The sequence below is a fragment of the Providencia sp. Marseille-Q8014 genome, assembly GCF_965112055.1.
In genome coordinates this window covers 3690972-3806314 of the sequence record NZ_CBCOPT010000001.1, presented here as the reverse complement: position 1 = coordinate 3806314, position 115343 = coordinate 3690972, and the positions used below count along the sequence as shown (strand labels likewise).

The 115343-nt window shown below is 41.8% G+C and carries 101 protein-coding genes, 3 tRNA genes and 3 pseudogenes (2 of these 107 cut by a window edge); 58 read left to right on the top strand and 49 right to left on the bottom strand.

The genetic code is table 11. From position 1 onward, the window contains the following. Both tamB and ACWPW6_RS16950 read left to right on the top strand, forming a co-directional pair. Nucleotides 1-1512, top strand: the final stretch of a protein-coding gene (gene tamB, locus ACWPW6_RS16955; protein WP_249999447.1) for an autotransporter assembly complex protein TamB. It extends 2259 nt beyond the left edge of the window; 1512 of the gene's 3771 nt are visible here — the last part of the coding sequence; its start codon lies off the left edge, out of view; it ends in the stop codon at nt 1510-1512. A 3-nt stretch (nt 1513-1515) separates the two neighbouring features. Next, on the top strand, nt 1516-1866 hold the full coding sequence (locus ACWPW6_RS16950; RefSeq protein ID WP_154624531.1) for a gamma-glutamylcyclotransferase family protein: 351 nt from the start codon (nt 1516-1518) through the stop codon (nt 1864-1866). A 106-nt stretch (nt 1867-1972) separates the two neighbouring features. On the opposite strand, the gene ppa is transcribed toward ACWPW6_RS16950, so the two are convergent. Next, nucleotides 1973-2503, bottom strand: a complete 531-nt coding sequence (gene ppa, locus ACWPW6_RS16945; protein WP_154624532.1) for an inorganic diphosphatase — start codon at nt 2501-2503, stop codon at nt 1973-1975. A gap of 211 nt (nt 2504-2714) precedes the next feature. Beyond that, nucleotides 2715-3722, bottom strand: a complete 1008-nt coding sequence (gene fbp, locus ACWPW6_RS16940; protein ID WP_154624533.1) for a class 1 fructose-bisphosphatase — start codon at nt 3720-3722, stop codon at nt 2715-2717. Nucleotides 3723-4023: 301 nt separating this feature from the next. On the opposite strand from fbp, the gene mpl reads away from it, so the two are divergent. Further along, nucleotides 4024-5403 carry a UDP-N-acetylmuramate:L-alanyl-gamma-D-glutamyl-meso-diaminopimelate ligase gene (gene mpl, locus ACWPW6_RS16935; RefSeq protein ID WP_249999446.1) on the top strand — a complete coding sequence of 460 codons (1380 nt, stop codon included), beginning with the start codon at nt 4024-4026 and terminating at the stop codon, nt 5401-5403. 184 nt (nt 5404-5587) lie between these two features. On the opposite strand, the gene argR is transcribed toward mpl, so the two are convergent. After that, a complete protein-coding gene (argR, locus tag ACWPW6_RS16930; RefSeq protein WP_154624535.1) occupies nt 5588-6058 on the bottom strand; it encodes a transcriptional regulator ArgR in 471 nt (156 codons plus the stop codon). A 439-nt stretch (nt 6059-6497) separates the two neighbouring features. Here argR and mdh point away from each other — a divergent pair, with 439 nt between their 5' ends. Next, nucleotides 6498-7436: a malate dehydrogenase gene (gene mdh / locus ACWPW6_RS16925; protein WP_154624536.1), complete on the top strand. Its 939-nt coding sequence runs from the start codon at nt 6498-6500 to the stop codon at nt 7434-7436. Between the two features lie 79 nt (nt 7437-7515). Here the strand turns inward: mdh and ACWPW6_RS16920 are convergent, their stop codons facing one another. Next, nucleotides 7516-7788: a helix-turn-helix domain-containing protein gene (locus ACWPW6_RS16920; protein ID WP_154624537.1), complete on the bottom strand. Its 273-nt coding sequence runs from the start codon at nt 7786-7788 to the stop codon at nt 7516-7518. A gap of 517 nt (nt 7789-8305) precedes the next feature. Here ACWPW6_RS16920 and ACWPW6_RS16915 point away from each other — a divergent pair. Then, nucleotides 8306-8653: a DNA-binding protein gene (locus ACWPW6_RS16915; protein WP_154622861.1), complete on the top strand. Its 348-nt coding sequence runs from the start codon at nt 8306-8308 to the stop codon at nt 8651-8653. Nucleotides 8654-8799: 146 nt separating this feature from the next. After that, entirely contained in the window at nt 8800-9162 is a 363-nt protein-coding gene (locus tag ACWPW6_RS16910; RefSeq protein ID WP_154622860.1) for a DNA-binding protein, read from the top strand. A gap of 25 nt (nt 9163-9187) precedes the next feature. Here ACWPW6_RS16910 and ispB read toward each other — a convergent pair whose 3' ends face one another. Then, nucleotides 9188-10159 carry an octaprenyl diphosphate synthase gene (ispB, locus tag ACWPW6_RS16905; RefSeq protein ID WP_154622859.1) on the bottom strand — a complete coding sequence of 324 codons (972 nt, stop codon included), beginning with the start codon at nt 10157-10159 and terminating at the stop codon, nt 9188-9190. Nucleotides 10160-10495: 336 nt separating this feature from the next. On the opposite strand from ispB, the gene rplU reads away from it, so the two are divergent. From rplU to cgtA, 3 genes are all read left to right on the top strand, one after another. Continuing rightward, nucleotides 10496-10804, top strand: a complete 309-nt coding sequence (gene rplU, locus ACWPW6_RS16900; protein WP_004915752.1) for a 50S ribosomal protein L21 — start codon at nt 10496-10498, stop codon at nt 10802-10804. A 19-nt stretch (nt 10805-10823) separates the two neighbouring features. After that, nucleotides 10824-11081 carry a 50S ribosomal protein L27 gene (gene rpmA / locus ACWPW6_RS16895; RefSeq protein WP_004915755.1) on the top strand — a complete coding sequence of 86 codons (258 nt, stop codon included), beginning with the start codon at nt 10824-10826 and terminating at the stop codon, nt 11079-11081. 130 nt (nt 11082-11211) lie between these two features. Continuing rightward, the gene (gene cgtA, locus ACWPW6_RS16890) at nt 11212-12384 is read left to right on the top strand and encodes an Obg family GTPase CgtA (protein ID WP_154622858.1); all 1173 of its coding nucleotides are present in this window, start codon (nt 11212-11214) and stop codon (nt 12382-12384) included. 75 nt (nt 12385-12459) lie between these two features. On the opposite strand, the gene dacB is transcribed toward cgtA, so the two are convergent. Continuing rightward, the gene (dacB, locus tag ACWPW6_RS16885) at nt 12460-13908 is read right to left on the bottom strand and encodes a serine-type D-Ala-D-Ala carboxypeptidase (RefSeq protein WP_154622857.1); all 1449 of its coding nucleotides are present in this window, start codon (nt 13906-13908) and stop codon (nt 12460-12462) included. 260 nt (nt 13909-14168) lie between these two features. On the opposite strand from dacB, the gene greA reads away from it, so the two are divergent. Beyond that, complete coding sequence (greA, locus tag ACWPW6_RS16880; RefSeq protein ID WP_154622856.1) at nt 14169-14645, top strand: transcription elongation factor GreA; 477 nt, start codon at nt 14169-14171, stop codon at nt 14643-14645. 118 nt (nt 14646-14763) lie between these two features. On the opposite strand, the gene yhbY is transcribed toward greA, so the two are convergent. After that, nucleotides 14764-15057 (bottom strand): ribosome assembly RNA-binding protein YhbY, encoded by a 294-nt coding sequence (gene yhbY / locus ACWPW6_RS16875; protein ID WP_154622855.1) that lies wholly within the window; start codon nt 15055-15057, stop codon nt 14764-14766. A gap of 207 nt (nt 15058-15264) precedes the next feature. Between yhbY and rlmE the strand changes: the two genes are divergently transcribed. From rlmE to ACWPW6_RS16795, 16 genes are all read left to right on the top strand, one after another. Then, a complete protein-coding gene (rlmE, locus tag ACWPW6_RS16870; RefSeq protein WP_154622854.1) occupies nt 15265-15894 on the top strand; it encodes a 23S rRNA (uridine(2552)-2'-O)-methyltransferase RlmE in 630 nt (209 codons plus the stop codon). 57 nt (nt 15895-15951) lie between these two features. Then, nucleotides 15952-17928 carry an ATP-dependent zinc metalloprotease FtsH gene (gene ftsH, locus ACWPW6_RS16865; protein WP_154622853.1) on the top strand — a complete coding sequence of 659 codons (1977 nt, stop codon included), beginning with the start codon at nt 15952-15954 and terminating at the stop codon, nt 17926-17928. 68 nt (nt 17929-17996) lie between these two features. Then, nucleotides 17997-18845: a dihydropteroate synthase gene (folP, locus tag ACWPW6_RS16860; protein ID WP_154622852.1), complete on the top strand. Its 849-nt coding sequence runs from the start codon at nt 17997-17999 to the stop codon at nt 18843-18845. Beyond that, nucleotides 18838-20175 (top strand): phosphoglucosamine mutase, encoded by a 1338-nt coding sequence (gene glmM, locus ACWPW6_RS16855; protein ID WP_154622851.1) that lies wholly within the window; start codon nt 18838-18840, stop codon nt 20173-20175. The genes folP and glmM overlap by 8 nt, the downstream gene beginning before the upstream one ends. Nucleotides 20176-20436: 261 nt before the next feature. Continuing rightward, nucleotides 20437-20775, top strand: coding sequence for a preprotein translocase subunit SecG (gene secG / locus ACWPW6_RS16850; protein ID WP_154622850.1), 339 nt, complete (start codon nt 20437-20439; stop codon nt 20773-20775). Nucleotides 20776-20868: 93 nt separating this feature from the next. Further along, a tRNA-Leu gene (locus tag ACWPW6_RS16845) sits at nt 20869-20958 on the top strand. Nucleotides 20959-21016: 58 nt separating this feature from the next. Next, a tRNA-Met gene (locus tag ACWPW6_RS16840) sits at nt 21017-21093 on the top strand. A 207-nt stretch (nt 21094-21300) separates the two neighbouring features. After that, entirely contained in the window at nt 21301-21753 is a 453-nt protein-coding gene (gene rimP / locus ACWPW6_RS16835) for a ribosome maturation factor RimP (protein ID WP_014657325.1), read from the top strand. A 23-nt stretch (nt 21754-21776) separates the two neighbouring features. After that, nucleotides 21777-23285 carry a transcription termination factor NusA gene (gene nusA, locus ACWPW6_RS16830; protein ID WP_154622849.1) on the top strand — a complete coding sequence of 503 codons (1509 nt, stop codon included), beginning with the start codon at nt 21777-21779 and terminating at the stop codon, nt 23283-23285. Between the two features lie 23 nt (nt 23286-23308). Next, the gene (gene infB / locus ACWPW6_RS16825; RefSeq protein WP_154622848.1) at nt 23309-26041 is read left to right on the top strand and encodes a translation initiation factor IF-2; all 2733 of its coding nucleotides are present in this window, start codon (nt 23309-23311) and stop codon (nt 26039-26041) included. 202 nt (nt 26042-26243) lie between these two features. Then, nucleotides 26244-26654: a 30S ribosome-binding factor RbfA gene (gene rbfA, locus ACWPW6_RS16820; RefSeq protein ID WP_154622847.1), complete on the top strand. Its 411-nt coding sequence runs from the start codon at nt 26244-26246 to the stop codon at nt 26652-26654. Further along, nucleotides 26654-27598 (top strand): tRNA pseudouridine(55) synthase TruB, encoded by a 945-nt coding sequence (gene truB, locus ACWPW6_RS16815; protein ID WP_154622846.1) that lies wholly within the window; start codon nt 26654-26656, stop codon nt 27596-27598. Before rbfA ends, truB begins: the two co-directional genes overlap by 1 nt. A 122-nt stretch (nt 27599-27720) precedes the next feature. After that, nucleotides 27721-27990, top strand: coding sequence for a 30S ribosomal protein S15 (gene rpsO, locus ACWPW6_RS16810; protein WP_154622845.1), 270 nt, complete (start codon nt 27721-27723; stop codon nt 27988-27990). Between the two features lie 401 nt (nt 27991-28391). After that, the gene (pnp, locus tag ACWPW6_RS16805) at nt 28392-30515 is read left to right on the top strand and encodes a polyribonucleotide nucleotidyltransferase (RefSeq protein ID WP_154622844.1); all 2124 of its coding nucleotides are present in this window, start codon (nt 28392-28394) and stop codon (nt 30513-30515) included. Between the two features lie 78 nt (nt 30516-30593). Beyond that, complete coding sequence (gene nlpI / locus ACWPW6_RS16800) at nt 30594-31511, top strand: lipoprotein NlpI (RefSeq protein WP_154622843.1); 918 nt, start codon at nt 30594-30596, stop codon at nt 31509-31511. A gap of 169 nt (nt 31512-31680) precedes the next feature. Further along, entirely contained in the window at nt 31681-33612 is a 1932-nt protein-coding gene (locus ACWPW6_RS16795) for a DEAD/DEAH family ATP-dependent RNA helicase (RefSeq protein WP_454210026.1), read from the top strand. A gap of 230 nt (nt 33613-33842) precedes the next feature. Here ACWPW6_RS16795 and ACWPW6_RS16790 read toward each other — a convergent pair whose 3' ends face one another. From ACWPW6_RS16790 to ACWPW6_RS16780, 3 genes are all read right to left on the bottom strand, one after another. After that, the gene (locus ACWPW6_RS16790; RefSeq protein ID WP_154622841.1) at nt 33843-34217 is read right to left on the bottom strand and encodes a YjaA family stress response protein; all 375 of its coding nucleotides are present in this window, start codon (nt 34215-34217) and stop codon (nt 33843-33845) included. Between the two features lie 102 nt (nt 34218-34319). Next, nucleotides 34320-35036, bottom strand: coding sequence for a two-component system response regulator BtsR (btsR, locus tag ACWPW6_RS16785; protein WP_154622840.1), 717 nt, complete (start codon nt 35034-35036; stop codon nt 34320-34322). 15 nt (nt 35037-35051) lie between these two features. Beyond that, on the bottom strand, nt 35052-36737 hold the full coding sequence (locus ACWPW6_RS16780) for a sensor histidine kinase (RefSeq protein WP_154622839.1): 1686 nt from the start codon (nt 36735-36737) through the stop codon (nt 35052-35054). Nucleotides 36738-36977: 240 nt separating this feature from the next. On the opposite strand from ACWPW6_RS16780, the gene ACWPW6_RS16775 reads away from it, so the two are divergent. The 7 genes and pseudogenes from ACWPW6_RS16775 to ACWPW6_RS16745 all read left to right on the top strand — a co-directional run. After that, the gene (locus tag ACWPW6_RS16775) at nt 36978-37949 is read left to right on the top strand and encodes an HlyD family secretion protein (protein ID WP_154622838.1); all 972 of its coding nucleotides are present in this window, start codon (nt 36978-36980) and stop codon (nt 37947-37949) included. Between the two features lie 11 nt (nt 37950-37960). Beyond that, nucleotides 37961-39106, top strand: a complete 1146-nt coding sequence (locus ACWPW6_RS16770; RefSeq protein WP_154622837.1) for an ABC transporter permease — start codon at nt 37961-37963, stop codon at nt 39104-39106. Next, nucleotides 39106-40266: an ABC transporter permease gene (locus ACWPW6_RS16765; protein ID WP_154622836.1), complete on the top strand. Its 1161-nt coding sequence runs from the start codon at nt 39106-39108 to the stop codon at nt 40264-40266. Before ACWPW6_RS16770 ends, ACWPW6_RS16765 begins: the two co-directional genes overlap by 1 nt. Before the next feature lie 267 nt (nt 40267-40533). After that, complete coding sequence (locus ACWPW6_RS16760; protein WP_163863192.1) at nt 40534-40941, top strand: DUF350 domain-containing protein; 408 nt, start codon at nt 40534-40536, stop codon at nt 40939-40941. A gap of 16 nt (nt 40942-40957) precedes the next feature. After that, nucleotides 40958-41674 (top strand): DUF1190 domain-containing protein, encoded by a 717-nt coding sequence (locus ACWPW6_RS16755; RefSeq protein ID WP_249999445.1) that lies wholly within the window; start codon nt 40958-40960, stop codon nt 41672-41674. A 2-nt stretch (nt 41675-41676) separates the two neighbouring features. Next, nucleotides 41677-42870, top strand: a complete 1194-nt coding sequence (locus ACWPW6_RS16750) for a glutathionylspermidine synthase family protein (RefSeq protein WP_154622833.1) — start codon at nt 41677-41679, stop codon at nt 42868-42870. A gap of 158 nt (nt 42871-43028) precedes the next feature. Then, nucleotides 43029-43196 (top strand): annotated as a pseudogene (locus ACWPW6_RS16745) (PAAR domain-containing protein); the annotation flags it as partial. 256 nt (nt 43197-43452) lie between these two features. On the opposite strand, the gene ACWPW6_RS16740 reads toward ACWPW6_RS16745, so the two are convergent. Together ACWPW6_RS16740 and ubiU are read right to left on the bottom strand one after the other, a co-directional pair. Further along, nucleotides 43453-44328: a U32 family peptidase gene (locus ACWPW6_RS16740; RefSeq protein ID WP_154622831.1), complete on the bottom strand. Its 876-nt coding sequence runs from the start codon at nt 44326-44328 to the stop codon at nt 43453-43455. Between the two features lie 13 nt (nt 44329-44341). Next, nucleotides 44342-45337 carry a ubiquinone anaerobic biosynthesis protein UbiU gene (ubiU, locus tag ACWPW6_RS16735; RefSeq protein WP_154622830.1) on the bottom strand — a complete coding sequence of 332 codons (996 nt, stop codon included), beginning with the start codon at nt 45335-45337 and terminating at the stop codon, nt 44342-44344. A gap of 419 nt (nt 45338-45756) precedes the next feature. On the opposite strand from ubiU, the gene ubiT reads away from it, so the two are divergent. Next, nucleotides 45757-46281: a ubiquinone anaerobic biosynthesis accessory factor UbiT gene (ubiT, locus tag ACWPW6_RS16730; RefSeq protein WP_163863186.1), complete on the top strand. Its 525-nt coding sequence runs from the start codon at nt 45757-45759 to the stop codon at nt 46279-46281. Continuing rightward, entirely contained in the window at nt 46275-46778 is a 504-nt protein-coding gene (locus tag ACWPW6_RS16725) for a GNAT family N-acetyltransferase (RefSeq protein ID WP_154622829.1), read from the top strand. The genes ubiT and ACWPW6_RS16725 overlap by 7 nt, the downstream gene beginning before the upstream one ends. On the opposite strand, the gene ACWPW6_RS16720 is transcribed toward ACWPW6_RS16725, so the two are convergent. Further along, complete coding sequence (locus ACWPW6_RS16720) at nt 46760-47062, bottom strand: GIY-YIG nuclease family protein (protein WP_154622828.1); 303 nt, start codon at nt 47060-47062, stop codon at nt 46760-46762. The genes ACWPW6_RS16725 and ACWPW6_RS16720 overlap by 19 nt on opposite strands. A 297-nt stretch (nt 47063-47359) precedes the next feature. On the opposite strand from ACWPW6_RS16720, the gene ACWPW6_RS16715 reads away from it, so the two are divergent. Both ACWPW6_RS16715 and ACWPW6_RS16710 read left to right on the top strand, forming a co-directional pair. Further along, nucleotides 47360-47611 (top strand): YdgH/BhsA/McbA family protein, encoded by a 252-nt coding sequence (locus tag ACWPW6_RS16715; protein ID WP_154624840.1) that lies wholly within the window; start codon nt 47360-47362, stop codon nt 47609-47611. A gap of 114 nt (nt 47612-47725) precedes the next feature. Next, the gene (locus ACWPW6_RS16710; protein WP_196713706.1) at nt 47726-48163 is read left to right on the top strand and encodes a YhbP family protein; all 438 of its coding nucleotides are present in this window, start codon (nt 47726-47728) and stop codon (nt 48161-48163) included. On the opposite strand, the gene nrdG is transcribed toward ACWPW6_RS16710, so the two are convergent. The 11 genes from nrdG to phnR all read right to left on the bottom strand — a co-directional run bounded on the left by nrdG (nt 48160) and on the right by phnR (nt 59040). Then, the gene (gene nrdG / locus ACWPW6_RS16705) at nt 48160-48624 is read right to left on the bottom strand and encodes an anaerobic ribonucleoside-triphosphate reductase-activating protein (RefSeq protein WP_163863182.1); all 465 of its coding nucleotides are present in this window, start codon (nt 48622-48624) and stop codon (nt 48160-48162) included. The genes ACWPW6_RS16710 and nrdG overlap by 4 nt on opposite strands. A 4-nt stretch (nt 48625-48628) precedes the next feature. Next, nucleotides 48629-50767 (bottom strand): anaerobic ribonucleoside-triphosphate reductase, encoded by a 2139-nt coding sequence (gene nrdD, locus ACWPW6_RS16700; RefSeq protein WP_163863180.1) that lies wholly within the window; start codon nt 50765-50767, stop codon nt 48629-48631. A 655-nt stretch (nt 50768-51422) separates the two neighbouring features. Next, nucleotides 51423-51869, bottom strand: a complete 447-nt coding sequence (locus tag ACWPW6_RS16695) for a GNAT family N-acetyltransferase (protein ID WP_154624843.1) — start codon at nt 51867-51869, stop codon at nt 51423-51425. 336 nt (nt 51870-52205) lie between these two features. After that, on the bottom strand, nt 52206-52592 hold the full coding sequence (gene ridA, locus ACWPW6_RS16690) for a 2-iminobutanoate/2-iminopropanoate deaminase (protein WP_004915899.1): 387 nt from the start codon (nt 52590-52592) through the stop codon (nt 52206-52208). Nucleotides 52593-52690: 98 nt separating this feature from the next. Further along, the gene (pyrI, locus tag ACWPW6_RS16685) at nt 52691-53155 is read right to left on the bottom strand and encodes an aspartate carbamoyltransferase regulatory subunit (protein WP_154624844.1); all 465 of its coding nucleotides are present in this window, start codon (nt 53153-53155) and stop codon (nt 52691-52693) included. Between the two features lie 13 nt (nt 53156-53168). Next, entirely contained in the window at nt 53169-54104 is a 936-nt protein-coding gene (gene pyrB, locus ACWPW6_RS16680) for an aspartate carbamoyltransferase (protein ID WP_154624845.1), read from the bottom strand. 313 nt (nt 54105-54417) lie between these two features. Beyond that, nucleotides 54418-55212: a 2-aminoethylphosphonate ABC transport system, membrane component PhnV gene (phnV, locus tag ACWPW6_RS16675; RefSeq protein ID WP_249999443.1), complete on the bottom strand. Its 795-nt coding sequence runs from the start codon at nt 55210-55212 to the stop codon at nt 54418-54420. Continuing rightward, a complete protein-coding gene (phnU, locus tag ACWPW6_RS16670) occupies nt 55206-56075 on the bottom strand; it encodes a 2-aminoethylphosphonate ABC transporter permease subunit (protein WP_249999441.1) in 870 nt (289 codons plus the stop codon). The genes phnV and phnU overlap by 7 nt, the downstream gene beginning before the upstream one ends. A 1-nt stretch (nt 56076) precedes the next feature. Beyond that, nucleotides 56077-57186, bottom strand: coding sequence for a 2-aminoethylphosphonate ABC transport system ATP-binding subunit PhnT (gene phnT / locus ACWPW6_RS16665; RefSeq protein WP_249999439.1), 1110 nt, complete (start codon nt 57184-57186; stop codon nt 56077-56079). 7 nt (nt 57187-57193) lie between these two features. Then, nucleotides 57194-58207 (bottom strand): 2-aminoethylphosphonate ABC transporter substrate-binding protein, encoded by a 1014-nt coding sequence (gene phnS, locus ACWPW6_RS16660; protein ID WP_249999437.1) that lies wholly within the window; start codon nt 58205-58207, stop codon nt 57194-57196. Between the two features lie 113 nt (nt 58208-58320). Continuing rightward, entirely contained in the window at nt 58321-59040 is a 720-nt protein-coding gene (gene phnR / locus ACWPW6_RS16655) for a phosphonate utilization transcriptional regulator PhnR (protein ID WP_249999435.1), read from the bottom strand. A 140-nt stretch (nt 59041-59180) separates the two neighbouring features. On the opposite strand from phnR, the gene phnW reads away from it, so the two are divergent. Both phnW and phnX read left to right on the top strand, forming a co-directional pair. Next, nucleotides 59181-60296: a 2-aminoethylphosphonate--pyruvate transaminase gene (phnW, locus tag ACWPW6_RS16650; RefSeq protein ID WP_249999433.1), complete on the top strand. Its 1116-nt coding sequence runs from the start codon at nt 59181-59183 to the stop codon at nt 60294-60296. Continuing rightward, the gene (gene phnX / locus ACWPW6_RS16645) at nt 60293-61102 is read left to right on the top strand and encodes a phosphonoacetaldehyde hydrolase (RefSeq protein ID WP_249999431.1); all 810 of its coding nucleotides are present in this window, start codon (nt 60293-60295) and stop codon (nt 61100-61102) included. The genes phnW and phnX overlap by 4 nt, the downstream gene beginning before the upstream one ends. A 140-nt stretch (nt 61103-61242) precedes the next feature. Here the strand turns inward: phnX and argF are convergent, their stop codons facing one another. Next, a complete protein-coding gene (gene argF / locus ACWPW6_RS16640) occupies nt 61243-62268 on the bottom strand; it encodes an ornithine carbamoyltransferase (RefSeq protein ID WP_154624846.1) in 1026 nt (341 codons plus the stop codon). 163 nt (nt 62269-62431) lie between these two features. On the opposite strand from argF, the gene rraB reads away from it, so the two are divergent. Then, nucleotides 62432-62842 carry a ribonuclease E inhibitor RraB gene (rraB, locus tag ACWPW6_RS16635; protein ID WP_195848196.1) on the top strand — a complete coding sequence of 137 codons (411 nt, stop codon included), beginning with the start codon at nt 62432-62434 and terminating at the stop codon, nt 62840-62842. Nucleotides 62843-63034: 192 nt separating this feature from the next. Here the strand turns inward: rraB and ACWPW6_RS16630 are convergent, their stop codons facing one another. From ACWPW6_RS16630 to ACWPW6_RS16605, 6 genes are all read right to left on the bottom strand, one after another. Then, nucleotides 63035-63232, bottom strand: coding sequence for a heavy-metal-associated domain-containing protein (locus ACWPW6_RS16630; RefSeq protein ID WP_249999429.1), 198 nt, complete (start codon nt 63230-63232; stop codon nt 63035-63037). 58 nt (nt 63233-63290) lie between these two features. Further along, nucleotides 63291-63755, bottom strand: coding sequence for a Cu(I)-responsive transcriptional regulator (gene cueR, locus ACWPW6_RS16625; RefSeq protein ID WP_196713705.1), 465 nt, complete (start codon nt 63753-63755; stop codon nt 63291-63293). 44 nt (nt 63756-63799) lie between these two features. Continuing rightward, on the bottom strand, nt 63800-64069 hold the full coding sequence (locus tag ACWPW6_RS16620; RefSeq protein ID WP_154624850.1) for a glutaredoxin family protein: 270 nt from the start codon (nt 64067-64069) through the stop codon (nt 63800-63802). 58 nt (nt 64070-64127) lie between these two features. Then, nucleotides 64128-66626, bottom strand: a complete 2499-nt coding sequence (locus ACWPW6_RS16615; RefSeq protein ID WP_249999427.1) for a heavy metal translocating P-type ATPase — start codon at nt 66624-66626, stop codon at nt 64128-64130. A gap of 201 nt (nt 66627-66827) precedes the next feature. After that, nucleotides 66828-69968, bottom strand: coding sequence for an efflux RND transporter permease subunit (locus ACWPW6_RS16610; protein WP_249999426.1), 3141 nt, complete (start codon nt 69966-69968; stop codon nt 66828-66830). Continuing rightward, nucleotides 69968-71197: an efflux RND transporter periplasmic adaptor subunit gene (locus ACWPW6_RS16605; protein WP_244316450.1), complete on the bottom strand. Its 1230-nt coding sequence runs from the start codon at nt 71195-71197 to the stop codon at nt 69968-69970. Before ACWPW6_RS16605 ends, ACWPW6_RS16610 begins: the two co-directional genes overlap by 1 nt. A gap of 286 nt (nt 71198-71483) precedes the next feature. Here ACWPW6_RS16605 and ACWPW6_RS16600 point away from each other — a divergent pair, with 286 nt between their 5' ends. The 3 genes from ACWPW6_RS16600 (at nt 71484) to ACWPW6_RS16590 (ending at nt 72763) form a co-directional block, all read left to right on the top strand. Then, nucleotides 71484-71774 (top strand): YdgH/BhsA/McbA family protein, encoded by a 291-nt coding sequence (locus ACWPW6_RS16600; RefSeq protein WP_244316449.1) that lies wholly within the window; start codon nt 71484-71486, stop codon nt 71772-71774. Nucleotides 71775-71803: 29 nt separating this feature from the next. Then, the gene (locus ACWPW6_RS16595; protein WP_154624855.1) at nt 71804-72163 is read left to right on the top strand and encodes a helix-turn-helix domain-containing protein; all 360 of its coding nucleotides are present in this window, start codon (nt 71804-71806) and stop codon (nt 72161-72163) included. A gap of 201 nt (nt 72164-72364) precedes the next feature. Continuing rightward, on the top strand, nt 72365-72763 hold the full coding sequence (locus ACWPW6_RS16590; RefSeq protein WP_154624856.1) for a MerR family transcriptional regulator: 399 nt from the start codon (nt 72365-72367) through the stop codon (nt 72761-72763). Nucleotides 72764-72815: 52 nt separating this feature from the next. On the opposite strand, the gene ACWPW6_RS16585 is transcribed toward ACWPW6_RS16590, so the two are convergent. The 4 genes from ACWPW6_RS16585 to pepA form a co-directional block, all read right to left on the bottom strand. Next, the gene (locus ACWPW6_RS16585) at nt 72816-73316 is read right to left on the bottom strand and encodes a GNAT family N-acetyltransferase (RefSeq protein WP_004915956.1); all 501 of its coding nucleotides are present in this window, start codon (nt 73314-73316) and stop codon (nt 72816-72818) included. A gap of 304 nt (nt 73317-73620) precedes the next feature. After that, complete coding sequence (locus ACWPW6_RS16580; RefSeq protein WP_196713702.1) at nt 73621-76515, bottom strand: valine--tRNA ligase; 2895 nt, start codon at nt 76513-76515, stop codon at nt 73621-73623. Nucleotides 76516-76528: 13 nt separating this feature from the next. Continuing rightward, complete coding sequence (locus tag ACWPW6_RS16575; RefSeq protein ID WP_154624858.1) at nt 76529-76978, bottom strand: DNA polymerase III subunit chi; 450 nt, start codon at nt 76976-76978, stop codon at nt 76529-76531. A gap of 243 nt (nt 76979-77221) precedes the next feature. Continuing rightward, nucleotides 77222-78733 (bottom strand): leucyl aminopeptidase, encoded by a 1512-nt coding sequence (gene pepA, locus ACWPW6_RS16570; RefSeq protein WP_154624859.1) that lies wholly within the window; start codon nt 78731-78733, stop codon nt 77222-77224. Nucleotides 78734-79011: 278 nt separating this feature from the next. On the opposite strand from pepA, the gene lptF reads away from it, so the two are divergent. Continuing rightward, nucleotides 79012-80109 carry an LPS export ABC transporter permease LptF gene (lptF, locus tag ACWPW6_RS16565; protein WP_163863162.1) on the top strand — a complete coding sequence of 366 codons (1098 nt, stop codon included), beginning with the start codon at nt 79012-79014 and terminating at the stop codon, nt 80107-80109. Beyond that, nucleotides 80109-81185 carry an LPS export ABC transporter permease LptG gene (lptG, locus tag ACWPW6_RS16560; RefSeq protein ID WP_154624860.1) on the top strand — a complete coding sequence of 359 codons (1077 nt, stop codon included), beginning with the start codon at nt 80109-80111 and terminating at the stop codon, nt 81183-81185. Before lptF ends, lptG begins: the two co-directional genes overlap by 1 nt. A gap of 1134 nt (nt 81186-82319) precedes the next feature. Here the strand turns inward: lptG and ampH are convergent. Next, nucleotides 82320-83546 carry a D-alanyl-D-alanine-carboxypeptidase/endopeptidase AmpH gene (gene ampH, locus ACWPW6_RS16555; RefSeq protein WP_249999424.1) on the bottom strand — a complete coding sequence of 409 codons (1227 nt, stop codon included), beginning with the start codon at nt 83544-83546 and terminating at the stop codon, nt 82320-82322. 464 nt (nt 83547-84010) lie between these two features. On the opposite strand from ampH, the gene ACWPW6_RS16550 reads away from it, so the two are divergent. The 3 genes and pseudogenes from ACWPW6_RS16550 (at nt 84011) to ACWPW6_RS16540 (ending at nt 85913) form a co-directional block, all read left to right on the top strand. Next, nucleotides 84011-84095 (top strand) — tRNA-Leu (locus tag ACWPW6_RS16550). Nucleotides 84096-84416: 321 nt separating this feature from the next. Beyond that, nucleotides 84417-85632 (top strand): annotated as a pseudogene (locus tag ACWPW6_RS16545) (tyrosine-type recombinase/integrase). An 83-nt stretch (nt 85633-85715) separates the two neighbouring features. Then, complete coding sequence (locus tag ACWPW6_RS16540) at nt 85716-85913, top strand: hypothetical protein (RefSeq protein ID WP_257759868.1); 198 nt, start codon at nt 85716-85718, stop codon at nt 85911-85913. 265 nt (nt 85914-86178) lie between these two features. Here the strand turns inward: ACWPW6_RS16540 and ACWPW6_RS16535 are convergent, their stop codons facing one another. The 4 genes from ACWPW6_RS16535 to ACWPW6_RS16520 form a co-directional block, all read right to left on the bottom strand. After that, nucleotides 86179-88752 (bottom strand): DEAD/DEAH box helicase, encoded by a 2574-nt coding sequence (locus ACWPW6_RS16535; protein ID WP_249999422.1) that lies wholly within the window; start codon nt 88750-88752, stop codon nt 86179-86181. Continuing rightward, on the bottom strand, nt 88749-90878 hold the full coding sequence (locus ACWPW6_RS16530) for a site-specific DNA-methyltransferase (RefSeq protein ID WP_272683008.1): 2130 nt from the start codon (nt 90876-90878) through the stop codon (nt 88749-88751). Before ACWPW6_RS16530 ends, ACWPW6_RS16535 begins: the two co-directional genes overlap by 4 nt. 509 nt (nt 90879-91387) lie before the next feature. Further along, complete coding sequence (locus ACWPW6_RS16525) at nt 91388-91597, bottom strand: helix-turn-helix transcriptional regulator (protein ID WP_249999418.1); 210 nt, start codon at nt 91595-91597, stop codon at nt 91388-91390. Nucleotides 91598-91702: 105 nt separating this feature from the next. After that, complete coding sequence (locus tag ACWPW6_RS16520; RefSeq protein ID WP_249999417.1) at nt 91703-92290, bottom strand: inovirus Gp2 family protein; 588 nt, start codon at nt 92288-92290, stop codon at nt 91703-91705. A 116-nt stretch (nt 92291-92406) separates the two neighbouring features. On the opposite strand from ACWPW6_RS16520, the gene ACWPW6_RS16515 reads away from it, so the two are divergent. Then, a complete protein-coding gene (locus ACWPW6_RS16515; RefSeq protein WP_249999415.1) occupies nt 92407-92859 on the top strand; it encodes an IrmA family protein in 453 nt (150 codons plus the stop codon). A 61-nt stretch (nt 92860-92920) separates the two neighbouring features. Here the strand turns inward: ACWPW6_RS16515 and ACWPW6_RS16510 are convergent, their stop codons facing one another. From ACWPW6_RS16510 to ACWPW6_RS16490, 5 genes are all read right to left on the bottom strand, one after another. Then, complete coding sequence (locus ACWPW6_RS16510) at nt 92921-93277, bottom strand: cell envelope integrity TolA C-terminal domain-containing protein (RefSeq protein WP_249999413.1); 357 nt, start codon at nt 93275-93277, stop codon at nt 92921-92923. A gap of 453 nt (nt 93278-93730) precedes the next feature. After that, a complete protein-coding gene (locus ACWPW6_RS16505) occupies nt 93731-94642 on the bottom strand; it encodes a PAAR domain-containing protein (RefSeq protein ID WP_163863143.1) in 912 nt (303 codons plus the stop codon). 755 nt (nt 94643-95397) lie between these two features. Further along, nucleotides 95398-96129: a class I SAM-dependent methyltransferase gene (locus ACWPW6_RS16500; RefSeq protein WP_163863140.1), complete on the bottom strand. Its 732-nt coding sequence runs from the start codon at nt 96127-96129 to the stop codon at nt 95398-95400. Nucleotides 96130-96682: 553 nt separating this feature from the next. Continuing rightward, nucleotides 96683-97975, bottom strand: coding sequence for an McrC family protein (locus tag ACWPW6_RS16495; protein WP_249999411.1), 1293 nt, complete (start codon nt 97973-97975; stop codon nt 96683-96685). A gap of 29 nt (nt 97976-98004) precedes the next feature. Then, nucleotides 98005-100044: an McrB family protein gene (locus ACWPW6_RS16490; protein WP_196713676.1), complete on the bottom strand. Its 2040-nt coding sequence runs from the start codon at nt 100042-100044 to the stop codon at nt 98005-98007. Nucleotides 100045-100491: 447 nt separating this feature from the next. Between ACWPW6_RS16490 and ACWPW6_RS16485 the strand changes: the two genes are divergently transcribed. The 3 genes and pseudogenes from ACWPW6_RS16485 (at nt 100492) to tnpA (ending at nt 103910) form a co-directional block, all read left to right on the top strand. Continuing rightward, on the top strand, nt 100492-101082 hold the full coding sequence (locus ACWPW6_RS16485) for a HutD/Ves family protein (RefSeq protein WP_249999409.1): 591 nt from the start codon (nt 100492-100494) through the stop codon (nt 101080-101082). A gap of 414 nt (nt 101083-101496) precedes the next feature. Next, nucleotides 101497-103200, top strand: a complete 1704-nt coding sequence (locus tag ACWPW6_RS16480) for a lysophospholipid acyltransferase family protein (protein WP_154622004.1) — start codon at nt 101497-101499, stop codon at nt 103198-103200. Nucleotides 103201-103546: 346 nt separating this feature from the next. Beyond that, nucleotides 103547-103910: pseudogene (gene tnpA, locus ACWPW6_RS16475) on the top strand (IS200/IS605 family transposase). Nucleotides 103911-104155: 245 nt separating this feature from the next. Here tnpA and yegD read toward each other — a convergent pair. Beyond that, nucleotides 104156-105508 carry a molecular chaperone gene (gene yegD / locus ACWPW6_RS16470; protein WP_196713673.1) on the bottom strand — a complete coding sequence of 451 codons (1353 nt, stop codon included), beginning with the start codon at nt 105506-105508 and terminating at the stop codon, nt 104156-104158. 74 nt (nt 105509-105582) lie between these two features. Next, on the bottom strand, nt 105583-106236 hold the full coding sequence (locus tag ACWPW6_RS16465; RefSeq protein ID WP_154622006.1) for a CPBP family intramembrane glutamic endopeptidase: 654 nt from the start codon (nt 106234-106236) through the stop codon (nt 105583-105585). A gap of 281 nt (nt 106237-106517) precedes the next feature. Between ACWPW6_RS16465 and ACWPW6_RS16460 the strand changes: the two genes are divergently transcribed. Together ACWPW6_RS16460 and ACWPW6_RS16455 are read left to right on the top strand one after the other, a co-directional pair. Beyond that, nucleotides 106518-107717: a nicotinamide mononucleotide deamidase-related protein YfaY gene (locus ACWPW6_RS16460; RefSeq protein WP_154622007.1), complete on the top strand. Its 1200-nt coding sequence runs from the start codon at nt 106518-106520 to the stop codon at nt 107715-107717. A 1130-nt stretch (nt 107718-108847) separates the two neighbouring features. Continuing rightward, nucleotides 108848-110275 (top strand): SPOR domain-containing protein, encoded by a 1428-nt coding sequence (locus ACWPW6_RS16455; RefSeq protein ID WP_196713672.1) that lies wholly within the window; start codon nt 108848-108850, stop codon nt 110273-110275. A gap of 1 nt (nt 110276) precedes the next feature. On the opposite strand, the gene ACWPW6_RS16450 is transcribed toward ACWPW6_RS16455, so the two are convergent. Both ACWPW6_RS16450 and ACWPW6_RS16445 read right to left on the bottom strand, forming a co-directional pair. Next, nucleotides 110277-110621, bottom strand: a complete 345-nt coding sequence (locus ACWPW6_RS16450) for a thioredoxin family protein (protein ID WP_247047704.1) — start codon at nt 110619-110621, stop codon at nt 110277-110279. Between the two features lie 23 nt (nt 110622-110644). After that, nucleotides 110645-111103 (bottom strand): hypothetical protein, encoded by a 459-nt coding sequence (locus ACWPW6_RS16445; RefSeq protein ID WP_196713671.1) that lies wholly within the window; start codon nt 111101-111103, stop codon nt 110645-110647. Nucleotides 111104-111931: 828 nt separating this feature from the next. Here ACWPW6_RS16445 and ACWPW6_RS16440 point away from each other — a divergent pair. The 4 genes in view from ACWPW6_RS16440 to ACWPW6_RS16425 are tightly spaced (at most 3 nt apart) and all read left to right on the top strand, a layout consistent with a single transcriptional unit that may run on beyond the window. Further along, nucleotides 111932-112900 carry a siderophore ABC transporter substrate-binding protein gene (locus ACWPW6_RS16440; RefSeq protein ID WP_154621990.1) on the top strand — a complete coding sequence of 323 codons (969 nt, stop codon included), beginning with the start codon at nt 111932-111934 and terminating at the stop codon, nt 112898-112900. 3 nt (nt 112901-112903) lie between these two features. Then, on the top strand, nt 112904-113866 hold the full coding sequence (locus ACWPW6_RS16435) for an ABC transporter permease (protein WP_154621989.1): 963 nt from the start codon (nt 112904-112906) through the stop codon (nt 113864-113866). Beyond that, nucleotides 113853-114836: an iron chelate uptake ABC transporter family permease subunit gene (locus ACWPW6_RS16430; protein WP_154621988.1), complete on the top strand. Its 984-nt coding sequence runs from the start codon at nt 113853-113855 to the stop codon at nt 114834-114836. The genes ACWPW6_RS16435 and ACWPW6_RS16430 overlap by 14 nt, the downstream gene beginning before the upstream one ends. Before the next feature lies 1 nt (nt 114837). Then, nucleotides 114838-115343: the 5' portion of an iron ABC transporter ATP-binding protein gene (locus ACWPW6_RS16425; RefSeq protein WP_154621987.1), read on the top strand. It continues 250 nt past the right edge of the window; the window shows 506 of its 756 coding nt (coding positions 1-506); its start codon is at nt 114838-114840; its stop codon lies beyond the right edge, outside the window.

The window sequence follows — 115343 nt, the reverse complement described above, 5'->3', positions numbered from 1 at the left end:
AAGGCGAATGTTATTTGGAAAGATGATGGTAGCTTGCCACAAGCGAAAGTGGATCTCAAAGGCGATGGTGTTAAAGCCGTTCAGTTAGTTGATGGTACTTGGATACCGCTAGAGTTTGATACCTTGACGTTAAGTGCGGCGTTGAAAAATGGTAAAGCCAATTTGGATTGGTTATTCAAAATCGCCAATAATGGTCAATTGAAAGGCAGTGTACAAATTGCGGATCTAGAAAAGAGACGTCAGCTTTCAGGTAATGTTGAGATCAATCGCATTACATTAGCGCTGATTAAGCCATTATTAGGTGAAAAAGAAGTCGCAAATGGGGATTTAAATGCCAACTTACGCCTTGGGGGAACGGCAAATAATCCATTGCTCAACGGTAACTTGGCGCTTTCCGGTTTGGAAATCAAATCATCATTGATTCCGTTTGATATTAAAAGCGGTAACTTAGGGATTGCCTTTAATGGCACGAGTTCCGTAATGACAGGGCAAATCAATACGCCAGAAGGTTATCTCAATATCAGCGGTGATGCAGATTGGCGTAAAGTTGATGCATGGCGAGCGAAAGTGATGGCAGTCGGTAATAACTTACGTGTTTCCATGCCTCCAATGGTTAAAGTTGATGTACAGCCTGATATTGTGTTTGAAGCGTCACCGACGTTACTGACATTAAATGGTAGCGTGACAATTCCATGGGCGAGGATTACGGTACAAGAGCTACCAGAATCTGCCGTTGGTGCATCTTCAGATGTGGTCATGTTAGATAGCGACTTGAAACCTATCGATAAAACCAGCACGCCAATTCCAATTCAAACTAACTTGGATATTAAGATTGGTAATGATGTTCAGTTGGATGCTTTTGGCCTGAAAGCCCGTTTGACGGGGATGTTAAAGGTATTACAAAACAAACAAGGTCTGAGCCTTAATGGACAGATCGATATTCCATCGGGGCGTTTCCGCGCTTATGGGCAGGATCTGATCGTACGTAAAGGTCAGATACAGTTCTCGGGACCTGCGGATCAACCATTCTTGAACTTAGAAGCAATTCGTAATCCAGATAACACTGCCGATAATGTTATTGCAGGTGTTAAGGTCACAGGACTTGCAGACAAGCCAAAAGTCGAGATATTCTCTGAGCCAGCCAAAACACAGCAAGAAGCTTTATCCTATCTGCTACGCGGGGAAGGATTAGAAAGCGGAGATGCTAATGGTTCACAAATGACATCGATGCTAATTGGACTCGGCGTTGCGCAAAGTGGCCAACTTGTCGGTAAAATTGGCGAAACATTTGGAGTCTCTGATTTGGCACTCGATACGCAAGGGGTTGGTGATAAATCTCAAGTCGTGGTGAGTGGAAAAATTACTAACGACCTACAAATTAAGTATGGTGTTGGTATATTTGATTCATTGGCAACGTTAACGTTACGTTATCGATTAATGCCGAAGTTATATTTGGAAGCAGTGTCTGGTGTCAATCAGGCCTTGGATCTTCTTTATCAATTTGAGTTTTAAAATATGCGTGTAATTGTTTATGGCAGTTTAAGGCGCAAGCAAGGGAATCATCACTGGATGACTTATGCTCAGTTGCTAGGAGAGCATAGCTTAGAAGGCTATGAGCTTTATGACCTTGGCTATTATCCAGCGGTTATTAAAGGTGAAGGTGTGATTGAATGCGAAGTTTATCGCATCAATCCGTCTATTCTGACTGAATTAGACGAATTAAAGAAAAATTCGCAAGACTATGTCCGTGAGTTAATCCCTACGCCATATGGTAATGCTTGGATTTACCTGTATCGGCATTCTGTTGAAGGCTTACGCAAAATTAAGTCTGGTGATTGGCTCAAGCGCCACGAAGAAGAAGAGTAGTTAAATGCCGGTATACGTCATCGTTGCCGGCATTTTTGTTTGTTCATATCCACAAAAAAGGTGCTCACGTTACCGTTAGCACCTTTCATTTCCCCAGAAAAGGGAATTATTTTTTAGCTGCGCGTTCGAAAGAAGAGATAATTTCAGCTTTAGCCGCTTCAGCATTATCCCAACCATCAACTTTAACCCATTTGCCTTTTTCGAGATCTTTGTAGTGTTCAAAGAAATGGGTGATCTGTGCACGTAGCAATTCAGGCAGGTCGTTTACGTCTTTAATGTGATCGTATTCTTTGCTTAGTTTAGTGTGCGGTACTGCCACTAATTTAGCATCTTCACCAGACTCATCTGTCATTTTCAGCACACCAACTGGACGGCAGCGAATAACGGAACCTGGTTGTAATGGATAAGGTGTTGGTACCAACACATCAACAGGATCACCATCTAAAGACAGCGTGTGATTGATGTAACCATAGTTACATGGATAGAACATCGCTGTAGACATAAAACGATCTACAAACAGAGCGCCAGAGTCTTTATCAACTTCATATTTGATAGGATCTGCATTAGCAGGGATTTCGATGATAACGTAGATATCTTCTGGCAGATCTTTACCTGCCGGTACATTGTTCAGGCCCATGAAAAAGTATCCTTTATGTTAAAAACTAATATGTCCATCAATATATTAGATCATATCTAAACAATCTAACCTATTTTGGTCCATAGCGTGGGGGGTATTATAGCCGTAAAGAGGGACAAAACTCACTAGTTGGTAAGCTATTCATAAAAAAAAGCTGAATAAAGAGAACAAAAAAGGCGGGATAACCCCCGCCTTAGCGTAAGAAATCAAGTTATTCAGCGTCAGGGAACTCACGCATGAATGATTCTGCTTTTTCCACCATCGATGCGGTACCGACAAAAAAGGGTACGCGTTGGTGAAGCTCACTTGGTTCGATATCTAAAATACGGTCACGACCATTGCTAGCCTTACCACCTGCTTGTTCAGCAAGGAAGGCAATTGGGTTGCATTCGTATAGTAAACGCAATTTACCATTTGGGTGGCTCGCTGTGCTTGGGTAGATATAAATACCTCCCTTGAGCAAGTTACGGTGGAAGTCCGCAACGAGTGAACCAATATAGCGCGTCGTGTATGGACGACCTGTTGCTTCGTCTTGTTCTTGGCAGTACTTAATGTATTTCTTAACCCCCATAGGGAACTTAATGTAGTTACCCTCGTTGATTGAATACATTTTGCCTTCCGCTGGATACATCACTTTTTCGTGAGACAGGCAGAATACGCCAAGTGATGGATCATAGGTAAAGGCATGAACACCACAACCAGTTGTATAAACCAACATAGTGGATGAGCCATAAACGACGTAGCCAGCAGCCACTTGGCGATGGCCTGGTTGCAAGAAGTCGGCTTCAGTCACAGGCTGACCAATTGGGGTAATACGATGGTAAATAGAGAAGATTGTTCCGACGGAAACGTTTACATCGATATTAGAAGAACCATCTAATGGATCCATTAATACGACATATTTCGCGTTTTCTGCACGATCACCTTCGAAAATGACGATTTCATCTTCTTCTTCAGAGGCAATACCGGCAACTTCCCCGCGAGCTTTCAAAGCTGCTTTTAATTTTTCATTTGCATACAGGTCAAGCTTCATCTGGACTTCACCTTGTACATTCGAAACACCACTTGTGCCTAGAATGTCGACCAGTCCAGCTTTGTTAATATCACGATGGATAATTTTAGCGCCCAGTTTAATTGCTGACAGTAGTGCGGTCAGCTCTCCTGTTGCATGAGGAAAATCTTGTTGCTTATCGACGATGAATTCGCCTAATGTTTTCATGACGAAGGTCCTGAATATAATTGACAGAGGTTTGCAGGGGGGAATTGTACCCTTGCGCGGGGAGTTTATCTATACCCTTCATACTTGCTATCGCAGCGTTATGGGCTGAGTTTTGTTACCTGAGTCACATACTTGCGTATGCCCCCTTAAAATTGTTGTTGCTTGCCGCGTGTTGTCGCTTGAATGATTTTGGGAATACTCTGCATTTTTTGTTGTGGTAAGAATTCGAATTTTTGGTCTATATAAACCTAACATTGATGGGTAGAATAATGATAAACCTCATGCTATTGGATGGAAAATAATGCACATACATATTCTGGGTATCTGCGGTACGTTTATGGGTAGTTTGGCAATACTGGCTCGTTCGCTCGGGCATAAAGTGACAGGCTCCGATGCAAACGTGTACCCTCCGATGAGTACATTGCTAGAAAAACAAGGCATTGAACTCATTCAGGGCTATGACCCTAGCCAGCTTGAACCTGCACCGGATATGGTTGTTATCGGTAATGCGATGACACGCGGTAACCCTTGTGTAGAAGCGGTATTAGAAAAAGGCCTAACTTACACATCGGGCCCTCAGTGGTTACATGACCATGTTTTACCCGAGCGCTGGGTGCTTGCCGTAGCAGGAACACACGGTAAAACAACCACAGCGGGCATGTTAACATGGATATTAGAAGATTGTGGTTATAAGCCCGGCTTTCTGATCGGCGGTGTACCTGGAAACTTTGAGGCCTCTGCTCAAATTGGAGAAAGTCCTTTCTTTGTGATTGAAGCGGATGAATACGATTGTGCATTTTTTGATAAACGCTCGAAATTCGTTCATTACAGCCCAAAAACCTTAGTGTTGAATAATCTCGAATTTGATCACGCTGATATTTTCGACAACCTTGAAGCTATCCAAAAGCAATTCCACCATCTCGTCCGCATTGTGCCGAGTAACGGCAAAATTTTTATGCCCGATAATGACTCAAATCTGAAACAGGTTATTGGAATGGGGTGCTGGAGTGAACAAGAATTTATTGGTGAACATGGAGAGTGGCAAGCTAATAAATTAAACCATGATGGAAGCCATTTTGAAGTTTTCTACCAACAAGAAAAAGTGGGCGACGTTATTTGGTCACAAGTCGGCAACCATAACATCCATAATGCGTTAATGGCGATTGCAGCCGCACATCATGTTGGTGTTCCCGCAGCAGAAGCGTGTCGAGCATTACATAAGTTTATTAACGCGCGTCGTCGTTTAGAGTTACGGGGTGTTGAATATGGCGTGAGTGTTTACGATGATTTTGCTCATCACCCAACGGCAATCTTAGCGACCTTAGAAGCGTTACGCAGTAAAGTTGGCGGTACTTCACGGATTATTGCGGTACTTGAGCCTCGCTCAAATACCATGAAGATGGGGATCAGTAAAAACGATATTGCACCATCATTAGGCCGTGCTGATGAAGTGTTTCTCTTCCAACCTGCGAATATTCCTTGGATGGTGACTGAAATCGCTGAAAATTGTGTGCAACCTGCACGTTGGAGTTCTGATATTGAAGCGTTAGCGAACATGGTGATTGAGACCGCACAGCCAGGTGATCATATTTTGGTCATGAGTAATGGTGGTTTTGGTGATATCCACGGTAAATTGCTTGCGGGACTTAAAAAGAAATCCGAAGCCGAAGGCGAAAATTAAAATAAGCCTTAATAAAAAAGGCAGCTTAACGAAAGTGTTTCATTGGTTGAGTCACTTCTGAAGCTGCTTTTTTATTGCAGATGATCATCGGGCGGTCATGAGATAAGGTCAGAATTGACGACTACAGTGACCGCATCGATGTGAAAGAAGGGGCGAGAGGCTTCCCGCCTGAGTGACAACAGTCTTAGAGTTCTTGATCAAAAAGCGCAAGGATCGCTTCATAAAGCTCTTTAGTGGTGAAATTATTCGCTGGCGTAGAAAAAATAGTATCGTCACCCGCAATGCTACCTAAAATACCCTCCGCTTTCCCCAAAGAATCCAGTAAACGTGCGATCAGCTGCGCTGCACCTGGGCTGGTTCTAATCACAACAACAGAGTGATTGTAATCAATATCAAGTACAAGGTTTTTTAGTGGGCTGGTGGCAGTAGGAACACCGGGTTCAGTAGGTAAACAGTAAACCATTTCCATTTTAGCGTTACGAGTACGAACGGCACCGAACTTAGTTAACATTCTGGAAATTTTTGATTGGTTGATATTTTCAAAGCCTTGCTCTTGCAGTGCGATCACAATTTCAGCCTGAGAGCTAAATTTTTCTTCTTTAAGTAGAGCTTTAAAAGCTTTAACCAAGTCTTCTTGTTTAGACGGTGTACGCATAATTAACCCATCCTATGACAATAAATTAAGTTGTATTATCCGTAAATGTGAATTTTTATGCAACAAAATTGCGTTATGATGGTTTCGTGTACAGGAACGATCTGCCTTTATGAATCGAGCACTCAATGCGGAGATGGTTTTAGCGTGAAACACTCAATTCGCACAGAAAAAAATGCGCTAATGTATTATTTGTAACAAATCCGTAAAAACTATTTATTATGTAAAGGTCAATAGTGATAAAAACTATTTGTTAAAAAAGTGCCCCTTATCTCATTAACAGATAAGGATTTTGTTTAGAATAGATAAAATGAGTACGTAAGCGTATTAACTTTAATATGCTTCAACATCTGTTAATGAATTGTTTTTTATCAGTAATGTGTTTAATGCATAACAAGATGAATCCATATACTTTTTAAAGTACAAATAAAGGAGTTTCAGAATGAAAGTTGCAGTTCTAGGCGCAGCAGGTGGTATTGGTCAAGCTCTGGCCCTTCTTCTTAAAAACCAGCTTCCAGCAGGTTCAGAACTCTCTCTATACGATATCGCACCAGTAACTCCGGGTGTTGCTGCAGACCTTAGCCATATCCCAACTGATGTGAAAGTGGTTGGTTTTTCAGGTGAAGATGCGACCCCTGCACTGAAAGGTGCCGATGTTGTACTGATCTCAGCTGGTGTTGCTCGTAAACCAGGTATGGATCGTTCAGACCTGTTTAATGTTAACGCTGGTATTATTCGTAATTTGACTCAACAAATTGCGACAACCTGTCCAAAAGCCTTGATCGGTATCATTACTAACCCTGTTAACACGACAGTGGCTATTGCTGCTGAAGTACTGAAAAAAGCAGGTGTGTATGATAAAAACCGTCTGTTTGGTGTGACAACGCTGGATATTATCCGTTCGAATACTTTCGTTGCAGAACTGAAAGGTAAGAAACCTCATGAAATCGAAGTGCCTGTCATTGGTGGTCACTCAGGCGTCACGATCCTACCTTTATTATCTCAAGTTCCAGGTGTTGAGTTCACCGAAGAGGAAATTGCTGCACTGACTAAGCGTATTCAAAACGCAGGTACTGAAGTTGTTGAAGCAAAAGCAGGTGGTGGATCTGCAACCCTGTCTATGGGTCAAGCAGCTGCACGTCTCGGCCTCTCTCTGATCCGCGGTCTGCAAGGTGAACCTAATGTGATCGAGTGTGTTTATACTGAAGGCGAAGGTGAACATGCCCGTTTCTTTGCTCAACCCGTTCGTTTAGGCAAAAACGGGATTGAAGAGCACATCTCTTACGGTAAATTAAGTGATTTTGAACAAAAAGCACTGAAAGATATGCTAGATGTACTGAAAAAAGATATCGAACTAGGCGAAAAATTCATTAACGGCTAATTGTCGCTCAGTTTTTTACTGAATTTTAAGAAAACCGCTGCTCCTAACGAATTGGGTCAGCGGTTTTTTTTATTGGTTTTTAGCGTGATGTTGATACTTTTTCTCTTATCTTTCTTTCTAATAATTCACCTGTAATGGGATTAAAATAGCGGCTTGGCCATATTTCTGATGGGTGGATTTCAAGAAAATTTGCAATAATCCATTCTCCTTTTGGCCAAGGGCGAGATAAAGCGTTCGCCAGTGTGGAAGAGCTTAAACCCGCATGTCGAGATATTGCTGCTAGAGTTGTTCCGCGTTTACGTAATGCGGCAATTATATCTGCTGGATGCCAATCCGATTTCCGTAAGATCATTTTTTAGTCCTTTTTTTACTCAGAATCATGTAGAGTTAGTAGTACATCTAACAGGACTTTGTGATACATTCACTGCAATCGTCCTGTTATTGGAAATAAAATAACAGAAATTTCCCAAAAATATTTCTAATTTTTTCTAAAAATTCAGTTTTATGAAAGGGATTCTATTTTTGTGAAATATTAGAAAGCGTTAGCAAATATATTTGTGGGTACATCTAACATATTGAAAATAAAAACTAACTACTTATAGTTATCTGAGGGAAATGGCATATTAATGATTATAGTTATAACTACTAATAATATATAAATATTATTCAGCAAAAAAAGAGAATTGTATGCTGATTTCAACTCAATTTGTTGTTATTAAAAGAAATTAAAATACACTTTACATGTATAACTCATATATTAATTAATAATAAGTTTTAATAAAAACAAATGAGAATAAGGTTATTGAGAAAATAAGCACATTTTTCAGCAATTATTATTGAATTGTAAATAATGACCAGGAGGGTCAAGTATGCAAAAAGAGTGGTTAACAGCGAAAGAGTTAGTTGGTTTAAAGGGACTGCCAATGACAACTCAGGGGATAAATGCGATGGCTCGTCGGGAAAACTGGCTATGCCGCAAACGGCGAGGTATTCAAGGAAAGGCGTTGGAATATCATATTCATAGTTTACCTGAAGGTTTATTTGATTCCTTTTCTGTTTATGAGACGCCTGCATTATATCAAGTAAAACATAATGATAATGCATTTATTTGGCAGGAAATATATTACCAGCTTTCACCGGAAGAGCGCAGCGCCATTTTGGCATTTATTATGCGCGAAGGGGTAATAGCATTAGTGGATTTAATAAATAAAAAATGACCTACCTTAAAAAGAGGTCTGATGTAATTAATTAATGAAGAATACTTATATTTAAGCTCAATTAATTCTTTGTTAACAAGGTAGAGATATAGTTCTAGATATAGCCTCAACGGCAGATTTCATCATATAAATTCGAAAGAGATAATATGAAAAAAATGTGGTTCACTGCGAAAGAATTAGCAGGTTTAGAAGGCTTACCAACTTCCCCCCAAGGCGTTAATTTAATGGCGAGAAGGGAAGGATGGAAAAATCGTCGTAAGCGTGGTGTTCAAGGTAAAGCTGTAGAATATCATTTAGATAGCTTGCCTGGAGAAATACAGGGTCAACTGAGTCTTGCGGAACCTTCTGTGGGGTATCAAAGCCAAAGGATGGATGCTTTACAAATATGGACGGGCGCGTATTACCAACTGACAGAGGCTGAGCGCAATAAAATCGTTAAATATATTTTGCGCTATGGTTTATCATCATTGCTCGCTCGAATAGAACAAGAAGAAAAAGGGGAAGAATAATTTCATCCCCTAATGGCATAGAGAACTATGAATGACGTGAAATCGCGACGTTAGCAAGACCAATAAGCGCTTCTTTGTATATTGAATCATCGAGAACACTTAAGGCATCAATGGCTTTTTGCGACTCTTCCTGTGCGCGGGTATAAGTATACTCGAGCGAGCCACAACGTTTCATGGTAGCGAGTACTGTCTCTAGCAGATGACGACCATTACCTTGCTCGATCGCTTGGCGGATCAATTTAGCTTCTTCTTCAGTGCCATGATTCATTGCATGCAGAAGAGGAAGCGTTGGTTTCCCTTCATCAAGATCATCACCCGTATTTTTACCGAGTTGCGTATTATCGGCATCATAATCTAACAGATCATCAATCAATTGAAAGGCTGTACCTAAATAACGGCCATAGTCCTGTAAGGCTTTCTCTTGCTCGGGAGTTGCAGAGGCTAAAATCGCCGAAGCATGTGCAGCAGCTTCAAATAAGCGGGCTGTTTTACTGTAGATCACTTGCATATAGTTTTCTTCAGTAATGTTCGGATCGTTACAGTTCATTAGCTGTAAAACTTCACCTTCTGCGATGACGTTTGTGGCTTCTGACATCAACTTCAATACGCGCATAGAGTCAAGATCCGTCATCATCTGGAAGGATCGAGTATAAATAAAGTCTCCTACCAGTACGCTTGCCGCATTGCCGAAAACAGCATTGGCAGTTTGTTTGCCACGGCGCATATCCGATTCGTCGACCACATCATCATGTAATAAAGTGGCTGTATGGATAAACTCGATCAGGGCAGCAACTTGAATATGTTTATGCCCGGAATAGCCAAGAGATCGTCCTGCCAGCACTGCGATCATTGGACGGATCCTTTTCCCACCACCGCTAACAATGTAATAACCAAGCTGGTTAATGAGCGCAACGTCTGAATTCAATTGACTGAGGATTGCCTCGTTAACCGCTGACATATCCTCTGTAGTTAGTTCAACAATAGATTCTAAATTCATCGTAATTTATTCATATTATAAGATTTTAGCCGTCACCTGTTGCTAAAAAAAGGTGCCGCCAATAAAACAGTTATCCTGTAAGCATAACATTAATATTTCTAAGATAATTAGTTGTAATGCAAAAAATGTTTAAATAAGTAACAATTCGAGTTATTCATCATAATTTAGCGGCTAACCTGTGCATGGAATAAATAAAGTCGGTTTTTTTGTGATCTAACTGCATTATTGGCTTGTGTTCTGACGCTTTTTTGCGTAGAATTCGCGCCCTATTGTGAATATTTTATAGCGTACTCTGGAATTAAATTATTTAGCGAGTACGCGGAAAGCGGAGTTAATATGTACGCGGTTTTCCAAAGTGGTGGTAAACAACACCGAGTTAGCGAAGGTCAAACTGTCCGCCTAGAAAAGCTGGACATCGCAACAGGTGAAACTGTTGAATTTGATCACGTTCTGATGGTTGCTAATGGCGACGATATCAAAATTGGCGCTCCTGTCGTTGAAGGCGTAAAAGTGAAAGCGGAAGTGGTTGCACACGGTCGTGGCGATAAAGTTAAGATCGTCAAATTCCGTCGTCGTAAACACAGCCGTAAACAACAGGGTCACCGTCAGTGGTTCACTGATGTTAAGATCACTGGCATCGCTTAAGATTTAGGAGAGCAGATTAATGGCACACAAAAAGGCTGGCGGCTCGACTCGTAACGGTCGCGATTCAGAAGCAAAACGTCTGGGTGTAAAACGTTTCGGTGGCGAAGCTGTATTAGCAGGTAGCATCATCGTTCGTCAACGTGGTACTAAGTTCCACGCAGGTAACAACGTAGGTTGTGGCCGTGACCACACTCTGTACGCTTTAGCGGACGGAAAAGTTAAATTTGAAGTTAAAGGTCCTCAAAATCGTAAATTTATCAGCATCGAAGCTGAATAAGTTTTCTGACTTTTAATTCGAATTAAAGCCCTGCAAAAACTTTTTGCGGGGCTTTTTATATTCAAAATACGCCATCTCTGGGTAACGCGGCCATCCAGCACTATAATGGCTATCATACGGAGAAAGAATTATGAAATTTGTAGATGAAGCCAAGATTTTGGTTGTGGCGGGAGATGGCGGCAATGGTTGTGTCAGCTTCCGTCGTGAAAAATATATTCCAAAAGGTGGACCTGACGGCGGTGACGGCGGTGACGGCGGTGACGTTTACCTGCAAGCAGATGAGAACCTCAATACACTCATCGATTATCGCTTTGAAAAATCTTTCCGCGCTGAGCGTGGGCAAAATGGACAAAGCCGTGACTGTACCGGTAAGCGTGGTCAAGATATCACGATTAAAGTCCCTGTAGGAACGCGTATACGCGATCTTGGTACCGGTGAGGTACTGGGTGATATGACGCGCCATGAACAGCGTCAAATGGTTGCTAAGGGCGGTTTTCATGGCCTAGGTAACACCCGTTTTAAATCTTCAGTTAACCGTGCACCACGTCAACGCACGATGGGTACTCCAGGTGAAACGCGTGAACTGATGTTAGAATTAATGCTCTTGGCAGATGTCGGTATGTTAGGGATGCCGAATGCAGGTAAGTCTACCTTTATTCGCTCTGTATCAGCTGCAAAGCCAAAAGTTGCAGATTATCCATTCACCACCTTAGTGCCAAGTCTCGGTGTCGTACGGATGGATAACGAAAAAAGCTTTGTGGTTGCAGATATTCCTGGATTGATCGAGGGGGCAGCTGAAGGCGCAGGTCTAGGGATCCGTTTCCTTAAGCACCTAGAGCGTTGTCGTGTTTTATTGCATTTAATCGACATTTGCCCAATTGATGAATCTGATCCAGTAGAAAATGCGAAGATCATTATTAGCGAACTCGAAAAATACAGTGAAAAACTCGCTGAAAAACCACGCTGGTTGGTCTTTAACAAAGTCGACATTCTTGGCCCTGAAGAGTCTGCTAAGCGTGCGGCTGAAATTGCCAAAGCCATGGGCTGGGAAGACAAATACTACATGATCTCTGCGGTGAATCATGAAGGCGTAAAAGCCCTGTGCTGGGATATCATGGAGTTTATGGAAACTCAACCACGTGATATGGCCGTCACTGAAGATGAAAAACAACCTGAAAAAGTTGAATTTATGTGGGATGACTACCACAAAGAGCAACTAGAGGGTGCCGAAGATCTGGATGATTGGGATGACGATTGGGATGAAGATGATGACGAAGGTGTCGAAATCATCTATCAAAAATAAGTCAATCGACTGATATGAAAAAGGCGCGGATGCTTATTACCGCGCCTTTTTATTTGTCTTGATCATGTTAGGTGATCAATTTTTTTGGAAAAGATCTTTATAGAGTCTGCTTTCAAAACGCACCAAAGGAACACGTCGACTACGTTGTTGATTCTGTGGTACTGCATAGGCAGAAATAAATTGTACAAAGGCGACTCGTTGACCACTGGCAGTAGTTATAAAGCCAGCAAGGTTATAGACTCCTTGTAACGCACCTGTTTTTGCTGAAACTTTGCCATTGACGCCCGCTTCATCTAACCCACCACGATAGCGTAACGTGCCATCGTGTCCTGCAAGAGGCAGCATCGAAATAAAATCAAGTTGCTGATCATTTTTGGCAATAAACTGTAAAATTTCCATCATAGTTGCAGGCGTAATTAGGTTATGGCGTGATAAGCCTGAGCCATCGACCATCACGGTGTTTCCTAAATCAATGCCTGCCTTCTGCTTTAAAATCTGTCTAACCGCATCGGAGCCGGAGCGCCATGTTCCGGGGACACCATAATAGTCACGCCCGATAGTACGAAATACGGTATCAGCAATCATGTTGTCAGATTTTTTCAGCATGACTTTGAGCAGATCATGCAGTGGCTGTGATTCCGTTTTGACTAAAACCTGTGATGGCGCTGTTGGTAGCGTACGTTTTTTCACATGACCGGTTAATTCAATGTCTGCATTTTGTAGTTCATTTTTAACAATAGCGCCAGAATAGCTAGCCCCATTTTGTACAGCAAACGCGAGTGGTAGAGGTTCACTGCGTTGAGCTAGGCACCCTGTTAAGGTATAACGATTTAACTCGCCCGGCACGACGTCAAGTTCACAATAGCGACCTTCAGGAGCGCCTGGGGCTAATGTTTTGACTTCACTAAACATATTAACGGGGTAGAAACTCGCAGCCTTGATATAGGCCATATCACCCGCTTTCTGGGCGGGGTAAAGTGAGACCGAAAAACAGTTTCTATCGATAATAGCCGCAGCAGGGGGCGCACTGAAGCATTGTGTCATATCGTTCCACACCCAGCCTGGCGCTTTATCATGGCTGGTAAATGCCGAAATATCGACAATGAGATCCCCCTCTATTTTGTGGATCCCCAACTGCCTTAATGCATTCACCATATTGCGAATCTGCTGGCGAGTGAGCGTTGGATCGCCACTAAAGCGGATAACAAGATCGCCCGTTAATGTATTACCACTTAATTTGGCGTCCGTTTCAAAGTTGGTCACAAAACGGTAATCAGGGCCAAGCTGTAAAAGTGCAGCGAGTGCAGTAACGACTTTTTGAGTACTAGCAGGCAGTGCCATTTGCTGTGCGTTGTAATCAATAATAGGCGTATCGCTACCGACTTTTTGCGCAACCAGAGCGAGGTTAGTACCATCGGGTAAATATTGTTTATAATCATCAATCGGAATAGCAACTGCTTGTCCTGTCGCCAAAACAAGTCCTAAAGTGATGATCCATTTTCTGGTGAGTGTTAATAACGGCATAAATTTCACGCATTAGGGTAGACATACTGTACATACTAAAGTGTAATGCCTGAAAAAGTAAACGATGACCCGCTATTAACTCTACGTTAGAATGGCAAGCATTGTGATAAGATAAGTGTGTGAATGGTTACTAAAGAGTCATTCACGGCCTGTGTATTGTTCGAACGCCCCCTTTTTTCTTACGGGGGGTAGTGTGCTGTTGTTACAAAAATCAGGAAGATACTTATTTTTAGATAGGATTGAAACAGAGGTATTTATCAATGAAACAGATTCCAATGACGGTATTGGGTGCAGATAAATTACGAGAAGAGCTCGATCATCTTAAATCTGTCCGCCGCCCGGAAATTATTGCAGCAATTGCCGAAGCTCGTGAACACGGTGACTTGAAAGAAAACGCAGAATATCATGCTGCGCGCGAACAACAGGGTTTCTGTGAAGGTCGAATTCAAGAAATCGAATCAAAGCTTTCCCATGCTCAGGTGATTGATGTCACTAAAATGGCAAATAATGGTCGTGTGATCTTTGGTGCAACAGTAACTGTTCTGAATGTTGATACAGATGAAGAACTGACTTACCGTATTGTGGGTGATGATGAAGCAGATATTAAAATTAATCTAATCTCTGTCAATTCACCGATTGCACGCGGGTTGATAGGTAAAGAACTCGATGATGTGGTTGTGATTAAAACCCCAGGCGGTGATGTTGAGTTCGAAATTCTTAAAGTTGAGTATATCTGATTCCTATTTCACTGAATTGGTTATATTATTTTACTGTATTAGCGAAAAAGGCCGCTAGCGGCCTTTTTCTTCATATAAAAGCTGCCTTCAATGGCATTTTTATATAAATTAAGGGTGATTATTTAGGTAAAATAATTTTGCGCTCAGCCGATGGACGGTAGAGAACAAGTATCTTGCCTATAATTTGTACATTAGCAGCACCCGTTTCGCGAACGATTGCCGCCGCGATCAAATTTTTAGTTTCGCGATCTTCGCCTGCGATTTTGACTTTGATAAGCTCATGATGAGCTAATGAAAGTTCAATCTCTGCTAATACGCCTTCAGTTAATCCATTGTTGCCAATCATAACAACTGGGTTTAAGTGATGAGCAAGGCTTTTCAGGTGCTGGATTTGTTTTTTGTTAAGATTCATCGATTTTTTACTTCGTTAGTATTGAAAATGGCTTATTCTACCGCCATCTGATATCTATCACCATCAATTAATCTCTGTCGGATGGTAAAGAAGTAACAATGAATACCCAAAATAATTCGTGTTACATGTCTGTGAAGTGATGAATAGTCATGTAGTTTGAAAAATAGTGGGGATAGATGTGTTCTATTAGTATAGTTGGAAAATGCAATGGCCAATAAAAAACGTTCGGCAAGCTCAAGTCGCTGGTTGCAAGAACATTTTAGTGATAAATATGTTCAGCAAGCACAAAAGAAAGGGCTTCGCTCACGTGCATGGTTTAAACTGGATGAAATCCAGCAAGGTGATAAAATTTTTAAACCAGGCATGACCGTTGTTGATTTGGGGGCAGCACCCGGAGGTTGGTCACAGTATGTTGTCAGCCAAATAGGCAATAATGGCCGGGTGATTGCTTGTGATATTTTACCTATGGACCCGATTGTCGGCGTTGATTTCCTTCAAGGGGATTTTCGTGAAGAAGCAGTGTTGGCAGCATTGTTAGAGCGGGTTGGTGATAAAAAAGTCCAGGTAGTCATGTCTGACATGGCTCCCAATATGAGTGGGACTCCCGCGGTCGATATACCTCGATCGATGTATCTGGTTGAGTTAGCATTGGATATGTGCCGTGCTGTGCTGGCACCTGGGGGAAGTTTTATTGTTAAAGTGTTTCAGGGAGAAGGCTTTGACGAGTACCTCAGGGATATCCGCTCCCTATTTACGAAGGTAAAAGTTCGTAAACCCGAATCTTCGCGGGCACGATCGCGTGAAGTATACATTGTAGCGACAGGGCTAAAACTGTAGTACCCTGAACGTTATTTGTTAACACAGTTGTAATATGAGGTTAATCCCTTGAGTGACATGGCGAAAAACCTGATTCTCTGGTTAGTCATCGCAGTTGTTCTGATGTCCTTGTTCCAGAGTTTTGGCCCAAGCGATTCGAATAATCGCAGAGTTGATTATTCTACGTTTATCAATGAGTTAGCCCAGGATCAGGTACGTGAAGTTCGTATCACAGGTCGTGAATTAAACGTCAGAAAAGCTGATAATAGCCGCTATACAACTTATCTTCCTATGCAGGACGAGAAGCTGTTAGACACGCTACTAAATAAGCACGTAACTGTCGTTGGTGAGCCACCAGAAGAACCTAGCTTTCTGCAAACTATCTTTATTTCCTGGTTCCCAATGCTTCTGCTAATCGGTGTCTGGATCTTCTTTATGCGCCAAATGCAAGGTGGTGGCGGTAAGGGAGCGATGTCATTCGGTAAAAGCAAAGCTAGAATGCTGACGGAAGATCAAATCAAAACAACTTTTGCGGATGTTGCAGGTTGTGATGAAGCAAAAGAAGAAGTCGGTGAAATCGTTGATTTCCTCCGTGAACCTGCTCGTTTCCAAAAGCTGGGTGGTAAAATTCCTAAAGGCGTTTTGATGGTAGGCCCTCCAGGTACGGGTAAGACGTTGCTTGCTAAAGCCATTGCTGGTGAAGCAAAAGTCCCCTTCTTTACCATCTCAGGCTCTGATTTCGTTGAAATGTTTGTGGGTGTTGGTGCATCTCGTGTTCGTGATATGTTTGAACAAGCGAAAAAAGCCGCGCCTTGTATTATTTTCATCGATGAAATCGATGCTGTAGGTCGTCAACGTGGTGCCGGTTTAGGTGGTGGTCACGATGAGCGTGAACAGACATTGAACCAAATGTTGGTTGAAATGGATGGTTTCGAAGGCAATGAAGGGATTATCGTTATTGCTGCGACCAACCGTGCTGATGTTCTTGACCCTGCATTATTGCGTCCAGGCCGTTTCGACCGTCAGGTTGTTGTTGGACTACCGGATGTTCGTGGTCGTGAACAAATTTTAAAAGTTCATATTCGTCGTGTTCCTATCGACCCAAGTGTTGATACCTTTATCTTAGCTCGTGCGACACCGGGTTTCTCGGGTGCTGAGTTAGCAAACTTAGTTAACGAAGCCGCTTTATTCGCCGCTCGTGCAAATAAACGTGTTGTTTCGATGGTTGAGTTTGAAAAAGCGCGTGACAAAATTTGGATGGGTGCTGAGCGTCGTTCTCTGATGATGACGGAAGAACAAAAAGAATCAACCGCCTATCATGAAGGTGGGCATATGATTGTTGGTCACTTAATGCCTGAACATGACCCTGTTCATAAGGTGACTATTGTTCCTCGTGGACAAGCGCTCGGTGTGGCCTTCTTCTTACCTGAAGGGGATGAAGTCAGCCGTAGCCGCCTAAAACTGGAAGGGATGATTGCAACGGCATATGCGGGTCGTATCGCAGAAGAGTTGATTTATGGTCGTGAAAAAGTCACAACCGGTGCGTCATCTGATATTCAGTTTGCGACAAACTTAGCACGTAACATGGTCACACAATGGGGCTTCTCAGATCGTTTAGGTCCAATGCAGTATTCTAAAGAGGAAGGTCCAGCGTTCTTAGGTCGTTCTTCTGGTAATGGTTCTGGCATTTCTGATGAAACCGCTCGCATTGTCGATGAAGAAATTAAAATTATCTTAGACCACTGTTATCAGTTGGCTTATAAAACGTTAACAGACAATATTGATATTTTGCATGCAACTAAAGATGCATTGTTGAAATATGAAACTATCGATATGCCTCAGATTGATGATCTGATGAATCGACGTCCAGTGCGTGAGCCAGCAGGTTGGGATGAAGATAAAAAGGTAAGTAACGTAACGGGTTCCTTTGGTACTGGTGCAAGCGCATCAAAGCCTGAAATCAATACGGAAAAACCTCAACAATCTGAAGAACCAAAAGACAGTGAAGGTGGATCGCATTCACCAGATAATACAAACGATAACAAACCTCAGTAAGCTATCGTGAAGTCTATATAGAAAAACCCCAGGTCTCTGGGGTTTTTTACGTTAAGGTGAGATAACGAATGAAAATCAGAGCGAAAGGTTGTGAACTTGATTTGTCGGCTCCCAAGGTGATGGGGATTTTGAATGTTACTCCTGACTCATTTTCAGACGGTGGCACTCATAATCGTTATCATGATGCACTCGAGCATGCCGCTAAAATGGTTAATGAAGGAGCATCGATTATCGATATCGGCGGTGAATCGACCCGTCCCGGTGCTGCCGATGTTTCGATTAACGAAGAACTCGATAGAGTCATTCCTATTGTTGAAGCAATCGCAAAACGATTTGATGTCTGGATTTCTGTTGATACCTCAAAAGCAGAAGTCATGTCAGAGGCGGCAAAAGCAGGCATGCACTTAATCAATGATATCCGCTCATTACATGAAGAGGGTAGCCTCGAAGTTGCGGCTCAAAGTGGTTTACCTGTGTGTATTATGCATATGCAAGGTCAACCACGAACCATGCAGGACGCGCCTAATTATGAAAATGTGGTAAGAGAAGTTAAAGAATATTTTAATACTGAAATTGAGCGCTGTGTCGCGGCAGGAATTGATAGGCAACAGATAATACTCGATCCAGGTTTTGGTTTTGGCAAAAATTTGCAGCATAATTACCAGCTATTGGCAAATTTGGATCAGTTTCATGATTTCGGACTACCGCTATTGGCAGGCATGTCTCGTAAATCTATGATTGGAAACTTATTGAATGTTCCACCACAAGAACGGCTTGTGGGAAGTGTTGCTTGCGCGACAATTGCCGCAATGAAAGGTGCACAAATTATTCGTGTGCATGATGTCAAAGAAACCGTTCAAGCAATGCAGATCGTTCAGATGACTCTGTCAGAAAAGGAAAAGTTAGCGTATGAGTAACCGTAAATTTTTTGGTACCGATGGTATTCGTGGCAAAGTGGGTGATAGCCCAATCACGCCTGATTTTGTCTTAAAATTAGGTTGGGCAGCAGGAAAAGTCCTTGCGCGCCATGGTTCACGGAAAATTATTATTGGTAAAGATACGCGTATCTCTGGTTATATGTTGGAGTCATCTTTAGAGGCTGGCTTGGCGGCGGCAGGATTATCTGCTTCATTCACAGGTCCAATGCCAACCCCTGCCGTTGCTTACCTTACTCGAACTTTCCGTGCTGAAGCAGGTATCGTTATCTCCGCTTCTCATAACCCATATGATGACAATGGTATTAAATTCTTCTCTATTGATGGTACAAAATTACCTGATGAAGTCGAAGAAGCGATAGAAGCAGAAATGGAAAAGCCGATCACTTGTGTCGAGTCAGCTGAATTAGGTCGTGCAAATCGTATCGTTGATGCGGCAGGGCGTTACATTGAATTTTGTAAGGGCACCTTCCCAAGTGAGCAAAGTCTATCTAGCTTAAAAGTGGTTATTGATTGCGCGAATGGTGCCACTTATCACATTGCACCGAATGTTTTTCGTGAATTAGGCGCGGAAGTGATCGCAATTGGCTGCGAGCCTAATGGCATTAACATTAATGAAAAATGCGGTGCTACCGACGTACGCATGCTGCAAGAGCGTGTTTTAGCAGAAAAAGCGGATGTTGGCTTGGCGTTTGATGGTGATGGTGACCGTTTAATTATGGTTGACCATGAAGGTAACAAAGTCGATGGTGACCAAATCCTGTATATCATCGCACGTGAAGCCTTACGTCAAGGTCAGCTAAAAGGTGGCGTTGTTGGCACACTAATGAGTAATATGGGGTTAGAGATTGCGCTGAAACAGCTCGGTATTCCGTTTGAACGTGCAAAAGTAGGTGACCGTTATGTCCTTGAGAAGCTTCAAGAAAAAGGCTGGCGTATGGGAGCTGAAAACTCAGGTCATATTATCTTATTAGATAAGACGACAACAGGAGATGGTATTGTTGCTGGTTTGCAAGTATTGAGTGCGATGGTACGTAACCAAATGAGCCTGCATGATCTCTGTAGTGGAATGAAATTACTTCCTCAAGTCTTGGTCAACGTGCGTTTTTCTGGTTCCCATGATCCACTGCAAAGTGAAGCGGTATTGGCGGCGAATGAGCAAGTGGAGAAGGAATTGGCAGGTAAAGGCCGTGTGTTACTGAGAAAATCAGGAACTGAACCACTGATTCGTGTTATGGTGGAAGGCGAAAATGAAGCTGAAGTTTTAGCCATGGCAAATCGTATTGCTGACGCTGTCAAAGCTGAAGGTTAATCACATTCAGCATATATGCTGTTTAAAAATAAGGGACTCGCTGAAAGCATGACAAAGTGGCAAGCCGTTTGACTTATTTGCTGTTTTTTTCCGCAAATAAACCGCAGAAATAAAATTTGGCTTGCTTGTCTGCTCAGCTTTGGTTAGTATTCGCACCTGCTCAATCCTGTAAAGGTCTTCCTGAAAGGTAAAATGAGTAGGTGTGCAGTACTTTAGGTCATAGTGGTAACACTATGTGCCGCAACTGAATAGGTAACTCGAATGTACATAGCTCTTTTAATTGTTTTCTTGTTGGTAGCTATCGGCCTTATTGGTCTGATCATGTTGCAACAAGGTAAAGGTGCTGACATGGGTGCGTCATTCGGTGCGGGTGCATCTGCAACACTGTTTGGTTCATCGGGTTCTGGTAACTTCATGACTCGTATGACTGGAATCTTGGCTGCTGCGTTTTTCATTATCAGTTTGATTCTTGGCAACATGACTGCCAACAAATATGGAACTGGTAGTAAGTGGGAAAACATCAGTGAACCGGCAAAAGTCGAGCAACCAACAGACGTTCCGGCAGCACCAGCTACACCAACGAGTGATATTCCTCGTTAAGTGTTAAAGATTCCGGATGAAGGCCTTTAGCCATCATCAAAATAAAGAATTTGAGGTTATTGTTTATTAATAAATGAATAACCTCGCCTCAGTGCCGAGGTGGTGAAATTGGTATACACGCTACCTTGAGGTGGTAGTGCCTACAAAACGGGCGTACGGGTTCAAGTCCCGTCCTCGGCACCATTATTTAGATAACTTGTGCTATACGAGTTATTTGTGTAGAATATGTCACGTTTTCGAACGCGGGATGGAGCAGCTTGGTAGCTCGTCGGGCTCATAACCCGAAGGTCGTCGGTTCAAATCCGGCTCCCGCAACCAATTCTTAGTCAGCATATCTTGTCAGATGTATTTATCGGAATTTCTCATCGATTTATCTAGATTTTAAAGATATACTAAGAACATGGTAGAACCCGTTGGCACTACAGGGTCCAGTTTCATAAAGCCCCGAAATTTCGGGGTTTTTTGTTATTTGACAATCGAATTAACTGGGCTTTTATAGCCCTTTTTTTATGTCTGGGGGTGGGCTTGTCCACATTAGAACAAAAATTGACAGAGATGATTTCAGCACCGGTGGAAGCACTTGGCTTTGAATTTGTAGGCTTAGAGTTTGTCCGTGCGCGTACATCGACATTGCGTGTTTTCATCGATAGTGAAGAAGGCATCACTGTTGATGATTGTGCTGATGTCAGCCATCAGGTGAGTGCAGTGTTGGATGTCGAAGATCCAATCTCTGTGGTCTATAACCTAGAAATATCGTCACCAGGGCTAGAGCGCCCGCTATTCACTGTCGCCCATTATGAGCGTTTTGTCGGTGAAGAGGTGGCACTGACTTTACGCATAGCGATGCAGAACCGCCGTAGATGGCAAGGCATTATTAAAGCCGTCGAAGGTGAAATGATAACGGTTACTGTGGATGGTAAGGATGAAGTGTTCGCCCTTGGCAACATCCAGAAAGCTAACTTGGTACCCCACTTTTAATTAAGTTCAATGAGGCAACTAGGATGAACAAAGAAATTCTGGCTGTTGTAGAAGCGGTTTCTAACGAAAAATCCCTCCCTCGTGAAAAAATATTCGAGGCTCTGGAAACAGCACTAGCGACAGCAACCAAAAAGAAATATGAACAAGAAATCGACGTTCGTGTAGCGATTGATCGTAAATCTGGTGATTTTGACACTTTTCGTCGTTGGTTAATTGTTGAAGATGTTACTATGCCAACGCGTGAAATTACGCTGGAAGCTGCACAATTTGAAAACCCAGAATTTCAACTGGGCGAATACGTTGAAGATCAGATTGAATCTGTTGCGTTTGACCGTATTACAACACAAACAGCAAAACAAGTTATCGTTCAGAAAGTTCGTGAAGCTGAACGTGCAATGGTCGTTGACCAGTTCCGTGAGCAGCAAGGCGAAATCATCACTGCTCAAGTTAAAAAAGTTAATCGTGAAAATATTACGTTAGATCTTGGCAATAATGCTGAAGCCGTTATCTTACGTGAAGATATGTTACCGCGTGAAAATTTCCGTCCAGGTGACCGAATTCGTGGTGTGCTGTATGATGTCCGTCCTGAAGCACGCGGTGCGCAACTTTTTGTGACCCGTTCTCGCCCTGAAATGCTGATTGAACTATTCCGCATTGAAGTGCCAGAAATCGGTGAAGAAATTATTGAAATCAAAGCTGCTGCTCGTGATCCCGGTTCTCGTGCCAAGATTGCAGTAAAAACTAACGATAAGCGTATTGATCCAGTCGGTGCTTGTGTTGGTATGCGTGGTGCGCGAGTTCAAGCGGTTTCTAGTGAGTTAGGCGGCGAGCGAATTGATATTGTGTTATGGGATGATAACCCAGCTCAATTCGTGATTAATGCAATGGCTCCGGCTGATGTGGCATCTATTGTGGTCGATGAAGACAAATGTACAATGGATGTTGCCGTAGAAAGCAGTAATTTAGCTCAAGCGATCGGCCGTAATGGTCAAAACGTTCGTTTGGCGGCACAATTACTGAAAAAACACCGTGGTGATGACAAATGGGAACTGAATGTCATGACCGCAGAAGAGCTGAATGCAAAACATCAGGCAGAAGCACATGCTTCTATTGACACATTCACCAAGCATCTTGATATTGATGAAGAGTTCGCCACTGCACTTGTTGAAGAAGGCTTCTCGACGTTAGAAGAACTGGCCTACGTGCCTATCAAAGAGCTTCTGGAAATTGACGGTTTAGATGAAGAAACTGTTGAAGTTCTACGTGAAAGAGCGAAAGCGGCCCTTACCACAATTGAATTGGCTCAAAAAGAGAGCCTAGGTGATAATCAGCCAGCAGAAGATTTATTAAATCTGGAAGGTATGGATAATACTTTGGCCTATAATTTGGCTACTCGCGGTATCTGTACACTGGAAGATCTTGCTGAGCAGGGCATCGACGACCTTATTGATATTGAAGGTCTGGATGGTGAGAAAGCAGGTGCACTCATCATGGCCGCACGTAATATTTGCTGGTTCGGTAACGATGCGTAAACACTGTAGCAGGAAGGAACGGCATGACAGAAACTGTAAAATCATTGGCAGCAGAAATTCAAACCACAGTTGAACGCCTGATACAGCAATTTGCTGAAGCAGGGATCAAAAAAGGTGAGAATGACTCTGTTAGTCAGTCAGAAAAAGAGACATTGCTGGGCCATTTGAATCGTGAACAAGGCGGTTCTGCGGGTCAGCCAAGTAAGTTAACACTACAACGTAAAACGCGTAGTACGTTGAGTGTTCCAGTCACCGGTGGTAAGAGCAAATCGGTAAATGTAGAAGTCCGCAAAAAACGCACTTATGTGAACCGCGACGCTGAGCAAGCGCAAGCGGAAGAGCAGGCGAAGCGTGAAGCGGAAGAGCAAGCACGGCGCGAAGCTGAAGAACTGGCCAAACGCGAAGCAGAAGCAAAACGTATTGCAGAAGAAAATGCGAAACGTGAAGCAGAAGCAAAGCGCGAGGCCGAAGAGAAAGCAAAACGTGAAGCAGCTGAAAAAGCTACGCGCGAAGTAGCGGAAAGAGAAAAAGTGAAACCAAGCGAAAATCATCAAAAAGCTGGCAAAGCCGGTGAAAACAACTCTGAAAAACAGCGCCGTGAAGCTGAAGCTGCGGCTCTGAAACGTAAAGTTGAAGAAGAAACCCAGCGTAAAGTTGAAGCTGAAGCGAGACGTGTAGCTGAAGAAGCCCGCAAAATGGCAGAAGAAAATAACGATAAGTGGAATAATGATTCCAAAGTCGACGATGATAGTGATTATCACACGACAACTTCTCGTCATGCTCGTGCCGCGGAAGATGAAAACGACGAGAAAGAAGAAGGCCGTCGTTCTCGTAACCGTAGCGCTAAAGCGCCTCGCCAGAAGAAAGGGAATAAACTTTCTGAGAAGGCTGATCGCGAAGAAGAACGCGCTGTGGGTCGCTCTAATCGTGTCAAAGGTAAACAACGTAAAGGTAGCTCACTGCAACAAAGCTTTAATAAGCCAGCCGCAGCAGTTAACCGTGATGTTGTTATCGGCGAAACGATCACTGTCGGTGAACTGGCGAATAAAATGGCCGTTAAAGGCTCACAAGTGATTAAAACAATGATGAAGATGGGCGCGATGGCGACTATCAACCAAGTCATTGACCAAGAAACTGCACAACTGGTTGCAGAAGAAATGGGGCACAAAGTTATCCTTCGCCGTGAAAACGAGCTAGAAGAAGCGGTAATGAACGATCGTGATACAGGTTCAGCGGGTGAAGAACCTCGTGCACCTGTCGTCACTATCATGGGTCACGTTGACCATGGTAAAACGTCGCTACTTGACTATATTCGTTCGACCAAAGTTGCTTCTGGTGAAGCGGGTGGTATCACCCAGCACATTGGTGCTTACCATGTGCAGACAGACAAAGGTATGATTACCTTCTTAGACACCCCAGGTCACGCCGCGTTTACGTCAATGCGTGCTCGTGGTGCACAGGCAACGGATATCGTTGTTCTGGTTGTTGCAGCAGATGATGGCGTGATGCCACAAACGATTGAAGCCATCCAACACGCGAAAGCGGCGGGTGTGCCAATTGTTGTTGCTGTGAACAAAATTGATAAACCAGAAGCTGACCCAGATCGCGTTAGAAATGAGCTGTCACAATACGGCGTTATTTCTGAAGATTGGGGTGGTGATACACAATTTATCAGTGTATCAGCGAAAAAAGGAACGGGTATTGATGACCTGCTCGATGCTATCTTGCTGCAAGCTGAAGTATTAGAACTGAAAGCGGTTTATGCAGGTATGGCAAGCGGTGTGGTTGTTGAGTCTTATCTTGATAAAGGACGTGGTCCAGTTGCGACTATCCTTGTTCAAGAAGGGACGCTTAACAAAGGCGATATCGTTCTGTGTGGCTTTGAATACGGCCGTATTCGTGCAATGCGTAACGAATTAGGTAAAGAGGTGCAATCTGCGGGTCCATCCATGCCTGTTGAAATCCTCGGCCTATCAAATGTACCGTCAGCCGGTGATGAAGCAACGGTTGTTCGTGACGAGAAAAAAGCACGTGAAGTTGCATTGTATCGCCAAGGTAAATTCCGTGATGTGAAACTGGCTCGCCAGCAGAAATCTAAACTGGAAAACATGTTTGCTAACATGGAAGACGGTAAAGTGTCTGAATTGAACATTGTTCTGAAAACCGATGTTCAAGGTACTTGTGAAGCCATTACTGACTCACTGATGAAACTGTCTACTGATGAAGTGAAAATTAAAATCATCGGTTCTGGCGTGGGTGGTATCACAGAAACTGACGCGACATTGGCAGCTGCGTCAAATGCGATTATTCTTGGCTTTAACGTTCGTGCGGATGCATCTGCTCGTCGTGTTATCGAGAGTGAAAGTGTTGACTTACGTTACTATTCCGTCATCTATAGCTTGATTGATGAGATCAAACAAGCGATGAGCGGTATGCTGGCGCCTGAATACAAACAGCAAATCATGGGGCTTGCCGAAGTCCGTGATGTATTTAAGTCACCAAAATTTGGTGCAATCGCAGGTTGTATGGTGACAGAAGGTACTATCAAGCGTAATAACCCAATCCGCGTCCTACGTGATAACGTTGTTATTTACGAAGGTGAGCTGGAGTCATTACGTCGCTTTAAAGATGACGTCAACGAAGTACGTAACGGTATGGAATGTGGTATCGGTGTTAAGAACTACAATGACGTCCGTGTTGGCGATATGATTGAAGTCTTTGAAGTGATTGAAGTTAAGCGTTCTATTGACGGTTAATTTCTTTGATATACTGTAATTACAGATTAATATTTATTCTAAATCATTTAGGATGCCGTTAGGCGACAAGTGAATGAGTGCTTAAGAAGATACATCGGTATGTGATTAGGACGAATCAGCGTAGTCAACAACACGGCATCTTAAAAGTAGGATGAGTATATTTGGGGGGCTTATGCCCCCCTTAATGTCAGGAGATATAACGATGGCAAGAGAATTTAGTCGTTCTCAGCGCGTAGCACAAGAAATGCAAAAAGAAATTGCGATTATCTTGCAGCGTGAAGTTAAAGATCCCCGCATTGGAATGGCAACGGTTTCAGGTGTTGAGCTTTCAAGAGATTTAGCGTATGGCAAGGTGTTTGTTACCTTCCTTAATATCTCTCATGAAGAGCATGAATCTCAAATGGTGCAAGATGGCATTAAAGCTCTGAATGAAGCCTCAGGTTTTATTCGTTCTTTGCTAGGTAAAGCGATGCGCTTACGTGTTATTCCTGAGTTAACGTTTTCTTACGATAGCTCACTGGTTGATGGTATGCGTATGTCTAACTTAGTTTCGAATGTGATTCGCAATGATGAAATGCGTCGTGCGGATGCGGATAGTAAAGAGGAAAAATAATGGGGCGTCGTCGTAGCGGCCGTGATATACATGGCGTTTTGCTGCTGGATAAACCCACGGATATTTCTTCAAATGATGCGCTGCAAAAAGTGCGGCGCTTCTTCAATGCAAATAAAGCGGGTCACACGGGTGCGTTAGATCCACTTGCAACAGGGATGCTCCCTGTTTGTCTCGGTGAAGCAACCAAATTTTCTCAATTTTTACTCGATTCAGATAAGCGCTATCGTGTGATTGCACGGTTGGGTCAACGTACGGATACGTCTGATTCTCATGGTGAAATTATTAGTGAGCGCGATGTTGAGTTTACACAGGCTCAGCTGGACGCTGCATTAGCGCATTTTCGTGGTGATACCTTACAAGTGCCCTCTATGTACTCGGCATTGAAACATCAGGGGCGTCCATTGTATGAATATGCACGAAAAGGGATCACTGTTGAACGAGAAGCCCGTCCGATAACGGTTTATGAGTTGCAATTTCTTCGTTTAGAAAATAATGAACTTGAGCTGGAAATTCACTGCTCTAAAGGCACCTATATTCGGACAATTATAGATGATTTAGGTGAAATGTTAGGCTGTGGTGCTCATGTGATTTATTTGCGTCGAGTTCAAGTCGCCAATTATCCATACGAACGTATGGTTACATTGGAGCAACTCGCCGAACTAAGAGCGAAGGTTGATGAGGGTGAAGGCACTTTCGAGTCGTTACTTGATCCTTTATTGCTACCAATGGATACCGCGGTTATTCATTTTCCAGTCATTAATTTGACCGACGAAACGGCTGCTTATTTCAAGCAAGGCCAGCCGGTCAGGGCGGATATCGGTCAACTTGCCGAAGGTACAATGGTACGTATTACTTGTGGTGCAGCGCAGCGTTTTATTGGTATCGCATTAATCAGTGAAGACCTACGAATTGCCCCACGGCGTTTAGTTGTCGAAAATGAATAATCTGCATAGCGGCGCTTATTGCTTTGCTGCTACAAGCAGCGTAGAATAGCGGCGCTTAATCTGTGAGATACTAAATTAGAGATTGGGTCTCATTACATACATTTATACATTTGGAGTTTATTATGTCTCTAAGTACTGAAGCGAAAGCAAAAATCGTTGCTGAATTCGGCCGCGATGCTAACGACACTGGTTCAAGTGAAGTGCAAATCGCACTGTTAACTGCGCAAATCAACCACCTGCAAAGCCACTTTTCAGAGCACAAAAAAGATCACCACAGCCGTCGTGGTCTGCTGCGTATGGTTGCTCAGCGTCGTAGATTGCAAGCTTACCTGAAAGGTAAAGATATCGCACGTTACACAGCTCTGATCGAGCGTCTGGGTCTGCGTCGCTAATCTATACTCTAAATAATTCTAGGTGCAGCTAGTCAATAAGTGAATTGAAAGGCTAGGCGCAGAGTTATGTGGCTAGCTTAAATTAGCCTAGTTAACATCGCTGCAACTCGAAATATGACGACTATAGTCAGTTTCAGTGGAAAGGGGCCAAATGGCCCCTTTTCTTCTAAAAGTTATACATAAAGTTGAAGTAGTACTCGAATTATACTTAACTTAAATGCTAAGCTATAGTTCCTAATTAATTGTTTTATTAACGCCTCTTCAGCTACACCGATTCGCGCGGCTAATGAGAACATTGATTATATGAACATCAGTGTTCTCATTAGTCGCGAGGCTGTAGTAGGAAGAGAAAGCCAATGCCACTAGAGAAGCTCAGGTGGCCTAAAATAAAGGGTGATATTTTGTTAAATCCTATTGTTCGTAAATTTCAATACGGTCAGCATACTGTATCCATCGAAACTGGCATGATCGCGCGTCAAGCGACGGCGGCTGTGATGGTAAATATGGATGATACAGCAGTATTTGTTACTGCGGTTGCTCAGAAAAAAGTTAAAGAAGGTCAGGATTTCTTCCCTCTGACGGTTAACTATCAAGAGCGCTCTTATGCGGCAGGTCGTATCCCAGGTAGCTTTTTCCGTCGTGAAGGTCGCCCAGGCGAAGGCGAAACACTGATCGCTCGTTTGATTGACCGTCCTCTACGTCCTCTGTTCCCAGAAGGTTTCCTCAACGAAATCCAAATCATTGCAACGGTTGTTTCAGTTAACCCTCAAGTTAACCCTGATATCGTCGCTATGATTGGTGCTTCAGCTGCACTGGCCTTGTCCGGCGTTCCTTTCAATGGTCCAATTGGTGCGGCACGTGTTGGTTTCATTAATGATCAATATGTTCTGAACCCAACAGCAGATGAGCTGAAATCAAGCCGTCTCGACTTAGTTGTTGCGGGCACTGAAGGTGCTGTTCTGATGGTTGAATCAGAAGCAGAGCTGTTAAGCGAAGAGCAAATGCTAGGTGCTGTTGTTTTTGGTCATGACCAACAACAAGTTGTCATTAAAGAGATTAACGAATTAGTTAAAGAAGCAGGCAAAGAAAAATGGGATTGGCAACCAGAGCCAGTTAACCAAGCTCTGCGTGATAAAGTGGCTGCACTGGCTGAAAGCCGTATGGGCGACGCATACCGCATTACTGAAAAACAAGAGCGTTATGCGCAAGTTGACTTGATTAAAGAAGAAGTGACCGCTGCTATCGTTGCTGAAGACGAAAACGTTGATGTCGCTGAAGTTGCTGAAATTTTGGCTAACTTAGAAAAACAAGTTGTTCGTAGCCGTGTTATTCGTGGTGAGCCACGTATCGATGGTCGTGAGAAAGACATGGTGCGTGCTCTCGACGTGCGTACGGGTGTTCTACCTCGTACCCATGGTTCCGCCCTGTTTACACGTGGTGAAACTCAGGCTCTGGTTACCGCAACATTGGGTACTGAGCGTGATGCCCAGGTTATTGACCAGTTAATGGGCGAATATACTGATCGTTTCTTGTTCCATTATAATTTCCCTCCATATTCTGTCGGTGAAACGGGCATGGTAGGTTCACCTAAGCGCCGTGAAATTGGTCATGGTCGTTTAGCAAAACGTGGTGTATTGGCTGTTATGCCTGACCATGCTGACTTCCCATATACTGTTCGTGTGGTATCAGAAATCACTGAATCAAATGGTTCATCATCAATGGCGTCAGTTTGTGGTGCTTCGTTGGCTCTGATGGATGCTGGTGTACCAATTAAAGCGGCTGTTGCTGGTATTGCAATGGGTCTCGTGAAAGAAGGTGATGATTTTGTTGTTCTGTCCGATATCCTAGGTGATGAAGACCACTTGGGTGATATGGACTTTAAAGTGGCGGGTAGCCGTGATGGTATCAGCGCACTGCAAATGGACATCAAAATTGAAGGTATCACTCGCGAAATCATGCAAGTGGCATTGAACCAAGCAAAAGGTGCTCGTCTGCATATTTTAGGGACAATGGAACAAGCGATTAACAGTCCTCGCGAAGAGATCTCTGAATTTGCTCCGCGTATTTATACTATTCGTATTAATCCGGACAAGATTAAAGATGTTATCGGTAAAGGTGGTTCTGTGATCCGTGCACTGACAGAAGAAACGGGGACAACCATCGAAATCGAAGATGACGGTACAGTGAAGATCGCCGCGACCGACGGTCTAAAAGCGAAAGAAGCTATTCGTCGTATTGAAGAAATTACCGCTGAAGTTGAAGTGGGTCGTATTTACCAAGGTAAAGTGACTCGTATTGTTGATTTCGGAGCATTTGTTGCTATCGGTGGCGGTAAAGAAGGTTTGGTTCACATTTCTCAAATCGCGGACAAGCGTGTTGAGAAAGTGACTGACTATCTGCAAATGGGTCAAGAAGTTCCTGTTAAGGTATTGGAAATCGACCGTCAAGGCCGTATCCGCCTGAGCATGAAAGAAGCTGTCGCGACTGAAGAAACTCCAGCACAGCAGCAGGACTCAGCAGAATAGGCTGAATCTGAACAGCGCCCTATGTTTTAGGGCGCATAGCCATAATTTGCTGACACAGTGGTAATGTAAGGACGGAGTATGCTGAACAGTATCTGTCTTCGGTTTAGGGGCTTAAACGCGTTAACTCGCGGTGTCTCTGCGCTTATCTTTTTTGTGCTCCTTGGATGCAGTAACAAAGATTGGCGTAAAAACGAGGTATTTGCTGTTCCTCTGCAACCTTCACTACAACAAGAAGTAATATTGGCTCGTATGGAACAAATCCTTGCGAGCCGATCTTTGACCGATGATGAATACGCCCAGCTTTTATATGAGCGCGGAGTGTTGTATGATAGTCTCGGTTTGAGGGCGTTAGCGCGCAATGATTTTTCAACAGCGTTAGCTATTCGTCCCGATATTCCTGAAATCTTTAACTTTTTAGGAATATATTTTACGCAGGCTGGCAACTATGATGCCGCCTATGAAGCGTTTGATTCTGTATTAGAGCTTGATCCAACTTACAATTTCGCGCGTATGAATCGTGGCATCGCATTATATTACGGTGGCCGATACAAATTAGCGCAGGATGATCTGCTGGCGTATTATCAGATAGATCCAAATGATCCTTTTCGTACACTATGGCTTTATCTAGTAGAGAAAGACATAGACCCGCGTGTAGCACAGGATAACCTGGCTGCTCGTTATAACAGCGCGGAGAAAGGGCTATGGGGCTGGAATATCGTAGAGTTTTATCTAGGCAATATCAGTGAGAACACATTGATGGCGCGTTTGAAAGAAACTTCTGCGGATAACACTTCGCTCGCTGAGCATCTCAGTGAAACTAACTTCTATTTAGGTAAGCATTACCTAAGTCTGGGGGATAAGGATAGCGCAACTGCGTTATTCAAACTGACGGTGGCTAACAACGCCCACAGCTTTGTTGAACACCGCTATGCATTGTTGGAATTGGCGCTGTTAGGCCAAGAACAAGACGACCTTTTAGAATCGGGCCAGCAATAGCTGACGAACATTTCATGATTATTTTTTGAGTCATCATCCTTCGGGGTGACGGCCTATTTGTTCGTTTAATAACACAATTTGAGCCAGTTCACATTTTAAATGAAAATGACCGAAATGAATTTCGCACGGTTATGTAAACTGGCCGCCATTAAGTATGAGGCACCTTTACATGACCACCGAGACTGATATCTCTTTCGCTGATTTAGGTTTATCAGCGTCTATTTTGACTGCACTAAACGACCTGGGATATGAAAAACCTTCGCCAATCCAAAAACAATGTATCCCATTGTTGATGGATGGTAATGATGTGCTGGGTATGGCTCAGACGGGTAGTGGTAAAACCGCTGCATTCAGTCTGCCACTGCTCCATAACATCGACCCTGATTTAAAAGCTCCGCAAATTTTAGTCCTAGCACCAACGCGTGAGTTGGCGGTGCAGGTTGCTGAAGCGATGAGCGATTTTTCTAAACACATGAGCCGCGTTAACGTTGTTGCCCTGTATGGCGGTCAACGTTATGACGTTCAGTTGCGTGCTCTACGCCAAGGACCACAAGTGGTTGTTGGTACACCAGGTCGTCTACTTGACCACCTGAAGCGTGGTACTTTAGACCTGTCTAAACTGAAAGGTTTAGTATTGGATGAAGCTGATGAAATGCTGCGTATGGGCTTTATTGAAGATGTAGAAAACATCATGAGCCAAATCCCAGCAGAACATCAAACAGCACTGTTCTCTGCAACGATGCCAGAACCGATTCGTCGTATTACACGTCGTTTCATGAAAGAGCCTAAAGAAATTCGCATTCAGGCTAGTATTACAACACGTCCAGATATTGCTCAAAGCTATTGGACTGTTTACGGTATGCGTAAAAATGAAGCGTTGGTTCGTTTCTTGGAAGCAGAAGACTTTGATGCGGCAATCATCTTTGTTCGTACTAAGAACGCAACGCTAGAAGTGGCTGAAGCCCTTGAGCTTAATGGCTATAACAGTGCGGCACTGAATGGTGATATGAACCAAGCACTGCGTGAGCAAACTCTGGAACGTTTAAAAGACGGCCGTTTAGATATTCTGATCGCAACAGATGTTGCGGCGCGTGGCCTTGACGTTGATCGTATTAGTTTAGTTGTTAACTACGACATCCCTATGGATGCAGAATCTTATGTTCACCGTATCGGTCGTACAGGTCGTGCAGGCCGTGCTGGTCGCGCATTACTGTTCGTTGAGAACCGTGAACGCCGCTTGCTGCGTAACGTTGAACGTACGATGAAACTGACGATCCCAGAAGTTGAGCTGCCAGATTCTCAATTGCTGAGTGAACGTCGTCAGGCGAAATTTGCTGAGAAAATTCAACAGCAATTTGAAAGCAGCGACTTAGATCAATACCGTGCACTGCTGAAAAAACTGTCACCGTCAGAAGATGTTGATATGGAAACATTAGCAGCAGCACTGCTGAAAATGGCACAAGGTGAGCGTGCGCTGATCCTGCCACCTGATGCACCACGTCGTCCACGTCGTGAATTCAATGACCGTGATGACCGTCGTCGTGACCGTAATGGTAATGGTTTCGAGCGTGCAGAACGTGGTGATCGCGGCGGTCGTCGTGAACGCCGTGATGTTGGTGATATGGAAATGTATCGTATCGAAGTGGGTCGCGATGATGGTGTGGAAGTTCGTCACATCGTTGGTGCGATTGCTAACGAAGCTGATATCAGCAGCCGTTATATCGGTAATATCAAGTTGTACGGGACTCACTCGACGATTGAATTACCAAAAGGCATGCCGACTGACGTATTAACGCATTTAAGCCGTGCGCGCATTCTGAATAAACCAACACAAATGCAATTGATTGGTGATGCACAACCATTTGAGCGCCGTGAGCGTCGTGGTGGTCCACGTCGTGATGGTGGCAATGAAGGTGGTTTCGGTGCGGGTCGTCGTCACGATCGTGATGGTGGAAACCGCCGTGGTGGTGATCGTGATAATGCGGGGGGTAACCGCCGTGGTGGTAACCGTGATCGCGGTAATAGCAACGGTCCACGTGGTCGCAATGAAGACCACAATACCGCCGCACCGCGTCGTCGTAGCGCTAGCCATAATGCGTAATTAGTCACGCATTTACCGAGTTCTTAGTGTAAAACGTTATCGGTAAGATCTAAAAACCCGCTTTCCATTGGATTGCGGGTTTTTTTATTATTTCAATCTATCGTCGCAACAATCGCTTTCTATATTGTGTTGCGGATTAAGACACAGCCAAGCGGTCACTCTTCCTTGTGGATGGCTACTTTGGTGCTTATCGGATATACGCAGTAAGTGGATAACAATAGGTTTTACTACTAGTTGTTTTCTAATAACTCTTCCGCTTGCCTTTGTGGCATGGGTAACTCGTCATGGCTGACAATCACTTTTTTGAGTTTATGATTAAACGCTGCAACCGTAATTTCTTCTAATAGCCTGACTTCAACGGGACTGAGTCCACCTTCATTTTTTTCTAAGGCCTGTATCACAATACGGTGATGAGTCGTTAAAGGAAGCCGAACATTGAGTTTCATGGCATCAATAAGTTGTACTAGAAGGCTTTGTGCAACGTAGAAATCCCCAATAATTAACCGAGACGATGAGAATTCCCCTTCAGCGGTGTATTCCTCATGAGTCTCTAAGTTTTTTAAGGTCATTGAGTTGGTTCGAAGCTGTAAGTAGAAGTCAGCCATGTGTGATCTCCCTATATATTCGTCATATTTCAGGTTACAGCGTTAATGGCTAGGCTTACTCGCATTAATCAGCCTAGCTGCAATTGGTATCATTTAAAGTCATTAAATTAATCCAAGTGCTTCTTTTAACGGCTTTAAATAGCGGCGGCTTACAGGAATGTGCTCCCCTGAGCTTAAGACTAGCTCTGCTTGACCATTATCACCAAACAAAATTTCACTTAACTGCGTCATGTTGACTAAATATTGACGATGACAACGAACTAATGGTGTGCGTAATTCTAAGGTTCTTAAGGTGAGTTCAGTAAAGCCTTCTTGTCCTTGGGTGCTCATCACATAAACGCCACTCATGCGTGAAGTGACATATTGAACTTCATCTAATTTCATCAGCCAAATACGGCTATGTCCTGTACATGGAATAAACTTTAGAGGTTCATGATCGCTAAGAACGTCAAGGTCTTGCTTCTGCTTACCTTGACGTAGTCGATTCAGGGTTTTATTCAGCCTTTCGCTTTCTAATGGCTTTAATAAATAATCAAAGGCATGTTCTTCAAAAGCTTGTATAGCAAACTGATTAAAGGCCGTTAAAAAGACGATATACGGCCTATCCTCAGGGTCAAGCATGCGAACCATCTCAAGGCCTGTGATACGAGGCATTTGGATATCAAGAAAGACGACATCGGGCTTCTTTTTATGAATAACACTTATCGCTTCAATAGCGTTAGCACACTCATCCATGATCTCAATATCATCATGCTCTTCTAATAAACAACGTAAGTTTTCCCGTGCAAGTGGTTCATCATCAACAATCAATACATTCATATAAATTTAATCATTTTATTGCTTTAACATGTAGGGAAGCCGTAATTGCACTCGCGTAAATTGTTCTGGTTCATACTCCACGCTAACGCCATATTGCTCGCCATATTTTAGACGTAGGCGTTTATCAACTAAACTCATTCCTAGGCCATCGTTTTGTGCTGTGGGCTGATAGAGGCCTGCATTATCTTCTATTTCAATATAAACCTGTTCACAGCGTATATAGCTTCTTATTGTAATATATCCAGTATCTAATAACTGTGAGGTGCCATGTTTAATTGCATTTTCAACGATAGGTTGCAGCGAGAATGCTGGTAATTGCACCTGTTTTAATGTGTCTGGAATATCGAGCGCTATTTGTAAGTTTTCACAGAAGCGGGCTTTTTCTATTTGTAAGTAAGCATTCACATGCTCTAATTCTTCACCGAGTGTCGCATTTTGTTCAGGGCGTTTGAGGTTATTGCGAAAGAATGTTGAGAGGTATTGGACTAATTGTCCAGCTTGCCGACTGTCTCGGCGTATAACAGCTTGTAGTGTATTAAGTACGTTAAATAAAAAGTGAGGATTCACTTGCGCGTGAAGTAGCTTTACTTCCGACTGTAACAGTGATTGTTTATTACGTTCATATTGTCCAGCGAGAATCTGTGCTGAAAATAAGCTCGCGATGCCTTCACCGAGAGTGCGGTTAATTGAGCTGAATAAACGATTTTTAGCTTCATAGAGTTTAATCGTGCCGATAACTCGCTCATTCTCCCCACGAAGGGGGATAACCAACGCGGAGCCGAGTTTACAAGTTGGGCTTAAAGAGCATTTATATGGGGTTTCATTACCATCAGCATAGACGACTTCATTATTATCGATCGCTCGCCGCGATTGCTCGGAAGCTATCGGTGTGCCTGGGCAGTGGTGATCGGCTCCGATACCAATAAAGGCTAAAATCTTTTCTCTATCCGTGATGGCGACGGCACCAATCTCTAATTCTTGATAGATGATCTTGGCTACTTTCATACTGTTATCAGTATTGAACCCTTTGCGTAAAATACCATCTGTACATAATGCGATTTTCAAGGCTTGAGCCGAAAAGGCCGTCGTGTATTTTTCAACAATCGCTCGGCGATCGAGCAAAATACGAATAAACATAGCGGCACCAATCGTGTTGGCAATCACCATGGGCGCTGCAATATTTTTCACCAGTTCTAATGCTTCATCGAAAGGACGTGCCAGTAATAGAATAATGAGCATTTGGATAATTTCAGCGACAAAGGTGACACAACTGGCGGTAATTGGGTTAAAAATTTTATCGATTTGGCCTCGTTTCATGTAATAACGATGCACTAAACCGCCAATCAATCCTTCGGCGATAGTGGAAACCATACAACTAAATGCGGTCATACCGCCGAGTGAATAACGGTGTAATCCCCCAGTGAATCCCACTGCAAAGCCAACCGCTGGCCCACCCAGTAGCCCTCCAAGCACGGAACCAATCGCACGTGTATTGGCGATAGAGTCATTGATATGTAAGCCAAAATAAGTTCCCATCACACAAAAAACAGAGAAAATAAGGTAGCACATGACCTTATGCGGCAGGCGGATAGTGACTTTTAATAGAGGGATAACAAGAGGCGTTTTACTCAATGCCCATGCAATGACTAAATAAACGCACATCTGTTGTAATAGCAGCAAAATGAGATCAAATTCGTACATAAAGGGTTCCAATTTTGGCATTTTAGCCGCGCAATTTTAGAGTAAGCCGCTGATTTAATAATAGCGATTTAGTCAAAGTTAGCTATCTTTATTTGACATAAGGGGAAAGTCGCTTCAATATTATATCTCCCCCCTCTTGTTTGTGACCTTGCGCACAAATTTATTAACGCTGTATCGGCAATTATTGCGATAATTTGATGATTATAGTTTCCTCCGTGATTATTTAGGGTTTTACTAATAATGAAAAAAAGAACAATAGCACTGATTTTGTTGATGCTGATTTTGATAGCGGCGGCGGCACTTTTCCATTCCCACAATCAATTCTTATTATTGCAAGGTGAAGTCGATGCGCCAGAGGTTATGGTGACCTCTAAGGCGAAAGGTCGTGTTATTGAACGCCATGTGGAACGCGGGGATGACGTTCAAAAAGGGCAATTGTTATTAACATTAGAGAGCCCTGAACTAACGGCACAATACGCAGCTTTAAAAGCCGCGAGAGACCAAGCGAAAGCGCAATTAGCTCAATCAATTAATGGAACACGTGAAGAAACAATTCGTAATTTACAAGCGTCATTGGCACAAGCTAACTCACAGTATCAAAATGCGACACGTGAATATACTCGCTTAAATAACTTGTCTGCTAAAGGCTACGTTTCTGCTAATGAGTTAGATAATGCACGTAAAGCAAAAGAGGTGGCTTTCCAGCAAGTACAAGGCGCAAAGGCGCAGCTTGAAGAAGCCAAAAATGGTGACCGTATTGAATTACGTCAAAAATATGCGGCACAACTGAGTGAAGCTGAACAGAAACTGGCTGAGCTGCAAGTGCAGTTAGATGACTTACAAGTGAAAGCTCCCGTTGATGGCGAAATAGGGCCTATACCCGCGGAAATTGGTGAAATTTTCAATGCAGGTAGCCCATTAATGACCATGGTCCGCATCCCACAGGCTTATTTCATTTATAACCTGCGTGAAGATATCCTTGTTGATATTAAAAAAGGTGACAAGATTCAACTTGATGTTCCCGCTTTAGGCGATAAAAAAATTGAAGCAGAGGTTCGTTATATCGCACCAAAAGGGGATTACGCAACAAAAAGGGCAACACGTGCGACAGGGGATTTCGATTTGAAAACCTTTGAAGTTCGTTTGTATCCATTAGAACCGGTTGATGGCTTAAGACCGGGTATGAGCGTGTTATGGCGCTGGGATAAATAAAAGGCGCTGTTATGAGATTAAAATTCGCTTGGCATGGTTTTGAACATGCATTCAGTCGAGAAACACAAGCCGCTATCCGCAGCCCTGTTTTTCACTGGTTAAGTTGGCTGTTTCCGTTAATGTTATTTACGTTAATAAGCGCTAACTTCTCAGAAGGAACACTGATGGATCTGCCGGTATCCGTCGTTGATAATGATCGAAGCCCAGCGTCTAGGCAGATTATTCGGGATCTGAATGCAGGCCCCCATGCAGATGTAAAAGCGATTGATAACAACCTTAACAGCTCGATAAAACGCTTAGCTAGTGCGCAAGATTATGCGCTTTTATATATTCCTACCAATTTTGAAGCGGATGTATTACGGGGGCGCCAACCTGAAATACGCATGTACTACAATGCGTTGTTTTATGCGTCGGGAAGTTATGCGATCCAAGATTTCAGTGGTCTGGTGGCTGAGCTGAATGCCAAGTACCGTACTCAACTGGCGAGTTCAATGGGAAAAGCCTTACCCCCATTAGCACAAGTGACTCTTTCTTACGACAGTTTATTTAACCCCAGCGGCAGCTATATCTATTACCAGCAATTCGCAGCAACTATTCATATGCTGCAATTGTTCGTGGTGACGTGTACGATTTATACTTTATCGCGTAGCTCAATATTACAGAGTGTGAAGCCATTTGGTATGGCCGTGCTCGGAAAAATGGCCCCTTATACATTATTTTTTACCACATTATTAGTGGTTGAACTTGCGGCATTGGTGAGTATCTTTGACGCTAAGGTGGTGGGAAATCCCCTCTATATGATAATGGTTGGCTTCTTCTATGTGATAGCGGCACAAAGTATTGGGCTATTGCTATTTAGTTTCACGTCTAGTGCAATTATGGCTTATAGCCTTATTGGGATGCTAGTGAGTATTGCATTAGCCTTCTCGGGAATGGCAGTACCTGAATTATCCATGATTTTGCCCGCACAAATTATTTCGAATATTGAGCCATTAACCCACACACTCAACGCGATGTTTGATATTTTCTTACGTGAAATTTCATTTAAACGTATTGTCGAAGTCTGTTTGTTCTTACTGATTTATCCCATCGTAACGGCATTTTTGATCCGTAAACGCTTGCCGAAAAGAATTGCGGCACAAGGAGGGGAGCTCTAATGCAGATGTATTTTGCAACCTTCCGTAAAGTACTGATTGGCATGTTAGATAAGCCAATGTGGTTATTATTGATCGTCTCGTTGTGTGTGATGAGTTTAGTTTATGCGAAGCCGGTGTTATGGGATTTACCTGTTGCAGTGATCGACCAAGATCATAGTGTGGCAAGTCGAGCACTTATCCGTGACTTAGATGCTGCTCCGAAAGTGAAACTGCACAGTTATGATAGTTTAGATCAAGCTCGCAAGGATATGATCGGTCGGCAATTGTTCGCTATCATTATCATTCCAACCGATTTTGAAAAGTTTTTATTGAATGGTAAAACTATTACGATCCCTGTTTATGGTGACGCGACCAACCGTTTGGCGAGCGGCCAGATCCAACAAGAATTAGTCAGTGCTTATCAAACATTATTAAATAGCTATAACACACAATTATTAATTAATTCTGGTTATAGCAAAGAGCAAGCTAAAGTCATTATTACTCCAATCCGTAGCTTAACGGAGCCTTTGTATAATCCAGGTGTCAGCTTTGCCGCCATTGTGTTTCCCGGTTTGCTCGTCATGTTGTTACAGCATTCACTGCTTATTGCCTGTGTTCGCGTGAGTATTGCTATTCGTGGCACGCCAAAAGGTAAACCGCCATTAGCAGTATATTTAGGGGCATTATCTGCATTGATCCCAATTTGGTTATTTTTATCCACCGTCTTTTTTGCTTTGTGGCCATGGATCCTAGGTTATCGCCAAGAAGCACCACTGTATCAATTATGGATGCTGACTTTTCCTTTCTTATTGGCAGTAATTGGGTTAGGTAAGTTAGTGACTGAATGTTTACGTAGTGTTGAGATGATTTATTTAACCTTAGCGTTTATTACCACACCGGTTTTCTATATGTCAGGAACGATATGGCCATTGCAAGCAATGCCTGAGTGGGTACGCATGATCGCGTCAGCATTACCATCAACATGGGCAACCAGTGCCATGGCGGGGATTAACCAAATGGGTCTACCGTTTAGTGGCGTATTGATGGATATTGTGATGATGCTGGTTCTTGGGGTCATTTATACTGTGATTGGTGTGTTTATTGGTATGCTACGTGACGGTGAATTACGTCATATTTCCCATATTATGCATCGTTGGCGGAAGCAGCGTCATGATTCATAATGTTGTTTAAGATATCTCATGAATAGAAGGCCTGATAAAGATTGAAAGTCATTGCGATGTTGATATAAATAACCGGCCTTCATTCTAATATGACGGTGAGTTTTTAAGTCATTATTAGATAATCCCAATTATGAATAAATAGTTTTACGCATTATAAGATATTAATAGCCTGAACTTTAAAATTAAGTTAATTTAATTCTTTATAAATGCTTTATTTTAAAAAAAGCTTAAGTTACATTTATTCCTTTTTTAAAGGAATAAATCTCTATGGACTTTTCGACTATCCTTTCTGCGTTACTTTCGTTTATGAGTTATTTTGCGATAGGTACTGTCATGGTGCTTGTGTTTCTTTTTATTTATACACGGATATCGCGTCATAATGAGTGGGCATTAATCAAACAGAATAATACCGCTGCTGGGCTTGCATTTATTGGTGCTATGCTAGGTTATATCACTCCACTATCGAGTGCTATCTCTCACTCTATTAGTCTTCTAGACTGTATTATTTGGGGCGTTATTGCATTATTTGTCCAATTACTTGTTCTCGGCGCAACCAAAATATATATGCCAAAGATCAGCGAGAAAATAGAACAGAATAATATTTCTGCTGGGCTATTTTTAGGAGGTACATCACTTGGGTTTGGTATTTTGAATGCCGTTAGTATGAGTTATTAACAAATAAAGATGTTCTATGAGTAAGAAAAAGAAAATAAAGAAACATAAAAGTCATCAGCCCCATGCTAACGCTCAATTAAAACGAATTGGTACTGTAAAAAAAGAAGTACGTAAAGGCCCTAGCATACTGACGTTAGCCATTATGGGAGGGGCTGTTATTTTTGGTATACGTAGTTGTAGCAAAGAATCTCCAACCTCTACGGTGACGATCTTTAAAAATAGCGATGACTGTGTATTAGCGGGGTATAGCCGATCTTTTTGTACGCAAAAACAAGAAGAAGCTCAGCAACAATTAATTCAGCACATGGCTTACTATAATCAACTAAATAGCTGTGAATCTATTTATGGGCAAGGCAATTGCACATTAATAAATCGCAAATTGACTCTGTATGAAAATTTGGAGTGCTTATCCCAAAACCATGACAATGAGTATTGTGATGCCCAAGAGCGCGAGGCTTATGCGCCTACACTAGCAGGCTTTTCGGTTGATAATTATCCCAGTGAAGTGAGTCGTTCTTCAACGTCTGCGCATTCAGGATTGCATTATTACTCAAGGGCTAGACCATTTTATCGTTCTAAAAGTGAACCGAATGTTTATTATGAACCTGGTTCATCGGATAAATGGGTTTCCGATGGTTCAAATAAGTTGAAACCCGCTAAATACAGTAATAACTCGACTAAAACGACTTCACGAGGCGGCTTCGGACATAAATCCAGTCGTAAAGGTGGCTGAGTATGTTGCGAATACCATTAAAGCCGCGTGAGAATTTAGATAAAATAGCTCAAGATTATGGTTTTGATTTTCATATTATTGATGATGAAATTTATTGGGATGAATCACATGCCTATTGTTTTACCTTAGAGCAAATTGAAAATGGTATTGAAGATCCCACCGAAGAATTACACCAGATGTGTTTAGAGGTTGTTGATCTTGCTATTAACGATGAGGCTATCTTAGAAGAACTTGCAATCCCTGAATTATATTGGGATGCGATTGCAAATAGTTGGCGAAAGAATAAAGCGTCATTATATGGAAGAATGGATTTCTCATGGAATGGATATCAGCCAGCAAAATTACTTGAATATAATGCAGATACTCCGACATCACTCTACGAATCCGCATTCTTTCAATGGCAGTGGCTGTCTGATATGACAGCAAGAGGTTTAATTCCAGCTAATGCCGACCAGTTTAATTCGATTCAGGAAAAACTGATTCAGCGTTTTTTATTATGGCGTAACGAGCACCCTTTTTATTTTTGCTGTTGCGAAGACTCGATAGAAGATCGCGGAACTGTTTTATATTTGGAAGACTGTGCTCGCCAAGCGGGATTACAAACGCAATTTATTTACATGGAAGATATCGGGTTAGGCCTCGGTGGGGTTTTTACGGATTTACAAGATCAGATTATTCATCAAGGTTTTAAATTATACCCCTATGAGTGGATGTTCCAAGATGATTATGGCCCGATATTGCGTAGCCAACGGACCGAATGGTTGGAACCGTTATGGAAATCAATTTTAAGTAATAAAGGGCTATTACCTTTGTTATGGCGTTATTTCCCTAACCATCCTAATTTGTTACCTGCTTATTTTGCCGATGAGCAAATTAATATTGTTGGAAAACTTAAACAGGATATGGGGAGTCATTGGCAAGGTTTTACAACCAAACCGTTATTCTCACGCGAAGGTGCGAATGTTTCATTATTCATGAATAGCGAACAAGAAATTATTACAGAAGAATTTGGTGAATATGCTCATGAACCCCGTATTTATCAGGCCAGTGCATTACTGCCTAAATTTGGTTCCGATTATACCTTAATAGGAAGCTGGGTGATTGGTGATGAACCTGCTGGCATTGCTATCCGAGAAGATGGTTCGTTAATAACCAAAGACACATCTCGATTTATTCCTCATTATATTATGAATTAATGCAGCTTATTTGTGAAAGGGACCTATGAACTGGGAATTGATCTCATTTCTCGCATGGTGATAGTGATCAAGCGCGAACTCTATCTCCCCATAAAAGAGTCATACTCAATCATTTCATCGTTCATGAATTTCTATGAAATACATCAATTCAAACTTAAGGAGTCGCCCATACAGGCGACTTGGTTGATGGCCCATCGGGTAAAAAAATAGGCACTATTGCCGAGGGCGACAGTTTAATGAAAATCAACGGGATCGCCGTAACACTGGAAGGCCACAAAGTGGCTTGTGGTGGCTTCAATGGTCGTGTACATGTCACGTTGGGATAAGTGATGACTTGCTGATATCACCGCATATCACTGAAACTACTACCCCGTCATACTGCAAATCGCAGCAGTATTGGCGATGCACATTTGCGTTAGCCATATCGTTTTCTATCACTCCAAGTGATTCGTTGACTTGCCGCCGAGATACGCTGCGAATTATTTGGGAGACTATCTGTACGAGTACGAATAAAGGCAGCCGATATCCCATCGACATAAAAAAGCAATCAGAGTGTTTCGCTCATGGATGTATGGCTAACCTCTAATCAACCATCTCTAAACCTGCAACTTGTCGCCAATAGCCATTACAACTCCTGTCTGTAATCGTTAGTGGTGCTAGGCCTGTTTGGTTGGCTTTAAATTGTGACAGTATTTTTAGAGAATCATGACTTTCAGGAGAAATACGTACAATATCCACTAAATCCATCATAGATAGCTGTTCATTGCCTAAGTTGTAGCAATAGCCACTTTGTGTCTGCAATCCATTGAGCGTGAAAACCTGTTGCTGTTCTTGAGAAAAAACTTTTCGGCCTTGTGGATAGTTGATACAGCAAGTTTCACACTCATCTTTTGCACGATTTTCTGAGCGCGCGGTAAAGCAGCGGGCCGAATAGGCGAGAGGTAGGTGTCCATAACTCATCACTTCAACTTCGAATTTGTCACGTATTCCTAGCTCGTCACATTGATTGAGTAAATTGACTAGCCAATCACGAGACAATTCGACAGGCATACACCAGCGTTGCATACCTTGTCGGAGTAGGATATTAAGCGTTTGAGCGTTATAACAATTCAAACCATGACCGGCGACAAAAGGCAGGTTGCGCTCAATTAACATATTAATCACCCCAAAGTCGTGTGCTTCCACGAGGAATTCACCATTATCGACTAATTTACTGATCTCTTTAAGTTCAGAAGGGGCTTGTAATAGTGCGAGGGTACTTAAAATAATCTGTTTTCCGCTAGCAGACAGTGCCTTAGCCAAATCAATCCAGTCAGCTGGTTTCATTTCACGACGCTTACTACAGACGGTCTCACCGAGATAAATAATATCAGCTTCACTTTGCATAGCCTGCTGATAAAACGCTTCAAGTTGCTGTTTTGGCCAGTAATAAAGAACTGATCCTAATGCATATTTCATGACGTATTCCTTATTATTGCCATTTACGATGGTAAGCGCCAAGGGTTGTTTGGCTACCCTCAGACAGTTCTCCCAAAACTTTCAACCATTGTGGGTCCGCAATAAATTGTTTTGGATTTGCATTGTATTTGTCGATGGCTTTGCGCCAGATACGAGTGACGTCGGTCACATAGGCTGGGCTGCGTTGGCGACCTTCAATTTTGACCGATGCAATATTTGCGGCCATCAAATCTGGCAGTAGTTCTATGGTGTTAAGGCTGGTAGGCTCCTCCAGTACATGGTATTGATGGTCATCAACCAAATAGCGTCCTTTGCATAGTGTCGGATAACCAGCATTTTCATTGCCTTGATAGCGGTCGATCAGGACTTCATTTAAACGTGATTCCATGCCTTGTGGCGTTTGCTGCCAACGAACAAATCGTGCAGGCGAGCAAGCACCAACCGTATTGGGGGATTCGCCGGTGAGATAAGATGAGAGATAACAGCGTCCTTCTGCCATGATGCATAGGCTACCAAAAGCAAAGACTTCTAAGGGAACAGGGCTAGTTTTGGCGAGTTGCTTGACTTGATGGATAGAGAGTACGCGCGGCAATACGATACGATGAACATCAAAATTACGTGCATAAAAGCGAATCGCTTCGGTATTTGTCGCTGAAGCTTGCACAGACACATGTCGCTCAATATGTGGATACTTATTCGCGGCATATTCAAGCATGGCTAAATCAGCAAGAATTAATGCATCTGCGCCCAAAGATGCAGCAAGGTCGACAGAGTCTCTCCAGCGTTGAAAACCATCGGGATGAGCAAAGGTATTAATTGCAATATGCAGTTTGCGCTTGTGATTATGTATATAGCGTTCTGCTTCACGTAATTTTTTTTCAGTAAAATTCAGGCCTGCAAAATGGCGTGCGTTGGTATCATTTTTCAAGCCGATATAAACCGCATCGGCACCATTATCGACAGCCGCTTTGAGAGCTGGTAGGTTGCCCGCAGGGCAGAGTAATTCCATGGTGTCTATTCCAGTGTAAAATTTCGACAACTTAGCATTCTAGTCAACTCGGTAGAGACAGATTTTGATTTAAGGCAGTGAATTGGTTGTTTACCTGTTGAATTTGCATCGTTATTTTGATGTTAACACTCCAATATAAAAAAACTGATGCGTTTTAGTTAGGTGGATTTACTGGCAAATAGGCGAGTAGACAGAGTATTCATGATATTTCTGGCAGAATAAAAAATAAATACTGGCGAGAAGAGCAAACCTTGATATAGGATCAAATGAGTGCTTATTTTCTTTGGCATTATATGAATATTCTATTATTGAGTATGTCGATATATATGTCTGTTATCACACTGATTTGCTAGCCATAAGCCATAGCGGGTGCTGTGTTGTATTTAATAGGCAGTCAATTGATATAGGGAGTCAGAGCTGTGTTAGGAAAAATTCGTTCTCAACTTATCTTAAAAGGGCCTTCACTACTGAAGTTTCCTTTAAAAGTGACCCCATTTGCTGTGCAGCGTCAGGTGCTTGAGCAGCTACTTAGCTGGCAATTCCGTGAATCGGTCAAAGAAGGTGAGCTGGATTTCCTTGAGGGTAAATGGCTAAGAGTTGAAGTCAGTGACCTTAACTTAGTCTGGTTTATTAGCTTACAAAATGGTGTGTTAGTCGCGAGTGCTCAGGAACAAGCCGATGTTAGCGTAAGTGGTAAAGCGAATGACCTGATCCTTATCGCGGCTCGTAAAGAGGATCCCGATACGTTGTTTTTCCAACGCCGCTTAGTGATTGAAGGCGATACAGAATTAGGCTTGTACGTGAAAAACCTGATGGATGCTTTTGAATTAGAGAATATGCCAACACCATTGCGTTTTACATTGTTACAGCTGGCGGATTTTATCAAAACCGCTCAACAAGACGAGGACACTGAGCATAAAAACTCGGTGGCATCCCCATGTTAATTCGAGTTGAAATACCGGTTGATGCAATAGGCATCGATAAATTATTGCGTGAGACATTCCCCACGCAAGCTGAAGCAGAATTAGTGCATAAACTACGTGAAGACGGTTTATTAACATTAGGTGTTGTTGCAACCAATGATGACGGCGAAGTGATTGGTTATGTAGGTTTTACGCCTGTAGATGTCAATAATGAAGATGTGCAATGGGTTGGCCTTGCGCCTATTGCTGTCAGTCAACAATATCAAAACCAAGGTATTGGTAGCCAATTGATTTACGAAGGTCTCGATAGCTTAAATGAGTTTGGTTACGGTGCTGTGGTGGTGGTAGGGGATAGCAACTATTATCGTCGTTTTGGTTTTGAACCCGCATCACAGCACAATATTGTAAGCCAATGGCCTGAGTTACAAGACCATTTTATGATCTGTGGATTAGAAAATGGCACCTTAAGTGATCATACAGGGCGCGTGACTTATTCTGCTCATTTTGATGCACTGTGATTCACTAAGTAATTTATAATATTGTCTGGCTGATCAAGGATCAGCCTTTCTTTTGCCTTTTTACTGAGTTTTTTGACCTGAAATTCCAATTTTGATGCTGCTGAGCGATCCCCCACTAAACAATGAAAAACAAGAGTCAGTGGCATTTTTCCTTTCAATGCTTTTGCACCTTTTCCTTCTTGATGCTGAGTAAAACGGCGTTGAATGTCTGTTGTAATCCCACAATACAATCTGTTATTTTTCTCTCTTATTAGGTAAATATACCAATTTTTCTGTGTGGTCATTAGATCCTAGCGCCTTATTTTTGCCTTTCTGTGCTGAAATTTAAGGGGAAATAATTTGGGTATAAACTAAAAATCTCGCTGATCAGTGGAAATATAACTTATTAAATTATATATAAAAAATGACACATTAAAGTCATAAATTTGTAACCTAAAGATTGGTTTTGATTCAAATTTTTTGAATAATAACAGCAAAATTAGCTAATTTTCATTACGATTTAAAGTGCATAATATGATCCATATCACAGGGGGACGATAAAACTTCCTGATAATAATTGAATATACAATGAGGAACACATTATGAAAAAATCAACACTAGTCGCTGCAACTTTGGCTTTAAGTGCTATTTCATTTGGCTCAATGGCTGCTGAAGAAGTTCAACACTCTAGTCAACCCGCTGCTGGTTATGTTTCTGTAACAGGTGCTGTTAGCGTTAATGACCTAACTGAAAAGTTAGCCAAAAAAGCTGAAGAAGCTGGTGCAAGTTCATTCCGTGTTATTTCCGCAGGCGGTGAAAACTCAATGAATGGTGTTGCTGCAATCTATAAATAATTTATAGTACCTAGCAAATACAATACCAAACGTTCAGAACAGCTTAAGCACGCTCAGCGATAGACAAACGATATTCAAAGAGCGTGTTCTGAACGGACAATGTGAGTTTTTGCGATGAATGACCAACAGGCATTACAACATATCCAACGTTATCTTTCCCGCCAGCACGTTTTTTCTCTCTTTACGTATCACGAGCATGATATCTGGCCAGCCACTTGTTACTATGCATTTGATGCTAACCAAATGAGTTTATTTTTTATGACCGATCCCGATTCGCGTCATGGTCAACTTATGCGAGCCAATCCTCGCATTGCAGGCACAGTTTCCGCACAAACAAAAGTTGTCAGCCAAATCCAAGGGATCCAATTTATTGGCGATGTGATAGCCTTGGATGAAACGTTATTACCGCAAGCTCGCCAATTTTACTGTCGCCGCTTCCCTGTGGCGTTGACCGCAAAACTCCCTGTATGGCGCTTAGATTTACAGGAAGTCAAAATGGTCAATAATAAGTTAGGTTTTGGTCGCAAACTGCATTGGTCACGAGAGCGTTAACGTAAAGTGTGAATAACTTGATTACTGCTTCCTCGCCAAAGTAGAGCGGGATCATACAACTCTTGAACAAATTTCCCATCGACCAGTACGTTAATCAGACTAACCACTTTCTGTTGCTCTGGTGTCAATTCTGCAAGCTGATAACCTGTCCATAGCCAAATATCTTTATCAGGGCAAACTGTTTTGACACGATGAACTAATTGAAAAATAGCCGCGAGGTTAGCAGGGTGCAAGGGATCTCCGCCGGAGAGAGACAACCCCTGCCGACGGATTCGTGTATCCTGTAAATCCTGTATGATCCGATCTTCCATTGCTTGGGTAAACGGGATGCCAGAGTCGAGACGCCATGTACTTTGGTTGTAGCATCCACGACATTGATGCACACAGCCTGAGACAAACAGTGTACATCGGGTTCCAGGGCCATTGACGACATCAACAGGGTAATATTGATGATAATGCATAGTCTTAACCTAGCTGCCCATTGCCTAAATGTTTGATGCGTCGTTTGACTTCTTCTTGTTTACCCGCGTTAAATGGGCGAGCATCAGGGCTTCCTAGGTAACCACAGACACGGCGGATGACTGAAACGCGGTTGGTGTCGTGATTACCACAACGTGGGCAAACAAAACCCTTGCTAGTGCAGCTAAATTCACCCGTAAAGCCACACTCATAACATTCATCAATTGGTGTGTTTGTTCCATAATAAGGAACATGTTCATAGCTATAATCCCAAACGTCTTCAAGGGCTTTCAGGTTGTGTTGTAAGTTAGGATATTCTCCATAACAGATGAAACCACCATTGGCGAGTGAAGGGTAAGGTTGTTCAAAGTCGATTTTGTCGTAAGGGTTAACACGTTTTTCAACATCAAGATGAAAACTATTAGTGTAGTAACCTTTGTCTGTCACATGGGGAATCACACCAAATTCAGCGGTATCAAGGCGGCAAAAACGGTCACACAGGTTTTCACTTGGTGTGCTATACAAGCTAAAGCCATAACCAGTCTCCGTCTTCCATTCGTCTGTTGCTTGGCGTAATCGGCTAACAATAGCGATTGCCTTTTCTCTTAATTGGGCATTGTCATAAACATGTTCTTGAGCGCCGAAGAGCGCATTGATGGTTTCATGCAGTCCAATATAACCTAATGAAATGGAGGCTCGGCCATTTTTAAATATCTCGGCAACACTATCATCGGCTTTGAGTCTCACACCACACGCGCCTTCCATATACAGGATCGGTGCAACACGTGCTTTCACATTTTCTAGGCGCGCAATACGTGTCATGAGTGCTTTTTTGGCGATGAACAAACGCTCTTCTAGTAATTGCCAGAAGGCATCTTCATTACCTTGAGCTTCAATCGCAATGCGCGGTAAGTTAAGGCTGATCACACCTAAATTATTGCGACCATCATGAATTTGTTGCCCATTTTCTTCATAAACGCCTAAGAAGCTACGGCAGCCCATTGGGGTTTTAAAGGAACCAGTGACATTAACGACTTGGTCATAGTTCAGAATGTCTGGATACATACGTTTACTGGCGCATTCCAAAGCTAACTGTTTGATATCATAGTTAGGATCCCCAAATTGGTGGTTCAATCCTTTTTTAATCGCAAACACCAGTTTAGGGAACACCGCGGTTTTACGGTTTTTACCTAAGCCAGCAATACGGTTTTTTAAAATAGATTGCTGGATCAAACGTGCTTCTGTTGAGGTGCCAAGGCCAAAGCCAAAGGTGACGAAAGGCGTTTGTCCATTTGCGGTATGTAATGTATTAACCTCATATTCAAGGGATTGGAATGCGTCATAGCATTCTTTTTCTGTTTGGCATTCAGCATAGCGCTGAGCATCACTGATCCCCCAAGCTTCCGCTGTTTTAAGGTGTTTTTCATAGCTGATATGTACATAGGGTGCCAGTATTTCGTCAATACGATTGATAGTCGTACCGCCATAAATGTGGCTAGCTACTTGAGCAATAATTTGTGCAGTCACGGCAGTTGCTGTTGAAATAGACTTTGGTGGCTCAATTTCTGCATTGCCCATTTTAAACCCATTGGTTAGCATGCCTTCAAGGTCGATAAGCATACAGTTAAACATAGGGAAAAAGGGCGCGTAATCCAGATCATGATAGTGGATTTCGCCTCGTTCATGAGCAATGACAACATCTCGAGGCAAAATATACTGTTTAGCATAGTGTTTTGCCACAATACCAGCGAGTAAATCACGTTGAGTAGGGATCACTTTGCTGTCTTTGTTGGCATTTTCGTTTAACAGTGAAACATTGCTTTGCTCAATAAGGCCTCGGATATCATGGGTGAGCTGGCTACGTTTTTCACGTGCACTATCTCTATCATGACGATATTCAATGTAAGCGCGCGCTAGGTTTTTATAAGGGCCGGACATGAGCTGATTCTCTACGGCATCTTGGATCTCGCGAATGTCTACTTTTTCACGATGGCCGAGTTGCTCTGTGACAGCAGTTGCAACGTGAAGACAGTAGTCATTATCTTGAATATTCACAGCCGTAGATGCACGCTTTATGGCCTCTTGAATTCTTTGGGCGTCAAAATTGACTTGGCAACCGTCTCGTTTAATCACAACCGTTTTCACTGAAATGCTCCTTATTGAGTTATCCACAATATCAAACCGTCAGATAATGCCGCAGTAGCAGGAGTGGCTGTCTTGTGGATAAAACTGTGAATAAATACTATATGTAGTATGTGTTGATGCAATTAAAGCACAATATATAGGTTATTGCTCTTTTTTAGCTACACTAAACTTGATCCACAACAAGGAAAAAAATAAATTGTATGAATATCAAAAGCCGAGATAACAAAAATAAAAACCTATTATGAAATTGATCGTGGCAGCAAACGATGGCCTGTGTGAGCGCCGGTAAAATACGAAACAGTCAAATCACATCATAGCGATCTGTCAGTGCATAAATCATATGAGAAATCCAAAATAGCAACTTGATTGCTAATAAAATGGTTTTCCGATTAAAACCGCCTAGTAATAAGGTAATAAAAGGGCCGGAAATCGCGATAACCACGACATAAATACTGACAAAAAAACCAACTTGCGGGGCAGTTATATGACGTTGAGTGGATTAATTGAGGTAATAAACCGAACACGCCACTTCAGTCGTCATAGCACCAAATACGGGCAAAGAAAGGATATTAAGAGTAGAGAAAAAGTTGATCATGGTGGATTTATCTAACAAAAAAAGGCCACTTATGTGGCCTTTATATTGAGTTATAGCGAATTAGTTAAGCAAATCAAATTTTGCTAAGTATTCACCCCAGTCTGCAACACCTTGAAATTCAAAGCCGACACTTTGGTAAAAATGATGCGCACCAAGGTTATCAATATGATAGCCAATCATAATGGCTGGAATTTTCTCTTGATTTGATGACTTTATTTCATCAATCAATACCTGCATCGCTTGCCGACCATAGCCGAGACGTTGGTGCTTCTCGTCTATCATAAAGCGATAAATCCAATAATTGCCATCATCGGGGTCAATACCATACATGACTAACCCCACTAATGTATCTTGATGCTGAATACCTTTAACGATAAACCGAGGTAAAAATTGAACTTCCGCAATTGAATATAAGTTGGAAGCAATAAATTGTGCTTGTTCTTCTGAAACTTGTAAATCAGCACAATCTTCCCAGTTATCTTGATTCAACCCAACGAGTGTTACCATTAACTTCTCCTGTTTAGAGAAGCAAACCTTCTCTAAATTATGAATGAATAGAATATGTTTTGAATGTATTTAGATTATTTTTACGCATGGTAACCCCCTTAGTTCGGATGAGTGATAGGGCCTAATTGGCGACTAAAAATGCGGCTCAAATATGCCGGAATGGCAATAAAATAACAAGATGTTTTGAAAAATATATTGTTGGCAGGAAAGTGAATAAAAAAATAGTCCGTATAGCGAGTTAGCGCATGATTATTTGGATAAGTTCGGGAAAGTGAAAGGTGATAACACAAAGCAGAAAAAACGCCATTTTTCCCGCTTTGTGTTATCTGTTATTAATTACTTACGCACAGCGATCGCTTCGATCTCGATTTTTACATCTTTCGGTAAACGGGCAACTTCAACACAAGAGCGCGCAGGGAAAGGGGCATTATGTTGTTTGAAGAACTCTTCGTAAGTTGCATTCACGGTTGCGAAATCGTTTAAATCTTTCACAAAGACCGTGGTTTTCACGATATTGGCAGCGCTAAGACCCGCTTTTTCTAAGATAGCAGCAACATTCGCCAGTGATTGGCGAGTTTGTGCAGCGATATCTTCAGGAACTTCCCCCGTTTTTGGATCAACAGGGATCTGACCTGAAGTGATAACCATACTGCCTAGGTCAACACCTTGTACATAAGGGCCGATTGCTGCTGGTGCATTTTCTGTACTGATTTCGTATGACATAATGACTCCATTTAAGCAGATAAAATTAGCGTGATAGATGAAACATAGTATAAAGCTTTGCTATTCACATACAAAGTCGCAGTCTACGTTTATCTTGTTTACTGATTATTGATCACGGCGTCTCTATCGAACTCTTTTTCACAGAATTTACAGGTTAATGCAACTTCTTTGCCGACTTTTTTCACTCTAAAGCTGCTGGAGACTGGCTCATTATGGCTAATGCAGTTACTGTTTGGACAAATCAGCACATTGTCGATATGTTCCGGTAATCTTAGCTCCAGCTTTTCTACGACTTGGTAGTCCTCAATACGATTGACGGTTGCTTCTGGCGCATACATCGCTAATTGGTTGGCTTGTTCTGGCGTTAAAAAAGTATTTTCAATTTTGATTAAATCTTTTTTACCTAAATTATTCGAAGGCAAATTTAAACCGATAGTAATTCGTTCATCAGTTAATGTCAGTTTAAACAGGCTCAGCAATTTGAAACCAATTTGAGCAGGAATGTGGTCGATGACAGTGCCGCAGCTTATCGCTTCAACTTGTAATTTATGGTCGTGTGTCATGATGGGTTTCTCCTCAGATGGCCAATTCTTTATTTAAAACCAGTGACAGTAAGGCTTGTCTTGCATATATGCCATTGCCTGCTTGTTGGAAGTAGTAAGCATAAGGTGTTTTATCAACATCGACACTGATTTCATCAATGCGCGGTAATGGATGTAATACTTTCAAGTTAGGTTTTGCAACATGCAGATCTGCTGCTCGCAGTACAAATTGTGCTTTGACATTGGCATATTCTGAAGGGTCTAAACGCTCTTTTTGTACTCGAGTCATGTAGAGAATATCGAGTTCAGGCAAGACTTCATCAATATTGTTATGCAGGCTGTATGTAGAACCTTTTTCTTCAAGTAGGTGAAGAATATGCACAGGCATCGATAGGGCTTCCGGAGCGATGAAGTAAAAATGATTGCCCTCGAACTTAGACAGCGCTTGCGTGAGAGAATGCACGGTTCTGCCATATTTTAAGTCACCGACCATGGCCACTTGCAAGTTTTCAAGGCGGCCTTGTGTTTCTTGAATAGTAAATAAATCCAATAGCGTTTGTGTTGGATGCTGATTTGAACCATCACCCGCATTGATAACGGGAATATTGCCTGAAAATTGGCTAGCTAAACGTGCGGCACCTTCTTGTGGATGGCGCATCACAATGGCATCCACATATTGGCTAATGACCGAAATAGTATCGGCGAGCGTTTCACCTTTTTTACCTAACGAAGTGTTCGAACTGTCAGAAAATCCGACAACAGATGCCCCTAAGCGATGAATGGCTGTTTCAAAGGATAAACGCGTACGGGTCGATGCCTCGAAGAAACAACTGGCGATAACTTTATGTTTTAGAAATTCAGGTTGTGGTTGTTGTTTTAAAGAAGCGGCAACCTTGAGCACGAGCTCAAGATCGGCGCGATCTAAATCATTAATTGAAATTATATCGCGATGGTATAAAGGGTTCGGCATCGTTGTTCTCCTGTGTCAGCAAGACGTGTTAGGTGATAGGCCAAAAAAAAGCCCCTCAATGAGGGGCTTTTCTTGAAATACGGAGGGGAAAAACAGGCTGTCCAGACCGCCAGAAGGCAGTGCAATGGAGGTGTTCTTTGAAACAAATAGAGCAACAGCGTTCATGGTTTCTCCCGGCAAATTGTGGCGCATTATACGCGTGTCTCCTCTCGACGCAAGCGTTTGCATACAGAAAAATAAATTTTTTTACTGGTATGCTGATATTCCTTTTTTGTTATTTTGTATAAAAATAATAAAATCAGAGAGCTATTCATTATTGGCTAAGTCGCTTAGCGATCCTCTCTAATTTGACCATTAACAAAAGCGTCACGCTGACTAACACAATGGTGAGTGCGGCACCATCGGCAATATTTCCTCTATCCGTTAAACTGAAAATTGACACAGGCAGTGTTGCCCAACCAGGGGGATACAGCATCATGGTTGCACCTAGCTCCCCTAAAGATAATGATAAGCTCAGGGCTAATGCGGATATCATCCATGGCATCAATAATGGCAATGTAATGCGGTATAAGCGATACCAAGGCGTAGCCCCTAAGCTGAAGGCTACATTTTCAATATCAGGTGAAATACGGGCCAATCCCGTTGAAATATTACTAAACGTGAAGGCGCTGATTAGGACAAAGTGGGCGGAAAAGACAATCCAGAAGGTGCCATTCATTTGTAAATAGCCTTGGCTGAATGCCACTAAGATTCCCAATCCAATAGACACTGACGGAATTGCGCTAGGTAAATAAAAGACAATCCCAAGATACTTTTGAAATTTGGAGGAATATTGACGTAAGGCTAAAGCCGCCCATAAGCCACAAAATAAAGCAAATAAACTGGCACTAAAACCAATAGTGAGACTGGATAAAATCGCATCCCATGCAGGACCCTGAAACGCATTCACAAAGTGGATGAATGTAAAACCAGAGGGTAATAAGCCATTCCACTGTTGGCTAAAACTCGACATTAAAATAATCACTAATGGCAGTAAGAAGAGAATGGCAAATAGGGTGATAGCTATTATTGCGGCAATTATACGTCCTTTTTTAGACCAAATTAGCATGATGATCTCCTCATATTAATGCGACCGGCAGCCATTCGATAGAGTGAAAATAAGCCAAGTGACAGCAAGATATTAATTAAAGCGATCATACAGGCAACACTGTAATTCGATTCAAGAATAGCCTTGCTGTACACCATCATAGGCAAGGTGTTTACCCCTTTCGCGCCAATAAATAAGACGATGCCAAACTCATTGGTCGTTAGCAGTAAACAAAGGCTTCCTCCTGCCAGAAGGGCGGGAAGTGCAGCAGGAAAAATCACTTGGCAGATGACTCTAGCCGGATGTGCACCTAGGATACTGGCCGCTTCTAATTGGCTTTTATCTATTTGACGTAGAGCCGCCATTAAGGGGCGCATTATTAAAGGGGTAAAGACGGTAATTTCAGCCAAAATGACGCCATTTACCGAGTATAAAAAGTCGACGGGCGGTAATTCGACATCAAAGAGTGCCATTAAGGTTCCATTGAGTAAGCCTGCGGAGCCATAAATGAAGGTAAAAGCGAGTGTAATTAAAAAAGTTGGCAGTGCGATAAAAGTATCAATAACTTGTGTGATAAACCGACTGCCTGTAAAAGGTATAAAAACCAATATGAGAGAGAGAATACTACCAATCATTAAGCAGCCTAATGTGGCAAAAACAGCAATGTAGAGGGTATTAATTAAGCCATTGATAAAACGGCGTGATTCAATAACTTCCCAAAAAGTCTCTAATCCCCATTGCCCTTGCTCAGTGTGCAATGCCTGCTCTGTAATCAACAATAATGGATAAAAAAATAGAGTGGCTAATACTAACAGAGGTAATAATATCCAAAAATAGGGTTTAATATTGTTGGATGACTGATGGGTCTCGATAGCTTGTGACATGTCACGCCTCAATTAAAATCGTATTGGCGGGTGAAAACCATAAAGTAAGCTGATCACCAATGCGGGGGCTAGGATGTAAGTGAGTGATCGCAACACTGATTGTTTCATTCGCAACTTGGCAAATTAAATGCGTCAAATCTCCCTTCCAACTGATTGAACGTAGGGTGGCATTCAGTTGATTAGTGGTATCAGAGCGAGACGATAAACTAATGTGCTGTGGGCGAATACAGACCAGTTTATGCGTTCCCGTGCGCAAATCAGCGCCTTGCGCTTCAATTAATGTTCCTAAGCAGCTCACGCTAATTTGGCCTACCTTGGCAGAGGCGCCAAGAACAGTGGCAGGTAAAATATTCGCTTGACCTAAAAACTCAGCAGCGAAGCGGTTTGGTGGCTGATGGTAAAGGGCATTTTTTTCACCATGAGCCACCATATAACCGTCTTTCATAATGCCAATTTTATCACCTAAAGCGAGTGCTTCAGTTTGGTCATGTGTGACATAAAGAATCGTTAAATCAGGAAGTTCATGATGTAAGCGGGCGATTTCTTCTACCATATTATGGCGGATTTGTGCGTCTAAAGCCGAAAGCGGTTCATCGAGTAGCAACACTCGTGGACGAACCGCAATCGCGCGTGCGATGGCAACTCGCTGCTGCTGCCCACCTGAAAGTTGGTGAGGATAGCGTGTTGCATAATCGGTCATGCCGACAATTTTTAGTGCTTCAGTAACACGCTCATTAATTAATGCCTTAGGTTGTTTTTGTGCGCGTAGGCCAAAAGCAACATTCTCTTCCACCTTCATATGTGGGAAGAGTGCATAATTTTGTACTACCATGCCTAGCCCCCGTTGATAGGGAGGAAGGTGGGTAATATCCGTATCACCAATTAAAATACGCCCGCTGTCCGGTTGAGCAAAACCTGCAATAGCACGTAAAACAGTTGTTTTTCCTGACCCTGAAGGGCCGATAAGGACCAATATCTCACCTGATTCTATGGTGAGAGATAACGGCTTGAGTACGACATTATCATGATAAGAGACTCTCAATGATTCGAGAGTAATACCTGAATGCTCAGTCGTTTGCGTAGAGGAACTTGTTTTTCTTTTCATCAACATACGTATATCACTCGCTTTCAGTCACTTGTTGCCAACGTGAAATATCATCTGAAAGTGAAATGGCCACCTCATTCCAATCTGGTTGCCAACTTTTTACACCATCGATGGTTTTCATTACTGTTCGGTACTGTTCATCGGTTGGTGTGATATCGGTTCGGACAGGGATCCCCCATGAAAGCTCACTCACTCGATTTTGTGATTGTTTATCTAATAAAAAGTTAATCAGCTTTTTGCCATTTTCGGTTTCTGGGCCATTTTGGACTAGGCCTATGACATAAGGCAGAACAAGTGTGCTGCGTTCACCTTGCTTATCTTCCGGCCAAAATATTTTCACATTAGGGTTACGCGCCATTTGTGATAAGTTCATTTGTAAATCGCCATTTGCTACGTATAACTCACCTTTATTGACTAAAGCGGTAAGTTTGCCGGTTGATGCAGAAGGGCCCACATTGTTAGCTTGTAGCTTCCCTAAGTAGTCAAAACCAGCCTCTTTGCTCCCAAAGCTATGGAATACTTGCAGCATAACAGCGGTACCATCACCTGCTTGTCCTGGGGTGGAATATTGCAGCTTGTTTTTAAATCGATTATCTAACAGCGCATTCCAATTTTTTGGCGGTGTTTTTAACAGCTTTTCGTTATAAATGAACGTCAGGTAATTATTGACGATAGGGCTGTAATAAGGGGTTGAGTTAGGGATATGTGGAGCAGCATCTGGGGTAAATTTAGCTAATAAATTGCTGGTGGCGGCACGTTGAATAAAAGGCGGAACGGTGACTAATACATCGGCTTGGGGGTTAGTTCGCTCTTTCGCAAGGCGCTCGACAATGGCACCAGAACCACTCTCCACATATTGTACTTTAATGCCCGTCTGCTTCGTAAACGCATTAAACTGGTTTTGATACCAGCTATTGTTGCCATCATGCAGGCCGTCTGCTGAATAAACGGTAACCACAGAATCGGCCCAAGAGGGGGCTGAACATAGCGCAGCCATCAACAAACAAGAAAGGCGAGAAAACGTCATGATGATCTCCTATTAACGAAAATGAAGTCTGGTATATACCAGTTTCTTTTACGCTAACCAGAGATTGTGACAAAAAGATGAAATAATCCAATTTTTATAAAAAATGATATCGACTACAGGGTTTCCACCTCAATACGTAAACTATCATGACGCCAGTATTCCACATCATAATCAAGGATCCGCCCATACTGATCATAGTTCAAACGTTGTAATAGCAAGGCAGGCCGGCCAGCTGTCACCCCAAGTGCATGAGCAGCTTGTAGGGGCATGGCAGTTGGATAAAACGAAAGATGCATACTGGTATAAATCAAATTGTAATGGGTTTCATATATTTCAGTGAGACTGCCATTTAGGTCATGCCTTAACAATTCTGGCACTCGGGCAGGTAAGCAGTGATTTTCACAATAACAAACTGCACGCTCATCCGCGAAACGTAAACGTGTGAGTAAATAAATGGGTTCAAAAGGCTCCAATGCTAATGGTTTTGCAATTTCACTTGGCACTGTGACGACACGCCCATCCAAAAGTAGGGTTTTAGGCTGGCGTCTTTGTTCAAGACACAATTTGTGAAAATTGGTGTTTTGAGTAGGGTTAAGCCACAGTCTCTCCGGCGTGACAAACCAGCCCCGACGCTCAGAACGATAGATCACACCACTGGCTTCTAGCTGTGCCAAACTTTCACGAATCGTTACCCTTGTTGTGTTATATATCGCACATAATTCGCGTTCTGATGGCAATTTATCACCACTTTTCAGTGCACCATTTTGAATCTTTGCCTGTAATTGCGCGGTGATTAGGCGATATTGTGGTTGCTCTTCTATGGTTGGTTTCATGTGTTTTCACCAAGTTGAAATTCATTTGTATTATACAGAGTTATATGAATTTTTTGTTGCAATGTCATTTTTCCTTTGACCTTTAGTGATAAGTATACGCATTATATTCGCCATCTGGTATAGACCAATAGGTGAGTTGAATGTCTGCAAATCATTATTTGTTATTAACCCCAGGCCCGCTGACCACATCAAAAACCGTCAAAGAGGCGATGTTATTCGATAGTTGTACATGGGATGATGATTATAATCTTGGCGTTGTGCAATCGATTCGTCAGCAGCTGACATCGCTAGCAACAACAACGTCTGGATATACAACCGTTTTATTACAAGGTAGTGGTAGTTTTGCTGTAGAAGCGGTATTGGGAAGCACAATGGGTCAGCATGATAAAGTGCTGATTATCAGTAACGGCGCTTATGGTGCACGTATGGCTGAAATGGCACAGCGTATGGATATTGCTCATCATGTGTATGATTGTGGGGAAACCTCGTTACCGGATGCTGCGGTAATTGAGCAGTTATTGCAGGACGATGAACAAATCACACACATTGCGATGGTGCATTGTGAGACAACAACAGGAATATTAAACCCAGTTGAAGCGGTCGGTAGGCTAGCTAAACAATATCGTAAACGTTATATCCTTGATGCCATGAGTAGTTTTGGAGGCATTCCCATGGATATTGCGGAGCTTAACGTTGATTTTATGATCAGCTCAGCCAACAAATGTATTCAAGGGGTACCTGGTTTTGCTTTTGTGATTGCTCGTGTTGACCAGTTACTTGTCTGTAAAAAGTATTCACGTTCATTATCGTTAGATCTCTATGAGCAGTGGGAGTGCATGGAAAAATACCATGGTAAATGGCGTTTTACATCTCCAACTCATACGGTGCTGGCTTTTGCACAAGCCTTAAAAGAGCTAGAACAAGAAGGGGGAATTACTGCTCGTTACCAACGTTATTCACAAAACCAACGTCAATTAGTCACGGGGATGCGTCAATTAGGCTTTGAAACCTTACTTAAGGATGATTGGCAATCTCCTATCATCACGGCTTTTTATTCACCTAAAGTTGCTGATTATCATTTCAAGCAATTTTATGAACGATTGAAAGCTCAAGGCTTCGTTATTTACCCCGGTAAAGTTTCGCAAAGTGATTGTTTTCGTATTGGGAACATTGGTGAAGTGTATCAACAAGATATTGCCGCATTACTCGTTGCAATCAAGCAGGCTATTTACTGGGAAAATAAGGAGTCAGTATGAAGCGTATTAATGCAGTCGTTTTAGATTGGGCAGGGACTACCGTTGATTTTGGTTCTTTTGCGCCAACCCAAATTTTTATTGAGGCATTTCATGGCGTGTTTGATATCGATATTACGCTTGCAGAGGCTCGTATACCTATGGGGCTAGGCAAATGGCAACATATTGAAGCGTTAGGAAAACTACCAACAATTGATGCACGTTGGCAGCACAGGTTTGGTCGTTCAATGACGACCGATGATATTAATGCCATTTATGAGGCATTTATGCCGTTGCAAATTGCTAAAGTCGTCGATTTTGCTGCTCCAATTGAAGGGGTTGTCGATACAGTTAGTATATTGCGTGCATCTGGGATCAAAATCGGTTCTTGTTCTGGCTATCCGCGAGCCGTGATGGAAAAATTGGTTCCAGCAGCAGAAAAATTAGGCTATAGACCGGACTATTGGATTGCGAGTGATGACTTAGTGGCTGGTGGTCGCCCAGGTCCATGGATGGCACTACAAAATATTATTGAGTTAGGTATCGACTCGGTTGCTCATTGTATTAAGGTTGATGATGCCGCACCTGGTATTGAAGAAGGGCGTAATGCAGGGATGTGGAGTGTTGGCCTCGCTTTATCAGGGAATGAGTTTGGTAAAACATGGGATGAATATCAACGCATGTCAGCCGATGACGTTGCGCATTTGCGTCAGCAAGCCGCCAATAAGTTATTTGCCGCAGGTGCGCACTATGTTATTGATACATTAGCTAATCTACCTGACCTCATAGAGAAGATAAATGTGCGACTGGCTAATGGCGAAAGACCCTAAGTGGCCGTATCGCTTATAGGTTGAGTTCGAATCTGTACAATATTGTGGCGCCTATTATCTCGATGCCTATTAGTAGGCACCACAGCTTCAAATACAGATTCGAATACAGCTTCAAATAAGTGCCGACCTAATCTATACAATTAAATGATACCACTCGGTAATTCAGGTGCTAATGTTGCAACCATTACCGCTTTTATTGTATGCAAGCGGTTTTCCGCTTCATCGAACACAATACTGTATGGAGATTCAAAAACCTCTTCAGTGACTTCCAGTCCACCCCACAGATTAAACTCTTGGGCAAGTTGAGCGCCGAGCGTTGTGTCTTCGTTATGAAATGCGGGTAAACAATGTAGGAATTTAACATCAGGGTTACCGGTTAACTGAATCGTATCCATATTCACTTGATACGGTTTAAGCAAATGAATCCGTTCGGCCCAAACCGCTTTTGCTTCCCCCATTGACACCCAAACATCGGTATACAGGAAATCAGCATCTTTAACACCTTCTGCAACATTTTCAGTGAGCGTGATTTTCCCTCCTGTTTTCAACGCTGCTTTTTGACAAATTTCAACGAGTTCTGCTTCTGGCCAACAACTTTTTGGTGCGACTAAACGAACATCCATGCCTGTGAGCGCCGCAGCCTCTAACATGGAATTTCCCATGTTGTTACGAGCATCGCCTAAATAAGCAAATTTGATCTCTGAAAGAGGTTTGTTTGGTTGATGTTCTTGGATGGTCAGTAGGTCGGCCAATAACTGTGTGGGATGGAATTCATTTGTTAATCCATTCCATACAGGCACTCCCGAATGCGCAGCTAAAGTTTCAACCGTTGATTGACTAAAACCCCGATATTGGATCCCATCATACATCCGTCCTAAAACCCTTGCGGTATCTTTCATGGTTTCTTTGTGACCAATTTGGCTACCTGAAGGGCCTAAGTAAGTGACTCTTGCACCTTGGTCAAAAGCACCGACTTCAAAGGCGCAGCGTGTACGAGTAGAATCTTTTTCAAAAATAAGGGCGATGTTTTTGCCTGTGAGCAGTGGGGTTTCGAGTCCGGCTTTCTTTTGTGCTTTTAACCAAGCTGATAGTTTTAATAATGAATGAATTTCGTTGGGTGTAAAATCAAGTAACCTAAGAAAATGCTTTTTATAGAAGGGGTTCATAAAATGCAGCCTTTTGTGATTGAATTAATATTCAATTTATATTCATAAAAATTCAAAATCAACCCCTGTAAGAAAAGAAATTATTCATTCAGGTATGGTGTCACTGGCAGCCCTATGGGAGAATGGCCCAGAGACTAGCGATAATGAAAAAAGAGGTGTGGATATGGTGGATAAAGCTGAATTAGAGGCTCAATACGAAGAAACTCGTCTAATTATAGAAGAATTACTGGAAGATGGCAGTGATCCTGATGCATTGTATGCAATTGAACACCATTTCTCTGCTGATAATTTTGAATTATTAGAAAAAGCAGCCGTAGAAGCTTTTAAATTAGGTTATGAAGTCACTGATGCGGAAGAGTTGGAAGTTGAAAACGGTGTGACGCTGATGTGCTGTGATGTGATTAGTGAGAGTGCATTAAACGCAGAGCTGATAGATGCTCAAGTTGAACAACTGATGAAATTGGCTGAAAAACTCGGAATCAACTATGACGGCTGGGGAACTTATTTCGAAGATCCTGATGCTGAATATGATGATGAAGAAGGTGATGACGACGAAGGTGATCGAATCCACTAATTCAATAAGCTAAGATTCAACTCCCTATGTGCCTGCTCTTGTAAAATCAACAAAAGCAGGCATTTTGCTATCGACAGTCACTAAAATCGTTAACGTAGTACGCGTGAAAGGCCATTAAAGAAGGTATCGTCGATAAATGTCTTAGAACGTCGACTACACATTTATTCGCCTGATATCTGTTCTTATCACTGATTATTCTGGATCTGCTGGATATCCCGCCGTACTGAGGGCTGTACGGAAAATACTTTCTTCCATATTGCTGGTGATCTGCACTTTTTTTGTTGAGGGATCGGCGTTCACTTGCGCATTGCCATCAATATCCAAAATGATTTTTGTGATTGATTTAGCGCAGCCGCCACATGCCATTTTCGGTATTGTAAGACTTATCATTTTTCTAACTCCTATGATTAACATTATGATAAATATAAAGCTTTACCCTATTGGAAGGTCAATCAGTTTTTACTGAATGCGCGGGAAAATTGCCAAACAGCCCCTTTTTGACCTCTTGGGTTTCAAGGTATTCATGTGAATTAACTAAATTTTCAATAATCGGGCAATCAGGATCATCATTACCATGGCAGTGTCGAGTGAGAGCTTCAAGCGTATTTGCGATACCTTGCAGCTCATGAATCTTTCTTTTTAATTCAGAAAGGTGTGTTAGTGCCATATTTTTAACATCGGCGCTAGCACGCTCTCTATTGCGCCATAGGCACAATAAAACTGAAATCTGCTCGGTTGAGAAACCTAGCGAACGCGCACGGCGAATAAGATTCAGGCTATTAACGTCCGATTGGTTGTAATAGCGATACCCTGCGGTTGTGCGCTTTGCTTTGGGGAGCAAGCCCGTCTGTTCGTAATAACGGATCATTTTTGCTGAGATACCAGAAAGTTTGGCTGCTTGACCAATATTCATTATTTTATCTCCTCAACAATCGGATACTTTAAGAAATAAAATAGCTAGTTCTTTGTTGTCGCTTGTTTAAGAATCGCCATAATGCTCGGTTTTTGCGATGAAAAAGTGCCATAAAAGATATGCTCACCAATGAGGGTAATCGGTGCGACGCGTACACCCGTTCGAGCTTTGGCTTCTGCCATTATTTGCGGGTCTGTCAGGTCGCGCTCTTCAAATGAGAGTTGTTCTTTCACCAACCACTCTTTGAGCAATTTGCAGTCAGGGCACGTTGGTGTGGTATAAATCAGAATTGGCGGTTGTGATGTGAGCGTCATCGTGATCTCCTTTTTACGGATATAGCCAGACTTAATACAGTCTGGCTATTAAAATGATTTATTGAGTGGCGCTATCTTTCATTGGTGCTTGAAAGCGTTTTAGGCGTAAGGCATTACCCAATACGAAGACACTGGAAAGTGCCATTGCTGCCGCAGCCAGAATAGGTGAAAGCAGGGTACCGTTAATTGGATAGAGCAAGCCTGCTGCCACAGGGATCAATAGCGCATTGTAAGCAAAGGCCCAAAACAGGTTCTGTTTGATGTTGCGGATAGTTGCTTGGCTTAATGCAATTGCATCGACAACACCACGTAGATCCCCAGACATCAATACAACATCCGCAGCTTCAATAGCGACATCTGTTCCTGTACCGATTGCTAATCCAACATCGGCTTCGGCAAGTGCAGGTGCATCGTTAATTCCATCGCCAACAAACGCGACTTTATTGTGATTACGACGAAACTGTTTTAAAGCTGCAACCTTACCATCAGGCAAGACTTCCGCTGCCACTTCATCAATGCCAAGCTGTTTAGCGATAGCAGCGGCTGTCGCAGCATTATCACCGGTGATCATTGCTACTCTTAACCCTAAAGCGTGTAATGCATTGATAGCTTCTGGCGTTGTTTCTTTAATTGGGTCAGCAACGGCGATAATTGCTGCTAACCGTCCATCAATAGCCGCGTAGAGTGGACTTTTTCCTTGTTCACCTAGGCGTTGCGCAGATTGCTGGAAGTGACTCACATCCAATCCAAGCTGTTTCATAAAGCGATCGGCACCAACAGAGATGGCACGACCACTGACTTTTGCCGAGATACCAAATCCTGGAACGGCTTCAAACTCTTCTATAGCCGCCAGTGCAAGACCTTTGTCGTTTGCAGCAGTCACAATCGCTTCAGCTATCGGATGTTCAGAGCGCGTTTCGATGGCAGCAACTAAGGACAAAACCTCATCATATTCAAAGCCGTCAGCTGGGATCAGGTCAGTGAGTTCTGGACGACCTTTCGTTAATGTTCCGGTTTTATCAAGAGCGACGACTGTTACATCACGCAGCGCTTGTAAGGCTTCACCTTTGCGGAATAGAACACCTAATTCCGCAGCTCGTCCAGTACCGACCATAATTGAGGTTGGTGTTGCCAGCCCCATCGCACATGGACATGCGATAATTAAAACAGCAACAGCATTAATCAGTGCAAAGGTTAGTGCTGGATCTGGACCAAAAATAAGCCAAATGAAGAAGGTGATCACCGCGCCTGTCATCACCGCAGGAACAAACCACATCGTCACCTTATCAACTAATGCTTGAATAGGTAGTTTTGAGCCTTGTGCTTCTTCTACTAAACGAATGATCTGAGCTAATACGGTGTTCGAACCAATTTTAGTCACTCGGAAACTAAAGGCGCCTGTTTTATTGATGGTGCCCCCAACAACCTCAGAGCCTATTTCTTTGGATACAGGTACAGGTTCACCGGTGATCATGCTTTCATCAACATAAGAAGCCCCTTCAATGACTTCACCATCAACAGGGATTTTCTCGCCTGGGCGCACAAAAACGATATCATTTGTCATGACTTGATCCAGCGGGATCTCAATCATTTTCCCATCACGTTCTACACGGGCCGTTTTAGCTTGTAGCCCAACAAGACGTTTGATGGCTTGAGAGGTTTTGCCTTTTGCGCGGGCTTCTAATGTACGACCGAGCAGAATTAAGGTCACAATAACGACGGCCGCTTCAAAGTATACATTCGCCGTCCCGACAGGCAGCACCTGTGGTATAAAGGTGGCCACCACAGAATAGCCATAGGCAGCGGCTGTACCGACAGCGACAAGTGAGTTCATATCAGGCGCTGCACGTAATAGTGCCGGAACCCCTTTTTGGAAAAACCGTAAACCAGGGCCGAATAGTACAATGGTCGCGAAGACAAATTGGATATACCAATTGAGTTGTTGTCCAAGGTTCTCCGATACCCAATGATGAATACCTGGAATAAAGTGTGAACCCATTTCAATAATAAATACTGGCAATGTGAATATTGCAGCAGTAAATAATGCACGCCGTAGCGAGCGCTCTTCATTCTCACGACGTTCATTGGCTTGATCATTCGCATTAGTCGTTGTTTCTGACAGACGACGAGGTTTATAACCAGCTTGCACTATCGCGGCTTCGAGATCATCGATAGTGACAGCGCCGGAGAAATGGCGAATGCGGGCGCGTTCTGTTGCCAAGTTAACAGTCGCTTCAATAACGCCGGGGATTTGTGATAATGCTTTCTCAACGCGACCAACACAAGATGCACAGGTCATCTCTTCAATCGCTAATTCAGTTGTCTCTTCACGGACTTTATAACCTGAACTCTCTATTGCACGAACAGCCGCAGCCGGATCAGCTTGGCCTTTGAACGTGATGTCTGCACGCTCAGTTGCTAAATTCACGGTTGCCGTTTCAATATTCGTGACAGCGTTTAATGCTTTTTCAACACGACCAACACAGGATGCACAGGTCATGCCTTCTACTGGTAAACTCAGCCTATTAACGGAAGAGTGAGATATATTCGTTGTCATGGACTTACCCTCTTGGATTTCTTCATTACGTAAAGACTAACGTTTACCTTAAGGGGAAGGTCAAGCATTATTTTTAATTATTGTATAGATTGATAATGATTATTTGTATTCTATTGTTTTATAGATGTTTTTTTGTGTTGAAAAAGTGGTTCACTAAACTATCCCTGTTTAGTGAACCATTTATTAGCGATAAAGAGTTTGTTAGGCTGATTTTTTAGACGTTAGTTTTCGTATCGCCATATAAAATACAGGCGTTAATAGTAAACCGAAGAAAGTGACGCCTAACATGCCAAAGAAGACGGCGATCCCCACTGCTTGCCGCATTTCAGAACCTGCTCCAGTCGCTAAGACCAGTGGAATAACTCCTGCAATAAAGGCAAAGGATGTCATTAAAATAGGGCGTAATCGAAGGTGTGACGCTTCCAAGACGGCCGTTAGCGGATCTTTTTCTTGTTTCTCTTGGGCTATTGCGAACTCAACAATCAAAATAGCATTTTTCGCCGCAAGGCCTACCAGCACAATAAAGGCAATTTGCGTGAAAATATTATTATCACCACCCAGTAACCAGACTCCCGTCATAGCTGAAAGCAGCGCCATTGGGGCGATTAATAATACAGAGAACGGTAACGACCAGCTGTTGTATTGAGCAGCGAGTATTAAGAATGCAAATAGCACCGCTAATGGGAAAATATAGAGTGCAGAGTTACCCGCTAATTGTTCTTGGTAGGTTAAATCCGTCCATTCAAAATCCATTCCTTCTGGTAATGTTTCACGTAAGATTTTTTCCATTGCGTCAGTTGCTTGGCCAGAGGTATAACCTGGGGCTGCATTGCCAGTGATATCAACTGAAGGATAGCCATTATAGTGGATCACGCGATCTGGACCATTGGTACGCGTAATAGTGACTAATGCACTGAGTGGGATCATCTCTCCATGTTGGTTGCGAACGTTGATCAGTTCAATATCCTTTGGATCCATTCTAAATGGTGTATCCGCTTGAACAATAACCCGATAAGTGCGGCCAAAACGATTGAAATCATTGACGTAGAGAGAACCTAAATTGATTTGTAAGGCATCAAAGATATCGGTAAGTGTTACGCCTTGAGATTTCGCTTTTTCCCGATCAATATCCACATCGATTTGTGGAGAATTAGTTTGAAAACTTGCCATCATCCCTGTTAATTCAGGTGCTTGCATCGCTTTCATGAGAACTTGCTCTTGCACTTGTGCTAAAGCCTCAAAACCTAGATCCGCCCTATCTTCAATTTGCACCTTAAAGCCGCCCATTGAACCTAATCCTGGAACAGGGGGAGGCGGAAATATGCCTACAAATCCATCGGGTATTTGGCTGAATTTTTTCATCAAACGATCTGCAATGGCGTTCGCAGAGAGGGAGGGATCCGTGCGTTCATCAAAAGGTTTGAGCATAGCAAACATGAGGGCCGAGTTAGGTAAATTAACAGGCCCATTCACAGAGAGTCCTGGGAATGCGACTACGTTTTCAACGCCAGGCTCCATGAGAGCAAGACGTGACATCTCTTTGACGACCTCTTCGGTACGATCAAGAGAGGAACCCGGAGGTAATTGAGCAACCCCGATTAAATAGTATTTATCTTGTGCGGGAACAAAACCATTAGGAACCACTTTAAAACCTAATGCGGTTAGTCCAACAAACCCCAGATACAATACAAAAATAATCAGACTTCCTCGGATACAACGTCGGACTATCTGAACGTATTTGTTAGACAAGGTATTAAAGAAGACATTAAATTTTGCAAAAAGGCGGCTAAATATTACGTTGATAACGCGAGTCAGCCAGTCTGCTTTTACGTTTTTACCCTGTGGTTTGAGTAAAATTGCACTAAGGGCGGGAGATAACGTCAGTGAGTTAATCGCTGAAATAATGGTTGAAATGACGATGGTGAGTGAAAATTGACGATAAAACTCCCCTTGTAAACCAGATAAAAATGCGGTGGGGATAAAAACAGCGGCGAGAACTGAGGTAATAGCCAGTATCGGCCCCGTAACTTCATCCATTGCCTTAAATGCAGCTTCTTTTGGGGTTAAGCCATCCGAGATGTGCCTTTCAACGTTTTCAACCACGACAATTGCGTCATCGACAACGATTCCTATGGAAATAACTAAACCAAATAACGATAACGTATTGAGTGAAAAACCAAAGAGATACATAAAGGCAAATGTACCAATTAAAGATACTGGTACTGCCACCAATGGAATAATAGAGGCACGCCAGCTTTGTAAAAATAAAACCACAACCAGTACCACTAATACAGTTGCTTCAAGCAGCGTGATGGCAACAGACTTTAAAGATGCGCTCACAAATATGGTGGGATCATAGGCAATTTTGTAATCGATTCCGTCGATAAAGTTAGTTTGCAAACGGGCCATGGTTTCTCTGACGGATTCGGCGACTTCTAATGCATTCGCGCCCGGACTCATGACAATTTGTAGTCCGACGGCATTTTGCCCATTTAGTAAGCTACGAAGTGAATAATTATCAGCGCCTAGCTCCAATCTAGCGACATCTCTTAAATAAGTTGCCTGCCCATCTTTTCCGGAATGAATAATAATATTACCGAATTGCTCCTCAGTTGTGAGTCGACCAAGTGCATTTATACTGATTTGAAACGATGATGTTGAATTGGGTTGTTGTCCAATAGAACCTGTGGCGACTTGGACATTTTGTTCTTGGATAGCCGCAACAATATCATTTGCAGTTAATCCTAAGGCGGCTATTTTGGTTGGATCAATCCATGCTCGCATCGCATATTCACCTTCTCCCCACACTAACGCACTGGAAACACCGGGTAACCTTGCGATTTCATCACGTACATTCAGTAACGCATAGTTAGACACAAACAGAGGGTCGTAAACATTATTCGGCGAATACATATGAACAACCATTAACACATCAGGAGACGTTTTTTCTGTGGTGACACCAATTTGCTGTACTTCTTGAGGTAAGCGAGGGATAACCCGTGATACTAAGTTTTGCACTTGGATCTGGGCGATATCAGGATCCACATCTTGCCTAAAAGAGATGGTGAGGACCATTTTTCCATCAGTTGACATCTGCGAACTCATATAGAGCATGCCTTCGACGCCATTGACCGCTTGCTCGATGGGAGAAGCCACCGTATCCGCAATCACTTTGGGTGTTGCCCCAGGATAACTCGCAATAACTTGAACTGTCGGTGGCGTTACCGACGGATATTCGCTAAGCGGCAGTTTATAAAAACTTAATATCCCCGCTATTAATATAAATATTGATAGCACCATAGCGAAAATAGGGCGCTGTATAAAGAAATGGGGAAACTTCATTATTGTTTCTCCTCAACTTTATTGGCTGTGGTCTGTTTGTTATTTGTCGTTGATGGTGTTGTTTCTGCTGCTGGTGTGGACTGCATAGCTACAGGTGCGACTTCCATCCCCGGTCTGACCAAACCTTTAATAATAATTTTCTCACCCGCAACTAAACCGTGATTAATGACTCTGAGACCATCAACCATGGCACCTAATTCGACAGGGCGGTATTCTGCTTTATTATTTTTATCGAGAACTAAGACATAGTTTTGGCCTTGATTAGAACCTATGGCTTGGTCATCAATTAAAATAGAAGGACTTTTTTCTCCAATAGGCAGTTGTGCACGAATAAATGCACCGGGGATCAGCTTGCCATCTTTATTATCGATAACTGCTCTAACTTTCACCGTGCCGGTCGTTCGTTCGATTTGGTTGCCAATAAAATTAAGGTTGCCAATATAGGGTGTGCTCTTGTTATTTGGTAACGTTATGGTCACGGGAGGCAAGGATACGTCGGTATTTTTTATCGACGATGAATATAAATCTGTTAATTTATGGAAAGTAGCTTCATCAATATCAAAATAAGCATATATTGGATCAATGGACACTACCGTCGTTAAGCGCGTGGCTTCATTTGTCTCGCCACCAGTCACTAAATTGCCTTCCGTTATTAACGCTCTATCAACTCGACCTGCAATGGGCGAGTGAATTTTGGTATAGGATAAATTTAATTTAGCGGATGCTACAGCGGCTTTGGCTGATTTCACTTGTGCGTTATTTGCGGTGAGTATAGCAAGTGCGTCGTCATAATCTTTACGGGAAACCGCGCCTTTATTAATCAACCCTTTAAGGCGTTGGTAATTTCGATTGGCTTGCGCGGCTAAAGCCTCTGCTTGGCTTAATTTCCCCTCCGCTTCAAGTAGCGCTATTTGAAAAGGTTGGGGGTCGATTTGAAAGAGTAAATCTCCTTTTTTAACCCGTTGCCCTTCAGGTATATCGACTGAATTAATACGTCCGCCAACGCGGGGGCGAACATCAACGGTTTTTGGGGAGGCGAGATAACCAGTAAATTCAGCAGAAGGGATAATGTGTCGTTGAATAACTTCCGCGACAGGAACTTTAGGCAGCATAGCAGAATTCGCGGCTGCTGATTTATTATCATTATTTGTCTCTTGTGCGATAGCTAGGTCGCTTATACTCATCGCTACAATAAATGCAGCATATATTCCGATTTTCATTTTTATCATAAACCTTACCTAATTATTGATCTCGTTGTTAGCTTTAACGTTAAATAAAAAATGTTTTGGCAGGGTAAAGGTTACAGTAGTTGTAAGGTCAACTTTTAAATACGATAAAGGTTGATTTAGTGATAAAGATGAATTTATTGTTAATTAAATCAATGCTGATATTGGGTTTTAATGATTAAAGAAAAGTCTGCTATGTAAAGTTAAAATAAACTATTGACCTTGTATCTACTTTAAGGTTTTTAATGATTGTCATTAATTTAAATACATAGAGAAATAAGGATTAATGATGAAGAAAATAACATTTTTATTGGCTTTAAGTTTATTAAGTTATCAAAGCTTAGCATCAAGTGATACGTCGAATACTCAACCTGTATTACCTCACATCACGGAAACCAACGCTTCAGAAGAACCTGATAAAAAAATTTTGTTTTCAATGACTTTTATTGGTGATGCGAGTTTGTCATCAATCGAAAAACAGGCACAGGAGATGGCTAAAAAACGAGGAGCAAGTCACTATAAAATTATTGGAGCAAGTGGCGAAAATCAACTTAGAGGTCATGTGACATTTTATCAATAACGCTATTTGTTTTAGTCAGGAGGTGAGTAATGAGCCATCACACCATTAGAGAAAATGTAATACAAGATATTCTTTTGTGGATCGATATGAATGTGGATAAGCCATTACAAATAGAAGAAATCTCTAACCGTGCAGGCTATTCAAAGTGGTATTTTCAACGTGTTTTTAAAAATACGGTTGGTGTAAGTTTAGGACAGTATCTGTTAATCAGGAGGTTACTAAGAGTCTCCACGGATTTGAAAGAAACCAACGATAAGATTATTGATATCGCTTTCAGGTATGGCTTTGATGGTCAACAAGGGCTAACAAGAGCCTTTAAACGAAAGCTAAAAGTGACGCCTGGCAAATATAGGAAAGAAACGATGCTAAGATATCATACATCTTATTAATCAATATCTTTTATAAACGTAGGTATAGAATACGCTTATGGGCAAATTCTATACCTAAAACAGTCGCAACAGAAAATGAAAACTCACATCTAATAAGGTATTGAATAAATAAAATTGTTTTTTTCTTGACCTTGCAATGGTGGTAAGGATTAACATGAAAAAAACTTAAAATGATCTGTATCTGTTTTTAGGTGGTAAATAATGAAAATAGGTGAAGTATCAAAACTGTTTAATATTCCAAGAGAGACGATTCGTTTCTATGAAAAAGAGGGATTGATTATTCCTCCTAATAGAAATGACAATAACTATCGAAGCTATAGTGAAAAGCATATTCAACGACTCAGGTTTATAAAGAATTGCCGTAGTCTTAATATGTCTCATCGTGAAATAAAAACATTATTAGATTTGGTTGATAATAATAGTGATGATTGCCAATTAGTTGAAGCCGTGATCAATACTCATTTACTGAATGTTCGAAAGAATATTGAGAAACTCACTCATTTAGAGCGAGAGCTGGTTATTTTACAAGATCACAGTGATGAAATAGATTCTCGGCATAAATGTGGAATAATAAAAAACTTATTATCGAAAAAGCGTTAAGCGATAAGACAAATAAGGATAGCGTATTTGGCTATCCTTATAGAGACGGCGATTACAACGCTTTTAACATCCGAATTTCACAATCGCTGTGGCCTGTATTTCCAAGTGGCTCATCAATAAACTCAAAGCCTAATTTCTCATACAGTTTAATAGCGGCTTGTAAGTCTGCTGTTGTTTCAAGATAACAGCGTGTATAGCCTTGTGCTTTAGCAAACTCTAATGACATTAATACAATCTGCTTTGCCACTCCCTTGCCTCTTAGTACAGAGGATAGGTACATTTTTTGTAGTTCGGCAGTTTCATTATCACCACCGGCCAGTTGTGATATACCACCACCACCGACAATTTTACCGTCCATCTCAACCACCCAGTATGCACTGCGGGGTTTGCTATAAACTTCATACAGTGTATCTAAAATAGGATCCGCAACTGCAAAGCCTTTATCGGCGGTTAAACCATGCTCTGCTGAAACTTCACGAATAACGGCAGCAATACCTGCATTATCTTTTTGTTCAATTAAACGGATCGTGTGGGTTGTTGTATTTGTTGTCATGAGAGACTCTCTTTATTTATTGTTTTGTACTACTCAGTGAGAGAGAACCAGAAGGGAACTTCAATCTGAGATCTGCGAACGCAGCCAGCTAATGATAATCGATTAATTACGATGGGTATAGATCTGTAATACATTCCTATGGTGTATTAATTTATGCTTATACGTAGTTATTCGCATGATTTGTTTACGGAAGGTTGACTCCGCTATCGCTGGTGGCCTGCCTCTAATTATGCCGAGCTGTAAAAAAAGAAAAGCCCTTATTGGCTAACCAATAAGGGCTTAGGCTAGGTTGCACAAGGCAAAATTACAGTGATGCGATAGTCACTTTCTGTGCTTCTAACTTACCTTTCGCTTCAATATTCGCGGCTAAACGCTCACGTTCTTTTTCAACGACAGCTGCTGGCGCACGGCTAACAAAACCTTCATTTGCCAGTTTGCTTTCAATTGAGTCAATTTCTTTGATGACTTTCTCTAGCTCTTTGTCCAAACGGGCTAGCTCAGCATCTTTGTCGATTAAGCCAGCCATAGGGATCAACAGTTCGGTACCACTCACTAGCTTAGTTACAGAAACGGGGGCTTCTTCACTATCAGCCAAGACGGTGATACTGGCGAGGCGAGCCATGGACTTAATAAAGTTTTCATTTTCAGCAACGCGACGTTTGGCATCCTGCGATGCACTACGCAATAAGACATCCAGAGGTTTACCCGGCGAGATATTCATTTCTGCACGAATATTACGTACCGCAATGATAGCTTCTTTGATCCACTCCAAGTCACTTAATGCCAGCTCATCGACCTTCTCGGCATTAAATTCTGGGAAGGGTTGTAGCATGATGGTATCAGCATCAATGCCTTTTACCACTTTTACACGTTGCCAGATGGTTTCCGTGATAAATGGAATAATTGGATGAGCTAGACGCAGTAATGCTTCCAGTACTTCAATTAATGTGAAGCGTGCTGCACGGGCCTGTGCTTCGTTGCCTTTATGAACCGCTGGTTTAGAAAGCTCTAAATACCAGTCACAGAATTCGTTCCAAGTGAAGTCGTACAGAATACCTGCCGCGATATCATAACGATGCGTATCTAGCGCTTCACGATATGCTTTAATTGTTTGGTTGAATTGAGCCATGATCCAGCGATCTGCCAGAGAGAAGCTCATTTCACCGCCATTCTGACCACAGTCTTGGTTTTCTGTGTTCATGAGTACGAAACGGCTCGCATTCCACAATTTATTACAGAAGTTACGATAGCCAGACAGACGTTTCATATCCCAGTTGATATCGCGTCCCGTAGAAGCAAGAGCCGCTAAGGTGAAACGTAATGCATCTGTACCATGTGCCTCGATACCGTTTGGATACTCTTTACGCGTACGCTTAGCAATTTTTTCAGCCAGCTGTGGCTGCATCATGTTGCCAGTACGTTTTTCCAATAGGTCTTCGAGCGAAATACCGTCGATCATATCCAATGGGTCGATAACGTTCCCTTTGGATTTAGACATTTTTTGTCCTTCTTCATCGCGGATGAGGCCTGTCATATAAACCGTTTTGAACGGTACTTGAGGGACGCCGTTTTCGTCTTTGATGAAATGCATGGTCAACATGATCATGCGGGCAATCCAGAAGAAGATAATATCGAAACCACTTACCAACACATCTGTTGGGTGGAACGTTTTTAAAGCTTCAGTATTTTCAGGCCAGCCTAATGTTGAGAAAGTCCACAGACCAGAAGAGAACCAAGTATCGAGAACGTCGTCGTCTTGACGTAAGGCAACGTCTGCACCAAGGTTGTTTTCACGACGAACTTCATCTTCATCACGACCAACGTAAACATTGCCTTTATCGTCATACCATGCAGGAATACGATGTCCCCACCAGAGTTGGCGAGAAATACACCAGTCTTGGATATCACGCATCCAAGAGTAGTACATGTTTTCATATTGGCGTGGTACGAATTGAATGCGACCATCTTCAACGGCTTTGATCGCATTTTCAGCGAGAGGTTTAGTGCGAACATACCATTGGTCAGTTAGCATGGGTTCGATAACGACACCACCACGGTCACCATAAGGTACCGTCAAGTCGTGAGGCTTAACTTCAACCAGTAAACCGAGCTGTTCAAATTCCGCGACAAGGGCTTTACGGGCGGCAAAACGTTCCATGCCACGGTATGCTTCAGGAAGTTCGCTACTATACGCAGTGGAAGGATTGCCATGAGTATCGAAAACTTCAGCTTCGTGGCGCACGTTACCATCTAAATCCATCATGTTAATCATGATCAATTGATGACGTTTGCCCACTTCATAGTCATTGAAATCATGAGCTGGCGTGATTTTTACGCACCCCGTGCCTTTTTCCATATCGGCATGTTCATCACCAACGATTGGAATACGGCGGTTAACTATCGGAAGAATAATTTCTTTACCGATTAAATCCTTATAACGTGGATCTTCTGGGTTAACAGCAACCCCTGTATCCCCAAGCATCGTTTCCGGACGTGTTGTAGCAACAACGAGGTAATCTTTCCCTTCAGCTGTTTTTACGCCGTCAGCGAGTGGATAGCGCAGATGCCACATGGAACCTTTTATTTCACGGTTTTCCACTTCGAGATCAGAAATAGCGGTATGCAGTTTTGGATCCCAGTTAACTAGGCGTTTACCACGATAGATCAAGTTATCTTTATAGAGACGAACGAACGCTTCTTTAACGGCTTTCGATAAGCCTTCATCCATAGTAAAACGTTCACGTTCCCAATCAACAGAGTCACCTAAACGACGCATCTGTTGTGAAATTGTGCCGCCAGACTCTGCTTTCCACTGCCAAATTTTGTCGATAAATGCATCACGGCCATAATCATGACGAGTTTTATTCTCTTCAGCCGCGATTTTACGCTCAACAACCATCTGAGTCGCGATACCAGCATGGTCAGTGCCCGTTTGCCATAGCGTATTTTTACCTTGCATACGCTGGTAACGGATCATGGTATCCATGATAGTTTGCTGGAAAGCATGCCCCATATGTAGGCTACCCGTCACGTTTGGTGGCGGGATAACGACACAGAAACTGTCTTTACTGGTATCACCATTTGGTTTGAAATAGCCGCTTTTTTCCCAATGAGCATAACGTGATTGCTCAATTTCAGCAGGATTATAAGTTTTATCTAGCGAAGGCTCAGCAATCGCATTATCTGGTTTTTTATCCATTTTTATATCGTATTCAGTTAGTTGGCGGCGTCGCCATAGTCAAATTGAAGCCGACGCTACGGTAAACCTTATACCGTTCACGCGCCAACTGTTTTAAAGTTTCATCAATAGGCACAAAGTCTATCACTTCATGGAATGCGGTGGCAAAGTCTGCAAACTGAGTTTGAAGATTGATCAGTACATCGCGTTGAGCATTACCTCGTTTTCCTGGCCAGCAAATTTCAATGGGCGCGCCATAACGGGGGCCTTCACCTGCAAGATTATGAGGAACAAACTGATGAGGATCCCTTTGCCACAGAGCTTCATCCAATTTTTCGGCTTGTTCGGCACTTTCACACGCGATTAAAACTCGTTTGCTATTACGCCACATTTGCGCCGCAAGCTCGCAAGCAAGCCATTCATGGGCCTCAAGCTCAACTTGTGGTGATGGTTTTTCAAGCAAATAAAAGGTGGCGTTTTTCATCTCTTTCTTTATGGAATAGAAATATTTATGCAAAAAGGGTATTGCGACAGGCAATACCCTGAAATGAAGTTGGGTGCTATTTTAACGTATAGCACACCATAGTGCTATATACTCATCATACTTCCAGTGGCAACGTTATGGGTGGCATTGATTAGCAACCCGTCCCCCTTGAAATATTTAGCGTATAGACCCTAAACGTCAAGTGACAGCACGGTTGGCTGTCACTTGACGCATTATAGAGTATTACTCGTCACCATTTAGGCCAGCGCGGTTCAGTAAAAACTGTGACAGCATTGATACAGGGCGACCGGTTGCCCCTTTCGCTTTACCTGAACGCCATGCGGTACCTGCGATGTCTAAATGCGCCCAATTATATTTAGTGGCAAAGCGAGCCAAGAAGCAACCTGCGGTAATCGCACCCGCTGGTCGACCACCAGTATTCGCTAAATCAGCAAAATTGGAGCTGATTTGCTCATAATAATCATCGGCTAATGGTAAACGCCATGCACGGTCACCTGCTTGTTCAGAAGCATTGAGCAACTCGTGAGCCAGAGGGTTATGGTTAGACATCAAACCGGTATAGTGGCTACCTAATGCGATGACACAAGCACCGGTCAGTGTTGCGACGTCGATAACCAAATCAGGCTCGAAACGCTCGACATAAGTCAGCGTATCACACAGTACTAAACGCCCTTCAGCATCGGTATTCAGTACTTCCACTGTTTGCCCTGACATCGTGGTAAGAATATCGCCAGGGCGATAAGCTCGGCCACCCGGCATGTTTTCACAGCCAGCAAGTACCCCAATGACATTGATTGGTAACTGTAATTCAGTGATAAAACGCATTACACCATAAACAGTTGCAGCACCGCACATGTCATATTTCATCTCATCCATACTATCGGCAGGTTTGATAGAAATACCGCCAGAGTCAAATGTGAGACCCTTTCCGACGAGGACAATAGGTCTCGCTTCAGGATCCGGATTCCCTTTGTACTCCATGATAGACATGAGTGACTCATTTTGTGAGCCTTGACCAACAGCCAGATAGGCATTCATGCCTAACTCTTTCATTTGCTCTTCACCGATGACACGCGTGGTGAGCCTATTTTCAGAAATGTCTGCCAGCTGACGAGCTTGGGAGGCTAAATAAGCTGCATTACAGATATTGGGTGGCATATTGCTGAGGTCTTTCGCTGCCTTAACGCCTGATGCAATTGCTAGCCCATGAGAGATAGCACGTTCACCACTGGTTAATTCACGACGTGTTGGTACATTGAAAACCAATTTACGCAGTGGACGGCGATGCTCAGTTTTATTACTCTTTAACTGATCAAAGACGTAAAGAGATTCTTTAGCCGTTTCAACGGCTTGACGTACTTTCCAGTAATTATTACGGCCTTTAACATGTAATTCAGTTAAGAAACAAACCGCTTCCATTGAGCCTGTTTCATTCAGGGTGCTGATTGTTTTCTGAATGATTTGTTTGAATTGACGTTCATCTAGCTCACGCTCTTTACCGCAGCCAATGAGTAGAATACGTTCAGACAGGATATTTGGCACATGATGGAGTAGTAGGGATTGCCCTACTTTACCTTCAAGTTCCCCGCGGCGCAGCAGGGCGCTGATATATCCGTCGCTTATTTTGTCCAGCTGTTCAGCTATAGGGGACAGACGGCGTGGTTCGAAGACTCCGACAACGATACATGCGCTACGTTGTTTTTCCGGGCTGCCACTTTTTACACTAAACTCCATGCGTTCTCCTGAATCTTAAAGACAAAGGCCCATGCTCCCGCTAAAATTAGCGTTACCGCATAATCTACCTCATAGAGAATGAACTCTTTATGTTAAACTGAGCAGATATCTGGTTTTTCAATAATATTAAGCATGTTCTGATTGGGTAATCAGTATAGAGAATGCTTTTATATCATTCTAGCCATACAATGAGCCAGAGTATATGTTAACAAATGGTAGATATTGAACGAACTTAGCCATTTTCCACCCAAAAGACAAGTTTTCACAGGCGTATAAGCGTGATCATTATTAGATATTTGGTACGGGAGACCCTGAAAAGTCAGTTAGCTATCCTTTTTGTGCTAATGTTGATTTTTTTTAGTCAGAAGTCCATCGATATACTCGGGGCTGCTGTTCAGGGAAATATTCCTTCAGACTTAGTGTTACCGTTACTGGGATTAGGGGTGCCTGAAATGGCACAATTGATCCTCCCTTTGAGCCTATTTCTTGGGCTATTGATGACGTATAGCAAATTGTATACCGAAAGTGAGATCACGGTGATGCATGCTTGCGGATTAGGGAAAAGTGTTCTGGTCAAAGCCGCTCTGGTGCTGGCAACACTTACCGCATTGATCGCGATAGGCAATATTACGTGGATGCTGCCTTGGTCCTCGCAATATCAAGAACGGGTGCTCGCCGACGCGAAGGCGAACCCAGGATTGGCTGCGATGGTTGAAGGGCAATTTAAAACCACCAAAGACCGTAACATCGTACTTTATATCGGCGAAGTCAAAGGTAACGATTTTAAAAACGTCTTCTTAGCGCAATTGCGCGCAACTAATGAACAACGTCCATCGGTGGTCGTGGCGGATAGTGGTCATATGAAAGAAGATGCGGACGGGCGTCAAACCGTAGTGCTTGACGAAGGTACTCGTTATGAAGGAACCGCATTGTTACGTGACTTCCGTATTACGGATTTTAAAAATTATCAGGCGGTTATCGACCATAAAACGAGCGATACCCGTAATGATAGAGTTGAGCAAAAAAATATGCTTGAACTCTGGAAGGCGAACGATCCCGATTCTAATGCCGAATTCCATTGGCGTTTGACGATCGTTTTCTCTGTCGTCGTGATGGCATTAATGGTTGTGCCATTGAGTGAAGTTAACCCTCGTCAAGGTCGAGTATTAAGCATGCTACCTGCCATGTTGCTCTATCTGATTTTCTTCCTATTACAAAGTACATTACGTAATAGTGCAGAAAAAGGCGATGTTGACCCGAAATATGCCATGTGGGCTGTTAACTTAGGTTATCTGGCCTTAGCAATTATCTTAAATATTTGGAATACCGTGCCAATGCGCCGCTTGCGGGTCAAATTTAATAGAGGGGTTGCTTGATGTTTGGTGTTTTAGACAGGTATATAGGTCGAACCATCCTGAACTCTATTTTAATGACCTTGTTCATGCTGGTTTCCCTTTCTGGGATTATCAAGTTCGTTGAGCAGTTGCGTAAAGTCGGGGATGGTGAATATACCACGTTAGGTGCAGGGGTATTCACGTTACTGACCATCCCAAAAGATATTGATATTTTTTTCCCGATGGCGGCATTGCTCGGTGCACTCTTAGGATTAGGTGCATTAGCTTCACGCAGTGAATTAGTCGTCATGCAGGCGTCGGGTTTTACACGTTTGCAAATCGCGCTCTCAGTGATGAAAACCGCGATTCCACTGGTTATTGTGGCAATGTTAATTGGTGAGTGGATTGCTCCAGCGGGCGACCAATGGGCGCGAAACTATCGTGCCGAAAAGATTGTGGGTAACTCATTAGTGGTTACCGATGAAGGTATGTGGGCAAAAGATGGACGTGATTTTATTCATATCCAGCGGGTCACTGATACGACATCGATTCAAGAAGTCTCCATTTATCGCTTTGATGAACAACATAAGCTGACCTCAGTGATGTTTGCTTCAAGCGGAACGTATGACAAGGATAACCAACAGTGGTCACTGTCTCAGGTCGATGAATCTATTTTAAATAATGAGAAAAAAATCACAGGTTCTCAGCGTTTAACATACGATTGGAAAACGAATCTTACGCCTGAAAAACTCGGTATAGTGTCACTTAGCGCGGATTCACTTTCTATTCGAGGGCTTTATCAATATATCGCCTACTTAAAAGAAAGTGGGCAAGTCGCGGCAGTCTATGAATTAAGCATGTGGAAGAAAATATTGGCGCCGTTATCTGCCGCTGTGATGATGTTAATGGCAGTTTCATTTATTTTTGGTCCATTACGAACTGTACCAATGGGCGTTCGGGTTGTTTCTGGGATTGTCGGCGGTTTCTTGTTCTATATCCTTAACCAAGGATTTGGGAACTGGAGTTTGGTTTATTCCGTGCCACCGATCATTGCAGCGCTACTACCTAGCGTCCTATTCCTCGGGATCAGTATTGTCCTGCTGGTGAAACGTAAGTAGCTCCATTTCAAAATCGATAAAACGTTAATAAGCCATCGTATAGCGTTATACGGTGGCTTATTTATGGGTATTAAACGACTCAGTGTTTGAAAACGTCAGGGATAGTGAGATGAGCCATAAAAATTCTTATTTTTATTGTCAGCCTTAAAACACCTGAAGGTAGTAATGGAGCGAGTGAAATTGTAGCCGGAAAGCCGTTTATGTTAAAAAACATTCTCTTACTCACCACACATAAAGAGGATATACAGGTTCATAACATGTCTAGCGGCGTTACAAATATCATCTAGTGTGACTCGGTGGATGTGATGAAACCCTCATCAGGCGTTATGTAAGGCCTCAAAATACTGTTGCCCCAGAGCTCGACTAACAAATGGAATTGCTAGAGGGTGAATAAAGTATATAGCTCTTGATCGGGGTCGCAATTTAAAGCCATTTTTTAGAGGCGGTATTTTATTAAGTTAGCGATAAACCCGTTACTTAGCTCACTTATTTTGGCATGTACTTTATTTTCTTGGGGGAGAGAAAATAGCGGGATTGCCAATAGTGGATTCCATAAGCTTCTCGAGAATCACGTCATAAAGGCCCATTCTAGAAAGTGTTAAGTGATTTGCCATTACTTGCACGTTGGAGAGTCATCCGTTCTTCGGTGCTATGGCAATTGGTATTCGTCATTTTGGCAAAGTGCTCACTCGTATTTGCAGTAACCCTGTTTAATCATGTGTTTTAATGATAATTGATGGCATAGGATTCCCCCTTGAATGATTTATGCCATTAGCATTGTGGGAGTGGGGGAGACTTGCAAAAAGCAATGATGGGTTATTATACGCAAAGAAGAGCATTAATAAGCTATTAATATGATGCAAAAAAGGTTCGTACTGTGGTGGAGGTGACCACTTGGTGTAATAGCCTTTTATCGGTTGTCATCGTCAACGTGAAAAGGGAATAAAAGCGAGACTTTGTTTGTCTATTTTTGTGGTATTTCAAATACTGTTACCGAGCAAAACTGTTCGGTAACAGTGAACAAAGTTTTATTTATCAACCTATTGCTAATTTAAGAGCCACAAGCTGAACAAAATAGTGTTTTAGGGTTGGGGTGTAACTCGCCAGTGCATTCATTGCGTCGGCGGTACGCTTTCAATGTCTCCCATAAGCATGGTTAGCTGATAATGCAGCGACCATCTCATTCACACCGATCGTTAATTTGCTAAATTTACTGCTATCTTTACGCGTCATCACCACAAAAACACCGATGTTTTGTTGTGGGATCATCGCCATATAGCTATTAAAACCACCGCCACCGCCTGTTTTCTGGTAAATACCGGGTCTACCATTTTGTGGTTTCATATATACCCACCCCAGTCCGAGTCCATCTGCATGGCCCGCAACATCCATGCCTTTAACATCAAGCAGCTTACCTCTTGGAAAATAAATACCTTGCTCGCGTGCTGCTGTGGCTTTTCTTAGGTTTTTATCCGTCGATAAAAATTGCTGCATCCATTTTTGCATATCGGCGGGCGTTGAATAGACTCCGCCACTCCCTGCTGCGGCTAAGGTATTGTGGCAAGGGCTGGGTTTTGTTCCCTCCATCAACCTTGCACACTGTGAGGCATTGGGGGTATAGGTGGTTTCCGTCATTTTGGCAGGAGACGTCACATAACGGCTAAATAGGTTAGGGTAGGATTGGCCAGATGCTTTAATCATTGCATCAGCAAGAAGGTCATAGGCAAGGTTTGAATAAGAGGCTTCAGTGCCTGGTGTCGCATCAAGCTTACCATTTTTTAGCCAAGTCCAACGATTGTCTTGGGTTGGCCAAATAAAGACAGGCCTTCCCCATTTACCACCCGGTTGCTCTCTCGGTAACCCACTGGTGTGGCTCGCAAGATGATACAGACGGATAGGTTGCCCACTATTGTTATCAGGAACAGAAACCCCGTGATAGCTATATTGCTGGAGCGGATCAGTGATGAGTAACTTTTTGTCTTGCTCAAGCTTAATCAAAATTTCACTGGTCATGAGTTTTGTAATCGATGCAATACGAACGAGCGAGTGAGGTCCTGGCTTTTTGCCATTACCTGGAGCGGTCTCACCATAATAGCGTGATAATGTTTGGTTATTATCAATGACAATGATAGCCATCCCGCGGGCATCACTTTCGTTAAAAATACGATTCGCATACAGATCGACAATTTTAGCGACACGTTCATAGGTTCTTCTATCACCTTCAAATACTTTCCAGTCGCTAGACTCGGCATCATTATTGCCCTGTAAAAACTTTGGTTGCTTTTCTGTCGTGCTAGAACATGCTGCTAAAACGAGCGACAATGCGGACACTGACAGAATTTTTAGAAATGATTTCTTCATGTTTAGGAGCCAGTCGATATGTAATTTTGCAAATGGTCGAACAGACCAAGGTTATTTTTTCTTTGAGAAGACCTTAATCAAAGCACCGATCAAGATGCCAATGACGAGCCCCGTCGCTATCCAACCTAGAAAACCCATGTGTAAATACCTTTAATAATTCAATAATGTGCATACGCTAACAAAATTTATATAAAGTCGCCAGCAGGCTTGAGGATGCTACTAATTAAATCAAATATTTGACTAAAGTAACATATGTATAGGCTGATAAATAAACAAAAAGCATTAAATAGCCAATAAAGGATATAGAGATTCCGTTTGAAAGAATGCAATCTAATCAGATCTGCAAAGGTAGCCCTGAAGATGCTTTTTTTTTAAGCGAACAAACTGAATAATCAAGATAAATGTTGCTAGTCGAGACAAGGCAAGTATAATAGCCACGTTTTCCAAGAAACACATCACTTCGTGCCGGAGTGGCGGAATTGGTAGACGCAGTTGATTCAAAATCAACCGCCTTCGGGTGTGCCGGTTCGAGTCCGGCCTTCGGCACCACTTAAGTGAAAATAAGACGCTAAAAGGCGTCTTTTTTTATGTCTCAAATTCTCTTTTCACAGCGTTCCTATTCTAATTCATGGCTGTCGTATCCCCCTTAGAGTGGCGATTAATGTGTCATTATCCTTATGATAATATTGTGATTTTCTCGTTAGAATCTATGATTTTAGTTTGATGGGAGCTATTCATATCATATTCGTTATCTAAGCTTATCAGTCACCTTTGCCTGCTGCTTAGGTGTGCTCTAAATTATTGAGTGTTTATGCTTGCTTTGGGGAGAAGAGGATAAAAAATTTGGCATTAACCGATAGATAGGCTGGCATAACTAATTCAAACGAGAAAGCTTATACGCTAACAAACAATGATGGTTTATGTCAGTATATTCACTTTAATAGTTCTAGATATTTGCGTTTTCGCTTTGGCTGCAAATAATATTTGATAACCTTTGCTGTATACTCTGAGCCACTCTTTAGTGGATGCGAGAGAAAAAAGGGATGCAGTCAGAAAGCAAGTTGCTTTAGATATCGACCCACGCGAATACAAGAAAGAATTAAAGGAAGAGCAACAAAAGAAGTTTAATACCTTTGATAAGGTTGCTCGTGATTGGTATGTAACCAATAATAAGTGGTCTGAAGGGCATAGCCACCGAGTGCTAAAAAGCCTTGAGGACAATATTTTTTCTTCTATTGGTAAACGCAATATTGCTGAACTGAAAACTCGCGATCTCCTCTAACCGATTAAAGTCGTAAAAATACCTAGATGTCTTAAAGTGGCAGCACGTTTACAACAACGAGTGACAGCCATTATGCGCTATGCCGTACAAAGTGGTTTAATCGACTATAACCCAGCGCAAAATATGGCGGGTGCAGTTGCCACAGGTAAACGAGTCCATAGAACTGCTTTAGAACTGAAACGCCTAGCTGAACTCATACAGCGTATAGATAGCTATACAGGCAGACCGTTAACCACTTTTGCCGTTAAACTCACCTTGTTAGTCTGTATTCGTTCCTATGAACTCCGTTTTGCTCGTTGGGATGAAATTGATTTTGATAATGCCATGTAGACGATCCCCGCAGAACGTGAAGCGATAGAAGGGGTTAAATACTCTCATCGTGGATCAAAAATGCGTACACCTCATTTAGTCCCTTTAAGCCGACAAGCTATTGAGATCTTAAAACAGATCTACCAATTCAGCGGTAACCACGAACTGATCTTTATCGGCGATCATAACCCTAGAAAATCAATGAGTTAAAACACAGTGAATAACGCATTACGTGTGATGGGCTATGACACTAAGACTGAAGTGTGCGGTCATGGTTTCAGAACGATGGCATGTAGCTCGTTGATTGAGTCAGGCTTGTGGTCTAAGGATGCAGTAGAAAGGCAGATGAGCCACCAAGAACGCAACTCAGTGCGTGCTGCTTATATTCATAAGGCAGAGCATATTGAGGAAAGGCGATTGATGGTGCAATGGTGGGCTGATTATCTGGATGCGAATAGGGAAAAAGAGATTTCCCCCTTTAGTTTTGCTAAGTAGGGTGACTCATTAAAGGCAATTTAAATTAGATTATTTAGTTGTTGGGGTATGAAGGAAGGCTAACAAGGGACGAATCGGGCCAAATGATGAGTACAATTTTGCATGAGAAGGGATTAGCTCTGAGTGTATTGAAACCCATTTCGTGCATATTGGTAAGAACGCGAATCCGTAGTGCGTATAACCATACTCAGTATATGGATGAAGAGAATATGCAGTGGTATGCGAATTACATGGAGGAATTGGAGGGGATTTTGGATAATACGGTGAGTGTGAATTTTTAGTGATAAATAAGCATCTTTATTGATAAACATGAGGATGGCTATTTTTACCAAAATTATTTTTATGTATTTTATAATGACATATAAAATACAATGGTAATTATTGAAAGGATGAGCAAGAAGATTACGATCGAAAAAATAACTCAGCAAGAGCTACTCGCATAGCTCTTGCTATCAGTTCAATGCAAGAGTCGTATCTTCTGTTTGAATATACGAATGTACTAAACTAGCAGAGTGTTATTCACAAAAATACCTAATAGTCTATAACTCACTGATAGTCATCAGCAAGTCCACTACTGAATAATAATTCAGCATTTTCAGCCACTGCAACAGCATCCTGCACATCCTGTCGTTTCAAATCCAAAACTCGTAATTTACCCTTCACTTCGGCGACGGATTCGATTCGCCTGTAAACATCGGAATGATGTTTGGCATATAATGCCAATCCTTTCAGTTTGGGTAAAGCATCAGACAGATGTAGGCCATGTGGATCTACCAAGTCCACAACCACTTTACAGTCTTGTGTTGAAAAAAATAGAAAATCTGGTCGAACAATTTTGTATTGTTCGGCTTCAACGTAGGTGATGCCCAGTGATGATTGCCCGGTATATTGAGGGTTACGATACCAGAAAGAAAATCCTTTACGTTTGGCCTCGGTCTCGAAAACTATAGTTTCCCAATGGTTCAATAGCGCAGGATAGTTTCCGCTTTCATCGCACAGCAGATGATGTTTCCAAGTTGGAAGGTTAGTTTCCTTTTCGCCCTCACGCTCCTTGGTCATTTCAAACTTGTTCTCTGGCCTGATCAGATCCACATCCTGCGGTTCGGTACTCATTTCGACGATCTGTCTATAAGCCTCTTTACGTTCATGTTTTAGCGTTTTGATCTGCGGTAAGTAATCGGTCAACCATGTTTTAACTAATTTATCAGCCTCGGCATCAAAGTAATCCTGCACCTCCATTACTAGCCCCAGGCCTGCGAGGATCACTCGGGCCTCCATGATGGCATCCAAGTATTCTTCTGCATCCTCTTCCCGATTTGCCACTTTATCGGCCAAATATTCGACGTAAGTGCGGGAAACATCCGGGCTGAAGATTCGTGCAGCACGCCGGTAGGCGTCATCGATCACCGCTATGTCCGCCTCCTCCCAGAATTCGTTAAAAGTCATTGCCTTGTTCTTTAGGCTGGCAACCACAGTTTTACCATCTACTACAAGAACTGAATTGCGCTTGTTTTTGATTTTTTCAGTATTCTCGTTCTGAAACGTGTCCAAGGCTTCGTGCAAGGTTGCATGGGCCTTTCTGACAGCATCTTCAAGGATGCCGTCATCGACCAGTTCCTGTGCCAGCGCGGTAAGTCGTCTGGCTGGTCTGGCTCCTTTCTGTGGTCGGGTCTGTGATGGTAGTGCTTCAAAAACCTCCCACACGGCAGCCGAAACAGCCGGGTTAGGTTTCATTTCTACAGGATTAACTAAGATGCGCCCGCCAGGGATATATGTATCATCACCATGAAACAAGGTATTGACGACATCTCTCACGGTCTTGGTATTGAATTTGGGCAGCAGACATTCCACTGAATTTAAACGATCATTACCCGGAATCCTTCTTGCCAGTGGAGTACGCACCATTCGTCCTAGCAATTGCGTAATATGTGTTTTATCGCTGGCAGCGCGGAAGGAGACCATAACTTCTGCGCGTGGGCAATCCCAGCCAGTACTGATGGCATCTTTAGCGATCAGCACACGTACCCAAGTCGATTCTTGAACTCGTTGTGGTTCAATGTAAGGTACTTGGTGTTTGCCGAAATGTTGTGTAGTGTGTTCGCCGAATACATGTGCAACACTGTCAATAGGTAATTCGGGATAACGGGTGAATAGCGTATCCAGCCAGCGCCCGACTTCGTTTGAGTCAGGCGTATTGGGAACCTGGAATACCATCAGTGGCACCACTTTGCGTATGGTTTCCTGCTGTCTTGCGTAATCCTCCCAGGCATCGGTCGCTTCTTTAAGCCTGTCGGCCGCACGGCGTACCCACACGGTGTCGAAGTCACCAGTTTCATCGGGCACACCAAGAATGATGTCGTCCTTGATAAGACCCGATTCTTGTACTTTAGTCGGGTCAACCACCACGTTTGGCAACTTGACATTATGGCCAGCATTCTCAATAGCCTTGTCGAAACGTTCTACTGTGGCAGATATACCCCATACTACCGGAATACCCTTCACCCCAGCCGAACCGTTGATGAGCCGTTGTACAATGGTACTTTTAGCTGCCTCACTGGAAGTCGTTGACGAACCCATACCTCTATGCGCTTCGTCCAGTACCAGGTAAAGGGTGAGGTCCGGGTCTTCAATAGTGTTTTGGATGGTATCCCACAACGTATAAGCCTGTGCATCAGGGGCTGCCTCGAAAAGCCCGCCTTTATCATCGAACCCGCGTACCAATAGGCTGTTCTTGCCAAACTTTTGTGTGTTTAGAAAATAGATTTTTCCAGCCTGAAACTTGTACCGACTGAAAGGGTGTTCAACCACCACCATATCGTTGTAGTTGATACGGTCACTGGCCTCCATCAGGCGAAAACGGGTTTGTTCGTTCAGTGCTGGGTCGTCACTGAACCAGATCACTACCGCGCCGGGATCAGCATCGAAATTAAATTCGTCGTCGCCATGAAACAATGCTTCAAACGCAGCGGCAGCCATAACGGTTTTACCAGCACCGGTCACAGCCGTTAAAGAGAAGGCGCTTTTGTCGTTCTCATTTTGCCAGTAACGGCGAGCCTTCCTGAGATTCACCAGCGAATCACGCACCGCATCGCGCTGGTAGTCCTTTAGAGTGAACTTCATTCTGTTAATTCTCCACTGGTAAAGCTGAAATTGGTCAGATACGACTCGTACAAACGTACCGGCTCCACACCTTTTGGCAGACGTTTGGCTACTGACTGAAAGTGGCGATCATCATCAGTAACGATGAAGGCTAGACGAACGTCAGGGGCGTGTATAATGGCTTGAATGAAAGGTGTGGCTTGATCCACAACAGAAAGGAGGCCATAGGTATCAGTCACAGCCCATCCTTCAGCAGGCAGTTTATCAATACGCTTGCCGCGAGCACCAGCTCGCAGCCATAGTAGTGGCGCAATGCGTGCATAAGCCAAGTTATGGCTAACCGACTTTTCAGCTTCGTAGGTCAGGGTGAAAAATTCGGCGTTTTCCTCGAAACCTTCAGACATTGGAAATTCATCAGTAAATTTGTAGTCGCCTTTAATCGGCTCATCATCAGGAGTTTTGCCTGTGATGGCAGCCTGTACACGCGGTTTGGTGATGTAGTCACAGATACCCCATTTCTCCCATTCGGGGTCTCCAGGACGTAAGCCTTGTTTGCGCAACGTTTTCTGTTCGTCTGCGGCGACTTCGTTATTAGTGACGGAGATACATTGACGGCGACCACCGTCATGCTTGTTCAGGCGCATCACTGCGTGGGCAGTTGTTCCTGAGCCACTGAAGAAATCGAGAATGATTGCTTCGGGTTTGTTTGCAATAAAAAAACGAAGAGCATCTTCGACGGCATAGAGCGATTTTGGAAATGGGAATTTCCGCCCTGGAATAATAGATTTAATAACTCCAGTACCGCCGTGCTCAGCACTATGGGAAGTAAAGTCCCATTGAGTAGTTACATGCTTAAACGTTGCATTTATATATTTTGCAATAACGGATCCATCTGCACGCTTACGCTCAACAATTGCAATTCCATTCGCAATTTCATTACGCGCCTTATTCGGAAGATGCTGAATAATGTAAGGCTGAGGTTCATCTTTTTTACCATTAGCGCGAATATAACCTTCTCCCCACCATTTATCGAATGCAGAGTCAGTATATTCCCAATTCATTTCAGTTCCATCTGAACGAACAGGAAAAACAGCAATAGTACCTTTTGGGGATGTGATGCTTTCACGAGGAACGTCAACAGGCAGAGGAGCTCCACGCCCAACAATGGCACCTGATGCTTCGTCTACAAAAATTGGAAAGAACTGATTTGGACCACAAGCACCTTTACCTTTTCTACCTCTTACAGATGCAAGGTTTCGCCTTCTCATTGTTTCCCAGGAAACTTCGGCACCAATAGCGGCTTCATCAGGTCTACCACTGACTATTGATGCCCCAAATCGTACAAAAAACAAAAACTCATTTGTACGGGCAAAATCACCTGACCTTCCCGTACCTTTAGGATTTATTACAGAAGAAACCATTTCAATCTTTGCATTTGGATATACTTGCTCCAATAACAATCCTAACCGTAAATATTCCTTTTCATCGATTGTTACGATCAATACGGAATTGGAAGGATTCAGCAACTCCCTGGCTACCAGTAAGCGGCGTTCCATAAAAGCCAACCATTTGCTGTGTCGATATAGATCTTGTTCTTCGACATAATCGTTATTGTATTTCCAGTCCTTAGCTCCCGTGTTATACGGAGGGTCGATATAGATGGCGTCCACCTTGCCTCTATGCGTGTAGGTCAATGCCTTCAATACATGGTAGTTTTCGCCATTGATGACAGAGTGGAAGGGCTTATCGCCACCGCGCTGTACTTTTCCTGTGCTGACTAGTCCCGGCCAGATCGTATCCCGAAATTCGGCTATAACCACTAAGTCACTCAGTAGAACAGTCTGAGTCTCGACATCTGCTGCGCCCAGCAATTCCAGGTCAGCTGTCTTATTCACTTTGTGGATGGTTTTCACCTGCCATAGCCGCTGATCGCCTTTCTTAGTGGAGCCACGCTCCGGCAAAATGCGCACCTTGTCCCCCTTGCGCACTGGTCGTAATGGTAACTCTACGACTTCAGGGCTATGACGCTCGAAATTCAGCCCGAAGGGAAGACGCGACGACAGGATTTTGATTTCTCGATCCAAGTCAGCACCCAATTGCGGGTCTTTGGCCTTCGCTTTAGAAATTAAATCAGTCAGCCTAGACATATATTCCTTTCTTCTTATCAATTCTGAGCATTGCAGGTTCTGAACTTTCCGCTCATAGGAGATTCCAATACTTTGATTCATCAACAAAATCAGAACGCTGAAAAATTAGTGGTATATTAACATTAATTAATTAATTCATCGATCCTAAAACTCAACTCATTAGCTATTAGTGGGATACTAGTAATTATTAATGCAGAACAATAAATCAGTTACTGAATAAAGTTCGACATTTTATGATAACCGTCAGCTCGTTACCAGAGGAGAGGATCGAACGGTAAAAGTGTAGCAGTGTTAAATGTAGTTATTTACCACTATCAGTTGGTAACTATTTTTGATATAGGGATGGGGCATTCCGTGATCGACAGTAAGTCTGGTAAAGCCATCCAGCCAGCTTTGGTAGTGACGTAGCAATGCCTCATGGCGGTCATGATACTTTTTCATTGTGAGATTTCTGATGTGGCTTAAATGATGTTGGTGCTATCAGCGGATAGAGGGTAGTAGTGTGGTGGTTATGCTCTGGATTCGGCAATACGTGCTTGTAACCAATCTTCAACTTCACTCTTTAACCAGCGAGAGCTACGTCCTAGTTTTATTGGTTTAGGAAACTCCCCATCTTGGATCAATTTATAAAACCATTTATCTGTTAGTCCGGTTAAACGGGTTATAAATTTCATATCAACGAATTGGTCATCTAATAAGGGAATCGCTTGAGTGCTCATTATTGAACTCCTGTCTTTAAAGTTAAAAGGCAGAAGGGATATCGATGAATATTTAGGGATATCTCTCTTCCAAAAGATATCCCCCTCATGTTTTTTATTGCTAGATTAACGGCTGCATCCAAAAGAACGCTCGCCATCACCATAATATTTTGTATGCTCTTTGGCTAAGTAACTACAGCGCTGGTTTAATTCGAATATCGTACTTTCATTGTTGGTATTATTGTTATCTAGCCAAGTAACTGCATTGTCTGGGATATGAACTAAATAACGCTTGTCAGGGAAGTTAACATCTATAGCACTACACCATGCCTGCTGTATTAATGCATAGAGTGTTCCTTCAGTTTTGATGAAATCACCTAGGTTCCAATAAACATCTTTATTTAATAGCAAAAGTACATGGTAGTGTTTTTTGTTGTTTATCTCACCAAACTCTCTGGCCCATACATAAAACAAGGGGCACGAACGGTTGCGTTTCCATGCTTTATTTTTACGTTTTAAGTCAGCGCCTATTTTTGCTTTTAAAGATTCAAAAAATCGGGTGATGACATTGGAGTCATGTAAGTGAGATATCCTTGATGAAGGAAAGCGCAAGTCCACTCTAATAGCTGTAATACGATTACAGGTTAAGAGTGATTTACGAATAGTGTGGTTTATCTTCTGAATGTAATACTCGTTGTGGGGGGGTCTAGACATGATTGATACCTTTGGTTGGTTTTATTTAATATCTAGAATGGATGCTGTTAAAAATAAGAATTCATCACTTTATAAAAATGATGAACATATGAATTATGTGAGTCAGTGACAGGGTAATGAATAAGATAAAAAGTGTATATGCGATAGGACTATTGGCAGTTAGTGCATTTAGTTTGGCTGAAGAACAACAGCGTTATGCGAACACCACACATACGAGCTCAAATTTTATTAACCAAGGCTACTGTGGTTATTCATTTACCCTCGATAATGGCGGTAACCATATGGTTCTCGACCACGCAGAGTTTGGTGCTTTTGAACCAACGCTGCGAATGAAAGATGGACAAGAAAAAGTATTAGGGGATACGGTACTGGAAGTGGAGCCTTTTGGCGATTCTAGCGCCCCTCGTGCTACGTTTGCAAGATTGGAGATTCCTTGTGAAGATGTTGCTGAATTTGAAGTCGTTAGAGTGGTGAAAGATCAGAAAGGGCGTAAAGTTGAGTTACTGATATCGATCTTTCAGGCCAATAATCCAAAGTTGACTAAGGTTTCGGTGGCGAAAAGTAAGTAATAATTGGTTTATATGACCCGATGTTAACTGCTAAGTTAGCATCGCATTAACATTATGATTATTATGGACGAAGGATAATACTAAACACATTTTTATCCGATGTTAAGTCGTCTTCTGGAGTGGGTGAAAATTGTGTTTTTTCAATTAGTTCCATACCTCTAATGCATAGATTTTGATCATTGTTACTATTTTTCTCATTAGGGATAGCTGAAATTAATTTTCCATCGTCGTTGAGAGTAATTTTAATTTCGCATTCTTTTCCCTTATAAAGGTCTGCATCATAAAACCGACTTTGAATGGATTTTTTTAAATTTGAAGCATAAATATCCATTGGATGCTTATTAGCTGCAGCTGCGTTTAAATAAGCAGGAAAAAGAATGACAAAAAAAAGAATGTAATTTTTTAAATTAATGATCATTTAATCGCTCTATATTTAATAAAAACAGTTTACTTCAACATTTTACGAAGTAAAAAATCAGCTGCATATGCAACTATAGGAATTAAAAATACACCATGTATTATATAAGATGTCATGAACATGTGGCCAAGTACTCCAGTGATTGAACCACTACTGGAGTACTGATTTGGATTGGCAATATAAATATTAAAGTACCAAGTAATTACAGAAAATATGTACGGTAGAGCTATGTAAAATAAAAAACGATAGCCGTTATTTATCTTACTTTTGATGCATAAAAAGAATAAGGGGGCTATAGATAAAAGGTAAATAGCAAAAATGATACTCAATAAGGTTTGATGTTGAAATATAGGCACTGTATTCATTGCATTCGGATACAGCCTGAAAAAAAACTCATGAACCATTTCAAGGTAATAAAATAAAATACCTAATGATAATGAGATATAGGATATTTTAGTAGGCACCTGATATCACCCCACCACGGCTAGGGTAGTAAATATCCAATAGTTGTTTTTTTAGTTCCCAAGGCGAACGTAGCCAAAAAGGCTCTTCCAACTTACTAAAAATTCCGCCACTTTCATGTAACACCGTATAAATACGTTTGGCACATTCCATGATCCCAGCACCACCATATTCAAAGACTAAATTACGTAGGAGTTCTGCTTGTTGTTCAGGTATAACAAATTCAATTATAGCAATATCTTCACCATCGTCTCTCTGGTAAGCTAAATAATCATCCCAATCATAATTTGGGTATTCAAAGAATTCTCCTGAACCCCGGTGTATAGTTACCCCATCTTCACATTGTCTTTTGTAACATCCAGTATATGAGCCTGCAGGGTCATATAACAAAGAACCTTCGCCTTCACCAATAACCAACCCAACATGGCCTATCCATTCGTTGTTTATCATTACATATATTTTGACAGGATTTTCAATGAGTGAATCATTGATTGGGTTTGGATTGGTGATAACGGGAATATTTAAATTATTACTAAAAACATTATTAACAGTTGATGGCGGCTTAGGTGTTGTTATTAGCTGCTTTTGTTCAGTTTCAACGAAAGATCTTGCTTTGGCTGGCTCATCTTCTTTACTGTAGCAATCAGTGATGGAGTTTATCAGTCTTGCTTTGCATGGGCAGGAGCTAAAGCTATCCAGTGTCCCAGCCATCATTCTACCATTACCCCATACATTGCTAACGCCACCAAGTATGTTGTATGTCCCAGAATGCTTTCCACAGGTAACTAGATCGCCCTGACGTGCAGCAGATCTTCCATGAAATATAAAGGTATTATCACCGGTTAAAATCTGACCGCCACATGTTGTTTTATCGCCAACTCGTAAAAAATATCCTATCGGCATGCCTGTCCCTAAACGTAACTGAACTTAAGTTAAATGTTATTGTTGTCCAGTGTTAAGGCATTGACAAGTTATTTTTAACAATTATTAAGGATTACAATTAATAAGAGTAGGGTGTTAGTATTTTAATAATGTCCAACAGGAAGGATAAAAATGGTATTATGTCAGAAGCTTATGTAAGAGAGGGAGTGGTGCTAATTAATTTAGTTCTCAAACCTTAAACCACCGAGTATACATTTAAGTATATAAAAAATTGATTATAAATTTATATCAAACAAAAACAATGCATTGACTATTAAAGGCGAGTCCGGCCTTCGCACCACTTAAGTGAAAATAAGACGCTAAAAGGCGTCTTTTTTTATGTCTCAAATTCTCTTTTCGTAGTATGTAATTACGTTAACTTGTCATAACGTAATTTATTCAATACATCTTCTCTCGAGTTGAATATATCTTTTAATAACAATTATGCTTTTAGTTACCAAAAAAGAGTTTATTTCCATGCCTCCAGCATATCCTTGGTTTTGGTACTTGGAAGACAATATATTCTTTTCAAAAATGGTATTAACCGCTTCTCTCGGTAAGTTCCCAAAGTGCCGTTTTGAATTTTTACTTCATATCGACACCCTGTAGTCAATCGCAACCAATATGTTGACATTGAACAAAGCACCATACTGATTAAATAATCGCAACCAATATGTTGGCATTGAACAAAGCACCATACTGATTAAATAATCGTAACCAATGTGCACTGCTTACAATTAGCGATATGCGCTTAATATTAAAAAAGGTGCATAACGATTAAAAATGGCTGTTTCTGGCCTATCTATAAGCGCTGAGTCTATGACTTTAGGCTCTTTTAAAGCATCGAGGGTAAACCCTGCACCAAGCAGCCCAGTGATATAACTTTCTAATGTTCTATGATATTTAATAACATCCTCAACAAACCATGTAGTGTGGCGTATTGATTCATTTTGGTAGTTATCAACGGGCATACAGACAAATTCACCATTTATATTTTTCATAAATGATGATGATTTCGCAGTACACATTGGGTGTTCGACCGAAAAGATAAATTTCCCACCTGGTTTGAGGTGTGAATATACCTCTTTGGCAAGTTGATTAAAATTAGCAACGTAATGAATCGCGAGAGAGGAAATCACTAAATCAAAACTTTCTTGAAACTTAGGAAGATCAGTCATTGAGGCATGAATATATTCAATATCGTCAGTGTGTGTGATGAGCTTTGCTTGCTCAATCATGTTTGCAGATAATTCAACGCCATAAACTTTTTTGGCTCCCATGCTATGGGCATAGCGAGCAAAATCACCGAATCCACTCCCTAAATCAAGAACAATTTTATCCGTTAAATCCGGTAGTAACACCCTTAGCGCGGGTTCTTCCATTATTCCATTCAGACCCGTGTCATTCATTCTTAAGCTTTTGTACTTCTCAAAGAAAATTGGATTATCATAGATATTCTGTTCAGACATAGTCATATAATTCCTAAGTGATCCTCAATTTGAAATCATAACGTTCAATCGATTGCGATAAGCTATATTTAGGTCATTTCAATAATATAATGAGGTGGCACTTTTGTTCGCACTTTTTGTGTTATATAGGCATGGCTTAACAATATTTTAGAACTCTAGGTAGAGAAAAATGCTCAGAGAGCAATACTGGAGTTATTTTATGTTGTTAAAATAATAATCAGTTCAAAATAGTTGGCGTTATTCTCTACTATTAGTACCTTAACGTTTACTTAGGGATCAATATAAATTAGTTGCTGATGTCCCAATAGAGCACTTAAGAAACCAAGGGTTCACATATTGATTGATTTATAACCAATAATTATAAAGTGTTGTCATAAAATATGACTCTGTAGAAGATTTTGTTGGGTAAAATGAAAATCACTTTGATATTTTCATTTTTTTAGCTACGGAGTTTAAATAATTTTATTAAAGATAAATGAATTCAAGGGATGGTAGATGAGTTTTCGTAATCAGAGAAAAAATAATAATCTATCTATATTGAAATAGATTAAGTTTATTTAATCAGATTACAGCTCTTATCTGGCCACATCATTCTTTGGCCTGCTTTTTCTGTAATCTGATATGGTACAACCCATAATCTCAAGGTATCTGAAAAAGCAAAATGTTGTTGTATTGGTTGACTAAAATCATCATGTGCTGGATAGATTAAATACATCTCACCTTCTCCATTAAGATATTTTTGTCCATAGGCAAACATTTGGTAGAAGTCCGATTGTGATAGCCCATATAGCGATTTTTTTCTTTGTTTGCAATTTATTAACTTCCATTTAGTGTCCATCACTATTTTAGCTTTAACAGGCTGGCGTGATTGAATTAGCAGGTCTGGGCGAAGTTTAAAACAGTTATTATTGCCATGTGTTACTAAGGAATAACTGCTTACTTGTGCTGCAATTTTAAATTCCGGAGGCAATTCATTGTGGATGGTTTGTGCAACAAAAGCCTCAAATATTGCTTCCATAGGAAATAAAAGTGATATTGCTTTAACATTTCCTTGTAAAGAGGTTGGGCTCATTCCCCTGAGAATTAATTGTGCCCAAATGAGTGGTTCATGATAATGAGCCATGCCGCGTTCCAAGCGTAGGCTATTTATATCGCTTTCAATATCACGACTCAGTGGAATACCGTCAAAAGCAAAGCGTAATTCGTAAAGCCAGCGTTGATTCTCTGATGATAATTTTAAACTAACCAACGTATTTAGTGCGGAGTGTAAAAGCCGATTGGCTGCGCAATCAGGCATGTATTCATCATACTCAATACAAAATCTATGACGATTCACTATGTTATGTCGTAATTGTTCTGAAAGAATTAACTTTCCTTTCATATATGACGAGTTATTTTGCTCACTTACATAATTTGAACGTAAACCTTGTTTAATTAATAGGCTAACGCTATACAAAAATTGGTGGATAAAAATTTCAAGTAGCGGTGTATGTTGAGTTTGTAGCGTTGTCTGTTGTGTTCGAAGATGTCGAAAGTTAGGAAGATGGCTTAACATTGTAAGAAAGGCTTCTCGTGCACTCTTACTCGTGAGGTTTTTACCAATTTTAGGTAATATCTCAAGCTGTGTGCCATGAGGTGTATATAAGACTCCAGCGTAGTTTTGTACCTGAAGTAATTTAAAACCTGAGCGTGAAGTCAATTTGAATAATTTGCTTCCTTGAGGAGTTGCTAAACTCAGTTGCTCTAAATAATCAAAGAGTTCTGGATGAAGTATTCTCACGCCAGTAGGCGATGATTTTTCTCTTCCTAAAAGGTCATACTCGAAAATAGAAATGACTTCATCCATATATTTCTAGCCTACTTATAAAAAGGGGATTATTGTGGTTGATAAATTGCTTTATAGGCTTGTGGGGTATCCCAAATTTCCTGATCAAATGCCTCTAATTCATATGTTGTTAATTGCTGAATATGGCTTCCTAATGGATGATCGCTACCAAAAAGCGTATCTAAATCGTTATTTTTTTCAATGACGAATTGTAAATGCTCTTCAGATTTTTGATTATCAGCAAGTACTAATCTAATCTTGCTCCAGTCATCGAAGAAATATTCCTGCAAGAGAGGGATAATTTTATTCTGAAATACCCACTTTAATTGTTCAAATGCGGAATCTTCATCGTGAGTATCGAGTGCTTTTTTTACGGGTATAAAGAATGCATGTCCTAATGTGTGTTCTCTATCATAAAGTGCTTCGATACGGCTGTTAAGTCTTTCTAGCAAAGGCTCAAGTTCAATACCTTTAACTTTTATATCACTTAATAAAGATAGATCAGGCATCATTTCAATAAAGTCAAAGCGGCGGCGTAAAGCCGTGTCCATCATAGCTAAAGAACGATCTGCGGTATTCATGGCTCCAATAATATCAACATTGGCGGGAACACTGAAATGAGCACGGCTATAAGACAGTTGCAGGCTCATGGCATTGGGCATGCCAGCCCGTTTGTCCACTTCAATGAGCGAGATCAGTTCACCAAAAATTTTGGAAATATTGCCGCGATTGATTTCATCAATGAAAATAGCATAGCGATGCGCTGGGTCGGCATTGGCGCGTTGACATAGGCGCATAAAGATACCCGGCTCAATAGGGTAAGAGATGTTGCCATTTTCGTCAGAGCGAGGGCGGATACCCTCAATAAACTCTTCGTAGCCGTAAGATTGATGAAAAGTAACCACAGCAAAACGTTGGATGGCTTCCTCAGGTTTAGGGCCATGTTTAAGCTCGGTGTAAAGTGCGAGCAAATCCTCTACTTGTTCGAGCTGTGCATCAATTAGCAGCCACTCGCTATTATCTGTTTTATTAAATATCGCAGGTTCACGCCGATTCTTATAATCAACGGTTAATGATTCGGGAACGGTATAGGCTTGCAACGTAGCCCAAGCTGTATTTGATAAATTGCTATTACGGTCATTTAATAATGCTTTACGCTGAAACCATGTATGTTCAATAAGTTGGCGCACTTTTGCGCGTTTATTAAGATCAAGCAACACTAACGTTATCACCTGCATCCAGTTTAATGGCTCAAGGCGAGAATCCAGCCAAGCATCGCGGTCGGCTGGTATAGCATGAGAGGTGTACTCTTTCATTTTTTGCTGCAACGTGTAAGTCTTACCTGTGCCTGGTGGGCCAAAGTAGATCACGTTAGTTGGTTGATGTGAAAGGGTCTTAGTGGTGTTGGGTTCATGACTGGCGGTTAATCGGGGGGTAGGTACCGTTTTCTTTTTTTGTTGATTATCACGTTCACGGAGCAACTCATAGAGATGCCAAGTAGCCATATTCACGTAATAAGGATCTATATTGGGAGATTGAGCGTGGATAGCTTGCTTCAATTCGTGGTTTTTTTGTAACCAATTTCCCTTCAGTACCAAACCGAGGTGAAATTGCTTATTAAGGAAATCTGCTGTTTTAGAAAACGCATTTTCGTCCACTGTGCTGGTGCAGATTTCGGGTGAAAAGGCGGCAAATACACGATTTTTTAAGCTCCAGTACATACGCTTAAATTGCCCATTTTTTTTGGCCTCTTGCAGAGCATCGTTGACGTATTGGTAGGTTGCTTCATCTGGCTGCTGACGAATGCGCTCAGTGAGTTCTCTAAGTAGTGGGAGATTCTGTTCGTATTCAACTAAAGATGGAACACCTTGTTTAATACTCGCAATACCATTACTACGTTCATACCATAGTCGTTTTAGCAAATCATCGGTTTCAGGCATCAAGAATGTTGACGTTTTCTGTAGCTGTGCTGTTAATTCTCGGTATCGTTTATTCCACTTTGACAGAGAATAGTTTTTATCTTTTGCCAAAGTGTTAATCAATTCACTTAGAGTCAGCTTACCCGCCTCAACATTATCCACAAGAGCCATTGTGATGTTTCCTTTACTATGTGATACGACTGATTATTTAAATTTTTACTTTTATTTTTAGTTATTTGATTCTAATACAATCAGTTAATCTTACTAGTAAAATTAACTGATTGTATTATTTTTTAAGTGTCCAAGAAAAGTTTTTAGATAAATTAATTCAACGCGTATTACTGCTTGGTTTTTAATCATTAAAATAGATTCACATAGTGCCCCCTTAATTTTTTGCAGAATATCTTAGAAAACGGGGTGGTTTAACGCTTGAGTGGTGGATGATTTTATAGTTATCACTATGCCATCTATCTAATTTAAGTAAAAAATTATCGGTTTGCTCACTTAAGCATTCATCGTGTAATGAACGACTAAAACGAGTTCAGTATAATTTAGCTATTTTTTAGTATATGTTTAAATCCTTACAACAAAACCACTAACTTAAAGGCTAATGGATCCATGACCCGAGTATTATCAGCTGAAAACTATCAAAAGATGCCGTGGAAAAATGGGCAGGGTTTTACTTTAGAAATTGCGCGTAGTCACGGTGTTGGGTTGACTGATTTTGATTGGCGCGTTTCTATTGCAGATGTTAAAACAGCAGGCGCTTTCTCCCATTTTCCAAATAGAAAACGGATCATTGGTGTACTTGATGGTGGTTCGGGGCTGGCTCTACATATTGACCAAAAAGCAGCGGTAACATTGCGGCAAAAACAATTTTTTGCATTTCATGGAGAAAGTGATGTTTATGCTGAATTGTTAGATGAGGCCATTCGTGATTTTAACCTTATCTATAATCCGGAAAAATATGCGGCTCACTTTCATTGGTTCCATACACAGCAAAGTCCTGTTCCATGGATTAGTGATGCCGAGCGAGTATTGATATTTAATATCGCAGACCAACTTAATGTCACTGTCGATGGCAAGTCTTATGCTTTGAATGCATTTGAAACATTGTTGGTGGAAAATGAAGGGAATTCATTAGCGTATATTGCAGCATCTCTATCAGAATATGACTTTTGTCTTATTGAGTTATTCTCTAAGTCATAATCTTTTATCTTAGTTGGTAACGCTGTTCTTTTTTATAAAATGAACAGCGTGAATGAAGATTGTTTTTTTATCTTTATTAATTCTAAATAATAAAGTTTTTTACTAAAAAACAACGGAAATGAAAGAGGTAAAGTCTCACATACCCTTAATCTGATTATCGCTATCTATAATAAATCTCCGTGCTTTTATATTCTTTATTATTAAAGTGTGTTGTGATGTTCATATTTGGAGCGATTGGAGAGAATAACATTATTCGCGGTGTCACACTGATGATATTGGGTTTTTATGCTATATTAATAAAGAATATAGCTAATTAATCAAATAGTGATTAATTAATTTTTCTGTCATGAGTTTGACACATGACTGTCATTATTCTAGCTTAGATTTGCAATAACTAAACTAGGAGACAATATTATGTTTAGTTTGGATGCTTTGTTGCAAGATATATTTCCTGAGCGATCCCCTCCCGCTTGGCAACGTAATTTACTGAAAATACTTTTACTGGAAAAAGAATTTAAACAGTTTGCAGAAGACTATCCACATTTAAAAGGAATAGATCTCGTTGAGCAAATAGTTGAGCATTTTAATATTAGTTGTGAATTAGTTGATGGCGACCTAGAAAATATCCCTTCTCAAGGCCCTGTTGTGTTAGTGGCAAATCATCCGATAGGTTCGTTAGATGGTTTAGCCATCTTGCGAACCGTAGCAACCATTCGACCAGATGTTAAAATCGTTGCAAACCAACTTTTAAATTATATTGAGCCACTAAGTAGTTTATTTGTTCCTGTCGATAATATGGGGAACCGTACGAGCAGAAAACAAATTGAAGCGATGCAGCAGCATCTAGATAAACAGGGGGCTTTGATCTTATTTCCTGCGGGTGAAGTTTCTCGATTGAGTGCTAAAGGCATTCGTGATGGTCATTGGCATACTGGCTTTTTGCGCTTAGCTGCTAAAGCGCGAGCCCCAATCGTGCCTATTCATGTTAGTGGGCGAAATAGCCATCTATTTTATTTGACCTCATTTATTTATCGTCCTTTATCTACCCTATTATTAGTGCGTGAAATGTTTAAGCAACGGGGCGGACGAATAAAAATTCGTATTGGTGGTCGTATTCCCTTTACTCATTGGCATGATGGGCATACGCGAGCGCATGATCTTGCTGAGCGTTTTCGTCGCCATACTTATCTTCTAGGGCAAGGAAAAGAAGGGTTATTTATTAGTGAGTCCGCGATTGCTTTACCTGAAGATCGCCTTGAATTAAAAAAGGCATTAAGCGCATGCGAACGATTAGGTACAGCTCCAGACGGCAAGGCTATTTTTCTTTATCGTCGAAAAGATGAAGAGAGAACCCCAATTTTACGTGAACTGGGTCGATTACGAGAAATTGCTTTTCGGGCAGTCGGTGAAGGTTCGGGAAGGCGGCGAGACTTAGATACTTATGACGATGATTATTATCATTTGGTGTTATGGGATGAAAATGAATTAGAAATTGTTGGCGCTTATCGTTTTATTCCTACTGCTGAACAATTGGCAAAAAAAGGAATTGAAAGCATCTATAGCCATACGTTATTTCATTATGATAAAGAAATGCTTCCCATCCTTGCGCAAGGCATAGAATTAGGCCGTAGCTTTATTCAACCGGCATATTGGGGAAAGCGGGGACTTGATTACCTTTGGTTGGGAATCGGGGCTTATCTTGCTAAATATCCTCAATATCGTTATTTATTTGGTCCCGTATCAATATCTGGTGCGATGCCTATTGCGGCGAGAGACTTATTAATTGCTTTTTATCGGCTTTATTTTTCGCCCGAACATGTAATAGCACAGTCTCGTCGACCATACCCTGCATCACTGCCACAGGTATTAGCGCAATTTTCAGGGGATAATTATCAAGAAGATTTAATTAAACTGAAGAGCCTTTTGAATAATATTGGTTGTTCTATACCGACTTTATACAAGCAATACACTGAACTCTGTGAGCCAGGTGGGGTACAGTTTATTGATTTTGGCACTGACCCCGCCTTTAACAATTGTATTGATGGGTTGGTGTTAGTGGATTTGACGAAACTCAAACCTACGCGCTACCAACGCTATGTCGCAGTACATCAGGTATAGCAAATGAAATCGTGCTTTGAGAAACAATGCCGTGCTAGCACACGGCATTGAGGTTGTTGACAACGCGGGATAAAAGCGTGGTTTTCCCACTGTGTGTTATCAGCTGAAAATCTATAAATTGATTTTCTTCGTTTATTTTCAAAACCTATTCGACTTGCAGCCAAACATAATAGGTTTGGCAGCAGTCTGAATACCGTGTTAGCACACGCATTTTAATGGTCAGTCTTAAGCCCCCTTTTTAGGAGGGTTGAATTTGTGAGACGATAGCCGAAAGGTAATCCATGCTAAAAACATCCTCTTATTCACCACAAGTAAAGAGGAAATCACAGGGGTTTATACCGCGGTCATCATATGGTATTGGCGTTGCACATATCATCGAGTTCGAACGCCTAAATATCGTTATAAGATATTGAAAGTAACGTCGGGAAAGAGCCTGATAGAACAATTTATATTCTCTGCAATATGAAGGGCAGTGAAGTGCTAGAGCTAAATGTTCAGCCAGAGCATGTCCATTTTGTTGCCATGATCCCTCTTCAGTTATTAATTTCAACCCAAATGGGAGTCCTGAAAGGATGTAGTGCAATAAGACGTGATAATCGATTGCTCCCTATACGTAAAAAACGCTGAAGTCACCATTTTGGGCTAGTGGATATTTTGTTGATACGCTGGAGGGTGATGGCGTTATTATCAGGCGTTATGTAAGGTATTAGGATAAAGTTGCTCAATAACTTGAGCAACAAATGGCATTGCTAGAGGATTAATCAGGAATACAGCTACCTTATCGGGAATCAATGTAACGCCACCTTTTTAGAGGTGGTATTTTACTATTGGTAACCTCTGGAATCGGTTTTTTCTACTTTTTGATCAGAAAACCAAGGGATTTATTTAATCATGCTTCCCTGTGACCAAACTGGATTATTCTGTCGGTAGCAGGCTAAATGCTATTGTCACCTGTTTATTTAAAACAGATTTCAGCCCAGCGAGTAAGACCTGCGGTAACGGAACCAAAATCATTCCCGCGAACAATCGGAATATTGGGGAGCTGTTGCTGGATAGCTTGGCTTAAAAATGGTGATTGTGCTGAACCTCCAGTCATAAAGATAACATCAGGCTGAACTCCACCTTGGTTGACCGCCTCTTTAACCAATTCAATCATTTTACTTTTTGGTGATTCGATAGATTCGACCATTTGGTCACGATGAATATTAATTTCTAGCGTTTCATTGGTTAATGGAATGCGAGCCAAATAATTTTCATCGTTAGATAAGGCAATTTTAGCTTCTTCAGCACGGCGAACGAGGCTATAGCCTAAAGTGTCATGATAAACTTCGATGAGGCGAATTAACTTTTCTGGTTCTTGTGCATCTTGTCTTAAACGATTGAGAGCGGCGAAATTTTGTTTCGCATAAAAATCTTTTTGAGCTTCTACGTTATTGATCGCGATAGGGTTCCAAAATTGAGAAATTGGCATTTTAATCCCTGACACTGTTTGGCTGCTCATACCAAACTGATCCATTAATTGCTTTAACGCCAAATAGATATCAAGGTCATTACCGCCAACCCGCTGGCCGCTGTGCGCTAATAAACTCTCGGTACGATCTGTTTTATGACGATAAGTTGGCCCCATTCTGATCAGTGAGCAATCTGTGGTACCACCGCCAATATCGACAACTAATACGGTCTGATCTTGGTGTAAAGTCGATTCATATTCTAGACCTGCGGCAACAGGCTCAAATTGGAAGGCGATATTTTTAAAGCCTGCTCGTTTTGCCGCTTTTACCAAAATAGCTTCTGCTTGTTGGTTGGCTAGTTCGCCACCTCGGCCATGAAAGTTGATGGGGCGGCCAATAACAGTATCAGAGATCCTCTGCTGAAGGTGTTGTTCCGCTTTATATTTAATATTGGCCATCATCGCACACACTAAGTCTTCAAAGAAACTGATCTGAACTTCGTGTAGGCCGGAGGCACCGAGAAAGGATTTGGGGGATTTGACATAATAAACATCGCGGGGATCTTTAAGGTATAAATCCAATGCTGCTTGACCAAATACAATATCTTCAGGCGCTAATTCAATACCTTCTTCACGGTTATAAGCTAATGAACGTCTGAGAATTTGCTCACCTATTGCATCCGATGGCGTGATATTTAGATGTCGAAATAGATGTTCAGAAACAGATTCTCGAGTAGGTGCACAAAGGGTTGAAGGAATATAAGCGTTATCGCCTTCTAAAGGTAAAAGAGTGGGGGTTCCTTTATCCATGATTGCGACAGCGCAGTTTGATGTTCCATAGTCAAAGCCAATAAACATGTTGCCTCCAATGACCTTCGTTGCATATTGAAAAGGCGGCAAACTTTACCGGAAGCAGTGCATAATTACCACTATTAAAATGACATGGTTGACATGAATAATACCGCCGCTGTGTTATTTAACGCATGGAGTAATATTGGTGCAATGAGTGTGCGAGTGTGAATTCTAACGTGACAAAAAATAGCCCCCATTATCATGAGAATAATAAAGGTACTGAACGAGGTATATTGCGAGTGCACAGAGGAAAATAAAAATGAGGAAGCGAGGATAGCGAGCCATTTTCCTCTCGCGCCATACCACATGCCAGCATTGAGTAAAAAGCCCCTAAATATAATTTCTTCACCAATAGGTGCCGCAATAATTAAGGCGATTACATAAAGGAAAAACACCAACCCACTAATATGGCTGACGCTTTTTACCCACTCCTCTTCAACACCGAATAGTGCATTCAGAAACATCAGTCCGATTAACGCAAAGATGGGGAGTATGAGTGCTTGCCAGTCAATTTTACCAATAGGCATAAGGTTGAATCTCTTTTGGTAATAAGACCAACAAATTAAAGCGCAAGGCAACATCAACAGTATTGAAATAAATGGAAATGCATATGCGGAAGTTAACAAGTTATTCGCATCTGGCATCAATAGAACGAAAAAGGGTGATAAATACCAAGCAACAAATGCGCTGAGACAAATGAGTGAATGAGCGATGCGACTCTTTGGCGGATTCATAGATAAATATCCTTTTTCGTATAACGTGATTATTCCGTTGGATTTCGGTTTGGTAATATACGTAAATTTAAGATAAATTCACGTTATAAATAAAAATTTATGAAATATTTTGCGATATAGGTTGCTTAAATCATCGAAAATACGCCTTTCCACCATTCTGTCAAAAGAAAACGACTGACAAAATAAATCAAAGGGATATGCATTAAATACTTATTTGAGTGAGCGCAATTATGGGGTAGCTTAGTAAAAATTGTTATACATTCACAAACAGGGGGTCATGGATGCTAATTGTTGAGATGTTAAGTACTGGGGATGAGGTATTACATGGCCAAATTGTGGATACTAATGCGGCTTGGCTAGCAGATTGTTTGTTCCAAGCAGGCTTCCCATTGAATGGGCGAGCAACGGTCGGTGATGATCTAAATGATTTAGTACGAACTTTACGCGAACGAAGTGAACATGCAGATATTTTGATTGTTAATGGTGGATTAGGTCCGACCAAAGATGATTTAAGTTCTCTGGCGGCAGCAATGGCGGCAGAAGTGCCTTTAGTTGAACATGCGGAATGGATTGCCGTGATGGAGCGCTATTTTGCATCCCGAGAGCGAGTGATGCCAAAAACAAATCGTAAACAAGCGCTATTACCAGAAGGGGCGGAACTCGTGGATAACCCTGTTGGTACAGCATGTGGTTTCGCGATGGAACTTAATGGATGCTGGTTGTTTTTTACGCCGGGGGTGCCTTCTGAATTTAAAGTGATGGTGCATGAGCAAATTTTGCCACGGCTACGTCAGCGATATCCATTTCATGAAGCGCCGCTCTGTTTGCGATTAACCAGTTTTGGCCGTAGTGAAAGTAGTTTAGCAAAACAGTTTGATCAGCTACCTTTACCTGACGGGTGTGTGCTTGGTTATCGCTCGTCTATGCCGATTATTGAATTGAAGCTGACGGGGCCTGCAACATTAAAAGAGCAGATGTTAACTCAGTGGCAAGTGATTAAAGATGGTGTTGGCGAAAATTTGGTTTTTGAGGGCACCGAAGGTTTACCAAGTGTGATCTGTCGAGAGCTAAATGCGAAACGAGTTAGCGTTGCTATATGTGAAGAGTTTAGCGCTGGGTTGCTGACATGGACGTTAAATACTGCATCGGTGCCACTCAATGGCGGGAAAGTGATTGGTCAACAAGAAGATCAATCCTTATTAACGCTGATAAGTCATGCTCGTGAAATGGCTAAACAAGAAAATACGCATATCGGTTTAGCGGTGGGTGGATTCCATGATGGATGTTTATCATTAGCATTATACACACCTGAAAAAAGCTATGCCCAGCGTGTGCGTTATATGCCAAGCAATCATAGTACTAAGGTAAAGCAGGAAGTTAGCGTCATGTTAGTGTTAGATATGTTGCATCGTTGGCTCAATGAACGTGAAGTTTTTGGTCAATATGAGTGGCTAGAACAATCAGAAACATTAATAAAGTAATCTAGGCTATGCGCTGTGTTTGGTATGAAACAACACAGCGTTTATAAAACGTCCCTTCATAATATCAAACGAATAATATCTATCTATTATTGAATTTTTAAATTTTTATATTATATAACATCGTTGCTGTTGGTAGTTTTACTTAATATGGTGAGTTTTAATTTTAACTTATTTAATGACGTAAATGAGGTGATGAGATTTTATTTTTTTATTCTCAATGAAGGAGGAGAATCGATTATGCAACATAAAATGTTAGCCACTTTATCAGCGTAATGACTTTAATGGGCGTGAATTGTTTTTTAAATGAGGGCCAATATAAGTAAAATATATTTATATTGTTTTAATAAATCACATTTATTATTTCAAAAGATATCAATTGTGATTTTTTAAAGCAACTGACTGTTAATTAAGATAATTATTTTGTTTTTTTATTGTGCTTATTTGGCGAGTTAAGCATGATATGAAAATATTGAACGAATATTAGAAAAAACAGAAGGCTAAACGAAGAATATCTTATTAAAAATAGATGATTTTATAATAATTCATTGTATTATCATTAGGTAATGCAGTATGGTTTACTGCAAGCTAATCGCGATTATAAACAAAAAAACATCTCTGTAATCAGATGATGTGGCTATTTAGGTGAACGCACAAATACGGATGTAGAGATTCTATCGATATAATAGGGCAACGGGTGTCTATTATGTCATATCACAGGGAGCCATCAAATGGAGAGCGATTCAGAATGTATTTAACAGACTCTCATCGTGAGAAGATAGAAGGAACGATAACCTCTAATATGACATTGTGTAAATATACAGTTGTCCGCAAAATGTTATCAAACTTATGGCAGAGCTATAAATATAAATTAATAGAAACAGATTGAACGAATCCGTTCACTGCTATGGTTTAGCAATTGTATTTTGGTGTGTTAACAATGAAACCAGTGAATGACGTAGCTATGGGCTAGGTAAAAATTATCGTTGTTTGGTCTTCACTTTTTCTTATTTATAAGACAAGTATGAGAATAATGCATCGTTGAATGTGACAACTGACCTTACAAATAACGTTTAAATTGATTACCGATGTGCATGTCGTTTATTTCTACATTACTTATTTGGAATTATTTCATGTTTATTTCACAGCATCATCGCAGTATCGTTAAATTTGCTATTTTATCTATCGTTTTAGGCAGTAGTTTTCTGAGTAACTCCATTGCACAGACACAGAGTTCATCGGTCGAAATGACTCATGATAAAGGTGTGCAATTAATTAATGGGGATGGCGTTCCTGTTGATCTCGTTAAAGGTCGTTATTATATTCATCAATCGGCGGTACAGGGATACCCGCTAGGGCAACTCCATTTAGGCATTTTATTTTATTTTGGCGATGGTGGAATACAAAATACGGCCTGCGCCCAATGGTGGTTAGAAAAAGCGTCACACGCGAAAGGAGAAGTGCATGACCTTGCCAAAAATTTTCTTGCTGAAATTCGAGCAGAAACCGCAATGTTATCACCCGCATCTCGCGCGCTCATTGCAGCGCCTGATCTGAAGCTTTGCCAACAATTACCGGAAATGACAAATAAAGGTATTGGGAGCAACCCTTTTAAAATAGAGCCAATTCGTCAGCCAAAAATTGATCTTGCGTTAGTGCAAAATGCCATCATCTCAGTACCGAAATTTAATCCCACTTTAGCACCACTAAGGTATGAGCAATTTCAGCAAAAATTTTCTACCCTGCCTAGTTTCATTGAGGTGATTCGTGCGAGTGGATACCTATATCATGATGTATTGAATCAGTTATCAGAACACGGGAAGTTACTTGCACATCATATTTTTAGTCATCAACAAAAAGAAGAGACCCAAATAGCTAACCATTTACCTGTAGAGCCGCTTCAGCCTGTTGAGGTTGCACGCAATCTCCCAAAAAAATCAGCGCAAACCACAACCCTAGAGCCCTCATTGTCTGAGCAGCAAGGAGAGCCAGCGAATAATGCGGCGCGGCAAAGCAAACGATTAGTACAGGGAGTGATTGAAGGGGAGGGTGTGGTGTCTGACCCAATAGTGGAACCCTTACGTCATGATGATGAACAAACACCAGAGACAAAACTCATTGATTTGGCTGCGACACTTCGTAAGTTACCTGAAAATAAGATATTACATGTCACAATGAAGCCAGAGGAAGAAACGGCCAAACAGGATAACTCTTCTGCTATGGTAAAAACCGCGAAAGTCGAGAATAAGCCATCATCAACGATAAGCCCAGTGTATAACTTAGGAGGTGAGCTGCGGACAGCTAGCGCTTTACATTATACGTTGCAGCTTGGCAGTGCGAGTTCACCCTCCGGTCTATATGACCAAGCCCGTCGCCATAAATTATCGAATTATTTAGTGTATGAAACTGTGCGCAATGGGCGTCAATGGTATGTTTTGGTTTATGGCGAATTTGCTAATTTATCGTCAGCAAAACGAGCGTTGAAGACTTTACCCGCAGCCATTCAACGTGATAAGCCATGGGTGCGTAGTTTGAGACATGTCCAATCGGAGTTGCATTAATTTATTCCGTCGTGAGTGCGGATTGTATTTTTGTTGTGGCATGCTGTAGTGAGACTTCGCCTGCCACCACCGTCAGTAAGCGTGAATCTTTAAATAAGGCAATTGAGGGCACCGATCGAATACCGTAGATAGGTGCCAATGTAGGAGACTGAGCAATGTCAACGATGCCAAAATGAATAGCAGTGCTATTTAGTTGTGTCGGTAATTGCTCAAAGATAGGCCGCATATTTTTACAAGGCTGGCACCAAGAGGCGGAAAAATACACAACGGCGATCTGCCCAGGCTGTTCTGGATTTAAGAGAGCACGATTAAAACTGCATTGATCGAGGTGTTTGATGATCGCCATAATGAGATCTATTTACCTAAAATTTAATGATCACTCGGTAAATCGAAAATATGTTCGCTAAGATTATCGACAATAGTGTTAGGTAAGCAAGAAATGCTAGTGAGAAATTTATCTTTTTGATACACATTGACTTCTGCTTCATGCTTTGTGCCTAAATATGCAGAGGATATGGTATAGGTGTAGTGACCGTTACGAAAATCCATCTCATAGATTTGCGCAGTACCCGTATCGGTATCAGCACCTTTTGGATTGAAATAGCGCGCCACTAATTGTTCTGGCTTTCTCTCCATAGTGATATCCGGTGTTTGGTTCAGTTTACCAAACTGATAAATATACTGCCCATTCACTAAACTGACATTAACCTTTTTTTGATTTTTATTGACACACTGGAAGACAGTAACAGTATGGGAATTCGCAAGAGCAATGGGAGAAAGTAATCCTAAAGAGAGGGTAAAACACACTATATTACGGTAAGTTAGCATAATGAATCCTAATATTCTTATTGTGTAAGGGGAGCATTTAACGACTATAAACATTATCAGACGGTTTGATTAACTTGTTATATAACTGATGAGTTTATTTTGCTACAGCTAATTTATGCTGACGCCGTTTTCAGATAAGTTGATTAGCGACCTTTCAATACTATTTTGAGTCGGAATATATACCGCTATTAGAGGGAAATACCGTTTATTGATAAAACGCTTTTCGACTTTTAACAGGGTTTATTCTCAATCTCGAGTGTATTATTTAGAGGGAGCTATGATTGATATCATTACATCGTAATATTGTTTGAGTGTTATATTTTAATTATCACTATGCATGATTTTTTATTAGAGAATGGATGCGAGTTTCAAGTGTGTGAGTAGCAAGATTGCATTGTCCTCCAATAGCCCTGACGTGAGCATCGCTATCGTAGAAACGGTTGTGCTATAGGCAATATTGCCCAGTGTGTTGTTTCGATTTTTATTAGTTTATATCCCTCCTTTTTGTATTCGATGGCGATTGATCCGCTGTGGATAGCCTCAAAGTACTTATATGTTGCGAATAAGATCTATTTTAGGAATTTGTGCGTTCGCTACCATTTCTTTTGAATGCAAATGTAAACTAATATCATTTGTACTAAGTACAAGGTAAGATAGCACCATTATTTGTGATATGGGTGAAATCGGCGGGTTACATCATAAGTTCAAAGCTTGTTTTTGTGATGTTACTAACCGTGTTGAGCATGCGATGTGTTTAATAAATCAGATCGGCTCATCACACCTAAAGCGATAACTCTCATTATTTAGAGTATAGATGGAGGAAATTGGATGTTTGTAAAATCATTAACTTCGGGGCTAGTTTTATTGTCGGCCTTAGTGTTGGCGGGTTGTGATCAATCTAAAGAAAACAAAGAAACCTCTGCGGCGGCTGAGAAACAAACGATCACGATTGAGCATGCTCAAGGTAAAACAGACGTTCCCCGCCATCCTGAAAAAGTCTTCGTGATGAATATGGAAACCCTAGATATTATGGATGCACTGGGTGCTCCAGTCGCGGGTCTTCCACAAACTAACGTCCATTTACCCAAATTCTTATCTAAATATAGCGGCCAAGAATATACCAATGCAGGGACATTGTTCGAACCTGCTTATGAAACCATTAGTAACGCTCAACCAGACCTCATTTTAGGTGGTAGTCGTGCTCGTGATGCATACGATAAACTGAGTGCGGTTGCTCCCACCATCTCAATGGATATTGATAACAAACGTTTTATCGATAGCTTAACAGAGCGCACGACTGAATTGGGTATGCTGTTTGGCAAAGAAAAAGAAGCTGAGCAGTTAGTTGGTGATTTCAAAGCAAAAATTGCGGATATCAAAACGAAAACACCAAATGCAGGTAAAGCTATGGTGATTCTAGTGAGTGGCGGTAAAATTTCTGCTTATGGTCCTGGTTCACGTTTTGGCTTTATTTTTGATGAGTTAGGTTTTGAACCTGCTTATGTGTTCGGTGAAGACACAGGCAGACACGGTAATATTGTTAACGCAGAATTGCTGGTCAAACTGAACCCAGATTGGTTGTTTGTGATTGATCGTGATAGTGCAATCGGTCGTACTGATGCGCAGCCTGCTGCACAAGTATTAGATAATGCATTAGTAAGAAAAACATCTGCATGGGATAAGCAGCAAGTGACCTATCTTGATCCAACTGCGGTCTATATCGCTGGTGGTATTCAAACTTATTCTCAGTTAATGGATGATGTTAATAACGCACTGGAAAAAAGCCAAACAAACTAATCAATGAAAACGCTTTATCTATTTTTTGGAATTATCGCCTTATTGGTATTAGCGGTGATCAGTTTGTTTATTGGAGCGGGTGACGTGTCACCCGTTTCACTTTTCACTGACCCCGAGATGCAGGACATCTTTTTTATCAGTCGAATTCCTCGAACCGTTTCTTTAATCTTAGCAGGCAGCGCAATGAGTGTTGCTGGGCTTATCATGCAACTTCTCACGCAAAACCGTTTTGTTGAGCCTTCATTGGCTGGAACCACTCAATCAGCGAGTTTAGGCTTACTGTTTGTCATGGTGTTGTTCCCAACTGCGGATATCATGACAAAAATGGTGGTTGCGAGTGGGTTTGCTTTGTTAGGCACTATGCTGTTTATGATCCTGTTGCGCCGAGTGATTTTAAAATCTGCTCTGATTGTACCGCTTGTCGGTATCATGTTAGGTGCGGTGATTAGTGCTCTCACCATTTTTACAGCTTATACCTTTGATTTATTGCAGGCATTAAGTGCTTGGATGAGTGGAGATTTTTCTAGCATTATTCAAGGTCGCTATGAGCTTTTATGGCTAGTCGGGTTGCTCACATTGCTTGCGTGTTGGATTGCGGATAGCTTTACAGTGGCTGGAATGGGGCGTGAATTTGCTATCAATGTTGGTTTAAACTACCGCAAAGTGATGACGATTGGGCTCTCTATTATCGCGTTGATTAGTGGGGTCGTCGTCGTTGTCGTGGGCGCGTTGCCTTTCTTAGGACTGATTATTCCTAATCTTGTTAGCTTAATTATGGGCGATAACATTCGTAAAACACTGCCGTGGATCTGCCTTGCCGGTGGAGGCTTAGTGTTGCTTTGCGACATTATCGGTCGATCAATTCGCTATCCATTTGAAATACCCGCAAGTGTTATTTTAGGTGTTATCGGCGCCGTGATTTTCCTTTTCTTATTATTGAAGCAGCAACGTTATGCAAAAAGTTAATGCATCAATTGCATTGCCCAAAAAGGGTATGACACCACGACAAAGGATATGGATTTTACTGGGGCTATCGGTTTTAGCGATTGTGCTATTTATGACGATTAACCTAGGCAATAACCTCGCTTATATACTGCCGCATCGGGGTTATATGGTACTGACAATGATTCTGGTTGCATTTGCTTCCGGTGTATCGACGGTACTTTTCCAAACGATTGCTAATAATAAAATTTTAACGCCTTCCATTATGGGGCTAGAGGCGTTATTTATTTTATTACAATCCATCTTTGTCTTTTATACCGATATTTTTCCTGCATCATGGCTATTAAATATTGGTAAGTTCTTATTAGAATCTTCGTTATTGGTTCTCTTTTCGGTATTGCTTTATCGCTGGTTATTTGTGTCAGCTAAACTCAATATCAACCTTGTTTTGATGGTAGGTATTATTCTTGGGACCTTATTTCGCAGTACTGCTACGTTATTGCAGAGACTGATGGATCCTAACGAATTTTCTATTCTACAAAGTCGTATGTTTGCGACCTTTACACGTGCGACACCTGAGCTAATTCTCTTTACTCTCATCATTACGCTTGTTGTCGGCATTCTATTATGGCGCATGCGTTATTGCTTTGATGTTTTGGCGCTTGGTCAAGCGAATGCCATCAATTTAGGTATTAATTATCGTCATAAAGTGACGGTGATCTTGCTGCTTATCTCCATACTCGTCGCTATTTCGACCGCCTTGGTCGGGCCATTAACATTTTTAGGATTAATGGTGGCGAACTTAGCTTATTTTATTAGTGGTAGTAGCCAACACCGTTATCTATTGCCTGTCTCTTTCTTGTTGGGGGTAATTGCGTTAATTGGTGGGCAATTGATCCTAGATTATGGTTTGAATATGGCGGGTACGCTATCTGTTGTGATCGAATTTATCGGCGGCATATTCTTTATTTATATGGTGTTAAGAAGGTTTTAGTATGATTGAAATTAATCAGATATCGAAAAGTTATCAGGATACTAAGGTCTTAGATAACATCACAACAACCATTAAAAATAGTGGTATTACGTCGATTATTGGGCCGAATGGGGCCGGTAAGTCGACACTGTTGTCTATTATTGGTCGCTTATTAATGGCTGACTCCGGTCATGTCAAAGTGAATGAATTAGATGTTGTGAAAACGCCAAGCGATAAATTAGCAACTTACTTATCTGTATTACGTCAAGAAAACCAGTTTGCTAGTCGCCTTACGGTTGAAGAGTTAGTTGGTTTTGGCCGTTATCCTTATACCAAAGGGCGCTTGACCGTCGAGGATAAAAAGAAAATCGACGAGTCGCTCGCATTCTTAAATCTCTCTAATTTACGTCATCGCTATTTAGATGAGTTATCGGGCGGTCAGCGACAACGCGCTTATGTTGCAATGGTCTTGTGTCAAGACACAGAATATGTGTTATTGGATGAGCCGTTAAATAACTTGGATATGAA

What these genes read in the sequence shown, in the direction of transcription:
- ACWPW6_RS16950 (WP_154624531.1), top strand. Translation starts at nt 1,516, where the DNA reads ATGCGTGTAATTGTTTATGGCAGTTTAAGGCGCAAGCAAGGGAATCAT.
- ppa (WP_154624532.1), bottom strand. Translation starts at nt 2,503, where the DNA reads ATGGGCCTGAACAATGTACCGGCAGGTAAAGATCTGCCAGAAGATATC.
- fbp (WP_154624533.1), bottom strand. Translation starts at nt 3,722, where the DNA reads ATGAAAACATTAGGCGAATTCATCGTCGATAAGCAACAAGATTTTCCT.
- mpl (WP_249999446.1), top strand. Translation starts at nt 4,024, where the DNA reads ATGCACATACATATTCTGGGTATCTGCGGTACGTTTATGGGTAGTTTG.
- argR (WP_154624535.1), bottom strand. Translation starts at nt 6,058, where the DNA reads ATGCGTACACCGTCTAAACAAGAAGACTTGGTTAAAGCTTTTAAAGCT.
- mdh (WP_154624536.1), top strand. Translation starts at nt 6,498, where the DNA reads ATGAAAGTTGCAGTTCTAGGCGCAGCAGGTGGTATTGGTCAAGCTCTG.
- ACWPW6_RS16920 (WP_154624537.1), bottom strand. Translation starts at nt 7,788, where the DNA reads ATGATCTTACGGAAATCGGATTGGCATCCAGCAGATATAATTGCCGCA.
- ACWPW6_RS16915 (WP_154622861.1), top strand. Translation starts at nt 8,306, where the DNA reads ATGCAAAAAGAGTGGTTAACAGCGAAAGAGTTAGTTGGTTTAAAGGGA.
- ACWPW6_RS16910 (WP_154622860.1), top strand. Translation starts at nt 8,800, where the DNA reads ATGAAAAAAATGTGGTTCACTGCGAAAGAATTAGCAGGTTTAGAAGGC.
- ispB (WP_154622859.1), bottom strand. Translation starts at nt 10,159, where the DNA reads ATGAATTTAGAATCTATTGTTGAACTAACTACAGAGGATATGTCAGCG.
- rplU (WP_004915752.1), top strand. Translation starts at nt 10,496, where the DNA reads ATGTACGCGGTTTTCCAAAGTGGTGGTAAACAACACCGAGTTAGCGAA.
- rpmA (WP_004915755.1), top strand. Translation starts at nt 10,824, where the DNA reads ATGGCACACAAAAAGGCTGGCGGCTCGACTCGTAACGGTCGCGATTCA.
- cgtA (WP_154622858.1), top strand. Translation starts at nt 11,212, where the DNA reads ATGAAATTTGTAGATGAAGCCAAGATTTTGGTTGTGGCGGGAGATGGC.
- dacB (WP_154622857.1), bottom strand. Translation starts at nt 13,908, where the DNA reads ATGCCGTTATTAACACTCACCAGAAAATGGATCATCACTTTAGGACTT.
- greA (WP_154622856.1), top strand. Translation starts at nt 14,169, where the DNA reads ATGAAACAGATTCCAATGACGGTATTGGGTGCAGATAAATTACGAGAA.
- yhbY (WP_154622855.1), bottom strand. Translation starts at nt 15,057, where the DNA reads ATGAATCTTAACAAAAAACAAATCCAGCACCTGAAAAGCCTTGCTCAT.
- rlmE (WP_154622854.1), top strand. Translation starts at nt 15,265, where the DNA reads ATGGCCAATAAAAAACGTTCGGCAAGCTCAAGTCGCTGGTTGCAAGAA.
- ftsH (WP_154622853.1), top strand. Translation starts at nt 15,952, where the DNA reads ATGGCGAAAAACCTGATTCTCTGGTTAGTCATCGCAGTTGTTCTGATG.
- folP (WP_154622852.1), top strand. Translation starts at nt 17,997, where the DNA reads ATGAAAATCAGAGCGAAAGGTTGTGAACTTGATTTGTCGGCTCCCAAG.
- glmM (WP_154622851.1), top strand. Translation starts at nt 18,838, where the DNA reads ATGAGTAACCGTAAATTTTTTGGTACCGATGGTATTCGTGGCAAAGTG.
- secG (WP_154622850.1), top strand. Translation starts at nt 20,437, where the DNA reads ATGTACATAGCTCTTTTAATTGTTTTCTTGTTGGTAGCTATCGGCCTT.
- nusA (WP_154622849.1), top strand. Translation starts at nt 21,777, where the DNA reads ATGAACAAAGAAATTCTGGCTGTTGTAGAAGCGGTTTCTAACGAAAAA.
- infB (WP_154622848.1), top strand. Translation starts at nt 23,309, where the DNA reads ATGACAGAAACTGTAAAATCATTGGCAGCAGAAATTCAAACCACAGTT.
- rbfA (WP_154622847.1), top strand. Translation starts at nt 26,244, where the DNA reads ATGGCAAGAGAATTTAGTCGTTCTCAGCGCGTAGCACAAGAAATGCAA.
- truB (WP_154622846.1), top strand. Translation starts at nt 26,654, where the DNA reads ATGGGGCGTCGTCGTAGCGGCCGTGATATACATGGCGTTTTGCTGCTG.
- rpsO (WP_154622845.1), top strand. Translation starts at nt 27,721, where the DNA reads ATGTCTCTAAGTACTGAAGCGAAAGCAAAAATCGTTGCTGAATTCGGC.
- nlpI (WP_154622843.1), top strand. Translation starts at nt 30,594, where the DNA reads ATGCTGAACAGTATCTGTCTTCGGTTTAGGGGCTTAAACGCGTTAACT.
- ACWPW6_RS16795 (WP_454210026.1), top strand. Translation starts at nt 31,681, where the DNA reads ATGACCACCGAGACTGATATCTCTTTCGCTGATTTAGGTTTATCAGCG.
- ACWPW6_RS16790 (WP_154622841.1), bottom strand. Translation starts at nt 34,217, where the DNA reads ATGGCTGACTTCTACTTACAGCTTCGAACCAACTCAATGACCTTAAAA.
- btsR (WP_154622840.1), bottom strand. Translation starts at nt 35,036, where the DNA reads ATGAATGTATTGATTGTTGATGATGAACCACTTGCACGGGAAAACTTA.
- ACWPW6_RS16780 (WP_154622839.1), bottom strand. Translation starts at nt 36,737, where the DNA reads ATGTACGAATTTGATCTCATTTTGCTGCTATTACAACAGATGTGCGTT.
- ACWPW6_RS16775 (WP_154622838.1), top strand. Translation starts at nt 36,978, where the DNA reads ATGAAAAAAAGAACAATAGCACTGATTTTGTTGATGCTGATTTTGATA.
- ACWPW6_RS16770 (WP_154622837.1), top strand. Translation starts at nt 37,961, where the DNA reads ATGAGATTAAAATTCGCTTGGCATGGTTTTGAACATGCATTCAGTCGA.
- ACWPW6_RS16765 (WP_154622836.1), top strand. Translation starts at nt 39,106, where the DNA reads ATGCAGATGTATTTTGCAACCTTCCGTAAAGTACTGATTGGCATGTTA.
- ACWPW6_RS16760 (WP_163863192.1), top strand. Translation starts at nt 40,534, where the DNA reads ATGGACTTTTCGACTATCCTTTCTGCGTTACTTTCGTTTATGAGTTAT.
- ACWPW6_RS16755 (WP_249999445.1), top strand. Translation starts at nt 40,958, where the DNA reads ATGAGTAAGAAAAAGAAAATAAAGAAACATAAAAGTCATCAGCCCCAT.
- ACWPW6_RS16750 (WP_154622833.1), top strand. Translation starts at nt 41,677, where the DNA reads ATGTTGCGAATACCATTAAAGCCGCGTGAGAATTTAGATAAAATAGCT.
- ACWPW6_RS16740 (WP_154622831.1), bottom strand. Translation starts at nt 44,328, where the DNA reads ATGAAATATGCATTAGGATCAGTTCTTTATTACTGGCCAAAACAGCAA.
- ubiU (WP_154622830.1), bottom strand. Translation starts at nt 45,337, where the DNA reads ATGGAATTACTCTGCCCTGCGGGCAACCTACCAGCTCTCAAAGCGGCT.
- ACWPW6_RS16725 (WP_154622829.1), top strand. Translation starts at nt 46,275, where the DNA reads ATGTTAATTCGAGTTGAAATACCGGTTGATGCAATAGGCATCGATAAA.
- ACWPW6_RS16720 (WP_154622828.1), bottom strand. Translation starts at nt 47,062, where the DNA reads ATGACCACACAGAAAAATTGGTATATTTACCTAATAAGAGAGAAAAAT.
- ACWPW6_RS16715 (WP_154624840.1), top strand. Translation starts at nt 47,360, where the DNA reads ATGAAAAAATCAACACTAGTCGCTGCAACTTTGGCTTTAAGTGCTATT.
- ACWPW6_RS16710 (WP_196713706.1), top strand. Translation starts at nt 47,726, where the DNA reads ATGAATGACCAACAGGCATTACAACATATCCAACGTTATCTTTCCCGC.
- nrdG (WP_163863182.1), bottom strand. Translation starts at nt 48,624, where the DNA reads ATGCATTATCATCAATATTACCCTGTTGATGTCGTCAATGGCCCTGGA.
- ACWPW6_RS16695 (WP_154624843.1), bottom strand. Translation starts at nt 51,869, where the DNA reads ATGGTAACACTCGTTGGGTTGAATCAAGATAACTGGGAAGATTGTGCT.
- ridA (WP_004915899.1), bottom strand. Translation starts at nt 52,592, where the DNA reads ATGTCATACGAAATCAGTACAGAAAATGCACCAGCAGCAATCGGCCCT.
- pyrI (WP_154624844.1), bottom strand. Translation starts at nt 53,155, where the DNA reads ATGACACACGACCATAAATTACAAGTTGAAGCGATAAGCTGCGGCACT.
- pyrB (WP_154624845.1), bottom strand. Translation starts at nt 54,104, where the DNA reads ATGCCGAACCCTTTATACCATCGCGATATAATTTCAATTAATGATTTA.
- phnV (WP_249999443.1), bottom strand. Translation starts at nt 55,212, where the DNA reads ATGCTAATTTGGTCTAAAAAAGGACGTATAATTGCCGCAATAATAGCT.
- phnU (WP_249999441.1), bottom strand. Translation starts at nt 56,075, where the DNA reads ATGTCACAAGCTATCGAGACCCATCAGTCATCCAACAATATTAAACCC.
- phnT (WP_249999439.1), bottom strand. Translation starts at nt 57,186, where the DNA reads ATGTTGATGAAAAGAAAAACAAGTTCCTCTACGCAAACGACTGAGCAT.
- phnS (WP_249999437.1), bottom strand. Translation starts at nt 58,207, where the DNA reads ATGACGTTTTCTCGCCTTTCTTGTTTGTTGATGGCTGCGCTATGTTCA.
- phnR (WP_249999435.1), bottom strand. Translation starts at nt 59,040, where the DNA reads ATGAAACCAACCATAGAAGAGCAACCACAATATCGCCTAATCACCGCG.
- phnW (WP_249999433.1), top strand. Translation starts at nt 59,181, where the DNA reads ATGTCTGCAAATCATTATTTGTTATTAACCCCAGGCCCGCTGACCACA.
- phnX (WP_249999431.1), top strand. Translation starts at nt 60,293, where the DNA reads ATGAAGCGTATTAATGCAGTCGTTTTAGATTGGGCAGGGACTACCGTT.
- argF (WP_154624846.1), bottom strand. Translation starts at nt 62,268, where the DNA reads ATGAACCCCTTCTATAAAAAGCATTTTCTTAGGTTACTTGATTTTACA.
- rraB (WP_195848196.1), top strand. Translation starts at nt 62,432, where the DNA reads ATGGTGGATAAAGCTGAATTAGAGGCTCAATACGAAGAAACTCGTCTA.
- ACWPW6_RS16630 (WP_249999429.1), bottom strand. Translation starts at nt 63,232, where the DNA reads ATGATAAGTCTTACAATACCGAAAATGGCATGTGGCGGCTGCGCTAAA.
- cueR (WP_196713705.1), bottom strand. Translation starts at nt 63,755, where the DNA reads ATGAATATTGGTCAAGCAGCCAAACTTTCTGGTATCTCAGCAAAAATG.
- ACWPW6_RS16620 (WP_154624850.1), bottom strand. Translation starts at nt 64,069, where the DNA reads ATGACGCTCACATCACAACCGCCAATTCTGATTTATACCACACCAACG.
- ACWPW6_RS16615 (WP_249999427.1), bottom strand. Translation starts at nt 66,626, where the DNA reads ATGACAACGAATATATCTCACTCTTCCGTTAATAGGCTGAGTTTACCA.
- ACWPW6_RS16610 (WP_249999426.1), bottom strand. Translation starts at nt 69,968, where the DNA reads ATGAAGTTTCCCCATTTCTTTATACAGCGCCCTATTTTCGCTATGGTG.
- ACWPW6_RS16605 (WP_244316450.1), bottom strand. Translation starts at nt 71,197, where the DNA reads ATGATAAAAATGAAAATCGGAATATATGCTGCATTTATTGTAGCGATG.
- ACWPW6_RS16600 (WP_244316449.1), top strand. Translation starts at nt 71,484, where the DNA reads ATGAAGAAAATAACATTTTTATTGGCTTTAAGTTTATTAAGTTATCAA.
- ACWPW6_RS16595 (WP_154624855.1), top strand. Translation starts at nt 71,804, where the DNA reads ATGAGCCATCACACCATTAGAGAAAATGTAATACAAGATATTCTTTTG.
- ACWPW6_RS16590 (WP_154624856.1), top strand. Translation starts at nt 72,365, where the DNA reads ATGAAAATAGGTGAAGTATCAAAACTGTTTAATATTCCAAGAGAGACG.
- ACWPW6_RS16585 (WP_004915956.1), bottom strand. Translation starts at nt 73,316, where the DNA reads ATGACAACAAATACAACAACCCACACGATCCGTTTAATTGAACAAAAA.
- ACWPW6_RS16580 (WP_196713702.1), bottom strand. Translation starts at nt 76,515, where the DNA reads ATGGATAAAAAACCAGATAATGCGATTGCTGAGCCTTCGCTAGATAAA.
- ACWPW6_RS16575 (WP_154624858.1), bottom strand. Translation starts at nt 76,978, where the DNA reads ATGAAAAACGCCACCTTTTATTTGCTTGAAAAACCATCACCACAAGTT.
- pepA (WP_154624859.1), bottom strand. Translation starts at nt 78,733, where the DNA reads ATGGAGTTTAGTGTAAAAAGTGGCAGCCCGGAAAAACAACGTAGCGCA.
- lptG (WP_154624860.1), top strand. Translation starts at nt 80,109, where the DNA reads ATGTTTGGTGTTTTAGACAGGTATATAGGTCGAACCATCCTGAACTCT.
- ampH (WP_249999424.1), bottom strand. Translation starts at nt 83,546, where the DNA reads ATGAAGAAATCATTTCTAAAAATTCTGTCAGTGTCCGCATTGTCGCTC.
- ACWPW6_RS16540 (WP_257759868.1), top strand. Translation starts at nt 85,716, where the DNA reads ATGATGAGTACAATTTTGCATGAGAAGGGATTAGCTCTGAGTGTATTG.
- ACWPW6_RS16535 (WP_249999422.1), bottom strand. Translation starts at nt 88,752, where the DNA reads ATGAAGTTCACTCTAAAGGACTACCAGCGCGATGCGGTGCGTGATTCG.
- ACWPW6_RS16530 (WP_272683008.1), bottom strand. Translation starts at nt 90,878, where the DNA reads ATGTCTAGGCTGACTGATTTAATTTCTAAAGCGAAGGCCAAAGACCCG.
- ACWPW6_RS16525 (WP_249999418.1), bottom strand. Translation starts at nt 91,597, where the DNA reads ATGAGCACTCAAGCGATTCCCTTATTAGATGACCAATTCGTTGATATG.
- ACWPW6_RS16520 (WP_249999417.1), bottom strand. Translation starts at nt 92,290, where the DNA reads ATGTCTAGACCCCCCCACAACGAGTATTACATTCAGAAGATAAACCAC.
- ACWPW6_RS16515 (WP_249999415.1), top strand. Translation starts at nt 92,407, where the DNA reads ATGAATAAGATAAAAAGTGTATATGCGATAGGACTATTGGCAGTTAGT.
- ACWPW6_RS16510 (WP_249999413.1), bottom strand. Translation starts at nt 93,277, where the DNA reads ATGATCATTAATTTAAAAAATTACATTCTTTTTTTTGTCATTCTTTTT.
- ACWPW6_RS16505 (WP_163863143.1), bottom strand. Translation starts at nt 94,642, where the DNA reads ATGCCGATAGGATATTTTTTACGAGTTGGCGATAAAACAACATGTGGC.
- ACWPW6_RS16500 (WP_163863140.1), bottom strand. Translation starts at nt 96,129, where the DNA reads ATGTCTGAACAGAATATCTATGATAATCCAATTTTCTTTGAGAAGTAC.
- ACWPW6_RS16495 (WP_249999411.1), bottom strand. Translation starts at nt 97,975, where the DNA reads ATGGATGAAGTCATTTCTATTTTCGAGTATGACCTTTTAGGAAGAGAA.
- ACWPW6_RS16490 (WP_196713676.1), bottom strand. Translation starts at nt 100,044, where the DNA reads ATGGCTCTTGTGGATAATGTTGAGGCGGGTAAGCTGACTCTAAGTGAA.
- ACWPW6_RS16485 (WP_249999409.1), top strand. Translation starts at nt 100,492, where the DNA reads ATGACCCGAGTATTATCAGCTGAAAACTATCAAAAGATGCCGTGGAAA.
- ACWPW6_RS16480 (WP_154622004.1), top strand. Translation starts at nt 101,497, where the DNA reads ATGTTTAGTTTGGATGCTTTGTTGCAAGATATATTTCCTGAGCGATCC.
- yegD (WP_196713673.1), bottom strand. Translation starts at nt 105,508, where the DNA reads ATGTTTATTGGCTTTGACTATGGAACATCAAACTGCGCTGTCGCAATC.
- ACWPW6_RS16465 (WP_154622006.1), bottom strand. Translation starts at nt 106,236, where the DNA reads ATGAATCCGCCAAAGAGTCGCATCGCTCATTCACTCATTTGTCTCAGC.
- ACWPW6_RS16460 (WP_154622007.1), top strand. Translation starts at nt 106,518, where the DNA reads ATGCTAATTGTTGAGATGTTAAGTACTGGGGATGAGGTATTACATGGC.
- ACWPW6_RS16455 (WP_196713672.1), top strand. Translation starts at nt 108,848, where the DNA reads ATGTTTATTTCACAGCATCATCGCAGTATCGTTAAATTTGCTATTTTA.
- ACWPW6_RS16450 (WP_247047704.1), bottom strand. Translation starts at nt 110,621, where the DNA reads ATGGCGATCATCAAACACCTCGATCAATGCAGTTTTAATCGTGCTCTC.
- ACWPW6_RS16445 (WP_196713671.1), bottom strand. Translation starts at nt 111,103, where the DNA reads ATGCTAACTTACCGTAATATAGTGTGTTTTACCCTCTCTTTAGGATTA.
- ACWPW6_RS16440 (WP_154621990.1), top strand. Translation starts at nt 111,932, where the DNA reads ATGTTTGTAAAATCATTAACTTCGGGGCTAGTTTTATTGTCGGCCTTA.
- ACWPW6_RS16435 (WP_154621989.1), top strand. Translation starts at nt 112,904, where the DNA reads ATGAAAACGCTTTATCTATTTTTTGGAATTATCGCCTTATTGGTATTA.
- ACWPW6_RS16430 (WP_154621988.1), top strand. Translation starts at nt 113,853, where the DNA reads ATGCAAAAAGTTAATGCATCAATTGCATTGCCCAAAAAGGGTATGACA.